We start from the raw sequence: 115,343 nt of genomic DNA, 5'->3' as shown, positions 1-115,343 counted from the left end.
TCGTTGAAGACAGCCCAACCGAGCCCGGTGGCGGCGATCAGTTGGAAATAGACCAACGGTGCGAGTTTGGTTGATGGCGCGCGGGTATAGGCCACGAGCAGCAGCAGGTTGCCCAGCATGGAGCCCAGCGCGCTGAGCAGGGTGAGCGAGGCGATGGCCGGCGTTAGGGTGGGGATTTGCAGGATCCCGGCAGGCGTCAGGATCAGCCCCGCGATAAACAGTTGGGTAAAGCTGAGTGCGCGGGCAGAGCCGAGGTGCGACAGCCAGCGCGAGGCGGTTAGGAAGCTGCCATAGAAGCACCCGGCGAGCACCGCAAAGCCAAGGCCGGGTGAAGCGCCAAAACCGGGGCGCACCACAAACAGAACGCCCGCGAAGCCGGTCAACATCAGGACCGAGCGCAGCAGGGTCGCGGGTTCACGCAGCAGGATGGCAGAGAGCGCGTAGCTGAGGATGGGGCCAATGAAGAAGGCGGCAAAGACATTCGCCAGCGGTTCGGTTTGCAGTGCGGTTTGGATAAAGAAGATGCCACCCGCCAGCAGGAGCGCGCGAAACCAGATCCGCCAGTTGAGCAGCAGCGGAAAGGCCGTGCGCGGGGTAAAGGGCAGGATCATCAACGTACCAAGGGCAAATCGGGACCAAGCGACGAACAGGGGGGAGGCGTTATAGCTGCCGGTGAGGAGTTTACCTGCCATATCTCCGGTTGGGATCAGGGACATGGCGACGAACATAAGGAGGACAGCTTGGAACATATGTCGCGCCTATCATGGGAAACTTCCTTGAAAAACCCGCAAACTGACGCTTGTTTGCCATGATGCTCTGGGTTTGTATGGGGTATGGTAAAACAGATTTCACGAAGAGTATTGCTTGGGTCGTTGGGCGCGTTTGTGGCGCATGGGACGGCTTGGGCAAATGCGCCGGTACGGTCGTTGCGGCCGCAGGCGCGGGGACAGGCGGCGCTGGCGTTGGCGCAGGTCGGCCCAGAGGATTTAATTGCCAAGGCTGGCTTGAAGGGTGAGGTCGCGTTTGCGGTGGCTGATGTCAAATCCGGGTCGGCGCTAGAGAACGTTGGGGGGGCGACGGGTTTGCCCCCAGCGAGTGTCGCCAAGGCGTTGACGGCGCTTTATGCTTTGGATGTACTGGGGGGAGGATACCAGTTTGAAACGCGGGTGCTGGCGACGGGGCCGATAAAGAACGGCGTGTTGAAGGGGGATCTGATCCTTGCGGGGGGCGGTGACCCGACATTGGACACCACCACATTGGCCGAGATGGCGCGTCAACTGAAGGTGGCAGGCGTGCGCGAGGTGCGCGGTGCGTTCAAGGTTTATGACGGGATGTTGCCGCAGGTTCACACGATTGACCGGGATCAGCCGGACCATGTGGGCTATAGCCCGGGTGTGTCTGGGATCGCGTTGAATTTCAATCGGGTGCATTTCGAGTGGAAGCGAACCAGCAAGGGGTATGGCGTCACGATGGACGCGCGTACGGCCAAGTACCGCCCCGAGGTGGCGATGGCGCAGATGCGGGTCGTGAATCGCCAGTTGCCAGTCTACACCTATGAAGAAACCCCCCGGATTGACAAATGGACAGTAGCGCGTGGCGCGCTGGGCAAGGGGGGCGCGCGGTGGTTGCCGGTGCGCAAACCAGCCCTGTATGCAGGCGACGTGTTCCAGACCATGGCGCGAGCAAACGGGATCGTGCTGAAAAAGGTCAAAGTGGTGCAGAGCCTGCCAACCAGTTCGGTGTTGGTGACCCATCGCAGTGCACCGCTTGAGCGTATTCTGAAGGCGATGCTGAAGTATTCCAACAACCTGACGGCAGAGATGGTCGGGATGACGGCCACAGCGGCGCGGGGCAAGCGGCCATCGTCGCTGAAGGATTCCGCGTCGGCCATGAGCCGTTGGGCGGCTGGCAAGTATGGAATGAAAGACACACGGATGGTGGATCATTCCGGGCTGGGATCTGCGTCGCGGATGACGCCGCAAGATTTGGTCGGGGCATTGGTCCAGGTGCGCAAGGCCGGTGGGCTGCGCCACATGCTCAAACCGTTCAAGATGCGGGATTCAAATGGGCGTGTGATGAGCAAGCATCCGGTCAAGGTGGATGCCAAAACTGGCACGTTGAATTTTGTGTCAGGGTTGGGTGGGTTTATGACCGCGACCGATGGCACCGAATTGGCATTTGCCATCTTTACTGCGGACACCGCGACCAGATCGCGAATCAAGCGCGCTGATCGGGAAGTGCCGCCGGGCGCTCGGACGTGGAACCGCCGCTCGAAGCAGCTTCAGCAAAAGCTGATCGAGCGATGGGCCGTGTTGTATGGAAGCTGAGCTTAAAGCCTCGCGAAATACTTGAATCACTTAACTCTGCCTGAAATCAAAGATTTCAACGCGTTAAGTGCTAAACGGTGTCTCAAGCTTTTCGCGAAGTGCTTTAGATGACGTGGCGCGCCCGTGCGCCGCGTTCAATTGCTGCGGCATGCAGGCGGTCGATACTGAGCTCGTACCGGATTTCTTCCAGCAGGCGCAGTTCGGATTCAGCCAAGTTGCCATCGGCGGCGGCAACGTCACACGCTAACGCATAGGCGGTTTCATAGAGCCGCTCGGGTAAGTTATCGCGTGTCAGGCCAAACAGGGCATCTAGCCCGTCTTCCTGCTCAAACAGATCAAACACAATCGACGAGACGCGGTTGATGCGGTCGATGTCATAGTCTGCAAAGACTGGCAGCATATTCACGGCAGACTGGATTTTGACCAGTTCGGCGGTGCGGATGTTCTCGTCAGAGGCAGAGACGGCGACCATGATCGCCACGAGACAATCCTGAGGGGTCAGGGAATGAGGGGTTTGCGCGTTCATAAATCCGTATCCTGCTAATATGTTGCATGGCTAAGATACGGTCGGGGGCGGGTGTGCACAACACCCGCCTTTCTCTTTTACTGCGGCAATCAAGCGTTGGCGGTGAAACGGTATTCGATATCTTCGAAATTTGGGGTCGCGAACCCATAGGTGAACCGCAGGCCGTTCTCACCCGCTTGGGTGCCATGTTCTGCGCCACCGGGCACATAGATGGCGATGCCGGGGGCGATGTTGTGCGGAACGCCGTCGATGGTGACGATACCGTCGCCGTCCAGCCCGAGATAAAATTCGGGGGGATCATGGCGATGGGGCAGCAAGCGGCCGTGGGGTTCGAATTCAGCAATACCCAGAACCATATCGCGAGGCGTGTCGGCGGACCCGTTGATCAGGGTGCGCCAGCGGACCTCGCCATAGGTGGGATCGGTGCCACCTGACAGCGGCACATGGGCGGCATCAATGACCAAGGGGGCGTGGGGTAGGTTGCTGGGCTGGTGCAAGATTTCGGTGTCGCTGAAATCGGTAGCCAGTGTGTTGAGTTCGTCTGTCATGGTGGGCTCCTTTCTGTTTGCGGTCAGTTAGGAGGGGTTGCGTGATTTGGGCAATACATTAAAGCTGAGCGGGATTATACGTTGAGGTTATGATAGATGGAGCGACTTCCGGGCTTTTCAGGGCTGACTGCATTCTATGCGGCTGCACGCCATGGTACACTGACTGCTGCGGCGCAGGAGCTAAATGTGTCGCAACCGGCGATCTCACGCAGGATTGCGGCATTGGAGGCGGATTTGGACATTCCATTGTTTGATCGCAGCCGCAAACCAGTGCGTTTAACGCAGGCAGGTAGGGATTTGTTGAAGGCGCTGCATGGTGGTTTCGGTCAGATCGAAAGTGCGGTTGCACAGATCCGACAAGCGGCGCAGGGGCGGGTTGTCACCGTAACAGCGCCGTCTGGGTTTGTGGCGTTTTGGCTGATCCCGCGGTTAGGGGAATTGGAAGATGCGTTTCCAGACGTAACGATTCGGATCATAAGCCAAGAGTATGGTGAGGCAGTGCGCCCCGGTGACGTTGTGATCCGGTTTGGGTTACCCGAAGAGGGCGAGGAAACGCGTCTGTTGGGGGAGGCGGTGTTTCCTGTGGCAAGTCCGCTGTATCTGGCAAAGCGGGGGATGAGTGGGTCTGAGTATGATCTGTCTGCAATGACATTGCTGACAATGGAAACCGCGCGCAGTCACTGGCATGACTGGCCCAGTTGGTTCCGGTCTGCCGGAGTCGAACGCACTAAAGGCAATCGGGTGTTGGATTTCAATTCCTATGCGATGCTGGTGAATGCGGCCCTTGCGGGGCAGGGCGTTGGGTTGTGTTGGGACGGGGTGTTGGACAGTTTTCTGGAAACGGGGGCGATGACTCGGTTGCAGGGGCCACATGCGATTTCGACACGGGGATATTTCCTAATGGCGCGCGATGGATTGGCCGCAGATCGTCCTGTGCAGGAGATTCTGCATTGGATTGCGGAAAAGGGGCAGAAATAATGCCTGTTTAGGGGGCGCTTTCTTGACTCATGCCGCGCTTGCACAATAGGAGAAAACGGTTGGGCGCATGGGGCGTCCGACATCCCTTCCCCTATGGAGACTGATATGTCTGATCTGCGTGAAACCGCTCTTGCGTCCAAGGCCTGGCCTTTTGAAGAAGCGCGCCGGGTGCTCAAACGCTATTCAAAGTCTCCGCCTGAAAAGGGGTATGTGTTGTTCGAGACCGGATATGGTCCGTCGGGCTTGCCGCACATCGGCACCTTTGGTGAGGTGGCGCGCACGGCAATGATCAAGCGCGCGTTTGAGGAAATCAGTGATATCCCAACCAAGCTTGTGTCGTTCTCGGACGATCTGGATGGTATGCGCAAGGTGCCGGGTAATGTGCCCAATGCGGCCGCGATGGAAGAGCACCTGCAAAAGCCATTGTCAGTCGTGCCCGATCCGTTTGGCACCCACGACAGTTTCGGGGCGCATAACAATGCGATGCTGTGCCGGTTCCTGGACACCTTTGGGTTTGATTATGAGTTCGTCAGCTCGACTGAGTTCTATGGCTCGGGCCAGTTTGACGACATTCTGCGCCTGTGCGTGGAGCGCTATGACGATATCATGGCGATCATGCTGAAGTCGTTGCGCGAAGAGCGACGTCAGACCTATTCGATTTTCCTGCCGATCCACCCTGAAACGGGCCGGGTTCTGTATGTGCCGATGAAGTCGGTGAATGTGGCGGATCACACCATCACCTTTGATGACGAAGACGGCAAAGAATGGACGCTGCCCGTCACCGGCGGCAATGTGAAGTTGCAGTGGAAGCCAGATTTTGGTGCTCGCTGGGCGGCGCTGGGCGTTGATTTTGAGATGTACGGCAAAGACCACAGCACCAACACGCCGATCTATGACGGAATCTGTCGGGTGTTGGGGGCCAAAGCGCCCGAGCATTTCACCTATGAGCTGTTTCTGGATGAAAACGGGCAGAAGATTTCGAAGTCTTCGGGCAATGGTGTGTCGATTGACGAATGGCTAACCTATGCCAGTGCCGAGAGCCTGTCGTATTTCATGTATCAAAAGCCCAAGACCGCCAAGCGGTTGTTCTTTGACGTGATCCCAAAAGCGGTGGACGAGTATCACCAGCAATTGCGGGCCTATCACACGCAAGAGCCCAAGGCGCAGTTGAACAACCCGGTGTGGCACATCCACGGGGGCAATGTGCCTGAGTCGAACATGGTGGTTCCGTTTGCGATGCTGTTGAACCTGGCGTCTGTATCGGGTGCCGAGGACAAAGAGACATTATGGGGCTTTATCCGTCGCTATGCGCCGGATGCCACAGCGGAAACGCATCCTGACCTAGATCAGGCGGCGGGTTTTGCGGTGCGGTATTTCAATGACTTTGTGAAGCCAACGCGCACCTTCCGTTTGCCAACTGACCAAGAACGCGAAGCACTTGAGGCGTTGCGGGCTGAGCTGGTGGCCTATGATGGTGAGATCGCAGACGAGGCGCTGCAATCCGTGGTGTATTCGGTTGGGCGGGAACGCTTTGACCCGATGCGTGGCTGGTTCACGGCGCTGTACGAAGTGCTGTTGGGGGCAAGTCAGGGGCCGCGTTTTGGTGGATTCATTGCGCTGTATGGCGTGGCGGAAACTGTCGCGTTGATTGATCAGGCGTTGGCAGGCGATTTCGTTCAGGATTGACGAAAAGGCGCGTGAGGCTACCTCTTGATGGCAACATCAAAGGGGAGGCGTCATGCGCCATTTCATTTTTGCAGTTTTGTTGAGCGTTGGTCTGTATGCGCCGGCCCATGCACAAGGCACCGAAATAGAGGCGAATATACGCGCCCAGATAGAAGCCTTTCAGGCTGATGATTTTGACTCGGCCTTTTCTTTTGCCAGCCCAACCATCCAACAGGTGTTTCGATCGCCCGAGAACTTTGGCGCGATGGTCAAGAATGGCTATCCCATGGTCTGGCGTCCAGCAGAGCTTAGGTTTCTGGACCTGCGCGACGTGGCGGGTCAATTGTGGCAAAAGGTGATGATTACCGATGCCAAAGGGCACGTGCATGTGCTGGATTACCAAATGGTAAACCTGGAAGGTATCTGGAAAATCAATGCAGTACAGGTATTAGAGGCCCCGGGCATCGCAGCCTGAGGCAACGGCACCGTGACGGTGCTGTGAGGTGGTTTTAATTCCTTTTTCCTATTCCATGGCTCGCGTTCGGGTGCAGCCCGGACCCGAAACAGTATGCGCCTTTGCAGGTGACCTGCGGCGCGTTTGGGAAAGGGAATTTGATGAACAAGGCAATCACCGACGGCATTAACTTTATGCCACCTCTGTTCAAGGATGGTTTGACGGTTTGGTCCAGCGGCGATGGTACGCCGGGGTCAGATACATATGACGGCGCTGTTAACGCTGCATTTGTGCCATCGGATGCTGATTTCAGCGGCTGTCTGGAGCTGCAAAAGACCTCGCCTACGCAGAAGCTGCGGCATATGGGGCAGACACCTTTGCAGCCGGGTTGCTACTTGCAAATCAAGGCGCGGGTAAAAGCCATCAGTGGCAATCTACCTTCGGTACGGATTGCGGCTTGGGCCGGGGGTGCGGGCAATAACCATGTTTCAGGCGTGACAGAGGTGGGTCCTGCGACGACGTTGACCACCTATGGCGAAGTCGTGGAGATCACGGCCATTGTCGGATCGGGCGCGCGTGGCGGTGTGGATATGCCATGGGGGCGCGGTGCTCTGTACGGTCACTTTGGTCTGAATCTAGAGGGGGCAAATGGCGGCATCGTGCGTGTGGATGACATCGAAGTCATCGATATCACCAGCGCGTTCCTGCGTGATCTTATCGGCGTCGTCGATGTGCGTGACTTTGGCGCCGTGGGTGACGGCACCACCGATGACTCGGAGGCCTTTGAAGCGGCGGATACAGCAGCGAACGGACGCACGATTTATGTGCCTGAGGGCACTTACCGTCTGAACCAGACGGTCAATCTGGGCTCTGAAGTGAAGTTTGATGGCACGGTAACGATGCCAACAGATCAGATGCTGCTGCTGACCAAGAATTTCGATCTGCCCAACTATATTGATGCTTTTGGGGATGAAGAGCTGGCCTTCCGCAAAGCATTTCAGGCCCTTATGAACAGTGTCGATCACGAAACGCTGGACATGGGCGGGCGCAAGATTGCCGTCAACGGCCCGATCGACATGCAGGCGGCTGTGCCCAACAAAACGTCTATCTCTACCCGTCGTGTTGTGTGCAATGGTGAATTCGACGTTAAAGGAAACGCGGCTTGGGACACGGAAGTGTTCACCTCGGTTGCGACCTATGATCCCGCGGATTCACGGAAGCTGAAGAATGTAACGAATATCGCCAATATTCCAGTTGGGGCGTTGATCACAGGCAATGGGGTCGGTCGCGAGATCTATGTGCGATCCAAAGATGTTGCTGCTGGTGAGTTGACGATGAATGCGGGTCTATATGATGCGGATGGATCGCAGAACTTTACCTTTACCGAATTCAAATATCTGCTGGATTTTCGAGGCTTTAGTAAGCTGACCAAGTTCAACATGCTAGATATTGAGTTCCAGTGTAACTCGCAATGTAGCGCGATTTGTCTGCCTGCGATTGGCGCGACCTTCAGCCTGAGTGATTGCTTTATCAGTCGCCCCAAAGACCGGGGGATTACCTCGATAGGGGGCGGGTGTCAGGGTCTGCTTATTGATCAGTGTCAGTTCCTGTCGGCAGAAGAGGCGCTGGACGTCGCGGAGCGGACTTCAATTGCGATCAATGCCAACGCAAACGATGTGAAGCTGCGCAACAATCGGGCGACAATGTTCAAGCATTTCGCGGTGCTGGGCGGCGACAACAGCATGGTTATCGGCAATCACTTTTTCCAGGGCGATCATGTATCAGACGGTATTCGAAGTGCCGGTTTGATCCTGATTGGGGACTACAATTGCGGCATGGTATCTAGCAACTATGTCGATAACTGTTTCATTGAATGGACGAATGAACGGGATCCGCAACCAGATTTTGATGGTGGTTTTTCGTTCAGTTCGATGAGCATTACCAACAATATCTTTTTGGCTGGTGATGTGGCCCCTTGGTTCAGCTTCATTGTCGTTAAGCCGTATGGAACAGGGCATTGGCTGAACGGTGTGACGGTGACTGGCAACAAGTTCCGGGCGACCAGTGGATACATTGAGCGGGCCGAGCGGGTAGATACCAGCTTTGCTGATCTCAACTTTACGCGCAGCAAAAACGTGACTTACACGGCAAATATGTACCACGGCGTGACGAAAAAGGTGAACAACCCGTTGCGTGTGCGCCATGTGCAGTCGACAGCGGCTCAGACCTGGACCGTGGACACCAACGACGAATTGCCGTTTGGCGCCAATGCCCGATCGGTTGAAGGGCTGGTCGCGGTGGATGGCATCCGCACGGCAGGGGGCAGTTTACGCTATACAATGCCCTATGTGCGCCATGAGCGTGGTGCGGAGGACAATGCGATTGATGTTGTGTGGTCAGAGGCTGTGCAGGGGTCCGTCGAAGTGAACATTCGGATCGACAAAGTGTAAGGGTGTTCGTCCCTCTGGTGAGGTTAGAAGTCGCGCCAGAGGGAGATTTTGAGACCGACACCTTTGGGGTAGGCGGATTTGTTTTCAAGCCCGACGACCCAGCGGATGTTTTTCTTGGCTTTGATCATGACAGAGGGTGTGACGGTCCACAGGATCGGCGAACCTTTTATGTATGTGGTTTCGAGCTGCAGCAGAGGATTGAACCGGCGGTCATTGGACAGGCCTGCGGTCAGATCGAGCTTATAAAACGGGTCGCCAGCACCTGTGCGGTGTTCCATGGCTGCATCGACGGCAAGCCATCCAGATCCCCAGGGCTTTGCAAAGCCTAGCCCGTAGGAGAGGGTGAATTTGTACATCGGGTGCCAGTCTTGGGGCCCGTGATGTGCACCAAGGCCGACTTCGGCGGCGAACCTGCCTAACTCGTTCAGGTCTGCAATTGGAAAGCGCGAAAATAACAGCGCGTGGCCGGATAGTCCGGGGCGTTCGTTCAGGTCAAACCCCAGTGTCAGGCGCGGACTAAAGCCCCATTCCGCATAGACGGCCGATTTGTAATCGAGCACGTTGTTGTTTTGGTGGAGTGTCGCGGAGACGGCGAGAAAGCCGGAGCCCTGTTCACGCATCCATGCACCGGCGTAAGCCGAGTGGGCCGCGGTCAGGAAAAGGATACAAAAGGCCAGGATACGACACATCTCACGCCTCCGGTCTCAGGTTGAATTGCCGAGGTTAACAATGTGTTATCAAGTTCCTTAAAAAGTTCTTAAATTGGGTCGAAATGTCCATTGCGCCGGGGTTTTTCCTCTCTATGCTGCGATGCGGCGTTAGAGGGGACCGGCCTGTGGGATATGTCATAACGATTGCGCAACAAAAAGGGGGCGCAGGCAAGACAACCATGGCCGTCAATCTGGCGGTAGCTTTTGCCAAAGCGGGCAAGTCTGTGGCCTTGATGGACACTGATCCGCAGGGCAGTTCGGGGCGCTGGTTTATGACCCGGCTTGAGACGCACGACGATCCGGGACTGGAGTTTTCCACTGCCTCGGCCTGGGGTGTCACCTATGAGGTGCGCAAACTGGCCGAAAAACATGATATTGTGATCATTGACACCCCTCCCAAAGCGGACAGCGATTTGCGCCCGGCTTTGCGGGCCTCGGATCTGGTGTTGATCCCGGTGGCTACATCGCATCTGGATTTATGGGCGGTTGAGGTTGTGCTGTATCTGGCGGATCGCGAGCGCAAACCCGCGATGATGGTGATGACCCGCGCCCGTCCGGGCACCCGTCTTGCAGCGGATGTGGCGGCCAAGGCCGCGGAAATGGACGCCAGCGTGGCCACAGCCGTTTTGTCCAATCGAGTGGTCTATGCCGAGACATTGGGGCAGGGGCGCACGGCGTTGGAAGCTCGAAAAGGGCCAGCCCACAGCGAAGTCACTGGTTTGATGCAGGAAATTGAGGAAGTTTTGCACAACTTGTGATAGGCTGGACCCGAGTCAAGGAGGACCAGCATGCCAACAATTTCCAAAGCCGCCACTGTCCAGACTGTGATCACCACCTTTGAAATGACACCAGGCACGTGTCAGGATCTGCTCGAAGCCCTGACAGAAGCCTATGCGGACTTTATCTCGAAACAGCCGGGATTTGTGTCTGCTGGATTGCATGTGAACGACGCGCAAACGCGGATTGCCAATTATTCCCAGTGGGAAAAGCGCGAAGATTTTCTGGCGATGTTGCGGACGTCTGAGATGCGGGAACGCAATCGCAAGATCAATGAAATGTGCAAAAGCTTTGAGCCGGTGATGTATGATGTGGCCGAAACTTTTGGCTAAAATGAGCTGCTTCAAGAGCATGACCTGAATCAAGGTAACACGCCCTTTCTCGGCGCAGGATGAGACATACCTAAACGGAGGCGCGACTGATGTATCACAATATTCTTGTTCCTATTTCCTTTGACGCCGAGCGGGATACCACCGCTCCGCTGAAGCTGGCACAGCTCTTGGCGACGCCAGATGCCAAAATCACGCTAATGCATGTGGTGGAACACATACCAGCCTATGCAATCACCTATATGCCTGCGGATTATCTGTCCGAAGCACGGGCTGCGGTGCAGCGAGAACTGGATGAAATGGCAGCTAAGTTGCCAAATGCAGTGGGCATTGTTGTCGAGGGGCATTCGGGGCGAACCATTCTGGATTGGTCGTCTGAGAACAACCCGGACCTGATCATTCTGGCGTCCCATCGCCCAGAGTTACAGGACGTGATCCTAGGGTCCACAGCCGCCCATGTGGTGCGCCACGCCAAATGCGCGGTGCATGTGGTACGCTGATCCACATCTTTGAGTGACATCTTGACAAGCGGCTTTGGTGAGGGATCACCGGGGCCGGTTTGTTGGAAAGTACCGTCGGGCTTGATGGCCTGGTGGACCGATCCGCTGCAGCTGGTAACAGGCGCGGGCAATCGCAGCAGCACGCTCATTTGGTGCGCTCTTGAAAGAAGGTTTAGAGGCCGTTTGAAAAAATTGATGGTGAGCAAACCGCCACTTGCTCGCTGTCCAGAAAGATCGAGATATTGCAAATAGCGCCTCTTGCAGAGCCCGGCTTTCACCTTGGGGTCACAGCGAGATTTAGAGCTGACGGGCAGTTATGCGGTTATTGCTGCGTTTCAGCGCTTTGACTAAGGACCTCTATGCCGAAGCTCTCTTTGCAAATAGGGAATGATGTTTTTTCCTAGTGTAAGTCCAAGCAATAAAACGACTTGTTTTCTGCCCCTGTGCCATTTCCACGACTTTATAATCAGCAACCCTCGCTCTTTTCAGAATTCGGGAGAGAGGCTGGAGGTTGTCTTTTTTCGACACCAACGAGGTAAACCACAGGCATTGGTCGGCGAACTCAATGCTCTGTTCAACCATGCGGGCAATAAACTGTATCTCGCCGCCGGGACACCAAAGCTCAGCATTTCGACCACCAAAGTTGAGTTTTGTTGAACGCCCTTTTCCAAGGTTCGCCCATTTACGTTGAGTACCCTTGTTCGCTTTCTCGAGAGACCCGTGAAAAGGTGGATTGCACATGGTCAGATGAAAAGCTTCGTTAGGCTGGATCACACCGCGAAAAATATTCTCACGTTTACTTTGTCGCCTAAGGGTAATTGCCAATTTGTTGAACTCGCAAATTTGCCGTGCCGACTTGATCGCACCTGCATCGATATCGACGCCAGTGAAGTGCCAGCCGTATTCGCTCTGACCTGTAAGGGGGTACACCAAGCTCGCACCTGTGCCGATGTCCAAGACCTTAATATGACGTCCCCGCGGGATGTCTTGATTGTTACTGTCTGCAAGCAAGTCTGCGAGGTAGTGGATGTAGTCGACCCGGCCAGGAATTGGTGGGCACAAGTAGCCAGCGGGAATACCCCAGAAATCAATACCATAATGCGTCTTTAGCAAAGCTCGATTAAGCATACGGACTGCATTCACGTCTTGAAAATCAATCGTCGTCTGACCCACTGGGTTACTGACAGTGAAGGCCTCAAGCTCAGGGGTCTGCGCCATCAAACGCACGAAATCGTAGCCCTCTGAGTGTTGATTACGGGGATGCAGCTTCGATTTGGTGACCATGGGGACGCCTATATTAAAGTTTGGTGGACGTCATTCGCCAGACAGTTTGCTGCTTTTAGGCTCACATTCTCAAATAGTAAAATGAGGAGTGAGGCTGATCCTGCAGTTATGTGACGATTGGGCCCTTCAATTGGAGTGCCTCACTGCCATCATGATCTCGAAACCGATTTTGTTAACTGGCGACACTACTCAAATTCAATAGGTGCGTCCATCCGGCCCTTAGCCGTCCTTGAAAGACGTCTTTGAATGCCGCGATTGAAGCCCGTATTGCGGATTTTCGCTGCGGCTGCTCACCTCTGATGCTGGCGAAGGCCTGGATCGCAGACTTTGCTGCCAATCGAGACATTTTTGGGAGTGGCTACTATTCATCACTTACTTCCGTTGCCGGGAATATTGCTTATTCCTACCTGTAGCCTCGATCCAGTAAATCAAGCCATAGTACGTTCAGTACACACTAAATTGGACTAGGATTTCTCTAGCACCTTGCGCGAATCTGCGAAAGCACTCCAACGCGGTGGCACGCCACATTAGATTCAGGTCACGTGAATAATGGCGTGAACTTCATCGAGGGTGAAGCCATTGTAGCTTGCACCACGGCAATGAATTTCCCATTCGCGCATCTTCCTCAATGCGCCGATCATCGATAAATTCATCACAGAGCGACTCTTGGCAACGATCACATCGTCGCCCCAGCCAAAGCCACATGCCGTCATCGCCTCTTGAAAAGGTTGCGTGAAGTCGTCTGTGACGGCGAGGTTCTGTTCCACGTAGTCTACACCAAGCTTGGATTTGCGTTGTTCAAGCCCGATAAGGAACAAGTCCTCATCAAATGTACTCTTGGGTCTCCCTCCTAATTTGATTGCAGCGTTCTTGGTCCGCACATAGTTCCGAAGAGCCTCGCGTCCTATGTTGCGGCCATAGCCTGATTTGCCATAGTCACCAAATGGCGTTTCGACGCCGCCCGCATACCATTTGTTGACGAACACCTGCCCTGCACGCAGTTGTCTTGCTGCGCTGGTAGCGAGGTCAACGTCCAATGTGAAAACACCACCGGCGAGGTCAATGGGTGTTTCGTTGGCGATCTTGATGGAAACGTCATCGGCCTTGAATTTCAATACAGAAAGTACAGGCCCAAAAACGTCGTCGTTGGCAATCGACATGTCAGGGGTGACCTCTGTGAGGGCCGTTGTTTCAAGGCAAGCAGCTGGGATATTTGCCTTGTGCCGCTGATTTTCCGTCAAGTTCGAGCACGCTAGGCACCACGTTCTGGGCCGCACTGGCCTCATGACCCGCTCCGCCCAGAATATACACTTCACCAGAGGGGAGGCCAACTCCTTCAGCTGCATGGGCGAACCATGCATTGGTCCAAGGGGTCAGTTTCGACGTTTTGATCGCACCGGCATTACCGCCTCCATTGCCCCAGAAAGCGAGGGCGCTGTCATTTCAACGGGGTAGTTCCACGGGATGATTTGCACGGAACCGCCGAACGGTTCGTAAGTGGTAAAGTCGAAATAGCTCTTGCCGAGCGGGATTGGGCGCTCATTCACTGTTTCGGCTTGATTGACATCTTGCTCGAAGTAGCGCGTAGCACCCTGAAACTTGGCGCGAGATTCTCAAAGTGGCTTGCCCTGTTCTAGCGTTAAGACTGGCGCAATCTCGTTAGTGTGTTCCAGCAAAGGCCCATCGCCTGTACCATGCGCCCGCTTTTAATAGGCCTAAGGTTAGACAGCGCGCCTGAATGAGGGACACGCTGGGCAGCTATCACAGCGCGCCCCACACTCGCAGCGTAAGCCAATGCATGTTCAGCGAGATTTTCGCCCGAGCCGGAACTAATTACCTCTATCCATGCCACGACACGGTCGACCCAATCACCGTCAATGTGGTTGAACCAATAGATCTTCATGCTGGTTTGATCCGATGCTGTTAGAAGTGATTATAATGCGGTTGCATACGGCGATGTAGGCGGCGCACCCATTCAGAGGCGTCTGTAAGCGCGACATAGCGGGGCGCTTGCGGCGTTAGGCGGGTGGATTGGGCAAGGGTTGCGCGTAATTATTCACCATCCTACCAGTGATGCGCAGAAGAATCGCCGCCCGGTTCCCATGTCATCGCTTCGGGAATGAAAGGAGGGCCGACCGCGTCGCAAAACGCCGCGATCATCGCATCTGGGTCTTCCACCATATCGTCGCTGTCAATCACCGGTGGTGGTGCGCCGTTTAATGCAGTTAGCAAGTCAAACAATGCGCGTTGCTCGGGAAAGCCGACTTCAAGTTCATCAAAGTCTGCCCATTCGTTGAGCATCGGACCAGGCGCTTTCGATCGTCAAGCCCCTTATGATTTTCTCTCCTTCTTTGAAACATAGCCAAAGGGGATCTTCTCTTTGGTAAAATGCTACGCCGAAGGGGTCATACAAACATTCAAAATCACCGCGTTGGCGCATCATTCATTCGAACGCAGTAGAGGTTGATTGCGGGATGGCTCAAAGGGTCACGATCATATGCATGTAGGTTCTCCAAGAGAGGGTTGTGGGGGTGTTGGTGCGAGCTGAATGTCTTTTTTAATCCAGCGGCTTTATGCTGTGTCATGGCCGATGACCGGTCTGCCTAGTTTGGCCACCATGCCTTGCCGCCAGTCGGGCCATTGGTAGGGACCGTTTAGCGTGATTTGTTCAATGGTCATAGCGCTCAACGCTTCGAGCATTGCGTACCCAGCCAAGTGAAAACGGGTTTCATATTTGTCCGATAGATCAGCGCAGTGTTGGCGAGGGCCCTCGACGCCTAGCTCGCTGGTATGCATCCAGTCTGATCCAACTTGCCCGCGGACATCGACGCTATTGCGAGACATGCAAATGAACAAAATTACCCATCACGCCAAAGTCCTGTTTACGTTGAACGAGTCCGTGCGCGTAGTTGGGCACATGCAGCATCCAGCCATGCACGCCTACGGTTTGTGGCTACATACGCAAGAAATCGGATGGCGCTGCATGATAGTCTAATGAGGGGCGTGTAAAGCCAACCTAATGGGGGAGCAGTTCTTGTGCGGGCGTCCATTTCGTTGGCATCATTGCACGGCCTGCCTTTCCGTCATGCGCCAGTTTAACTGGTCAAATCTGTCCTGCTGCCACGCCCCGACGAACAGACTGTCCAGGCATTCATTTCGCGGCTGTTGGTCCGCAACTTGCCAAACAGGGCCCGGTCGAAATTCATTCGGCGATGGATTGGGGTAGGGATAGGGCAGGCCCAAGAAATCCGCGGTTCTTCGCGAATCCGTTTTGAAGTAGACCTGCTACTGCGGGCTGCAGTTTTGGAACAATTCAGGCACTCGGATGACACCGCCAATAATGGGTCGCACGTCCACGGTGACACCTGACCTTTGTAACTTCAGAAAACGGTCGAGCAAGAAATAGCAATCGTTGCTTTGCAGCGAATAACAGACGCTGACGTCTGCACGATCAGTCATCAATCGCTTCCTTCATCCAGCGTTGTAGGTGCATGACGGGGTGTTCAGAATTCACGCCACCTTTGGGATCGACAACTAATGGCCCGGGGACATACCCGCGTGACCCAAGTCCGCGTTGGACGGACTCAACCAAATGGATGTCTTCTTGCACGGTGGTTTCACGGTCTTGCACAGCCAGTCGGCGGACCTTGGAGTCTTCAATGCCGCCGCCGGAAAACCAACCGCGCCAAACCACCACATGATCGGCGTCAATCGCGCGCCAATGGTAGGTGTTCAGCACATTGCCGGGATACACCTGAAACGAGAACATCGGCCAAAGGAACCAGCTGGAGTATTCGTATTGGTGCTCAAAACCTGAATGTACGTCATATGTCATGTCGTCCAGATTTTGACATTCGGTTGTGTGGCGTAGGCATTTGCCTTGAGGCTGGATGTCATAGGTCTCGGGCCTCACGACACCGTTCGCAAAGGTGGGATGGTTCAGCGAACAATGATAGCATTCAGAGTAATTTTCGACCGACACCTTCCAATTGCAGGTTTCCGGAATATCCACCCATTCCAATGGTTTTAGATCGGTCCAATTGGGCACCCATTCTTCTAACTGGACACGGACATTTGGAAACCACTCTTCCATCGCGGCCGCGTCTGGATCGAGGTTTACAAAAACAAAACCAAGGAATACCTCGGTGCGCACTTCGGTCAGGCAGATGTTGGACTTATCAAACCCCTCGACTGCGTTGATATTTGGCCCGGCACGCAGTTCTCCCGTCAGCTCATAGGTCCAAGCGTGATAAGGGCAGACCACAACACGAGTTGTGCCTGACCCTCTGACCAACTGATGAGCACGGTGCTGGCAGACATTGTAGAACACTCGGATTTTGTCGTCGCGCCCACGGATCGCGAACAGGCTCTCGCCCGCAATCTCAAACGATGCGTAATCACCGGTGGTGGCCAATTCGGACGCATGGCAGCCAAACTGCCATGTCCGCGCTAGCAACCCATTGGCCTCTAGCTTGAAAACCTCTGGGTCGGTGTAATAACGCGCGGCGAGTGATCGGATTGGTTCGTTCATTAGCCCTCCGCATGATAAAGCCCAAGCGCGTGGCGACGTTTGTGAAACGTCGCGACCCGTTTAGGGATTTCGTCACTTGCAACGGCTATGACAAAAGAGAGCAGCGTTTCGAGCAAAGCAACGGTGCTAACAGACGATGGAAAAAATTGCGGCGTGTCGCAGGAAATGACAAAGCCATGGGTCGCGGATTGAATAATTGGGCTAGCCGGGCTGTCAGAAATAGCTACAATTTTCATGCCCTGCGCGCGCGCGGTTTGCACGGCCTCTACGACTTCAGAGCGATATGGCCTGCAGGTTATTGCAATTAAGACATCATTCTTGTCCGCCCATGCAAGGTCATCAATCGGGTTCGAACCGGCCTTGGGGATTGCGTAAAATCGGGTCATGCCCGTCGACGCAAGATAGGTAAAGTTGCTCGCGCTTGAATTGTTGACACCAACGCCCAACGTAAAAACGCTATCGGATGTCCAAATATCCTCAGCAGCAGCCTTTAGGTCATCTGCAGAGATATTATCGAACGTTTCCTCTATGTTGCGCAGCGCCCCTTGCACCATATCAGCGTACAAGCCGCCCAAATCACCCGTCTTGCGGATATCTTGCAACCAGCGTGCACGATCGGGGAAATCCGCCGCGCCTTGGCGAATAGCGTCGCGGAAAGGCGCGCGAAAATCTTCGTACCCCTCAAACCCGACTTGGCGCGCCATGCGCACTACGGTGTTTGGCTTTACATTCGCTGCCTGCGCTATTTCTCGCACTGTTGAAACCCCGACGTCGCGCGGGTTTTCCAGCACATATGTCGCGGCCTTGCGCGCTTCGGGTGTGAGTTCTGTCAATTCACCAGCGAGGCGTTCCAGAATCGTATTTGATACATTTGTCCCATTCATGGTTGACGATGGTATTTTTGTCCGCTTAGCCTGTCTAGAGAAAAACGACTCGAGATTGGGAATTTTGTATTGGATCAGAACATTCCAACGCAGGCACGTGTGGTCATCGTCGGTGGTGGCGTTATGGGCGTCGGTTTGGCTTACCATCTTGGTCATGAAGGCTGGGGTGCAGACACTGTTCTACTAGAAAAGGCAGAGTTGACGTCAGGCAGCACCTGGCACGCGGCGGGTCAGATCACCCATTCCACGTCCAGCTTTGGTCTTGGCAAATGCGTCGATTACAACATTGGCCTTTATTCCGGCGTCTTAGAGGCCGAGACGGGTCAACCCGTTACGTGGCATGGCTGCGGGTCTTTTCGTTTGGCCTATACGGAAGATGAGATGGACTGGCTGCGGCACACGCTCTCGGTTGGTCGGTCGCTTGGTTTCAATATCGAATTGGTTGGACCAGAAAAGGTTGCCCAACTGCATCCCTTCTACAATCTCGACGGTGTCTTAGGCGCGTTGCACACACCGGATGACGGCCATGTTGATCCGACCAATGTGACGATGGCTATGGCCGCAGGGGCACGGCAGAAAGGCGTAAAAATTATTCGCCAATGTCGCGCCAAGAATATTACGCAGCTGCCATCGGGGGAATGGAAAGTAGAGAGCGATAAGGGCACAATCACATGTGAGCATGTTGTTAATGCCGGCGGCACTTATGCGCGCCAAATGGGTGAATGGTCTGGGTTGCAATTGCCGATGACATCCATGACGCACCACTACTTCGTCACGGAACCTGTACCTGAATTTGAAGCGCTGGAAACAGAACTCCCCGTCATTCGAGATGACAAAAAAGTTTCCGGCTACATCCGGATGGAACAAAAACGGGGATTGATCGGGATCTACGAAAAGGAAAACCCAAATTCTGTCTGGCATGACGAATGCCCTTGGGATTATGAAAACTGGCTGTTTGATGCCGACTATGACCGTGTCATGCCCTACCTAGAAGAAAGCCTGAACCGCATGCCGATCTTTGCGGAGTTGGGCATTCAACGTGAAGTGCATGGTGCAATCAGCCATCCGCCCGACGGAAACCCATTGATTGGCCCTGCACCCGGTGTGAGCAACTATTGGTGTTGTTGTGGTACGCAAATTGGCATCGGATGGGGTCCGGGTCTGACCCGCGAGCTTGCGCGCTGGATGGTGCATGGTGCGGCGGATATCTCGATGCGCGACTATGATCCACGTCGCTTTGGCAGTTATGCGACCAAGGACTGGCAGGTAGTTAAGGCCGAAGAGGATTATTGCCTGCGCCACGAAATCCCGTTCCCGCATTTCAACCGCTTGGCCGGACGTCCGATCAAACCATCCCCTTTGCATGGCTTGCTAAATTCCAAAGGGGCCGTGCATGAGGAAGTCTATGGTTTTGAACGCCCGCGCTTTTTTGCAAAGGACATAGCGCAAGAGGATCACTATTCATTCAACCGAAACCCCGTCGATGACATGGTCGCAGCCGAAGTAAAAGCTGTGCGCGATAGCGTAGGCATCATGGATGTCACCGCTTTTACCAAAGTTTTGGTTGAGGGGCCGGATGCTTTTGCGCTGCTTGATCGCCTTACGGCCAATCGAATGCCACAAAAGGTCGGATCGATCACGCTGACACATATGCTTAACCGCGCCGGTCGCATTGAACTTGAGACAACCATTGTCCGTATGGCAGATGATCAGTTCTATCTGGTTTGCGCCGCGTTCTTTGAACAGCGCTTGCTTGACCACCTCGCGCAACAACGTACCACAGAAGATGTTACGATCACCGCACTTTCGGCGATCTGGTCTGCCTTATCTCTGAACGGACCAAAGGCGCGAACCGTACTTGCAGACTGTACTAATGCCGACCTATCCAATGCCGGTTTCCGCTGGCTGACCGCACAACAAATCATCCTAGCGAGCCATGAAATCTGGGCTTTCCGCATGTCTTATGCAGGAGAGCTGGGCTGGGAGTTCCACATGCCTGTCACGGCCTGCCTAGACGTCTACACCGCCCTTTGGGATGCAGGCGTTGCCCACGGTATCGCCGATTACGGATCATTCGCGATGAATGCGATGCGGATGGAAAAGGGCTTCAAAGGTGCGGGGGAATTGACGAATGAGGTCACCTTGGCCGAAGCGGATGTATTGCGTTTCGCACGCACAGACAAAGACTATCTTGGTCGCGACAAAGCGTTGAACACCGACCTGCCGTGGGTTTGCGCCTACCTTGAAATTGAACCGGATGGCATTGCAGATGGTCAGGGCGGCGAAGCGGTGTTGCACAATGGTACAGTAGTCGGATCCACAGCCTCAGTTGCGTATGGTCCGACGGTCGGGAAAATCCTTGCATTTGCCTATGTCAAACCAGAAGCCGCAATACCAGATACCGTACTTGAGGTCATTATCCAGGGATCCTCACGCGCGGCACGTGTCCTGGCTGAAGCCGCTTATGATCCCAAAAGTCTAAAACCAAGAGGGGAGGCAGAATGACCCTGCCAAAAACGATGAAAGCGATGGTCACGATGGGCCATGGCGACGTTGATCAAATGGTTTTGCACACAGATTGGCCACGTCCCGATCCCAAAGCGGATGAAGTGCTGATCCGCGTCGGCGCTTGTGGATTAAACAACACCGACGTGAATACGCGTTCTGGCTGGTACTCCAAAACCGTGACGGATGCGACAACGGGCGGCGCGTTTGAAAAGGTTGGTGAAGATGATCCAACTTGGGGCGGCGCACCGCTCACGTTTCCGCGCATTCAAGGCGCGGATGTCTGCGGAGAGATCGTGGCAGTAGGTCCAGGTGTTGATGCTGCACGCATTGGTGAGAGGGTCATCACCGATGGTTGGTTACGCGCCGCGGATGCGCCAAACGACATGAACAAAACAGGCTACTTTGGGTCCGAACGCGATGGCGGCTTTGCAAAGTACACGACGACGCCTTCGCGCAATGCGCTCGCCATTCAATCCGATTTATCTGACGCTGAACTGGCGACGTTCTCGTGCTCATATTCCACCGCCGAAGGGATGCTCACCCGCGCTCATGTAACCGCCACCGACACCGTCTTAATCCCGGGTGCGTCAGGCGGCGTTGGTGGCGCGCTGGTGCAACTGGCCAAACGGCGCGGCGCGCGCGTGATCGCTATGGCGTCCGATGCGAAACATGCGGGCGTTGAAACGCTGGGACCGGATATGATTTTGCCGCGCGCACCGGATGATCTTCGCACGGCACTTGGAGCCGAGAAAATCACCGTCGTGGCAGATGTTGTCGGCGGCTCTTATTGGTCGACACTGATTGATATTCTCGAACGTGGTGGTCGTTACACCTGCTCGGGTGCGATTGCGGGGCCACTGGTCGATTTGGACCTACGCATTTTTTATCTACGTGATTTAACTTTCACGGGATCAACAGTGATTACCCCCGAAGTCATGCCAAACCTCGTCCGGTACATTGAAAATGGTGATATTAAACCGGCACTGTCAGCGACGTATCCATTGGAAGAGTTGCGTGAAGCGCAAACAGCCTTTATCGCAAAAGAACACGCTGGCAACATCGTGGTGACGCCATGAAAATCACCCGCATATCTGTTTTCCAAGTCGATCTGCCACTTGAACACCCTTATTGGCTTTCCGGCGGCCGGCTAAAGTTCGAAAAGCTGGATGCTACGCTTGTGAAGGTTGAGACAGATACAGGCTTCACAGGCTGGGGGGAAGGAACGCCCTGGGGTCATACCTACGTGCCTGCTCACGGGCCGGGCATTCGCGCCGGTTTTGAAACAATGGCGCCATTCATTATGGGCCTTGATCCGCGACGTGTCTTGGAAGTGGAACGGGTGATGGATCTCGCTTTGCCCGGGCATCTTTATGCCAAAAGCCCCATCGACATGGCCTGCTGGGACATTGCGGGACAAGCCGCAGGTCTTTCGATTGCGGATTTGATGGGTGGTGGATCGCGCACGCCGCGCCCGATTGCCTCATCGGTTGGGGCGAAAACGGTCGAAGAAACACGGGCCGTGATTGACCGGTATCGGCAGCGCGGATACATCGCCCATTCGGTCAAGATTGGTGGCGATGTGGCTCGCGATATAGTCCGTGTCCGGGATGTTGAAGGCATCCGGCGCGAAGGTGAAATTGTGCTCTATGACGTCAATCGCGGCTGGACACGACAACAGGCCCTACGCGTCATGTCTGCGACCGAAGACCTGAACGTCATGTTTGAGCAACCTTGTGAAACCTTAGACGATATCGCCGCCATCTCCGGCAAACATGCAGCACCTGTGTCGGTCGACGAAGCACTTGTGACGTTGCAGGACGCCACCCGCATCGCGCGTGACGGCATAGCTGAAGTATTTGGCATCAAACTCAACCGCGTTGGTGGATTGACCAAAGCAGCCCGCATGCGAGACGTCGCGCTTGCCCATGGGGTCGATATGTTTGTCATGGCCACCGGCGGTTCAGTTCTGGCAGACACCGAGGCGTTGCATCTGGCGGCAACGATCCCTGATGCCAACTGTCACGCTGTCTGGGCCTGTCAGGATATGTTGACGGTCGATATTGCGGGGGGGCGTGGCCCACGTAACAAAGACGGTCATTTACATTTACCAGAGGAGCCGGGACTTGGTGTGCACCCTGACGAAAATGAACTTGGCGATCCCGTGGCGGTCTATTCATGAAGGTAAAGCGCATCTCGCTATGGTCTGTCGACCTAACCAGTCATGAGATCTATTACATGGCCGAAAGTAAAACCTGTGACACGGTCAAATCACACGTGTTGTGCCTGGAAACAGATATGGGGCTAAAGGGCTGGGGTGAAGTCTGCCCAATCCCACACTATCTGCCTGCATTTGCTGACGGTGTGCCCAGTGCGATCACCGAAATGGCCCCCGAAATTCTAGGAACTTCACCCTTTGGTGTTGATGCCGCGATGCGTAGGTTAGATGGCTTTTTACAAGGCCATCTTCACGCAAAATCGATCGTTGATATGGCCCTTTGGGATCTTTTTGGGAAGGCAACCGAACAACCGCTTTATGCATTGCTTGGTGGACGCACAAATGTAGATATGCCGCTTTATCATTCGATTACATGCGTTGCCCCAGATGAAATGGCACGGATCGCAACTGAAGCGTTCGCCACAGGTATCCGCCAGTTTCAGGTAAAACTCGGTGTTGGTGTGGATTGGCAAGCAGATGCCGAGCGCCTGATTAAAGTCCGCGAAGCTGTGGGCGATGGACCCTTGGTTTACGGTGACTGGAATTGTGGTGCGACCAAGTTGCACGCCACGCGAACGGGTCGTGCGGTTTCACACCTCGACATTATGCTGGAACAACCGTGTAAGACGCTTGAAGAATGCGCAGCCGTAAGACAGGCGACCGGCTTGCCAATGAAAATTGACGAAGGCGCGTTTGATCTCGCGTCCTTGATACATGCTGCAGAACTGGGTGTGCTCGACGCGGTTGCATTGAAGCTGTCCAAATTTGGCGGACTTTCAGCAATGCGCCGCGCACGGGATTTGTCGGTACATCTCGGCGCCGAAATATGTTCTGAATGCTCATGGGGCTCTGATATTGTGACCGCCGCATCGCTGCACTTCGCGGCCTCGACCCCGCAAGGCGCGTTAATAAATACTTGTGATTTATCGTCCTATGTCTGTCCACGGATCGCTCCCGATTGTCCGACACGCATCAATGGCCGCATCGCGCCGCCAGAAGGCGCGGGGCTTGGCGTAACCCCCGATCTTGAAACTCTCGGCACGCCCATTCTCGAACTGGATTGACCCATGCAGACGCTGACAACGCAAAGTGAATGGATTGACCGCGCGCGCGCCGTCTTGCCCGCCGCTGGCTTTGGTAATTTTGACCCAGATATCGTAATCGCGCGCGGGGACGGCAGCCACGTTTGGGATGAAGACGGTAATGAGTATATCGACTATCTCATCGGCTCTGGGCCAATGCTGCTTGGACACGGCCATCCCGAAGTCATGGAAGCAGTGCTAGAGCAACTACCCAAAGGCATGACGTTCTTTGCCAACAATGCCAAAGGGATCGAACTGGCCGAAGCAATCGTGGATGCCGTACCCTGTTGTGAACATGTGCGCTTTGTCGCATCAGGTGGTGAGGCGGACATGTACGCTATCCGTTTGGCGCGCGCGTACACGGGGCGCACCAAGATCCTAAAATTCGAAGGCGGTTATCACGGGATGAGCGCCGAAGCACAGATGAGCCTTGCTCCTTCTACCCGTGTTAATTTCCCTCAAGCGGTGCCGGACAGTGCCGGTATCCCGCAGGGTGTTGCTGATCAAGTGCTTATCGCGCCGTACAATGATTTGGCGGCGGTTGAGGCACTCTTAAACGAAAACGATGACATCGCGGCCATCATAGCCGAACCATTGCAGCGGATAATTCCTGCAGCAGCCGGTTACCTTCAGGGCTTGCGTGATTTGTGCGATAAATACAGCGTCCTTCTGATTTTTGACGAGATCGTCACCGGATTTCGCTTGGCTTATGGCGGGGCGCAGGAGCGTTACGGAGTGACACCCGACATCTGCACTTTGGGCAAGATCATAGGCGGTGGTTTCCCTCTTGCTGCTGTTGGAGCCAGCGGCGAGATCATGCAGCATTTCGACAAGTCGATTGTTGGTGCTGACAAATGGCTTATGCAACTCGGCACATTATCTGGCAACCCGATCGCTGCGGCTGCAGGCCTTAAAACGATGGAAATCCTACGCCGTAAAGGAAGCTATGCTAGGCTTCGCGCTATAGGCAAAAACCTTCAAGACATGCAAAGCAAAGCTCTGACCAATGCAGGTGTACCGCACCAGATCTGCGGCGATGAAACCTTGTTTGATATCTTTTTTACCAAGGCTGCGTGCCGAGATTATCGGTCAGCAAAACATGATGAGCCAGCACTAAACACAGCGTACAATGCGACACTGCGCAAACATGGCGTATTCAAATCCCCTGGGAAACTCTATCCTTCCCTCGCCATCACCGAAGCCGATTTGGAACAAACACGTGATGCTATATTGGAAGCCGTACGCTCAACGTTCCTGGAATAGGGCCTTCTAACCAGTTTGCTGCCTGCTCAAGAGTTGTGGCCGAACGAAGCCTCTTGGGTCGAACGATCATGGCCTCACTGCATTTGATGGTTCGTTTGACGAAGCATAACTGCCATTCGTGAACATTGCAGCATTGGTCAAGTTGAGCTCGAAGCGACCCTCGGAGGACGCGCAGGAATCCAGTGGTATGGTGCCTCGTCAACGTTGAGTTGTCGTTGTGGGAGGGTATGGCGGATCGGAGGATCAGTTATGGGAACATTAAACTTACCTGCCATTCGCGCACTTCGCCCTGCTTGGAACAAAGGCCGTATCGTCGGTCAGAAACGACCGTTGAAGCCAAAACACGTTTGGGCAATCCGCGTTCGGCTCGAACTCGCCGAGAACCACCGCGATCTTGCTTTGTTCAATATGGCAATCGACAGCAAGCTTCGCGGCTGCGATCTGGTAAAGATGAAAGTTATTGATATGGTGGCATCTGGTCAAATCAAGGCGCGGGCCTCTGTGTTGCAGAGCAAGACACAGAAACCCGTTCGATTTGAGATTTCTGAAGGAACTAGGGCCTCCGTTGAAAGATGGATGGAGGATGAACTCATGGTAGGTTCAGAGTACCTTTGGCCCGGCCGGCTCCACGAAAGGTTACATATCTCAACGCGCCAGTATGCGCGGATCGTGCGAGATTGGGTATCGTCGATTGGTTTAGAGGCCAGCGCCTATGGCACGCATTCAATGCGGCGGACCAAGGTTACCCAAATCTACAAGAAGACCGGCAATCTTCGTGCGGTTCAACTCTTACTCGGGCATACTAAAATGGACAGCACCGTCAGGTATCTCGGTGTCGAGCTTGAGGATGCTCTTGCTATTGCAGAAGCCATTGAAATCTAGAAATAGGGGCCGTCTTCTTGGACGGCCTGCAGCCGCCAATCGTCGGTCGATCTGAGGCCGTACCGCAGCTTGACCAGAACAGTCATTCGTTCATCTTGCAACACCTAGTCGGCTCAACCTTACCTACAGTCGCGCGGCGCCACTCAAATTTGCCCTGTCTTGCCATCCGATTTCAGATACTCTCGAAGGACCCTTGCTGTCCGTTACGTGGGGATAAACAGTTGTTGGCAAGGAGATTCCAATGCGTGACATTGTTGATTGGCTGACCGAGCTTGGGTTGGCGAAGCATGCACCTTTGTTTGTTGAAGCTGAAATCGACTTTTCTACGCTCTCCGATATTGAAGAAGACGATCTGAAAGAACTCGGATTGCCGCTCGGTCCTCGTAAAAAGATATGGGGCGCGATCAAACGACTGGGCGAAGTGAGCCAAACAGCCAGTAAGCCTCAAGTTGAAAGCCCCATTGCTGCAACGCCTCCGGAGGCAACCTCAGCACAATCTGACGCTGAACGCCGCCATCTCACCGTCATGTTTGTTGATCTTGTCGGCTCCACCGAGATGGCAACGCGGATGGACGCCGAAGACATGCGTGATGTCATCACTAGTTACCAGAACACGGTGGCCGGTGTCGTCAGCCGCTATGAGGGATTTGTTGCTAAGTTTATGGGTGATGGTGTGTTGTGTTATTTTGGCTGGCCACGCGCCAACGAGGATGACGCTGAACGCGCGGTGCGGGCCGGTCTGTCGATCATCGATGCCATCAAAAAAACCAAAACCCCCAACGGATTGCCCCTGTCCACCCGCGTCGGCATCGCAACCGGTGTCGTCATCGTCGGTGATCTAATCGGCAGCGGTGCAACGCAAGAGGCGGCGGTTGTGGGCAAAACGCCAAACCTCGCCGCGCGTCTTCAAGGCGTCGCGGGCCTGAACCAACTGGTGGTCGCCAAGGAAACGCGACGACTGTTGGGCACGATCTTTGATCTTTCCGCCCTCGGCGGGCAAGACTTGAAAGGCATCAGCGGTCCCGTCGACGCTTACCTGGTGGAGGGTGATGCTTCTGTCCAAAGCCGATTCGCCGCTCGTCAGTCCGGCGAGATGACGCCCATTGTCGGGCGTGAGCGTGAGATCGAGTTGATGACCGAGCGTTGGGCGTTGGCCCGATCCGGCCAAGGTCAAATGGCAATTGTCAGCGGTGAGGCAGGCATAGGTAAATCGCGTATCACGCAGGCGGTCATCGACGAAGTCGCCAATTACGATCACACTCGGATCACCTTCCAGTGCTCACCCTATCACGCCGACAGTGCTTTCTACCCAGTTACGCAGCAAATGTCTTTCGCAGCAGGGTTCGCGCCATCAGACAGTCCCGATGTACGGTTGGATAAGCTAGAAAAGCTTCTTGGCACTGATCAGGATACACTGCGGCTGATGGCCCCACTACTCGAGCTTAACGGCGAGGCTCGGTATGGCGCGTTGGACATGACACCAGCCCAGCAGCGCGCACAGACGATGAAAGCGCTGGCTGGGCTGCTGGTGCAGCAGGCGCAAGATAAACCGGTTCTGCTGGTCTACGAAGACCTACACTGGGTCGATCCAACATCGCAGGAGCTGCTGGACATCCTGTTGGATCAGATCACCGATCAGCCAATCATGATTCTCGCAACAGCCCGCCCGACATTCGAGTATGGCTTTGGTGGGCATCCCATTGTCACAAAGTTCGTATTGAACCGTCTGGGCAAAGAGCAAATAGGCTCAATCGTGGCGAAACTGACCGGCGGCAAGGCGTTGCCCAATGAGATCATGGAGATTATCGCACAACGCACCGATGGTGTGCCGTTGTTCGTCGAAGAGTTGACCAAGACGATCCTCGAATCCGGCGCACTCACGGAAGAAGGTGGCCGTTTAGTGCTAGATGGCCCGCTCAGCTCCATCGCGATCCCCGCCACGCTGCATGACAGTCTGATGGCACGGCTCGACAGACTGCAGCCGATCAAAGAGGTTGCGCAGACCGCCGCTTGTATTGGGCGGGAGTTCAGCCACGGGTTGCTTTCGAAAATCGCACTCCTGCCAGACGCCGAATTGTCCGAAGCTATGGAAGCTTTGATCGCAGCTGAGCTGGTTTACCGGCGCGGCCTGCCGCCCGAGGCGACATATCTGTTTAAGCACGCGCTGGTCCGTGACGCCGCTTATGAAAGCCTGCTGAAAGAACGACGCCGCGCAATCCACACCCGCATCCTGACCGCACTAGAGGTTGACGCTGACACCGCCACCGAGGTTCTCGCCGTTCACGCAGAGGCTGCGAACCTGACAGACCGCGCCATCGATTTGTGGGAAATCGCTAGCAAAGCCGCCATCGCACGACCGGCGTTTGACGAGGCAATCTCACACCTTGGCCGGGCGATGACATTGATCGCACCCCAATTGGAAAACAACGATATCCCGTCGTTTGAACGCGCGCTTGCTCTGCAAGTGCCACTCAGTATGGCCTTTCTCTCCCGCAAGGGTCACGCGGCTGACGAAACACTAGAGGCCTTCGCAAAGGCTTTGGCCATGGCTAACAAGGTCGGCGAGACCCCGATGCGTTATTCAATCCTCTACGGATTATGGGTTAGTGCGGGAACCAGAGGGCAACACGCGGAGGCGTTACGCAGCGCGGAGGCCCTTGTCGAGCTTACTGAAAATTCCCCGAATACGCCGCCAATGGTGGTTGCCAATCGGGTTGCGGGTGCCTCGCACTGGTTCATCGGGAGTTATGCACAGTCCGATCGATATTTGAATGTCGCCTTTGCAAACTATGATCCTGTTGTACACGCGGGGCTCGCCAGCCAATTCGGACAGGATATCGGCGTAACGGCCCACCTGTTCAGAGCACTGAACTTGCTGGTTTTAGGACAGACAATCCGCGCCAATGCTCACATGGACGACGCAGAAAACGTCGCTAAATCAACCGGTCATATTCCGACAATCAGTTATGTCTTGGGGATGCGTCCCCTATACAGCCTGATATCCGGGGACGGCCCCGACGTAGAGCGATGCCTGAACGAACTGGCACCGATTGCTCATGAACACGATCTAGGACTATGGCTGGCCTTTTTACCAGTCTTGACTGAAATCATGGCGGCGCAAAATGGTGATGAGACCAGCATCGAAAGGTACCGCAAGGCGCATGAGAAACTTGCCACCACAAAGTTCAAAACAAATACATCCCACCTTCACATTGATTTTGCCCGATCAGTTCTGAAGATGGGTCATCGTAACTACGCTGTCGATCTGGCGGCTGTGGCGCAGGACATGGTCCAGGACACAGGCGAGAACGTCGCCTTGTCCAGCCTCCACAGATTACAAGCGGCGATAGCCCTAGATGTTGACGACACAAAGACCGCCGAGAAATATCTCGGCAACGCCCTCAACGTTGCCCGGCAACAAGGTGGAAAACTCTGGGAATTGCGCGCTGCCATTGATCTCGCCCGCCTTTGGCAAGCACAAGGCCGGTTTGCAGAAGCCATTGCCGTTCTTACCCCTGTCCACCAAAGCATCGCCGATGGGGACTGTCCTGATGATCAAGCAGCAGCGCGCGAGTTATTCGCCATCTTGGCTGGGTAGCGCGGTTTTCGAAGTGTTAGGTCGTACCTCGTTTGATGTGTTGGTTTAGTAAAAGGGACCTTGAGAGTCGGCTTCGGTAGCGCTTTGGTTGTTAAATCGCGCCTGCAGGGAAAGAGCGGATTCCGCCGAAGTGTGGGACCGTCATGACCGCTTTGGGCTGTTGTAAGCCTTCAGTCGAGAATGAGCCGCTGCGGATATCCCAACGGTGTTACGGCTGTAGCCTGTTAGGGGATTGGTAAATGAAAATTTTCATCCAGAAGCTAGTTTACAATAATTCATAAGCTAGCGTGCTGCTAAAGCAGAGCTCTACAGTTCCTATGAGAGCGAACTGACACATTTTCTATTTTCATCGGGGGGAAGTGGTGGCGGTACAGGGACTTGAACCCCGGACACGCGGATTATGATTCCGCTGCTCTAACCAACTGAGCTATACCGCCATGGTGTGAGGGGCGATTTAAGCGACAGCGCAGGGCGGGTCAAGGGCATCCGTCGCTGAATCTCACATTTTGTGTAGAAAAATTTTGGCTGCTGGTTGAGGACCTTTGATGGTTACGATGAGAGGCTGGCTGGCAGGCGGGTTGAGACGGAAACGCCGCGAATAAACCCTTCGCAATCGTCCAGCGCGGTGATGGGCAGCATATGCCCTAGGCCGTCCAATTTTTCGCAGCGCAGGCCGTATTGTTCCATCGACAGGCCTTGTTCGGTGATCGGGAGGATTGCGTCGTCGGTGCCGAACAGGATGGCGCCGGGGGTGCGCAGTTCGTCGTAGCGACTGGATTGCTGTTCGATGCTGTTATCGGCGCCGACCGCATCGGCCGAAGCGGCGACAAACGCCTTGGGGCGGAGGCCAAGCGCGCCGCCGGCCCGGTCGAGGAAATCCTCGGGGCAGGGTTCCGGGGCAAATACGGCGGTCAGCGCGGCTGAGGCCGTGTGCTGGGCCATCGGGACGGCGATTGTGTTGGCCAAGGCGCGGCGCACAAAGGGTGAGCGGATCTGCAGCGGTTTGAACACGTCAGGGGCACCGCACAGCGGGTGGGTCAGGGGGGCAAGCAGGGCCAATCCGGCAATCCAGCGGGGATTGTCCAATGCGATGGCCAACGCCACTGCGCCGCCTAAAGAATGCCCGACCAGAACGGGGTCTTTGACCTCTTTAAGGGTCAGGAACTCGGCAATCATGCGGGCCTGTTCGGGCAGTGTGGCAAGGTCGTCTGAGGCACGTGTGGAGTACCCGCAGCCAGGACGATCCAACGCGATGACGTGGTGATCCTGGGACAAGCGTTTGACGAGGCCATAGGTGAAGTGCTGCAATTGCCCGGACAACCCATGGATCAGCACCAGCGTCTGTTTTTTAGGGTTCCCTGCCTCGACATAATGGATCGACCCGTCTTGTACAATTTGGGTCTGACCGGCTTGCGGCGTGAGGACTTCCCCCAACCGTGCCAGTTTGCGCGTCCAGAAAAAGGACAGGGTCAGGCCTGCTAGCAGAAGTACCGTTAACGTGCCCAAAACAGACAGGAGGATGGTCATTTGACGGTTGTCTCCGCAATGGCTTGGGGATCGGATCCCGGCGGTTTCTGTCACGCAGCAAGACTTAGTCCAGCTTGTTCAGGGCGTCCAGTGTCGGAAAGGAAAGGGTGTCCAGCAGGCGGAAAACCTCGAACCGGCAATCGGGGCCGGCCCAGCCGCTCGGGAAAAAGGCGCGCGGCAGGCCGGGATGGCGCAGGACCACACGCCGCCAGCGGTGGATTAGAAGCGTGCGCAGAGCGGCGATTTCCCACGCGGTTGGATGTGCGTCTTGTGGCCGGTTTTGGGTCACGCTTTTTGCCGCGTCGCGCAGGTCCTTGCAGGCAAGGATCAGGTCGGGGGGGCAGAGCCGGGTTTTCAACCAATCGGGCACTGATCGTGCGGTGGCTTCGAATGCGACCAGATCATCGCAGTTCTTGGGCAGCGGGCCAGAGCCTAGGGCGACAGTGCGCCCGATGCTTATGTAATTCTCGGCCAGCAACAGGTCATCCAGTGTATGAATGCCGGGGCCGTCTTCGGCGATCAGGATGTGCCAGTCTTTCGGGATTTCTGGCGCGCGATTATAGATGCGAGGGGTGACTTTGGCGGATTGGGCGCGGCCAAAGTCGGTCAGGAAATGCACTGAGGCCCGCCCCGAACGGGTGCTTTCGATCCAACCATCTTTGCGCAGGCGATGCAGGGCAACGCGCATGGCCTCGGGTTTGATACCCATGGGCTGAATGATCCGGGTCAACGCCCCGCCAGAGATACGATCGCCGGGCTGTTGGGCCAGATCACCAAACAGGGACACGATCAAGGACCAGACCCGCTGGTTTTGCGGATCGGTCAGGCGGGTGACAGAGGTTTGAAACCAGATGTTTTGGGTCGTCATACCCATAGTTTAAGGTGCACCGTCGCCGGGCGCCATGAGAAAAGCGGACATCTTTAAGAGACAAGTCATGCCTTTGCCAGGCTAATCTTGGTAGCTGACTCTCAAATAGGGCTGGGTGGGTGCTGCGCTGCTCCACAAGGCTAACCTGAACTCGGCGCTCATCAAGCGAGCCGCAAAAATTGAAATATTTGTCTATCGCTCTAAACTAGCAACATATCGTGAAACGGAAAAATCAGCCTGAACTACCTTTCATTATGGAAAAGGCCGAGAGGGGACCCGGCGATTAGAGGTCAAGTCAGGCCTAAGACTGGGTGATCCTTTCCGTTTTAATGAAACACTTTGAATGATGTGGATCTAACAATGCTAAAGAAATTCCTCTTACCTTTTCTGTTTCTGCCCATGCCAGCGCTTGCCGATATCTCTGATGAAGCGAATGCCTGCATTGATGAGTTGACCTCGCGTTTTGGAAACGTGGGTGGCGAGGTGTTGGGGCAAGAGTTCAGCGAAGCAGCGATCATGGTGCGTTTGCGTGATGGGAACGGTGTTATGTATGAATGCATCGTCTGGTCTGGTCCGGAGGTCGCAGATCTGAGGCGTGTTGGCGATGAGGGGGCGGTATCGGCTGACACCGTGTCCGGCGAACAGCGGGTTAAATTCGCAGCAGGAGAGAGTGGCATGGCCACAAGCGGGACGCTTCAATCCGGCACTTCGGTACGCTACATTCTTGGTGCCAGCGATGGGCAGTTTCTGAATGTGGATGTCGGGTCTCGCGGTGGGGCCCTTGATTACAAGATTTTCAATCCCGATGGATCGATGCTGTTGGATCTGATTTCGTCTGAAAAACCGTATCGTGGCCAACTCTGGCAGTCGGGGGATCATATTGTAGAAGTGGTCAATGCAGGGGCGCAGCCGGTCACGTTCGATATTGGTGTCGGCATCGACTAGGCAGAAACCAGTTCCATCTACATCCTTTACTAGATGGCTTTATCTGGCTTCAGGTTCGCGGTTCATAGCGTGAACGCAGAGCTATAGGTCAATAGGTTTCAACCTTTGACAGCAAGTGAGGGCCCTGAGGTGTATCAGGGCCCTCTCGTTGGTCAGTAGGCGTTCATAGTCAACAGTTCGTATTCTGCGACCATTTCATCATTCTGATTGGTGAGGGTGACGTGCCAGCGGACCTCGCCATATTCATCGGTGCGCTGGGTCTTTTTCTTGACGCTGAGACGCACCTTGATGCTGTCGCCCGCGCTGACGGGTTTCATAAAGCGCAGATTATCAAGGCCGGTGTTGGCCAGAACAGGGCCTTCGTTGGGCTCCACGAACAGACCCGCAGCAAAGCTGAGCAGCAGATAACCATGCGCAACACGACCGGGAAAGAACGGGTTCCGCTTGGCGGCCTCGTCATCCATGTGGGCATAAAACGTGTCGCCGGTGAATTTGGCGAACAGTTCGATGTCGTCCAAAGTAACTGTGCGCGATGCCGTGTTCAGCGTTTCACCAATCGACAACTCACCATATTTGCGCGTGAACGGGTGCGCGGTGGCTTTGATTTCAGGTGTGCCGGGAACCCAGCGTTCGCCAATGGCGGTCAGCATTTCAGGCGAGCCTTGGATCGCGGTGCGCTGCATGTAGTGTTTTACACCGCGTACGCCGCCCATTTCTTCGCCGCCACCGGCGCGACCGGGGCCGCCATGCACCATGTGGGGCAGGGGAGAGCCGTGACCGGTGGATTCCTTCATCGAGTCGCGATTGTTGATGTAGATCCGACCGTGATAGGCGCCCGAACCCAAAACCACGTCGCGGGCAACGGTGGGATCGTGGGTGATGACCGAGGTCACGAGCGATCCTTGACCGCGGTTGGCCAACGCGATGGCATGGTCCAGATCGCGGTAACCCATGACGGTAGAGACGGGGCCGAAGGCTTCGGTGTCGTGGACCCGCTGCGCGTTGTCGGGATCGGCGCAATGGAACAACATGGGCGGCAGGAATGCGCCTTTGTCTTTGTCGGCACCTTTGACCTCAAAGTTCTCGGGGTCGCCAAAGACGCGCTCGGCCTCTTGGCCAAGGATCGCGGCCTTTTCCAGCACGTCCTGTTTTTGACCCTTAGACACCAGCGCACCCATACGGGTGCTGTCCAGACGCGGATCACCGATGGTGATTTTTGCCAGACGTGCGGACAGGGCTTCGATCACCGCTTGCGTGGTGGTTTCGGGTGCGATGATGCGGCGAATGGCGGTACATTTTTGACCGGCTTTGGCGGTCATCTCGCGGCTGACTTCTTTGATAAACAGATCGAACTCGGGGGTGCCGGGTTCAGCGTCAGGACCCAGAATGGATGCGTTCAGGCTGTCTTGTTCGGCCACAAAGCGCACGGCGTTGTTCAGGATCACCGGGTTTGACCGCAGCATCAGCGCGGTATTGGCTGAACCGGTAAAGCTGACCACGTCCTGCATGCCGAGATGATCGAGCATATCGCCCAGACCGCCCGAGACCAGTTGCAGTGCGCCGGGTGGCAGGATGCCTGCGTCCAGCATGATTTTCACGGCCAGCTCGGTCACATAGCAGCTGTTGGTGGCGGGTTTGACGATAGCTGGGACACCGGCCAGCAAAGTGGGGGCCAGTTTTTCCAACATACCCCAGACCGGGAAGTTGAATGCGTTGATATGTACGGCCACACCCTGCAGCGGGGTGCAAACGTGCTGACCAAGGAAAGTGCCATTGCGGCTGAGTTGTTCCAGATCGCCGTCCAGATAGACGTGGCCATCGGGCATTTCACGACGTCCTTTGGAGGCAAACACAAACATGGTGCCGATGCCGCCGTCGATATCGATCATGTGATCGCTTTGAATCGCGCCGGTGTTAAAGCTGAGATCGTAGAGCGCTTGTTTCTGCGCACCCAAAGCGTTGGCCAGTGCTTTGATCATCTTGGCGCGCTCATGGAATGTCATTTTGCGCAGGGCGGGGCCACCCACTGTGCGGGCGTAATCCAACATGCCCTGCACATCGAGTGAGCTGTTGCCTGCTGTGGCAAAGGCTTCGCCTGTGATGGCGGAGGCGATGGTGCGGGCGCCTGCATCTGGGGTGATCCATTCACCGGCTGCAAAGCTGGAAATCTGTTGTAGGGTCATGGGACCTCTCCTGTTTCGAGTCAGGCAAATGTGCGCCCGGTTGGAGGTATGATATTATTGACCGACTGATCGGTCAATTATTTTGATGCAAAAAAGTTGATGCTCTTACGAAATCGGCCGGAGCGAGGGGGTCGCTCCGGCCGAATGTCTGTGTCAATGCCCAAGGGAGCCAAAGTAATTTGGCAGAACCAGAACCACCCAGGGAACCAGTACAATCAACGCCAATCGGAAGATGTCGGCGATCCAGAAGGGGGTTACACCCCTAAAGATGGTAGCGGTTGAAACATCTCCAACAACCCCTTTCAGGATGAACACGTTCAATCCAACCGGGGGGGTAATGAGCGAGATTTCGGTCACCACCACAACCACAATACCGAACCAGATCGGGTCATAGCCCAATGAGGTGACCAGCGGGAAGAAGATAGGCACGGTCAGCAGCAGCATCGACAGCGATTCAAAGACACATCCAAGGATGATATAGATGCCGAGGATCATCAGGATCACCGCAAAGGGTGGTACTTCGTAGGCTGTGACCATGGCGATCAAGGCCTCGGGCAAGCCTGCCAGGTTGATGAAGTTTGAAAACACCTGTGCTCCGATCAGGACGGCAAACAGTGACGCGGCGGTGAAAGAGGTCTCTTTGAGAACCTCAAAAATGCCGCCAACGGTCAGCCCGCCTCGGAACAGAGCAATCAAAAAGGCACCAGCAGCGCCCATGCCTGCGGCCTCGGTCGGGGAGAAAGTCAGGTTCAGCGGTTCGAAATCAAACGCACCGTACAGGCCGCCGATGACGAGGAAGAACAACAACAGCACAGCCCAGACAGAGCCAAGTGCCTTAACGCGTTCACCCCATCCTGCGCGTTCACCGGCGGGGCCGGATTCTGGATTGCGCCAGACGGTCCAGCGGACTGCGAAGAGATAGAACAGGATGCCCAGAATGCCGGGCAGAACGCCCGCCATGAACAGCTTGCCAATAGATGTCTCGGTCAGCAGGCCATAAATCACCAAGATCACCGAAGGCGGGATCAGGATGCCGAGCGTGCCGCCAGCCGCGATGGATGCGGTCGACAGTTCATCGGAGTAACCATAACGGCGCATTTCCGGCATTGCGACCTTGGACATGGTCGCCGCTGTTGCCAGTGATGATCCACAGATGGCCGAAAAGCCACCACAGGCCGCGACGGTTGCCATCGCGATACCACCGCGCATGTGGCCAAGAAAGGCATTGGAAACGGCGTACAGTTCTTTTGCCATGCCACCTTTGTTCACAAACAGACCCATCAGGATGAACAAGGGCACGACCGACAGGCCGTAATCCTGCGCGGTATCCATGGTTTGGCGCCCGACCATCGACATCGCCGCCTTGAGGCCGCGCTCCGAAAAGATCGAGCCGCCGCGTTCGTAGGCGAAGCCCAGCGTGCCGACGAGGCCCATGGCAAAAACGATGGGCATGCGCACAAGCACAAGCACCAGAACAAGGGCGAAACCAATAAGGGCGGCGGTCATTGTGCGGACTCCGACAGCAATTTAGGGGCAAAAAGGTGAAGGAGGCCGGTGATGATCATGGCAATGGCGGTGATCGCCAGAGACACGGTAATGAACCAGCCAATGTAATATGTCGGGATCGAAAGGTATTCGGTAACATCACCATAGTCGCGGGCGCGCTCGGCCAAGATCCAGATGCGCTGGATCGGCCAGAACAACAGAATGCCGCTGACAACGTAAAGGATTCCGTCACGCAAACGGCTGAGACGCAAGCGGTGGAAAATTCCATCGGTCAAGTCGACCGCGATATGGCCATCGCTCACGGAAATGATTGGCATGACGGAAAACACCAGAATAGCCATAAGAATGCGGGTGAGCTCAGTAGCGGCTTCGATCGGGGAATTGAAAACGGATCGTAGGATGACGTCGCAGAATGTCATCACCATCAGAGCGAACAGCGCAGCGCAGGCCACGAAAACGGGCAGGGCGCTGGCGCGGCGGATGAGGTGGATCAGGGGGGTCATGCGGGCTCCTCCCACGGGGGATTGGCAGATCGGGGTGAAAGGGGCCACCACAGATGGGCGGCCCCGATAGTCGATCAGAACTTAGTTCGCGGCCATGTCGGCTTTGATCTGGTCGTACGCGGCCTGCGCATCGATACCGGCGTCGGACACTTCGGCGATGACCTTGGTGCGCACGTCAGCTGCGATGGCGTTGAATTTGTCCAGATCCGCAGCAGAGGCGGCGTTGATCGCGTTGCCGTCGGTCGCGGTGGTTGCTTCACGGCCAATGGCGTCGATCTCGTCCCAGATCTTGCCGATTTCGCGGCTCAGGGGCTCACCGAACACTTTGTCGTCCAGCGCGGCCTGAAGATCGGCAGGCAGATCGGCAAAAGTGTCTTCGTTCATGATGAAGGCGAAGGAGCCACGATACAGGCCACCGGGAACTTCGTACACGTTCTTGGCAACTTCGGTCAGTTTAAAGCCTTTGCGCGATTCCATTGGCATCACAACACCGTCGGCTGCGTTTGATGCCAGTGTTTCGTACACTTTAGGCGCAGGAACTTTAATGCCCGTGGCACCCAGCGCAGAACCTACATCGCCGCCAACGCCGCCGGGGATGCGTACTTTGAGACCAGAAATCTGGCTCATGTCAGTTACGGCTGCATTCGAGTGCAGCTGAGCGGGACCGTGCGTGTGCAGGGCGATCAGCTTGACGCCGCGGTGCTCGTTGGCTTTGGACAGAAACTTTTCGTATGCGCGCCAGTAAGCAACCGAAGCGGCTTCGGCAGACCCTTCGTAGCCGGGCAGTTCGATCAGCTTGGTGGTGACGAAACGACCGGGCTGGTAGCCGTGGAAGATGATCGAAGCATCAGCCGCGCCATCTTGGATCAAGTCCATCTGTGCGGGAGGAGGGGCAATGCCCAATTTCAGTTCGGCGGTGACTTTGCCGTCTGTAGCCTCTTCGACCATTTCAACGAATTTGGGCCACATTTTGGCGTTGATTCCGTGGGTGGGTGGCGCCCAGCTGGAAATCGTCAGTGTGTGATCCGCGGCAAAGGCTGCGACACCTGTTACGGCCAGGGCTGCTGAGGCCAGCAGAGTGGTCAGTTTAATCATTTTCACCATTGGGTTTCCTCCCTCAAAAATGGTATTGTTGATGTCGGTTAATGGTTGGTTTTGTAACTATCAACCGTCGGCTTGATCTTATTTCATCAGGCTGCAGGCTCTGCGATTACCCAGGAGTTTGGGCTCTCATCAGACACCAACTTCATGATTCCGTTAATTTTTTCCTGCCCTAATTGACCTGCAAGATGCATCGGTCCACCGCGCCAGCGTGGAAAGCCATAGCCGTGAAGCTTGACCATATCCACGTCTTCTGCCCGCTCGGCGATGCCTTCGGCGACGATGCGTGCGCCCTCATTGGCGAGCACGGCGATCAGGCGATCGGCGATTTCCTGTGTTGAGTATGCACGGCGGGTGATGCCGCGATCTGCCGAGTATTGGAGGATCAATTTGTCCACCTCGGGATCCCTTTGTGGTGTGCGGTTGCCCTCAGCATAGGTGTACCAGCCTTTGCCCGCGCGCTGGCCCAAGCGATCCATTTCACACAGCGTGTCGGCAATGCGTTCGTAGCGTTCGTTCGGGTCACGGGTGGCGGCTTGGCGTTTGCGGTTGGCCCAAGCGATTTGCAATCCGGTCAGGTCCTGCAGCTCAAACGGCCCCATGGGCAAACCCGCACCGCGTGCGGCAGCATCGACCTCGTGTGGTAGGGCACCGTCGGCCAGCAGGTATTCTGCCTCGCGCCGGTAAGCGGCCAACATACGGTTGCCAATGAACCCGTCGCAAATGCCCGACAGGACCGAGACCTTGCGCAAGCGCTTGCCAAGAGCAAAGCCGGTGGCCAGAACATCGGGCGCGGTGTCCGGGGTTTTGACGATTTCCAACAATTTCATCACATGGGCGGGGCTGAAAAAGTGCAGCCCGACACAGCGGGACAGATTAGGGATGCCGTCAAAGATCAGTGTTGGATCAAGGTAAGAGGTGTTGGTGGCAAGGATAGCATCCTTAGACACCACAGCGGCCAATTGCTGGAACACTGTGCGTTTGACATCCAGATCTTCGAACACCGCCTCAAGCGCCAAATCGACTTGAGCGGCATCGGCGTAGGTGTCGGTGGTGATCAGGCGCTGGATCATCTCTGCCTGCTTGGCTGGCGATATTTTACCCCGCTTTACGCCGCCTTCGATCAACCCTGCAACTCGGGCCTGCGCGCTGGCCGCTTCCTCAGCATTGCGTTCAATCACGGTGACGGTCAGGCCCCCTGTCAGGCAGGCCATGGCGATCCCCGCGCCCATCAAACCACCGCCAACGATGGCGACATGGTTCAGACCGCGTGGGGCGATGCCGTCGATGGCCTTGGGTTTGCTGACGGCGCGTTCGGCGAAAAATGCATAGCGCAGCGCCTGGCTTTCGGTGGATTTGCGCAGCTCAAGATGGCGGGCGCGTTCCTTTGGCTGCCCTTCGGCAAAGGGTAGGGCAGCCCATTGCAAGGCTTCAAGGTTTAACAGGGGCGATTGCTGGCCCTTGGAACGTTTCTTTAGCGCGGTTTCAGCGGCGGCGTAGGCCTCGGCATCCAAGGCAGCAACCGTGCGGTCGCGGATTTTGATGGGGCGCTGAGGCAGGGTGGTGGCAAAGGCGCGCGCGGCTTCTGCAAGGTCCCCGCTTGCGATCTGATCAATGCCACCGAGTTGCAGCATCTGTGTTGCGGGAATGATTTTGCCAGAGCATGCCAGATCAATGGCGGCTGACATGCCAAGCAAGCGAGGGGCCCGCTGTGTGCCACCGGCCCCGGGGATCAGGCCTACGTTGACTTCGGGCAGACCAAATTTGGTGCCTTCGACCGCAATGCGCCAAGCGCAACCCATTGCGATTTCAAACCCGCCGCCCAGAACTGTACCGTGCATGGCAGCGATAAAGGGCGTTTCGCTGTCTTCCAGCATCTGCACTACGTCGGGCAGGTGGGGCTCTTCTGCGGGGCGATCAAACTCGGACATGTCACCGCCCGCAACAAAGGTGCGCCCGGCGCAGGTCAGGATTGCGACGCGTGCGCCCTGCACCTGGGTCACGGCCTGTGCCAGCCCGGCGCGGACCGCTGTTGAGGTTGCATTGACCCGCGGATTGTCGATTTCGACCCATGCGATATCGCCTTCCCGTGTTACGTTCACAACTGTGCTGGCGGTCATATCCGTGCCCTCGTATCGGAGATTCGTCATATTCAAGAAATTTATTGACCAACCGTTCGGTTAATGCAACAGTTTTGTCGAAACATATGAAAAGCGGGTCTGACATGAGTGATACGATTCTTGCGCAAGATCATGGAAATTGGGTTGAAATCACCCTGAACCGTCCTGATCGCCTGAATAGTTTTAATGATGAGATGCATTATGCATTGCGTGCGACTCTGGAAGGGGCCCGCGATAATGGCGCTCGGGCGGTGCTGTTGACCGGGGCCGGACGTGGGTTCTGTGCGGGGCAGGATCTGGGTGATCGTGATCCGTCCAAGATGGGTGGCCCGCCCGATTTGTCAAAAACTGTCCGCACATTTTATGCCCCTCTGGTCAACCTGATCCGGTCACTTGATTTCCCGGTCATTTGTGCGGTGAACGGGGTTGCTGCCGGGGCTGGGGTCAATGTGGCGCTGGCCTGTGACATGGTGTTGGCTGCTGAAAGCGCCAAGTTTATTCAGTCGTTTTCAAAAGTTGGCTTGATCCCTGATACCGGTGGATCATGGCATTTGCCGCGCCTATTGGGTGAGGCACGCGCCAAAGGATTGGCACTTACCGCGCAGCCGTTGCCCGCGAAACAGGCCGAGGACTGGGGGCTGATCTGGAAAGCGATTGCTGACGATCAGCTGATGGACGAGGCACGTGCGCTGACCGCCAAGCTGGCTGATGGCCCGACATTGGGTTTAGGCCTGACGAAACAGTGCATTCAGGCCGCGGCGGTGGACACGTTGGAGGATCATCTGGAAATGGAGGCCGACGCGATGAAAACCTGTGGCGAAAGCGCAGATTACGCCGAAGGCGTTTCGTCGTTTTTGGAAAAACGCGCACCCAAATTTCAGGGCAAATGACCATGACCCCAAAGGAACGTGCAGAACGCGCCGCGCAGGCGATGTGGGATGGGGATCAGGCCTCGCAATGGGCGGGGATGGAAATCACCCATATTGATGAGGCGACCGCGACGCTGGAAATGACAGTCGCCGCACATCATTGCAATGGCCATGCTATTTGCCACGGTGGGGTGACCTTTATGCTGGCTGACAGCGCCTTTGCGTTCGCCTGCAATAGCCGTAACCAGTCGACCGTGGCACAGCACAATGTGATCAGCTTTGTCGCGCCGGGACAGTTGGGCGACCGGTTGATTGCCAAAGCGACCGAGCTGAGCCTGACCGGGCGCAGCGGAATTTACGATGTGACAGTAACCAATCAGGACGGCCATAAGATCGCGGAATTTCGGGGATTTTCCCGCGCGATCAAGGGCTCTCTGTTCGACGAGTCCTGAGCCGAGGAGGAACCCATGAAAGATTTGACCCCAAACAAGGCCGACCTTGACCCGATCGAGGTTGCCTCGATCGACGAGATCCGCGCGACCCAACTTGAGCGCATGAAATGGTCGTTGCGCCATGCCTATGACAATGTGCCGATGTATAAGCAGCGGTTCGATGAGGCGGGTATACATCCGGATGATCTGAAATCTTTGGCGGACCTGTCCAAGTTCCCGTTCACCTACAAGAACGACCTGCGCGACAATTATCCGTTTGGCCTGTTTGCGGTTCCGCGCGAGCAGATCATTCGGTTGCATGCCTCGTCTGGGACTACCGGTAAGGCTACTGTGGTTGGCTATACCGAAGGGGATATCAACAATTGGGCTGATCTGTTGGCGCGTTCGCTGCGCGCCTCGGGCCTGCGCCGGGGCAATATGGTTCACAACGCCTATGGCTATGGTCTGTTTACTGGCGGTTTGGGTGCCCATTACGGCATCGAACGTCTGGGCGCGACTGTTGTGCCCATGGGTGGTGGCCAGACGAAGAAGCAGGTTGGCCTGATCAACGATTTCAAGCCTGACGGCATCATGGTGACCCCGTCTTATATGCTCAACATCCTCGAAGAGTTCCACAAACAGGGGCTGGATCCACGCGACAGTTCTTTGTCGGTTGGTGTGTTTGGCGCGGAACCTTGGACCAATGCCATGCGTTTAGAGGTCGAAAAGGCCTTCGATATGCATGCGGTTGATATCTATGGCCTGTCGGAAATTATGGGGCCCGGTGTGGCCAATGAATGTGTTGAAACCAAAGATGGCCTGCACGTTTGGGAGGACCATTTCTATCCTGAAATCATTGACCCCAAGACTGGCGAAGTGGTTCCAGATGGCGAGATGGGTGAGTTGGTATTTACCACGCTAACCAAAGAAGGTTTGCCAATGATCCGCTATCGCACCCGGGATCTGACCCGCCTATTGCCGGGAACTGCGCGTTCTATGCGACGGATGGAGAAAATTACCGGCCGGTCAGATGACATGATCATCCTGCGTGGTGTAAATGTGTTCCCAACCCAGATCGAAGAGCAATTGATGGCGACGGGCGGTCTTTCGCCGCATTTCCAGATTGAACTCTACAAATCTGGCCGTATGGATGCGCTGCGCGTTTATGTTGAGGCAAACTCGGATGCCGCTGATGAGCTGAGCAAAACAGCATCGGCGCGGATGTTGAGCAAGCGGATCAAGGATATGGTCGGTGTTTCGACGGAAATCGTGGTGGGGGACCCGGGTGAGGTTGCCCGTTCTGAAGGCAAGGCGCAACGCGTCATCGATAATCGAGACAAGGAATAAGAATTGGCCCGCACGATTGCAAAAGACCACGATCAAAAGCGTGCTCAGATCTTGAAATCCGCCGCGCGCGTGTTTGCGCGCGAGGGGTTTGATCGGGCGTCGATGACGCAGCTAGCGCGAGAGTGCGGGATCTCCAAGGCGAATATCTATCACTATTATGACAGCAAGGATGCCATCCTGTATGACATCCTTGAAATCTACTTGCGCGAATTGCGGGATCTGATCTGCGGTATTCAGATCGAAGGATTGAATGCAGAAGAGCGTTTGCACAAGGTGATTGCTGAGATTCTGTTGGCCTATCAAGGCGTCGATGACGAGCACCGGGTGCAAACCAGTGGCATGTCTGCTTTGCCGGAAGAGCAGCAAAAGGTGCTGCGTGGATATCAGCGTGATATGGTTGAATTTCTGAATGGTATCATTGCTGAAATTGCCCCGGATGTATTTGGCAATAACGCGGACAAGCTACGCGCGGCGACGATGTCAGTCTTTGGCATGCTGAACTGGTACTACATGTGGAATGCCGGGGCAGGCCCTGACGCACGTGAAGACTATGCTGCGGTGGTTTCCAAGCTGACACTGCACGGGGTGCGGGGCTTGTAACTGTCCCTTGGCCGCGGTCAATCTTCAAACAAAATTGTATGTGTGTGCAAACTGCGCGGCCTATGGCCTTGCGTCCTGCGGACGGCGAGAGGCCCAGCAAGCGCGGCGTCGCCGCGCTTGCTGGGCCCAACGGGAGGAGATGCCCCACCCGGGGCTTTGACGACGGGCGGGAGCACTTGTTTTAGGGGCGATGCAGTCCCAAGCTTTCCAGTAGAGTGGTCGCCTCGGCTTGCCAGCGCGTTTTGAGTTCCGCGTTGGTGGATTTGCGTAGGCCCATTTCCTTGAGTGCGCCTGCTTTGGTCGATGATGTAGAGCCAAAGCTGGCCGCAACGCGTGGCCACCAGTAATTGACAGAGGCTTGCAGCGCGTCAGCTTGATCCTCTTCGATCAGTTTGATCGTCCCTTCCGCGGCCAATTCAGCGTGACGTGTTTCGATTGGGGTTATTGTGCGGAAGGCTTCGGCGAGCGGCTGATATGAGATCATAGAGAACTCGGTCAATTGAATGACCACAGCGCGGCTCATCAGCAGGTTCATGGCTACGGAATCAACCCAACCCTGAAGCGGATAGTTGAATACCGCCAATCGCATGTCATGATCGCTGCGCGAGGTTCCGATATCTGCGTCCCGCTCCAGACGCGCGGTCCAGGGATGATTGTTCGCATAACGATCCGCATCAGCGCCAAAATCACCCATGATGCGCAGCACTTTGTCTGCGTTATCGGTCTTTTCGAGCACGATTTTGGCGGCGGCGATGCGCTCTTTGATGCCGGGGCCGGAGTTGATCACGTCTGCAAACCCGGCGGCTCCCGCCAGTTCACTGTCCACAAACGTGGCCATCAATTTCATGAGTTCAGCACGATAGCGTGGTGGAACGTTGGTCGGGTTGGTCAGAACGCCACCTGCAGCCAGGTAGTTTTCGATTGTCATTTCTTCTGCCATGGTCCCTCTCCCTTACTGGTCAAAATCAACGGTGACGGAATCCGTCAGCGGGAAGGCCTGGCACGACAGAACATAGCCCTTTTCGACTTCGTAGTCTTCCAGCGCATGGTTCGCGACCATTTCGACCTCGCCCTCGATCACCTTACAGCGACATGTTGAACAAACTCCTGCTTTGCAGGCGTAAGGTGCATCCATCGCATTTTCGAGCGCTGCATCGAGGATCGACAGGTCTTTGGGCATAGTGATGGTCTGGGTTGACCCATCCATGGTGATCGCGGCTTTGGTCTGATTGGCACTGCTGGCGGCATCACCTGAAACGACCTTACGTTTGGCCCGACCGGGTTGCGCGCTGGCGAACAGTTCGAACTTGATCTGGCTGTCGTCCAGCCCGTGATCGCGCAGGGCAGCGGCGATGCCTAGCATCATGGGTTCGGGGCCACAGATAAACGCAGTGTCGACGGACTTTATGTCGATCCAATGTTTGAACAGCTGGGCGCATTTTTCTTGGGTAACCAAACCGGTGAACAGGTCAATGTCTTGCGCATCTGATTCAAGAATATGGATGATATTCAGACGACCCATATAGAGGTTCTTGAGATCTTCCAGTTCCTCGCGGAACATGATCGAGTTCACGCCTTTGTTGGCATAAACCAGAGTAAAACGCGATTTAGGTTCACGTGCCAGCGTGGTTTTCAGGATCGACAAAACAGGTGTGACACCTGACCCGCCGGCAAAACCGAGGTACTGTTTGTCTGCATCCGCATTGAGCGCTGTAAAGAACCCACCCATGGGTGGCATCGCCTGAATTGTATCGCCAACCTTCAGGTCTTGGTTGGCCCATGTCGAAAAGGCACCGCCATCGACGCGTTTGATACCAACTTGCAGTACACCATCGTCTTTGCCAGCGCAGATGGAGTACGAACGGCGCAGCTCTTCGCCGTCAAATTCGTGGCGAAAGGTCAGATACTGGCCTTGGGTGAAATCGAATTCTGTCGCAGCGCCGTTGACGGGTTGCAGTGTCACCACGACGGCGTCGCGGATGGTTTTGTGCAGTGACGTGACGGTCAGGTCGTGAAAGCGTGCCATCGGGCGTCTCCTTTTATCTGAAGTTCAGATGCATTTGAAATAATCGAACGGTTCCAGGCAGTCAGTGCAGCGCCAATGCGCCTTGCAGGGGGTCGAGCCGAACTGGCTAACCTTTTGCACGTTCTTGCTGCCACAATGTGGACACCGCTCGGGTCCGCCTGCAGGTTGGGGCGGCGCGATACCGTATTCTTCTAACCGGGCTTTGCCGCGGTCGGTCAGCCAATCTGTGGTCCACGCCGGGCTCAGCTGGCGTTTCAGTTCCACTTTTTTGATACCGTGATCGCGCAGGGCGGTCTCGATATCCAGATTGATGATCGATGTGGCGGGGCAACCCGAATAGGTGGGCGTCACCGTGACCGTCAGCGTGTCCTCTTCCCACGCGACGTCCCGGATGATGCCCAGATCGACGAGCGAGATCACAGGGATCTCGGGGTCGGGAACGGCATCTAGCCATTCCCAAACCTGTTTGACGGTTGGCTGGTCCATGATGCTTACCAGTTGCCGTCAGGATAGACACGCTGCAGCCACTGCATGGAACACAGCAGGTGACCCAGATGTTCGGTGTGCATGGCGCCGTTTTTGCCCCCTTTTTGGGCAAAGCGGTTGCCGGGCACGGTCAGCGTGGCTTCGTCTAGAACCTTTTGCACCAGCGCGTCATATTCGTCGCGCAGGGCAGTAGGATCGGGGGCGATGCCAGCAGAAACCATCGCGGCGTCTACATCATCGGCCAGGAACATCTCGCCTACGTAAGGATAGAGATAATCCAGCGCCTTTTGCATCCGGGAATGGCTTTCTTCGGTTCCATCCCCCAACGCGACAACTGTGTCGGCCGAGCGTTCGAGGTGATAGGCGACCTCTTTGCTGGCTTTCTCGGCAATCTCTGCCACACGCAGATCGCTGCTTTTGAGCAGGCGCGCGATATAGATCGAATGCCAGGCATCAAACAAGAACTGACGCATGATTGTCTGGCCGAAATCGCCGATGGGCATTTCACACAAAAGTAGATTGCGGAAATCCCAAGCATCGCGGTGAAACGCGAGGCGGTCGGCGTCTTGGCCTTTGCCTTCGACTTCGCCGGCATAACCCAGCCAGAATTGTGTCTGACCGATGAAATCGAGCGCCGTGTTGGCCAGCGCGATATCTTCTTCCAGAACGGGGGCAACGCCGCACCATTCCGATGTCCGATGTCCGAGGATCAGGGTGTTGTCCCCCATCCTGAGCAGAAATTGAAACAGAGCCTCCTGCTGGGTCATTACATCGCCCCCACTTCGTCGGGGATGTCGAAGAAGGTGGGGTGACGGTAGACTTTGCTTTCTGATGGTTCGTACATCGGGCCTTTGTCGCTGGGTGAGCTGGCCGTAATGTTCACGGCTTCGACCACCCAGATCGATACGCCTTCGTTACGACGGGTGTAGACGTCGCGGGCATTTTTGATCGCCATTTCGGCGTCAGTGGCGTGCAGCGAACCGACGTGACGGTGGCTCATGCCATGCTGACCGCGGATAAAGACTTCCCAAAGGGGCCATTCGTTGTTCATAGCTCAGTTCTCCTCCTGGCTAGGCGCGGGTGTAGAAACCGGTGGCTAAACCGGATGCCTCGCGCTGCGGATTTCATTCGTTTAAGCGCGGATTACTCGGCCGCGATTTTGGCTGCTGCTTTTTTGCGGGCGTGGGCCATCATACCGTCGCGTACCCAAGCACCATCGTCCCAGGCCTTGTTGCGATCGGCCAGACGGTCGACGTTGCAGGGGCCATTGCCTTTGACCACATCAAAGAACTCGCCCCAATCAGGCTGACTAAAGTCATATTGACCGGTTTCGTCGTTCCATTTCAGGTTCTCATCTGGAACCGTCAGGCCCAGATATTCAGCCTGTGGCACGGTCTGGTCGACGAATTTCTGACGCAGTTCGTCGTTGGTGTTGATCTTGATTTTCCACGCCATCGACTGAGCAGAGTGGACCGAGTCTGAATCCGGGGGACCAAACATCATCAGCGACGGATACCAGAACCGGTTCAAAGCGTCCTGAGCCATCTTTTTCTGCGCATCAGTGCCTTCGGCACAGGCGCGGATGGCATCATAGCCTTGACGTTGGTGAAAGCTTTCCTCTTTACAGATCCGCACCATGGCGCGGCTGTAAGGGCCATAAGATGTCCGCTGCAGCGGCACCTGATTCATGATCGCAGCACCATCAACCAACCAGCCGATTGCGCCGATGTCGGCCCAGTTCAGCGAGGGGTAGTTGAAGATCGACGAATACTTCATGCGGCCATCCAGCAGCATTTCGGTGATTTCATCGCGGGTAACACCCAATGTTTCGGCAGCGCAGTACAGGTACAGACCATGGCCTGCTTCGTCCTGGACCTTGGCCAACAGGATCGCCTTGCGCTCCAGTGTCGGCGCACGGGTGACCCAGTTGCCTTCGGGAAGGGTCCCGACGATTTCAGAGTGCGCGTGTTGACCCATTTGGCGGATCAGGGTGGCGCGATAGTCTTCGGGCATCCAATCCTTGGGCTCAATTTTTTCACCGGCGTCGATACGCGCCTGAAACTGGCGCTCGAGGTCGGACATGTCCTCGTCGGACTTAACTCCGGTTGAGGCGGTCTTGATCATTTGTGCATACATCTTGGCTCTCCTCAGGCTCAGACGCGTTCCAAGATCAGGGCGGCACCCTGACCAACTCCGACGCACATGGTGCACAGCGCATAGCGCCCACCGGTGCGTTGTAATTGATAGGCGGCGGTCATCACGAGCCGCGCGCCGGACATGCCCAGCGGGTGACCAATCGCAATGGCACCCCCGTTGGGATTAACATGGGGGGCATCATCCGCCACGCCAAGGGCGCGAAGTGTCGCCAGACCTTGAGACGCAAAGGCTTCGTTCAATTCTATCACATCCATCTGGTCGATGGTAAGTCCTGCACGCGCCAGAACCTTTTGGCTGGCAGGAACCGGGCCAATCCCCATGACGCGCGGCGCGACCCCTGCGACTGACATTCCGACCACCCGGGCCATCGGCGTCAGGTTGTTCTTGGCCGCAGCGGTCTCGTTTGCCAGCAGAATGGCGGCAGCCCCGTCATTCACACCCGAGGCGTTGCCCGCGGTGACGGTTTTGTCGGGGCCATTCACACCTTTGAGTTTCGCCAGCTTATCCGCACCAGTGCCGGGGCGGGGATGCTCATCCGTGTCAACGATGATCGCGTCACCCTTGCGCTGTGAGATGGTGACGGGTGTGATTTCGTCTTTGAATAATCCGGCCTCGTGGGCAGCGGCCCAACGGGCCTGCGAATTGGCAGCAAACGCATCCTGGTCGGCACGGTCGATATTGTAATCTTCGGCAACGTTATCCGCCGTTTGTGGCATGGAGTCGGTGCCATACATCTCGTGCATCTTCTTGTTCACAAAACGCCACCCAATGGTGGTGTCGTAAACGGCATTGGCACGGGTAAAGGCGCTTGTGGCTTTGGGCATCACAAATGGCGCGCGGCTCATGCTTTCGACGCCACCTGCGATAACCATGTCATAGTCACCAGCTTTAATACCGCGCGATGCCATACCAACCGCATCCATGCCCGAGGCACACAATCGGTTAACAGTGGTGCCGGGAACTTCGATTGGCAGTCCAGCCAACAGGGCAGCCATTCGGGCCACGTTGCGGTTGCTTTCACCGGCTTGGTTGGCGTCACCGTAAATGACATCGTCAATTGCGGTCCAATCCACATCGGGGTTACGCGCCTTGAGCGCAGCAATTGGCAGCGCTGCCAGATCATCGGTTCGGATCGACGATAATGCGCCGCCGTAGCGTCCGATTGGGGTCCGTTGTGCGTCGCAGATGAAAGCATCCATGCTTCGTATTCTCCAAATCCCTGTGCCACTAAAGGTGACCGTATGGTCGGGTAATACGTGTGATTATGATTCGCGGCAAGAAAAATGTAACACAAAAAGTGAACTTGAAAAAAATCGGTAACATATTGTCGGGTCTGACAGTTAGATGAGAATAACAGAAAACCCGCCTGACAAAGTAGACGGGTTCCCAAAGTTACAGCTTTTCCGAGGGTTAGAGCTGACCAGCTTCTTCCAGAACCTTACGGGCCACGCGGAAACATTCTAACGACTGTGGTACACCACAGTAGATGCCAATGACGTGGATAATGGCACGGATCTCATCTTTGGTGACGCCGTTGTTCAGTGCGCCGCGACAGTGGATCTCCCACTCATGCATCTTGCCCAAGGCCCCGAGCATGGCCAGATTCATCATGGATCGGGTTTTGGGTTCGATCACATCATCGCCCCAGCCAAATCCCCAACACCATGCGGTCATGGCCTCTTGAAAGGGGCGGGTAAACTCATCTGCGGCGGCAAGATTGTTTTCGACATATTCAGCGCCCAGCGTAGCTTTGCGCTGTTCTAGACCTTTGAGAAATAGGTCTTCGTCAAATGTATCGGCCATTTGGGGGTCCTTTGAAGGGGGTCAAAAGCAGGGCTGTGACCTAGGGGCAAGATGCCCATAGTGCTGCGCTGCTTTGCTGGCTCCGTCAAGGGAACTCAGCCAATCCAAAGGCCCAAAATGACAAAAGCGGCCAGTGCAGTCATTGCATTGGCCGAGTTGTTAAAGTGTGTCGGTCATAACCCGACGGATAATGTCGGCACGGTCCACGCCGCGTGCGCTGAGATCTGCATCGCTGAGCGCTGACAGAGCTTCGATTTTGCGGACTTTGGCGCTGGCTTCGTTTAGCTGAAAAAGTGCGCCAAAGATGCCAGAGAAGATATCGGCCACAACGCCAAAGACAGCTGGAATTGAAGTGGTGTTTGCTGTTGTATGTGCCATTGGATGGACTTTCCGCTACGGTTTTCGAATTGAAATGGATTTATGCTGCATGTGCAGCATGAGCTAGCCCTTTTGCAGAATACCCGCCGTGCGTTTTTTGCAAATCTGTCGAGGAAATGTTTCTTTTTGAGGCGGGGCCTGTAGATCGTCGTCTGCTGAGGGCGGGGCAATCTGTTTTGGAACCCTACGTCCGTTCGCGGGAAACTCCCTTGATCTTGCTGGGGGCACGGCCCAACCTGCATACGTTGCGGAAGGATGTTCCGCATCGTGAAATAGTGAGGGGGAAGTCTTGCTTGCCTCGGGAAGCCATACAGACATTTGACGTGAGGTTCCAAGAGCAAGGCAGGTGCCAAGTGCAACTCTGCAGTTAGACTTTGCCCTAAGAGGCCGATGAGTCGCCAGCTTATAGAAAGGCGCTTCATTGGGAAGAATATAGGAGGAGCGGCCAAATGTCAGAAGCCATTGGGTACGAACGCGTCGGCGATATCGCCATTCTTGCGGCGAATAATCCGCCGGTGAATGCCTTGGGGCATGATGTGCGCAACGGATTGGTGGACGGGATCGCCCGGGCCGAAGCCGATGGCGCCAAAGCTGTGCTGATTTATGGAGAAGGGAAAACTTATTTCGCGGGCGCAGATATTCGTGAATTTGGCAAACCCCCAACCCAGCCGTTTTTGCCGGATGTCTGCACCCGGATTGAGGCCTCGCCGTTGATCGTGGTATCCGCCTTGCATGGCACAGCTTTGGGCGGAGGTTTGGAAATCGCCTTAGGTTCGCATTTTCGCATCGCGGTTCCGACTGCGCGCGTTGGCCTGCCAGAGGTTTTGATTGGTGTGATGCCGGGCGCCGGTGGGACACAGCGTCTGCCCCGTTTGGTGGGGGTGGATGCAGCTGTTGATGTGATCACCTCTGGGCGGCAGATCGGTGCGAAAGAAGCACTGGCGATGGGAATTCTGGATCGCGTCGTCGAAGGAACGCCCCGCGAGGTTGGTCTGGCCTATGCTCAAGAGTTGTTGGATAGCGGTGCTGAACGGCGCGCTATCAGTGAAATGCCTGCTCCAGAGGCCGTCGATTTCGATGCGCTTTACAACATGGTACTGCAAAAGGGCCGGGGTCAGATTGCTCCAGCTTTGGCCGTTCGTGGGGTTCAGGCATGTTGCGAGTTGCCATTTGAGGAAGGCATGAAGCGCGAACGCGAGCTGTTCATGGAGCTTATGGCCTCGGATCAGCGCCAAGGCATGATCCATGCGTTCTTTTCGGAACGAGCGGTTGGTAAATTGCCTGAACTGAAAGGTGTAGCACCGCGAAACCTGAATGCCGTCGGTGTGATCGGTGGCGGAACCATGGGGGCTGGCATCGCAACGGCTGCGTTGTTGTCGGGTCTGTCTGTGGTGATGCTGGAAATGACGGCCGAGGCTGCCGAAGCCGCGCGCGGCAGGATCGAAGGCAATCTGGGCGGCGCGTTGAAGCGAGGCAAACTCAGCCAAGCCCAGTTTGAGGATTTGACAACCAAAGCCTTGACCTTGGCCACAGATTACGCAGCGCTCGGTGATGTCGATCTGGTGATCGAGGCCGTGTTCGAAGACATGGGCGTCAAGAAGCAGGTGTTCACGCAATTGGATGCCGTGTGCAAGCCGGGTGCCATTCTGGCGTCGAACACATCGTACCTAGATATCAACGAAATCGCCGCATGTACGAAACGACCAGCAGACGTGATTGGGTTGCACTTCTTTTCACCGGCTCATGTCATGAAGCTGTTGGAAGTTGTTGTCGCAGACAAGACGGCCGCCGATGTGGTGGCCACGGGCTTTGCGTTGGGCAATCGGTTGAAAAAGACATCTGTTCGCGCCGGCGTGTGTGACGGTTTCATCGGTAATCGCATTCTGTCGACTTATCGCACTTGTGCGGACCATATGATTTTGGATGGGGCCACCCCGTATCAGATAGACAAGGCTCTGACTGATTTTGGATTTGCAATGGGGCCTTATGCTGTTGCGGATCTGGCGGGGTTGGATATCGGTTGGGCCGTGCGCAAACGAAAACGCGCTGAGGGTGTCGATCCGCGTGCACGTGATTTCACCTATGCGGACAAACTGTGTGAAGACGGACATTTTGGGCAGAAAACCGGTACAGGCTATTACGTCTATCAGGCAGGCAAACGTGCTGGGGTGCCTAACCCGGATGTGATGTCGCTGATCGAAGCAGACCGGGCCGCCCAAGGTTTGACCCCGCGGGACTTAAGCGACGACGAAATCGTACGCAGGTATATGGCTGCCATGGTGAACGAGGCTGCAAAGGTGGTGGGCGAGGGCATCGCGCACCGCCCGCTCGATGTGGATGTTACACTGCTCTATGGATACGGGTTTCCGCGCTATCGCGGTGGGCCGCTGAAATGGGCCGACATGGTCGGTCTGCCTAGCTTGCTGAGCGAAATGCAGGACTGGGCCAAGGAAGACGGTTATTTCTGGCAACCTGCACCGCTTTTGGAAAAACTGGTGGCTGAAGGCCGCACATTTGATGATCTGAACAAGGAAACCGCATGATGAAACAAGCTGTAATTGTATCCGCTGCCCGCACGGGTTTGGCGAAATCTTTCCGAGGGTCGTTCAACATGACCCATGGTGCAACGATGGGCGGCCATGCCGTGCAGGCGGCGGTCGAACGTGCGGGCATCGACCCAAGCGAGGTTGAGGATTGCATCATCGGCTGCGGTACGCCCGAGGGCGAAACCGGTGGCAATATTGCGCGCCAGATCGGCTTGCGCGCAGGTCTGCCGATCACCGCGTCCGGCATGACAGTAAATCGGTTTTGTTCGTCGGGGTTGCAAACCGTCGCGCTTGCGGCCAATGCGATCACCTGCGAGGGCACCGGGCCAATGGTGGCCGGAGGGGTCGAAAGCATTTCGATGGTCCAGCCCAAAGCACGCCATGCCGCTGAAGCTTGGCTCAAAGAGCATAAGCCGGCAGTTTACATGACCATGATCGAAACCGCCGATATCGTGGCGGAACGTTATGGAATCACGCGCGAAGAGCAAGATGCTTATGGTCTGCGCTCACAACAGCGGATCGCAGCGGCGCAGGCTGCTGGAAAATTCGACGATGAGATCGTGCCGATGAAGGCGATGATGGCGGTCAAGGACAAGGAAACTGGCGAGATCTCGATGAAGGAGTCGCTGGTGGATCGCGATGAATGCAACCGTCCAACCACGACGTTGGAAGGTCTGTCCGGTTTGGCTCCTGTCCGGGGTGAGGGCAACTTTATCACTGCAGGTAATGCTAGTCAGCTGAGCGATGGCGCTGCGGCTGTTGTGATGATGGACAGCGTCGAAGCTGAAAAGCGCAACATCGAACCGATGGGGGCTTTCAAAGGCTTTGCCGTAGCCGGATGTGAACCCGATGAAATGGGCATCGGTCCTGTCTTTGCTGTGCCGCGTTTGTTGGAACGTCACGGGCTGACCGTGGATGACATCGACCTGTGGGAACTGAACGAGGCCTTTGCATCACAAGCTCTGTACAGCCGCAATCGGTTGGGGATTGATGACGAAAAGTGCAACGTGAATGGTGGATCAATCGCAATTGGTCATCCCTTTGGCATGACGGGCGCACGGATGGTCGGACACATTATGCGTGAAGGCAAACGCCGAGGCGCCAAGTTGGGCGTTGTCACTATGTGTATCGGTGGCGGCATGGGCGCGGCTGGCCTGTTCGAAATTTATTGACCGCAGGGGCGCCTATCTGACCCATCGAGGGCCAGATAGGCGCTGCCCGACGCGGAGCGACGGGCGGGCGCGCAATTGAGATCGGATATGAAGAAAAGAGTATGAGATGGATTTGAGTTATACCGCCGAGGAGTTAGCCTTTCGGGACGAGGTGCGAGCGTTCCTCGCTGAAAAGCTGCCTAAAGATATGTCGGACAAGGTGCGCCGGGGCGAGAACCTTGGCAAAGAGGGGCATGAGCTTTGGCACTCTATTCTGAACAATCAGGGATGGTTGTCGTACAGTTGGCCAAAGGAATTTGGGGGTGCCGAATGGAACGCTGTGCAGCGCCACATCTTTGATGATGAATGCGCCGCAGCCTATGCGCCACGGATTGTCCCGTTTGGGCTGTCGATGCTGGGACCTGTTCTGCACAAATTCGGATCCAAAGAACAACAGGACCACTATCTGCCACGTATTCTGGATGGCACCGATTGGTGGTGTCAGGGATATTCTGAGCCTGGAGCGGGGTCTGATCTAGCCTCTTTAAAAACCAAGGCCGTGCGGGATGGCGATAATTACGTGGTTAACGGTCAAAAGACCTGGACCACTTTGGGGCAATACGCCGATTGGATTTTCTGTCTGGTCCGGACGGATCCAGATGCCAAGCAGCAGGAAGGCATTTCATTCCTGTTGATCGATATGAACACACCGGGCATCGAAGTGCGCCCGATTGTTTTGCTGGATGGTACGCCTGAGGTGAATGAGGTCTTTTTTGACAATGTTCGAGTGCCTGTCGAAAATCTAGTGGGTGAGGAAAACAAGGGCTGGACCTATGCCAAGTATCTGCTGACCCACGAACGCACTGGGATCGCCGGTGTTGGCTTTAGCCGCGCAGGTCTGGATGCGTTGAAGCGTGTGGCACGGGTTGAAACGGCCAACGGACGCCCTCTGATCGAGAACCCACTATTTGCCGCGCGCATTGCACAGGTCGAAATTGATCTGATGGCGATGTCGACGACGAATTTGCGGATTATTTCGCAAGCGTCGGCAGGACAGGCACCGGGTGTTGAAAGCTCGATGTTGAAAGTCAAAGGCACGATTATCCGGCAGGAGATCAACGATATGATGCGTCGAGCAGTTGGACCCTATGCGATGCCGTTTGCCTCTGAAACGGTTGAGGGAGACAACGATCCGATTGGCCCCGATTATGCCGGACCTGTTTCGGCGCAGTATTTCAACAATCGCAAATTGTCGATCTTTGGAGGCTCTAACGAGATCCAGCGCGGCATTATTGCCAAAGTAAAGATGGGAGGGTGAGCCATGAATTTTGACCTGACCGAAGAGCGGCAAATGCTGCAAGACACGCTGCGCCGGTTTCTGTCGGACCGATATACCACAACAGCGCGCAACGAGATCATTGAGAGCGACGCTGGCATAAGCACCGAAATCTGGAACGAACTGGCTGAATTGGGCGTCATTGGCGCACTATTCACAGAAGAGCAGGGCGGTTTTGGCGGCGCTGGTTTTGATATCGCAACCGTGTTCGAAGAACTGGGCCGGGCTGGCGTGGTGGAGCCGTTTCTGGACACGGCCGTGTTAGGGGGGGGGCTGATCACTGCATTGGGTAATGCCTCGCAAACCGCACTGATTGATGATGTGATCGCGGGTGGTCTGCATCTTGCCTTGGCGCATGGCGAACCAGCCAGCCGTTATGATCTGAGCCGGGTTGAAGCCACGGCCAAGGTCGATGGAGACGAGATTGTCTTGAATGGCCGCAAAGCGGTTGTGATCAATGCCGAGGCAGCCGGATATCTGATTGTGTCCGCTCGCGAAGGTGGCGGGGCGTTTGATAAGGATGGGATTTCGCTGTTTTTGGTGCCTGCGGGGACGACCGGTCTGACGCTTCAGGGGTATGCCATGATGAGCGGTGGACGCGCTGCCGAGGTCATGCTGGATGATGTGCGGTTGCCTGTTTCTGCGCGTTTGGGCGCGGCGGGGGCCGGTTATGGGGCGCTTGTTGATACAGTTGCTCGGGCCAATGTGGCGCTGGCAGCCGAAACGATGGGCGCTATGGAAACTGCGACGGAACTGACACGCGAATACCTTGTCACTCGTAAACAGTTTGGCCGCCCAATTGGCACGTTCCAAGCGCTGGCCCATCGTTATTCGGATCTGTTGATTGAGCTGGAACAGGCGCGGTCTGCGGTGACTAATGCAGCTGGTAATCTGGAAAGCACGGACCGCGATTTGCAAATCGCTGCGGCACGTAACCTGATGGCTCGGGTGGGTCGTTTGGTGGCAGAAGAGTCCATTCAGATGCATGGTGGTATCGCCATGACACAGGAATACGAACTGGCCCATATTGCCAAGCGCATCGTGATGACCGATCACCGTTTCGGAGATGCAGATTATCACCTGGAGCGGTTTATTGACCTCAGCGCAGCCTGAAACCGACAGCCCGACAATCAAACGGTCGGGCTGTCAAAACGCCACTGGATTTGAGATTGAGCTGTGTACAGAAACAGGGCACGCCAAGTGCTATTTGGATCTGGCACCGGGACATTTGAATTCCCATGGTATTTTGCATGGCGGTATTATCGCCATGATACTGGATGTGGCCTGTGGCAACACTGCTTCGGCCTATTTTGACAGGGTGGAACACCCGCTGGTTTTGACGGTTTCGTTGAACACCAATTATATCGGTGCAGTGCGCGAAGGACGTGTCATTGCCACGGGGAAGCCTGCAGGTGGTGGGCGCAACCTGTGTTACGTCAATGGTGAAATGCATCACCAAGATGGAACCTTGATTGCAACGGCAACGGGCGTGTTCAAGCGCCACTCAAAGGTGAAATGATGCTGGCACGCGTTGATGACCAAGGCGATCGACTGGTGATCGTAAATATGAACAGCGCGCGGCGGGGGGCGTTGTCGCCAGATCTTTATGTGGCCATTCACGAAGCGATGGCGCTAGCAGAACAAGAACGCGTTCGCGCAGTTATTCTAACCTCTGAGGGTGGTTTTTTCTGTGCGGGCGGTGATCTGAATGTTCTGATCGAGCGGCGCAAACTAACCGAAGAAAAGCGACGTGCCAAGGTGGATGAGCTGCACGAACTGGTTCGTCTCATCCGAACGTGCCCCGTACCAGTGATCGCCGCGGTCGAAGGCGGTGCGGCAGGGGCTGGGCTGTCCTTGGCACTGGCCTGTGATCTGATTGTTGCCGCTGAAGGGGTCAAATTCACTGCTGCCTACGTCAAAGCGGGTTTGGTTCCGGATGGCGGGCTTACATCGGCTTTGTCACGAATGGTTCCGCGTGCCCTAGCTATGGAAATGTGTGTGTTGGCACGTCCCGTTTCCGCCGAGCGGATGGAGACGCTGGGCGTGGTAAACGCTGTGGTGCCTGTCGGAGAGGTTGATGCAGCCGCACACAAATTGGCAGATCGAATAGCGCAAGGGCCGCGCAAGGCGCAGGGTGCCATTCGCGGCTTGGTGGCGCAGGCCTATGAGGCGAGCGAGGCGGCACAGTTGGACGCCGAACGTGATGCAATGGCGCATGCTGCTGGTGGAGATGAAGCCGCCGAAGGTATCGCGGCATTTCTGGAGAAACGTAACCCCAGTTTCTGAACCGGGGGCCAAACAGCTGGGAGGGTTGATTGGATGGCAAAATGGCATGACTACCTAGGGGTGCAGATTGCATCACGACCGGATGCGCGGGCGTTCACCGATGATGGCGGGGCGGATTGGACGTACGCCAAGCTGGAAAAAGCGATTGATGCGCTAAAGGACATGCTTTTGGAAGCGGGGGTGCAGCCATGTGATCGTGTGGTGATCGTCGCTGAAAACTGTGCCGCGGCAATTGCCAGTCTGTTTGCGTGCTCGCGTCTTGGGGCCTGTGTCATTCCGGTGAATGCACGTCAGACTGCGGTAGAGTTGGACCGTATTCTGGCCCATTCAAAACCGGCGGCTGTATTGTTTACGTCTGCGGCATCAGGGGATGCGGTTAACCACGGGGAACGGATGCAGGCGCGTGGGATTTCCGGATCTTTTGGGGCGATGCAATTGGCGACGCCCTTTGACAGTGCACCAGATCAAATGCTTGCCGATGTGGCCGTCATGTTGTTCACCACAGGCACGACAGGTACGCCAAAGGGCGTGATGTTGACTCATGAAAATGTGCGGTTTGGCGGACGGACGTCGGCTGAGCTACGCGGGATGACACAGGATGATGTTGTCTACGGCGTGTTGCCAATCACCCACGTATTTGGTTTGGCCTCGGTCGTTACGGCTGCGACCTATGCCGGGGCACTGGTGCGTCTTGAGGCGCGATTTTCAGCGGCGCGGCTATATGAGCAGCTGAATGATGGCGTAACACTTTTTTCTGCGGTGCCACAGATGCATGCATTGTTGATGCAATATGCCAAGGAACAAGGGTTTGATCACCTGCCTCAGAGCGTCTTACGCTACACTTCATCTGGGGCAGCGCCATTGGATCCCGCGTGGAAGCGCAAAGCAGAGGCTTTTTATGGTGTTGCGATCCAGAATGGCTATGGGCTGACGGAAAGTACAGCAGGAGTTTGCGCTTCTGATAACGTGCTGGGTGATCCTGATATATCCGTTGGCCCGCCATTGCCCGGTGTTGAGATACGGCTTGATCAAGCTGTTGAGGGTGGTGGCGATCAGGTCGGTGAGGTACAAACGCGTGGGCCCCATGTGATGAAGGGATATTACCGTAATCCAGAGGAAACAGCCAAGGCGCTTGATGGCGAAGGCTGGTTGCGAACCGGGGATCTGGGACGGATGGATGACCGTGGTCACTTGCATATTGCGGGGCGTTGTAAGGAATTGATCATCCACGGTGGGTTCAATGTGTATCCACCTGAAGTTGAGGCCGCTTTGAATGATCACCCTCAAGTGATTCAGTCTGCTGTGATCGGCAAAGTGGTGCAGGGGGATGAAAAAGTGGTTGGGTTTGTCCAAGTGGCGCCCGATGACGCCCCGAATGTAGAAGAGTTGCGTGCCTTTGTGGCGCAGCGCCTTGCTGGGTACAAACGCCCAAGTCAGATAATCGTTGCAAAGGAATTGCCCGCAGCACCAACTGGTAAAATCCTGAAACACAAATTGTTGGATTTTTTTGCGGACCAATTGAACTGATATCGGTCGAATGGCTCCCGCGCCCGCGGAACCCCGGCCTTGCCGAGCTTCCTTTACGCCCAACGGGAAGAGATCTTTGTTAAAAGATTGATGACGGGCGGGAGAGTTGCCCGCTGTCATGTGCAGCTTTCGATTAGGCCCAGACGCCCTGTGCGGCTGCGCGGATGGCTTTGATGTTGTCGCCATAAACGTTAGGGTTTGTGACTGACCCGCCTTTGAATACGGCTGAACCCGCCACAAGAACATCCGCGCCAGCTTTGGCGACTAAGGGTGCTGTGGTTGGATCGACGCCGCCATCAATCTCGATGTGAATCGGGCGCTCGCCAATCAGGGCGCGCAGTTGCTCAACCTTTTTGATCTGGCTGTGAATGAATTTCTGGCCGCCAAAACCTGGATTAACGGTCATAACGCAGACCAGATCAATCATGTCGAGCAAAGGCTCAATCGCAGAAGCAGGCGTGCCGGGGTTCAGTGCGATCCCTGCCTTGGCTCCGGCGGCTCGGATCGCTTGCAGGGTGCGGTGGACGTGCGGCCCGGCTTCGACGTGCGCGGTGATAACGTCAGCGCCTGCTTTGGCAAAGGCTTCGATATAGGGATCAACCGGCGCGATCATCAGGTGAACGTCCATCACCCCTTTGATATGTGGACGGATCGCGGCACAGGTCGCGGGACCAAAGGTGATGTTGGGAACGAAATGCCCATCCATCACGTCCACGTGGACCCAATCGGCGCCCTGCGCTTCGATGGCTTCGCATTCTGCGCCAAAGTTGGCGAAATCAGCAGAGAGGATGGAGGGGGCGATCTTGATCTTGCGGTCAAAGGTCATGGCAGCACCTGATTGAGAGAGAGTCGGCAGGCGTATACATCCATTCCTGTTCTAGCGATAGTGGGGGGTAGGCGATGTAAGAGGCGCAGGGATCGGCTCGCCGACCCACCTTTTTCGCCGGCCATCCTTAAAAAGAGCGCGTTACAAAACTTTCACCGCCCTGACACACAAGTTTTGAATCCCGGCCCTAATTCCCCGTCTTAACGAAATCGGGGGTGGCACGTGCTGCGAATTGACAAACTGACCAAACGCTTTGGCGACAACGTAGCGGTGGATACCGCGACGCTGGACGTGGATAAGCCCTGCATGATTGGCATTATTGGCCGGTCGGGCGCGGGGAAATCCACCCTTTTACGAATGATCAACCGACTGACGGATGCGAGCGAAGGCCGCATACTGTTCAAAGATCGCGATGTGACCAATCTGACAGGCAAGGCCAAGCACGCTTGGCAGGCAGATTGCGCGATGATTTTTCAGCAGTTCAACCTTGTGCCGCGCATGGATGTGGTCAGCAATGTCTTGCATGGCACGCTGAACCAGCGGTCGACCTTTGCGACTATGTTCAACCTGTTCCCGATGGCCGACATTCACCGTGCCATCGATATTCTGGACCGCCTTGGGATTGCGGAACATGCCCCCAAACGAGCCGAGGCTCTGTCAGGTGGGCAGCAACAGCGTGTCGCGATTGCGCGGGCTCTGATGCAGGATCCAAAGATTATTCTAGCGGATGAACCCATTGCCTCGCTCGATCCAATGAACGCTCAGACCGTGATGGAGGCCCTGCGCCGCATTCATGAAGAGGACGGGCGTACGGTCATTGCCAACTTGCACACTTTAGACACAGCGCGCCGCTATTGTGATCGCGTGGTCGGTATGCGCGACGGGCGGATCGTATTCGATGGCTTGCCAGAGCAACTGACCACAGGCGTTGCTCGTGAAATCTATGGCGCTGACGCCACCTTTTCCGAGGCGGCAACATCGACAGAAATCGAAACTTTGGATGCCACCATTCGCGCCGAGCGTATGGAAGCCAAAGCACACGTCTAATTCAATCCCTTTCATCACCCGGGCCCGATGGGGGGTCGGGCGTACTTAACCGGAGACAATAAGATGAAAAAACTGATCGCTGCCATTGTGGCCACCACTGCTCTGACCAGCCCGGTCATGGCCGAAGACATCAAAGAATTCCGCATCGGCCTTCTGGGTGGGGAAAACGCCCAAGACCGCATGAACAACAATGAGTGTTTACGCGCCAAAACCGAAGAGCTGTTGGGCGTTCCAACCAAATTGTTTGCACCAGCTGACTACAACGGTGTGATCCAGGGCCTGCTGGGCGGCACGTTGGATATGGCATGGTTGGGTGCAAGCGGCTACGCCAAGACCTATTTGTCAGATCCCGAAGCGGTTGAGCCGATTTTGGTCAAGGTTAACAACGACGGTGGTTACGGCTATTACTCGGTTGGCTTTGCCCGCAAAGACAGCGGTATCACCTCGCTCGAGGACATGAAGGGCAAGACCTTTGGTTTTGGCGACCCGAACTCGACCTCAGGTTTCCTGATCCCTTCCATTGAGATCCCCGAAGAGACCGGCGCAACGATGACCTCGGGTGATTACTTTGGCGAAGTCAAATTTTCGGGTGGTCATGAACAGACCATCGTTGGCGTCAACAATGGTGATTTTGATGGCGGCGTAACATGGGCCGATGGTCTGGGCGATTGGGAAGACGGCTATAACTCGGGCGCGCTGCGCCGCGCAGTTGATGCAGGGCTGGTTGACATGAATGATCTGGTACAGATCTGGCAGTCCAAACCCATTCCCGAAGGCCCGATTGTTCTGCGCAAATCATTGCCTGCAGACGTCAAAGTCAAATTCACAGCTCTGATGGCATCGCTGCCGTCGATGGACCCTGATTGCGCCTACGGCGTGCTGTCAGGCGAGGCCAAAGGTGTTCAGCCAATTGGTCATGATGCTTACGAAGTTATTATCGAAGCACGCAAATTGAAGTCCAACTGATTTTAGCACCGAAACCGCGGGGTCTGGCACCACTTGCCGGGCCCCGTTTTTTTGACGGGAGCATTCCAATGACAGACCTAACCGCAGGGTCCCAATCCGTCGCGCAGATCCGCGACAATTATACCGCGCTGACTCAGCGCAAACGGGTCTATGGTGGTATTCTCCTGATCCTTTTCGTTAGCCTGATGGTTGCAGGATTTCGCACCGCTGATGCGCGCAATGCCGGGTCGTTTGTAGATGGTTGGCATCGGGTGCTTGACTATCCTAACGAAGTGCTAAGCGAGGCTTGGGAAAAAGTGGCCCAGTTGCCTGCGCATCTGGTGACGTTTTTTCCTGCGCTTATCGAGACATTGAATATTGCCGCTGCGTCTACTTTGATCGGCACGGTTGCAGGAACGTTTTTATCTTTGCTAGCAACACGCGGTATGGCGCCATGGCCGGTGATGATCCCACTATTTCGGCGGATAAGTGATATTTGCCGTGCAATTCCTGAAATTGTGATCGCCTTGGTCCTGATCTTCATTTTGGGGGGCGGACCTGTACCTGCAATGATCGCGATTGCTATTCATACGGCGGGCGCATTGGGAAAACTGTTTTCGGAAGTGAACGAAAATGCCTCTCTCAAGCCTGTTGAGGGGCTCGAGTCTGTCGGGGCCACGTGGGGCCAAAAGATGTATTTGGGGGTGATCCCTCAGGTTGGACCGAACTATGTCAGCTATGCTTTGTTGCGGTTTGAGATCAACATCCGCGCTTCGGCGATCCTTGGCTTTGTTGGTGCAGGGGGCATTGGATACGAGCTGCGCAATGCGATGTCTTGGGGGCAGGGGCGCTACGACGAAGCGGCGGCCATCTTTATCCTGCTGTTTTTGACCATTGTCATCGTAGATCAGCTTTCAGGTATCTTACGCGACCGCTTGACCCACGGCACCGAAAAGGGAGCAACAGCATGACCACCTTTGATACAAACCTGACCACCGAGATGTTGAAGGCCGAGGCGGACCGTTTGTTCACACGAAAACGGATGCTGAACTTTGGGTTGCCACTGCTTGTGTTGGCTTACCTGACATATGTGTTCTTTGCTTTTGGTGTTCTGGATCTTTACGGCAAAGCCAACTGGAAGAACGGCAAGACGCTTGTCGCTGACAGTTACAGCTACAAAACCCATGTGACCCGTGACAATCGCAACGCCGCAGTCACAGTTGCCATCGAGGGAGAGCGTAAAGGAGCCTATCCCGAGGGCATGTCACCTGAATGGGTTGAATTGGGTGAAACGACGGTGATCGATCTGGAAGATGGTCATATCGTGACCTTTGGCCCTAAAACGATCACCTATGAAGTGCCCGGATATGGTGTGATCAAGGCGACCCCGAACCGTCGTCAGGGGGTTCAAGCTGAACTACCGACAGAAGTGGTGCCAGAGTGGATCAACCTGTCCAAGAACCGTTTGGCGATTACTACCGATGCAGGTCGATTGACAGTGACCCGCAACCGATCCGAAGTGTTCCGCTATTTCACTGGATGGGAGCTGTTCTGGTTCACGCTCGACAGTCCCTATCATGGCAAATCACCGACCGAATTGATGGGGCTGGCCTTTGATGGCGAAGCGGGGGCGATCTGGCAGGATTTCTGGACCAACAAAATGTGGCGGCATCAGGATGTGGCCTGGGCCATCTTTGAAACGATCCTGATGGCGTTTTTGGGTACGCTTGGAGCTGGGATGGTGGCGTTGCCACTGGCCTTTCTTGCAGCCCGAAATTTCTCGCCTCTGCGGTCGATTACCTTTGTCACGCGTCGCCTGTTTGATTTCGTGCGCGGTGTGGATGCGTTGATTTGGACCGTAGTTTTATCTCGTGCCTTTGGTCCGGGGCCGCTGACTGGTGCATTAGCGATTTTGGTGACGGATACGGGGACCTTTGGCAAAATATTCTCTGAAGCTTTGGAAAATGTGGACGAGAAACAAATCGAAGGGGTGCAATCGACCGGGGCCAGCGCGGCGCAGCGGTATCGGTTTGGTGTGATCCCGCAGATTACCCCAATTTTGCTGAGTCAGTTGCTCTATTTCCTTGAATCCAACACCCGCAGTGCGACGGTTATCGGCGCAATTACGGGCGGTGGGATTGGCCTGTTGCTGACGCAGGCAATCATCACACAAAAGGATTGGGAAGAGGTCGCCTATTACATAGTGTTGATCATTCTGATGGTAATGTTCATGGATTGGTTCTCGGGCTGGTTGCGGCGACGCTTGATCGGGCACGCGGAAAAGAAAGCGCGCAAACGCAAGGTAGTTTCCAAGGCAAAGGCGTTTGTCCTGCCCTAAAGCGCATCTTGAACCGCATACAAAAACAAGTGTTTGGAGCCACTGGAGTGTGCCCGTGCTCCAAACTTCTTTTTGGGTTTCAACACGAACAGAAAGATCAAGATATGACCAAACCGAGGCTTAAGGCCGACGCACCCTTTGTGCACTCTGATTGCCAAATCAGCGAGAGTTCATTTGGCGCCTATGTGGAAATCGGCGCGGGTAGCCGGATCGCAAATTCTACTTTTGGGGATTATTCCTATTGTGATCGGACCTGCGATATTGCCAACGCCGAGATTGGGAAGTTTGCAAACATCGCCAGCTTCACGCGCATTGGGGCAACGGATCATCCTATGGAGAAAGCATCACTGCATCATTTCCACTATCGGTCTGGTGATTACTGGGCGGATGCGGATCATGATGCCGATTGGTTTGCCCACAGAACCGGGCGTCAGGCGTGGATCGGGCACGACACATGGATTGGCCATGCGGCGATCATCAAGCCCGAGGTGAAGATAGGACATGGCGCGGTTGTGGCCTCGGGCGCGATTGTTACCAAAGACGTGGCGCCCTATACGATTGTCGCAGGCGTGACTGCGCAAGTGATCCGACGACGGTACGCAGAAAGTGTTGCGGAGCGGATGATAGATCTGGCCTGGTGGGATTGGGATCATACCCAATTGCGTGCAGCGCTCCCTGATTTTAGGGCATTGCGCGCCGAAGCGTTTCTCGAAAAATACGGCTGATCTGTTCTGCGAGTACAAAGATCTCCCGCGTCTATAGGATACATCGGCTTTGCCGATCTCCGCTTGGCAGCGCGCTGCTACGCCCAACGGGAGGAGGTGTTCCGTTAGGAACATCGACGACGGGCTGGAGAATTGGCTGCTGTACTACTCGCTTCCGAGCGTGAGCGTCACATGATCCCCGGCAAACCAAGTTCGCCCATATTCAACTGGATTGCCTTGGGGATCTACATTGAGACCTGTGGATTGCAACACGGGCGCGCCTTCAGAAATGCGCAGATGCAAGGCTTGGGTAGGACTTGCCTGCCGGGCGGTCAAACGAGTCCATTCGCGGGTGTAATCGGGTATCCCAATCAGTTGCAGGGCTTTGGTCACTGAATGCGTTTTTTGTAAAGCGTCCAGCATGTTTGGAAACCGGTCAGCGGGAAAAATACTTTGGAAGACAGCAATCGGTTGACCATCGGCAAGAGAGAGCCCGTCGTAAACATGCACGGGATCCCCTTGAACTAAACCTAATGCTTCGGCTTCTTGAGCATCTGCAGCCCGGGTGTTCAGGGTCAGAATTTTCTTACCCGGGATTTTACCATTCGCAGAAATATTCTGGTGATATCGCACCCGTTTGCCGATGGGGTAGTCCGTTGGCCGAGCCGTCACGAACACCCCAGCGCCACGCCGGGCATGGACCAGCCCTTGCTCTGACATGTCAGCCAATGCGCGCCGTACTGTGTGGCGGTTCACGCCATGTGTGGCTGCCAGCTGAGATTCGGTGGGCAAGCGGTCTCCGCTGGCATAGCGGCCTTCAGCAATATCCGCAGTCAGCGCCACAGCGATGGATTTCCAGACGGGTGTTCGGCTCATGTCATCAAAACTTCACAAGTCAGAGGATTGCGTGAGGCCCAGCTGAGGGCTATGATTTGTCTAGTTGTATAGTTGTTGTAGACAACTTCGCCAAGAGGCTATTATGGCAGATGATATGAAAAACACCGGCAACGCGCGCAAGGAGTGGTTGAGCCTGATGGCCTCGGCCCCCGAAGCCGCGATGATGTCGCTTTGGAATGCAGTGGCGGACCGTCCGTCGTTCGAATGGTTGAGAGCCCCCGAGGTTGGCGGTGCCATGGTGCGCGGCCGCATGGGCGGTTCAGGGGCTCCGTTTAACCTCGGAGAAATGACCGTCACGCGATGTTCGCTTGTGTTGTCGGATGGCACCGTCGGTCATGGGTATGTCCAGGGTCGCTCCAAACCCAAGGTCGAAGCGGCGGCATTGATTGATGCGTTGATGCAGACGGACGCTGCGGAGCACGTGCAGTCGCAAGTCCTGGACCCGTTGGCAGCGCAAATTCGAACCACCAAACAGAACCGTGCAGCCAAAGCTGCTGCCACCAAGGTGGAATTCTTTACTATGGTTCGAGGAGAGGATTGATGTCGGTACAAACCACTCAGTTTTCAGGTGGGTTTCAGAACGCCCCAACTGATGCGGCCCATGCGTTTCGTGCAGCAATGACCGTCATGGCGCGTCCCGGCGAAACTCGCGAATTAACTGGAGCTCAGGCACCGGCACCTTTGTCCGAAGCGGCGGCAACCTTGCTTCTGACCCTGTGTGACCCGGAAACGGGTGTGCACCTGGCGGGCGGTGCTAACACCGCAGATGTCCGCCAATGGCTTACATTTCACACCGGTGCTCCGTTGGTCAGCGCATCTGAGGCAGATTTTGCGATTGGCACGTGGGCGGCGCTGTGTCCGCTCAGCACTTACCGCATCGGCACTGCAGAATATCCGGATCGCTCGGCCACACTGATCGTCGATGGTGACGCGGAAGCAAACTGTGAGGTCACGTTGACCGGCCCCGGTATCAAAGAGGCGGCGCATTTGTCCTTGCCCGATATCCCGACGATGCAGGCGAATGCTCAGCTCTACCCTTTGGGCATTGATTTCTTCTTTACCAACGGCACACAGGTTGCGGCCCTGCCGCGCAGTACGCAAATTTCGGTAGGGGGCTAAGATATGTATGTCGCTGTCAAAGGTGGTGAAAAAGCTATCGATAATGCACACGCTTGGCTGGCCGAAGAGCGCCGGGGTGACACCTCGGTCGCGGAACTCAGCGTCGCGCAAATCCGTGAGCAACTGAGCCTCGCGGTCAACCGTGTTATGGCCGAAGGGTCGCTGTTTGACCCGGACCTGGCTGCGTTGGCGATCAAGCAATCTCGTGGGGATCTTATCGAGGCGATTTTTCTAATTCGTGCATATCGCACAACCCTGCCGCGCTTTGGGGCGACTTTGCCGGTGGATACCGGGGGAATGGCTTGCGATCGTCGGATCTCGGCCACGTTCAAGGACGCGCCTGGCGGTCAAGTATTGGGCCCGACGTTTGACTACACCCATCGTCTTTTGGATTTCAAACTGGCCGCCGAAGGAGAGGTCGTGCCAGTCGAAACCGGCGCGCCCCGTTGCGGCCCGACTCCACATATCACCGAATTTCTGCAAGGCGAGGACATCATTCAGCGTGAGCCGGACAGTGATGCCGTTCCGGGGGATCTGACACGCGAGCCGATGGAGTTTCCATCAAACCGCGCCTTACGCCTGCAATCTCTGACGCGCGGGGACGAAGGGTTCATCCTTGGCATGGCCTATTCGACTCAACGCGGTTACGCGCGCAACCATGCCTTTGTGGGTGAGTTGCGGATCGGTAAAGTGCCTGTCGAAATGGAAATTCCAGAACTGGGTTTCGCGATTGAGATTGGTGAGTTGGAGTTGACCGAATGTGAAACGGTGAACCAATTCCAAGGGTCCAAAACAGAACCGCCGCAGTTTACCCGTGGATACGGTTTGGTGTTTGGTCAATCGGAACGCAAATCCATTGCTATGGCATTGGTTGATCGTGCCCTGCGATGGAAAGAACTGGGCGAAGACAATCTGGGAGCGGCCGCGCAGGACGAAGAATTTGTTCTGAGCCATTCGGATAACATTCAGGCCACTGGGTTCCTCGAGCACATCAAATTGCCCCACTACGTCGATTTTCAGTCCGAATTGGAACTGGTGCGCAAACTGCGTCGCGAAGCCGAAGAGCGGCTTCAGGGCGAATTTACCGCGCAGGAGGCTGCGGAATGAGTGATTATAACTTTGCCTATCTGGACGAACAGACCAAGCGGATGATCCGTCGGGCGATATTAAAAGGGTTGGCTGTGCCGGGCTATCAAGTGCCGTTTGCCAGCCGCGAGATGCCGATGCCGTATGGTTGGGGCACGGGCGGCGTGCAGGTCTCTGCCGCGACCCTGACGCCAGACGATACCTTTAAGGTGATCGACCAAGGCGCGGATGACACCACCAATGCCGTGTCCATTCGGAAGTTCTTTGAAAACACCGCTGGGGTTGCTGTGACGGAGGAAACCGAAAAAGCGACCGTGATTCAAACGCGGCACAGAATTCCCGAAGCAGAGCTGAACGAGGATCAGATCCTGGTCTATCAAGTGCCGATCCCGGAACCGCTGCGGTTCTTAGAGCCGCGCGAGACCGAAACACGCAAGATGCACAGCCTAGAAGAATACGGGCTGATGCATGTGAAACTGTACGAAGATATAAGCCAGCACGGCGATATCGCGACGGCGTATGCCTATCCTGTTATGGTGTCTGATCGCTATGTGATGGACCCATCGCCAATCCCGAAATTCGACAATCCGAAATTGGAAATGTCTGCTATTCAGCTTTTTGGCGCAGGGCGCGAGCAACGGATTTACGCAGTGCCCCCTCATACCAAGGTCGTGAGCCTGGACTTCGAAGACTATCCCTTCGAAGCTAGTAAGGCAGACCATCCCTGTGATTTGTGTGCCGCCGAAGACAGCTATCTGGACGAAGTGATTTTGGATGATGCGGGTAATCGAATGTTTGTCTGTTCAGACACGGATTATTGCCGGTCCCGCCGCGCGGCAGGTCATGTGGGTCGATTGGGCACCGAATTGGGTACGGAGGACGCGGCATGACCCCGTTGTTGCAAGTTCAAGGTATCGAAAAGCGTTATGGCGCGCGGATTGGATGCACAGATGTGAGTTTTGACCTTTTCCCCGGCGAAGTGATGGGAATTGTCGGTGAAAGCGGGTCGGGTAAATCGACCTTGCTGAACTGTCTTGCCGGTCATCTGGAAGCGGACGCCGGTCAGGTGGTGTTTGATACCCGCGCAGATGGGCCGGTCGACACGCTGACCATGTCAGAGCCAGAGCGGCGGATGCTGGGCCGGACAGATTGGGCTTTTGTACATCAACATGCCCGTGACGGCCTGCGCATGTCTGTCAGTGCCGGGGGCAATATTGGTGAGCGGTTGATGGCCGTTGGCGATCGTCATTACGGCGATATCCGGGACAAGGCGATCGACTGGTTGGGGCGGGTCGAGATCAACGAAAACCGCGTTGATGATCGCCCCACCGCTTTTTCTGGGGGTATGCAGCAACGCCTGCAAATCGCGCGCAATCTGGTGACGGGCCCCCGGTTGGTTTTCATGGATGAACCGACTGGGGGCTTGGATGTGTCCGTTCAGGCGCGTTTGTTGGATCTGCTGCGCGGGCTGGTTCGTGAAATGGGGCTGAGTGCGATCATCGTGACCCATGATCTGGCGGTTGTCCGCCTGTTAGCAGACCGGCTGATGGTGATGAAAGACGGCCATGTGGTCGAGGCGGGCCTGACTGATCAGGTTTTGGACGATCCACAACATGCCTACACCCAATTGCTGGTTTCCAGCGTGCTGCAAGTTTGAGAGGCGAGAGAAATGATTGAACTCGAAAACGTAAGCAAGAGCTTTACCCTGCATAATCAAGGTAGTGCGGTTATTCCGGTGATGGCAGGCGCATCGCTGCGTGTCAAACCCGGCGAATGCGTGGCCCTGACCGGGGCTTCGGGTGCCGGGAAATCGACGCTGATGCGGGTGATCTACGGCAACTATCTAGCGGCGTCGGGCCGGGTGATGGTTGGCGATTTAGATGTGGCACAAGCGGAACCGCGCGAAATCCTTGCACTGCGTCGTGAGACGCTTGGATACGTGAGCCAGTTTTTACGAGTGGTACCTCGGGTGCCGACGTTAGAGGTTGTGGCGGATCCGTTGTTGGCGGTGGGCGTCGAAAAGGAAGCCGCCTTGGACAAGGCGGCGGATCTATTGAGCCGGTTGAATATCCCCAAACGGCTCTGGTCGTTGTCGCCAACCACTTTTTCCGGCGGAGAGCAGCAGCGTGTGAACATTGCGCGCGGGTTTGCGTATGAATACCCAGCTATGTTGTTGGATGAACCGACCGCCAGCCTGGATGCCACCAATCGCGCCACTGTGCTGTCGTTGATAGAGGAAGCCAAGGCGCAGGGCGCTGCCATCGTGGGTATTTTCCATGATGTTGAGGCCCGTGAACGGGTTTGTGACCGCGAAATTGACGTTTCTGTTTTTACACCGGAGATGGCAGCATGAGCCTTGCGCCAGTCATCGCGATTGTCGGCCCGTCGGGGGTTGGTAAAGACAGCGTCATGGCGGCGCTGACGACGCGGGATCCGAATATTCAACCTGCGCGGCGTGTCATTACTAGGCCCAAAGGCGAAGAGGGCGAAGATTTCGTCCGTGCGACGGTCTCTGAATTTGATGCGATGCAGGACCGGGGCGAATTTGTGCTCAGCTGGTCTGCGCATGGATTGAACTATGGGATATCTGTTGCGATTTCCCAGCAGCGTCAGCACGCACGGGCCGTTTTGGTAAACTTGTCCCGAAATGTGTTGAAAAAGGCCGAAGGCGCCTTTGGCGACTTCATTGTGATTTCGCTGACCGCTGACCCCAAAGTTCTGGCGGACCGCGTTGCAAACCGGGGCCGCGAAACCCCGGCTGATCAAGCCAAGCGGTTGGCCCGATCCGTGACTCTGCCAGAGGGGTTGACCCGTGTTGTTGAAATCAACAACGACGGGCCTTTGGATCTAACAGTAGACGCAATCTTAGCTCAGCTTGAACCGGTGAGGGGATAGCGTTGAATCAGATGAAACCGTCCCTCGGCATCCTCGCCCATCAACGCCAGGTCGTTCACTTCAAACGGTATCGGAAGGACAGGCGTCAGATATGTGTCCAGCGTCGTCAACACGTGGGGCAACAGCGACTTTTCCAAACGACCCGTCAGGGTGATGTGGAACTTAAAGTTCTCCATCACGTAGGGATAGCCCCACTGCACCAGATTTGCCTCTTGCGCGGGGCTCAACCCTTTGGCGCGGCGTTTCTCCAGTTCGGCTTGTGGTGCAGGAGCGCGAAATCGATCCAAGGCCCGCACGCACTCCGCCGCCAAATCGCTAAGCAGTGCGATTTCTCCGATTGGGCGCAGGGCCAGAAATTTGCCGAGCTGGGCCAACTCCAATCCCTGCAAATGAACGGGGGCGGTTCTAGCGGCCAGATCGCTACAGCCTTGTTTCAGGTCTTCAACCGTCTGTCCCTTGGCCAGTCGAAAAGGCGGTTTCATCGTCCCGTGCAACCCGTATTTGCGTGGCGTGTCGGTGATCTCGGCGACGGGCAGATCATCCAGCAACGGATGCGCAACCTGCGTGCCGGTTTCCATGTCCCAGCCCAGCCAGGACGCCCCGAATTTAGTCCAGTCCGCCCCAGTGGGCGGCGCAAAGTAGAGCGCGTATCGCGTAAATGTCACATTGGCCTCCTATGTCGTGGCCTTCCCAATAGCTCAAACCATGTGAAGTTCCGATGACAGAAGAGTTGATCCTTGCCAATGCCACCCTTGTTTTATCCAATGAGACCCGTCGCGGTAGCATTCGGATCGTAGATGGAACCATCACCGATATTGCCGATGGCGGCACTGTGCCTGAGGGGGCCCGCGACTGCGAAGGTGATTTTGTAACCCCAGGTCTGGTAGAGCTGCACACCGACAATCTAGAACGCCATATCCAACCGCGTCCCAAAGTCGACTGGCCCCATGCCGCAGCTATTATCGCGCATGATGCAGAGTTGGCGGGAACAGGTATCACAACCGTTTTTGATGCGATGCGGGTTGGATCAATCCCGTCTGGACGAGCCCGGTATTCTAAATACGCACGAAACCTTGCTAGTGAACTCTTAGAGTTGTGCGCTGCAGATGCTCTCAAAATCAGTCATTTCCTGCATCTGCGCGCTGAAGTTTGCTCCGAAACCTTAGTTGATGAGATCGCCGAATTCGGTGGTGATGATCGCGTGGGCATTGTTTCGTTGATGGACCACACGCCCGGGCAACGCCAATTCAGGGACATTAATAAGCTCGAGGCCTATGTCCGGGGGAAACATGCCATGAGCGAAGAGGACTTTGTACAGCATGTCGCGCAATTGAAAGGATTGCGCGCGCAGTATGGCGATTTGCACGAGGTTGAAACCGTTAAGGCTGCGCAACGCTATGGGGCCGTTCTGGCAAGCCATGATGATACCACAGCAGACCAAGTGGCAACATCGGCGGCACACGGGATCAAACTGGCTGAATTTCCAACGACTGTTGAGGCGGCTCAGGCCTGTCATGAGCACGGCATTCAGGTAATGATGGGCGCACCAAATCTGATCCGCGGTGGATCACATTCTGGCAATGTGGCTGCACGTGAGTTGGCAGAGCTGGATCTGCTCGACATAATATCATCAGATTATGTGCCCTCGGCGCTTTTGTTGTCTGCCGTGAAAGCGGGGGAACTTTGGGGGGATATGGCGCGGGGCATCCGAACCGCGACCCTTGCACCGGCCCAAGCTGTTGGCCTGTCGGATCGGGGTGAACTGCGGATCGGCGCGCGCGCAGATGTGTTGCGGTTTCGGATGCGGGCCGGGGTTCCGGCCCTGCGGGCTGTGTGGTCGCGTGGTCAGCACATCGCCTGATTTAGGCGCGATAGAATAAATAGCGGTCCGGGGCGATGGTCTCCGGACCAGCGATCTGCTGAAATCCAACGAGCGGCTGGCCTGAAATGATCAGCGCGCCGGGTTGCATCGCAGCGGCAATCATCGGGCTGAGGCGCGCGGATTCTTTAACGTCGTCTGCCTTGATACCAGAGCCAAAATCATAGTGCGCCAACGCGATGCGAGCGCCGCGTTTAACCAATTCTGAAAGCATGGGTTCAGCTTCGCCTTGCAGAAAATCCTCTGCAGGGGGGATGCAAGACGGGTGGCATTGCAGGACGCGATCCATCACCCAAATCCGACGATCAGGCAGGATTTCCCGCAAGTGGTCATACGTGCGTCCGTTACCCAATCCCATGTCCAAAACATCGCCGGGCGTATCAGCTATCTGTTGGGCGGCCCAGCTCAGGCCGTCCCGTTGTGCCGTCAATCGGCGGAGCATTGAATCCAGTCGGCTCATCTGGTGAATTCCTTATTCATCTTCTGCTGCGGGCATGATCCAAACCTGAATCGGCCCAGCCATCAGGCGGGTCACAAAATCACGTGTAAATGTCCAAATCTGTTCATCATGAACAAGGTGGTGGGTCAACAGGCCAAAGGGTTCGCTGGCGTCTGCTCGCCCTTCTCGGCGGTCTTTCAGCAGCTGTACGGTCTGTTCGATCAAACGGGTGGCAGGAACAAGGCTGCGCGTGTCACGCCAGTGGATGGGATCAAGGTGGGTGTTGACCTGTTCCAATCCGGGGGCGGCATTTTCTTGTTTTCTGGGTGTGGCGGTTGAGAGAATCTTGAAACCCAATTGGGGCAACCCATCGCGCACTTCGGGTGCAATCCGGTTCCAAGGTGGTACAAACATCGGGCGCAAAGCGAGGCCAAACAGCTCGCGCATGCGTGTCGTGCCACGTTTGATTTCGTCCAAAACAGCGGGGGCAGGTCGATGTGCTCCGACTTCGGCTTTTTTTTGATCCGTTGGGGCGTGGTTTTGGTGGGCCCAGCCATGGACGACCGGGATCAGATGGGGGCGGGTCGCGAAATACGTGGCGAGTTCTGGCGTAGCAGTGGCCGGGATAACAGCAATATGAACAGGCAGACCCAGGGCCACTGAAAGCTCAGACAAACGGTTCAATTCTGGCGTCGGTTCGATGGCATCATCGTCCCGCCACCAAATTGGCAAAACCATACCCGCGCTATGCCAATGGGCCAATTCTTGATCTAATGGAGCCCAATCTACATTCATAGGGCGATCTCTTTCAGGTCTTGCACGATCTGCACAGTCTGAGCTGCACCTGCAAAGTTCAGCGTGGCTGCATCCCGTCGGGGCGCTTGGATGGTTTTGTCTAAAGCGCTGAGCAGAGCATCAGGTGTAAGGTTTGAACTATAAACAACTTCGAAGCCGGATAGGTGGGTCAAGCTATCAGCGCGCAGCGTTTGTTCAACCTCTCCACCATCATCAAAGGGGATTATTACTGCAGGGGTTTTGGCCTGTAGCAAATCCAAGGTGGTATTATACCCACACATGCTAACGGACGCCTCTGCATGGGTTAACATTTGGCGAAAATCTGGCCGGGCGGATTCAATCTCTACTGGCATTCCCTGCGCCAATTGTAACAGCTGGGGTATGAGCACGGGTGCGTCCTGTCCCCCAACCAACAAGCGCCAGCGCCGGTTGGTGGTTTTTCGGGCGGCCTCGATGGCCGTGCGAAAAATGCTTTGGCCTACTGATCCGCCTCCGGCGCTGACCAATATTTCGTTCGCTCCGGCTCCGGTTGGATGTGGACCCGCCTCATGGGGGGCGACGTAACCTGTGTATTGTATTTTGGAGGCCAGTTGATTTGAAACGGGCCAACTTGCCTCCAACCGGGTGGTCTGGGGATCAGAATGAACCAGAACGACATCATAGTGATCTACAATGATCGTATCCGTTTGTTCGGCTTTTTTAGGTTTTGAAGGCGGCGCAAGGATGTCACGGATTGAGGCGGCAATTAGGGGTTTGACCGGCAGGGCACACGCGGCTTTTAACAGGGCCAGAAATTCGGACCGCAAGACCCGGCGGCCAAAGGGGAACAGCTCAGTTATCAACACATCTGGGGCAAAGCGATTTAGCGCAATGACTGCGGCCTCTACGCGCTTAGCCAAATAGTCTGACGATGCGACATCTCCATCATCCGTCAAAAGGCGGGTGAAATTTACCCCATCAGATCGCAGCGGGGAAAGAGGGATAAGATCGACGCCACTGTGATCGAGTTGTGGAACAGGCATCCCACCTGATAGAATTTGCACCTGATGACCCTTTGCAGCAAAGGCACGACCCAGGGTTAACGCCCGGCTCAGATGCCCCGTGCCCAACAGATGGGTCACTGCAATCATAACTTTCATGCGAGGGAAGCCCGCTTTATCAGGCGGACAGGGTCCGGCCAAGGCCGCATATCGGGCAGATCAACTACAAACAACCGGTTGCGCTTGATCCGAAACGGGGCAGGACCGGAAAAATTCCAGCCGCAAGCTTTGGCCAATATCATGCGCATGATGCCAATGTGACAGACCGCGATGGTGTCTGTTGTGATCCCTTTGACCCAAGGTTCAATCCGGTCCCATACCTCGGCTGGGCTTTCGCCATTGAGAGGGCGATAATCCCACCCCCAATCTTCGATGTGGCGGAACCCGCTGTCTGGTTGCTCGACCAGATCGACACCGCGCAGCCCTTCCCAATCGCCCCAGTTCATTTCTATCAGTTCCGGGGCCGTTTTGGGGGCTCTGCCAGCGATGATTTCGGCGGTTTCGCGGGCACGGTGCAGGGGACTGGCCCACAGATCGGCAGAGTCCCAAGGCGCTGGTAGGGCAAACTCAGAAAGCTCTTTGCGTGCGGCGTCATCCAGCGGAATATCGCTGCGTCCCTGAATACGGCCCGCGCGGTTCCATTCTGTATGGCCATGGCGGATCAAGGCAAGACGTGGCATCAGATTTCCTTTAACAGAGGGGTGGCCGTGGCCCAGAACAGTTTAGATGTTGCGCCAATGAGATGCGATTGGGCAATGCCGTGCCGGGCGGTTTCACCAAGATGTTTGCGTTTCACTGGGTCATTCACAAGGGTCATAACTTGCGCAGCCAACGCTTGTGAGCCCTCTTCGGGTTGAGGAGCATCAGGGGTAAGAACCACATCGCGCACGCCGGGGCGGTCTTGCGCGATAACGGGAATGCCTGCGGCTTGGGCCTCAAGATAGACCATGCCAAAGGCTTCGTTCACACCCGGCCATAGAAACAGACTGGCTTGACCGTAAATCGCTTGAAGTGTCTCTCTGTCCAGTTGCCCCAGAAACCGAACACGATCGCCAAACGGGGCCATCATCTGTTCGACCTCTGCGCGTGCGGGTCCATCGCCCGCAATGTCAAGTTTCCATGATCCGGTCAGATGATGAAGAGTCTTCGCGATGATGTGATAAGAGGCCAGTTTATCCCCATGACGCATCATTCCAACGCTCAACATTGGGCCCCTCAAATTCGAAGCTGCAGGAAGGTTTCGATATGGCAGGAAGGGGGGCAAGTGTGCCAACGTTTGATGATGAGTCTTTTCTCGTTGCAGAGTGATCAGGTCATTTGCCGTTAGATAATAGATAGCGTCGGCTGCATCACAGGCTTTATGCGCTGCCTGCGCAAAATCAGCCCAAGGGCCGGTTAGGCGGCTGTGCGCTCGCGTGCTTTCGATCTGAACATAGGGAATGGCCAAAGCGCGACAAACTGCAGGGCCGACCAGATCCGGAGCCTTGTAGTAATTGTGATATGTCACCCAAAGCTGCGTGTCGTGGGGCAGGTTTTGAATGAGGCGCTCTACCTCTGCCTGCGCGGCTTGACTCAACTGGGTCTGTACTTGGGGATCGCCGGTTTTGTCATAGATCCGCAGATCTGAAACAAGGTCGACCACCGCCCCATTCAACTTGATCGCGGATATCAGATTCCGCGCCATTTCCCGATCTCCCGAGGGAACCGCGTTAGACGGCGATTTCATCGGCGCGTAAAAAGCGACGCGGGTCATGAGTTGATGGGCTGGCAGAGATCGTGCAAGCGCTTGGACAATCGTGCAATGCCCGGGTTCATCCCAAATTCTTGGGTCAATCGAGTGCGGGCAGCATGTGCCATGGACTGTGTCTGGGCCGGATTGGCTGCTATCACGGTGATGGCTTTTGCCAACGCTGCAGGATCATCCTCGCTCAGGGTGCCGTGGATGCCTGTGTCAATGAATTCAGGAATGGCGGACACTGGTGTCGATAGGATTGGCAGCAATTGAGAGGCTGCTTCCATCAGAACGTTTGGCAGGCCATCGCGGTCTCCATCTGCTGCAATTCGGCTGGGCAGGACAAACAGATCGGCTTCGCGCATGGCCGAAATCACTTCGGGTTGGTCACAGGCTCCGCGCCATGTAATGCGATCTGCAACACCGGCGGAAACGGCTTGCGCGGTCAGGGTGCCCTTTAAGCCCCCCCCTCCGATATGGGTCCAACGCCAATTCAAAGTTGACGGCAATTGGGCAAAGGCATCGATCAATTTGTCAAAGCCCTTTTTCTCAACCAAACGTCCAACCGAAACCATGTGAAATGGATCCGCTGGCTTACGCAAATCTGCTGGACCTCTTTGCGGCGGCGCTGGGAACCGCGTCAGATCCAGCCCATGATAGATCAAATCCACCCTTGCTGGATCATCTGACATCTCACGCAAATGCGCGGCCCCAAAGGCGGTGCACGTAGCGCCAAATTCCGCCCCATAGGTGTCGGCCTGCAGCTTTTCGCGCTTTTCCCATTCAGGTGAGGTCCAGATATCTTTGGCGTGTGCTGAAAAGCTCCACGGCAAATCCCGCATGATCGCGGCATAGCGTGCAACGGATGAAGGCGTGTGCATGAAATGTGCGTACAGCCCATGAGTGTCTGCCGGTAATTCTCCAGCCAGAACGCAGGCCTGCCCAAAACGACGGATGCGGTTCAGGTTCCGATCGCGAGCCAAATCCTGACGCCAGATGCGATAGGCTTCGCGATACCCGGGTAGGCGTTGCGCAATTTCACGCGCGGCCCAAACGCGGGCCGGGTCTTCGTGCAGGTATTCGGGCAAATAACGCACCCGCGCCTTGAGGCGATCATGCAGTGGGTGGCGTTTTTTGTCCGTAGGATACCGCAGCGACCAGATCTCAAAATTGTGACCGGCCTCTTCCAGCGCTACTAGCTCTTGGGCGATGAATGTTTCTGATAGCCGTGGCCATCCCTTGACGACAATGGCCAACGCCGGGGTGTTCTGAGTCATTGAGCGGCCTGTTCGGCATTAGTTTGCAAAAGGGTGTCGACCCGTTCGGTGACATAGTCCAATCCGTCCAGCAAGCCATCTGTCATTGCCTGTGAGGGAAGAGGCTGATTACTCAGGTTGCGGATGGCCCGGATCATCGCTTCGGGTGTTAACCCATCACGGTTTTCGTCCAGCATGCGCACAAGCCCCAGTTTTTCCGCACGCGAGGCCCGCAGCCACTGTTCGAGGCGCGGTACAGTGCGGGGGACAATTACGGCGCGTTTGTCAAAAGACAGAACTTCGCAAAAGGTATTGTACCCACCCATGCAGACTACACCTTGGGCACCGGCAAATAGGGTTTCGATTTGCGATTCAAAACCAACGGCAGTTACACGGCCATTCAGGGCTTCGACGCGTTCTTCGAAATCAGCACGTAATTCACCGGACAGGAAGGGCCCATAAACAAGGACAGCGCGGGGTGATAGGTTGGGGTCTTGCTCATAGGCGGACAAGACCAGGTTGACCATGGCTTTGCCATCGCCACCGCCGCCCGGGGTGATCAGGATATAGGGGACCTCGGGCGAGGTGCCAATTGGCCCCAAGTCGCGGCGCAAATATCCTGTCCAATGCATGCGGGCTTGGGTTTCTATGCTGAGAGGTAGGCCAGCAGTCGGATCATAGATCGACTTCATGCCATAGACCCAAATTTCATCGTAGAACTTTTCGGTTGCTTCAACCGCGCCTTTGCGGGCCCATTCGGTTGCCAGAACTTCGGGCTCATCCAGAACGTCACGTAGGCCCAAGATCAGCTTGGATCGTCCGCAGTCTTGCAACATTTCCAGTGTCGGCAACAATTCACCTCGAAACCCTGTGGGCTCTTTGTCGACAATCAGAATGTCAGGATCGTATTGCTGCGCGGTCGTGCGAATAATCCCAGAACGTAAATCCGTGACCTCATCGATTCCCATCCCGATGGTTTGAGAGGCATAGCTTCCGTCGCTGCGCTTGGTCACGCCGGGCAGTCGGACATGATCCACCCGACGTGGAAAGGTGAACCGTCCGGCAACGGGCGACCCAGTCAAGATCAACGCAGACGCTGAGGGATCAGCTTGCGTGATGGCACTGGCCAGTGCCCGGGATCGTCGTAAATGGCCCAACCCAAATGTGTCGTGGCTGTAAAGCATAACGCGCGGGGCCCGAGGTTCTGCACCAACGGGGCGATCCTTCATGTCTTTCGTCATGGGTGACCCTGCATTGAATTTCGAAAACCGCCAAAGTGCCTTGTTTGAACACGGAAAGACGCGACACATACGTTGTCCGATGTTTGGTCATCAGACGTCATGTCGTGAGCCGGCGCATGCCGGAGGTGTATTTGTAAGCCGATCGCAATCGGAACAGGATATCCTGCAGCTTTGCTTCTCATCTCACTCTCTACACTCTGCTTCGGTATTGTTATGTCCGTGGCCAAGTTGTCGTCGTCGTCTCAGATCGTTTCACCATGAATTTTCAAGGCATCTATTGTAACTCTAGTATTGAAATTGGACCCGTTTGAAAACACGATTTTGACAGATGCGGCGAGAGGGCAGAGTGGGCCATGTGCTACACTCGCGAAATTGTGGTAGCGGGTTGTTTGAACCAACCGGGTACCTCCTGTAAGTTTCGACGATCTTTAAAGAATGAAAGCCTGCTGTACATGATGCAACTTCTTTTACGCGCTGTTCTGACACTCGGGGTGCTGTTGATGTCTTTTGCATCCAGTGCAGAGGCTCAATCGGCATTGATTCCCGGCTATGGGGCGAAAACAGCAGAGACAGCTACCACTTCCGAAGGGGATTTAGCCACCGCAATACGTGAGGCAACAGAAGCGGGTGCAAGTGTCATCGTCATTGATAGCACTGGAAAATTGGTGTCGGCAGAGACCAAGGCAAGTGGCGAAAACGCCGCTGATCCCAAAGATCCAATGGGCGATGCGTCTCAATTGATGCGGGCGCAATCTGAATTCGACGAATTCGTCAAAGCGCTTAATTCCCGATTGCAGGCGCTGCCTTATTCGATTTTCGAAGTTCAGTACATTCTGCGACAGACCAGTCCCGATGGGGAAATCACAACCTATCTTTGGGTATTTGTGGTTAATATTGTTTTGCTTTTGATCGGTCGTTGGCTGTCGGTTGAAATCTACGGCAAGCGTGTTGCGCGAAAATATGTGGTGTCGCGGATTATGGAAAACCCGGTGGGATACCGGGATAAGATGCCGTTTCTCGTACTTCGCTTTGTTATTGGTATCGGTGGTACGCTGTTTGCGATGCTTTTTGCAGCAATCATTGGGCGTGCTATTTTCGGCACTGCCGAGGATGTATCGATCCAATTTACGGTCACTGCAATTTTCACCGGCTTTTTCTTAGCGCGCACCGTTTCGGATCTTTGGCGCATGGTACTGTCACCGTTCCTCAGCCAATACAGGTTGCCCCCGTTCACCGACAAGGAAGCAAAACGGATATACATTTGGGCCTCTGTGCTGGCGACCTATGATATTTCTGCGGTCTTGTTTGCGACCTGGGTCGCTGATTTCGGCCTGAACTACAATGTCTATGCGATGGTGTACGGAGTGTTGACTGCTGTTGGCGTGTTGGGGAACTGCCTGATGGTTGTGTTCAACGCCCGAGCCATTTCGTCGGCCATCCGTGGCGGGCAGACCCCGGAACAAGTGTCCTGGATTCTGCGGTTTGTGTCTTATGCTTGGGCCCCTGCTGTCATCGCTTACGTTGGCTTTAGCTGGTTTTCGTTGGCGCTTGATCTGGTGCTTGAGAACCCGACACCGATCCCGCTGGTGGTGGGGACTTATGGTATCTTCATGTCGGTCGTGGTGGCCTATGGTGCACTGAACTATCTGCTCGAGCGCTATTTTGATCGCACTCGCAAAGTGCAGCTGATCAATGAAGAGCTCGCGCTGGCTGAAGCCGAAGAAACCGAGCATCGCAAGCCCGCGCCCGTGCATAATGGCTACATCAATACCTTTGAAGATTTAGCCCGACGCGTTGCAGGTATATTGGCCTTTGTGGTCGGGGCTTATGCATTGTTGGCGATCCTCAATCCGGATGTGGAGTGGGCTGAGGATCTGCCATTTGAGCGCGCGCTGGATGTGATGGTAATTGTGTTCATCGGCTATATTGTGTTTCATTTCTTTCGCATCTGGATCGATAGCAAGATTGCAGAAGAGACCGACGATGTAGAAGAGGGCGAGTTGGGCGACGAAGGGGGCGGCACAAGTGCAAGCCGTTTGGCGACGCTGTTGCCGTTGTTCCGTGGTGCCATTCTGGCCGTGGTCGTCGTATCGATTGTTCTGATTGCTTTGATGGAAATGGGGATAAATGTCAGCCCTCTGTTCGCGGGTGCTGGTGTGGTCGGTCTGGCTGTTGGTTTTGGCTCGCAAACCCTGGTCAGGGACATTTTCTCGGGTGCGTTTTTCCTTTTGGATGATGCGTTCCGGAAAGGGGAGTATATCGACATCGGAGATGTGAAAGGGACCGTTGAAAAGATCTCGGTCCGGTCTTTCCAGTTGCGCCACCACCTTGGGGCGTTGAACACGATCCCGTTTGGCGAAATCAAAGTGTTGACCAACTTTTCCCGTGATTGGGTGATTATGAAACTGCCGCTCCGCGTGACCTATGATACGGATGTGGAAAAGGTTCGAAAGTTGATCAAGAACCTTGGCAAAGAACTGCTGCATGACCCAGTGATCGGTGAAAACTTCATTCAACCACTCAAATCGCAGGGTGTTATTGAAATGCAGGACTCAGCGATGATCATCCGAGTCAAGTTCATGACCAAACCCGGGGATCAATGGTTGGTTCGAAAGCGCGTGTATCAAGACATTCGCGAGCTGTTTGCTCAAGAAGGTATCCACTTTGCTCACCGCGAAGTGACGGTCCGATTGGCGGATGGAAAGAAAGAAGCTGACTTGACGCCCCAGCAGCGGGAAGCTGTCACAGGTGCTGCGCAGGCGGCAATCGACGAAGACTATTTGGACGATATTGGCCCCGGTGGCAGCCACGACTGATACTGTATGATCTAGTTTTCGGGGGGCCCCGCCCCTTCGGAGCGCCTCTGAAAGGGCACTTCTTAGGGTTGGGTGTAGCCTCGCTGCGCTCGGGAGGCCGCTCCGATTTGAGGTGTCGGAAAAACAAAGGGGAGGCCGCTGTGCGTGGCCTCCCCTTTTCGTTTCTATCTGTGCGAAAATATCAATCTTGCGCCTTACTGCTGATATGGGTCCAGACTGTCGCGCAGGCCATCGCCGAGGAAATTGAATGCCAGAACGATGACGATAATCGGGAGCATCGGGATGGCGGTCCAAGGGTAGATCTCGATCGAGGCGAGGTTCTGTGCGTCATTGAGCATGACACCCCAACTTACAGCAGGTGCGCGCAGGCCAAGACCAAGGAAGCTAAGCGCGGTTTCTCCAAGGATCATCGCAGGAATCGATAGGGTGGCAGACGCGATCAGGTGGCTCATAAAGTTCGGCAAGAGGTGTTTGCGGATCACCCGGCCTGAGCTCGCACCCATCATTTCGGCCGCGCGTACATATTCTTCTTCGCGAAGCGAAAGGAATTTGGCGCGTACCGCACGGGCGAGACCGGGCCAGTCTAGAATACCAAGAATAACTGAGATGATAAAAAACACGGAAACCGGGCCCCAGTTGGATGGGACTGCAGCAGAAAGAGCCAGCCAGAGCGGCAATTCAGGCAGGGACCGCAGGATTTCAATGATCCGGTTGATAAACCAATCCAACTTACCGCCAAAATAACCCGCCATGGAGCCAAGGATGATACCAAGGAAGAACGAGACAGAGATCCCGATCAGACCCACTGTCAGTGACAGCTGAGCCCCATACATGATGCGGCTGAATACATCGCGCCCTAGACGGTCAGACCCCCACAGAAACAGTGTCGCGCCTTCGGGGGCGCAGAACAGGTGCGTGTCGCTAGGGATCAGGCCGGCGAGGTTGTATTCGCCTGCCTCGCAAAAGAAACGAATAGGTAACGGGGTGTCCGTGTCCGGCACAAACTTCCACTGAAACGTCTCAAGATCAGCTTCGGCAGTGATTGGGTAGATGAAAGGCCCGACAAATTCACCTTCGTGGAACCATTGCACTGACTGGGGTGGGGCATACAGGTGATCTGATTGACGCTCGTTTGGGGTGTATGGCGACAAAAAGCCGGCAAACGGCAACATCAAATAGCAGAGCAACAAGAAGATGCCGGATATCAGGCCCAATTTGTGAGTTTTGAATTTCCGCCAAATCAAAATCCAATTTGGCGCATCCAAATCGCGGCGCTCAAGCTGCTGAATAGAAGCTTGAGGGTCATACGGGGCGTCGTCGACATAGCGACCGTCGGGAAGATGGGTCATGTCTCACGTCCTTCGTAGCGAATGCGTGGGTCAAGCAAGACCAACAGAACATCAGAAATCATAGTGCCCATCAGCGTTAGCAGCGCCACAAACATCAGAACAAAGGCTGACAGAAATTGGTCTTGGGTTTTAAGGGCCGTGAGCAAAGTTGGCCCAATCGTCTGGAGACCAAGAACAACCGACACTAGAACAGACCCGGACACCATAGATGGCAGAAGGTTCCCGATGTCAGCAACAAACGGGTTGAAGGCCATACGCAGGGGGTATTTCGTCAACATGCGCGACGGCGCCATGCCTTTGGCAATTGCTGTTTCAACATAAGGTTTTCCAAGCTCATCGAGCAGGTTCGCGCGCAAGCGTTGCATCATGGCAGCGGCGCCCGAAGTCCCGATCACAAAGGTGGGTACGATCAGGTGGATCAGGATTGAGTTCATCTTTTCAAACGTCATCGGTTCGCCTTCGAACCGAGGATCCATCAGACCACCAATCGGCAGATCAAAGTATTTGTGCCCATAGTAGAACATGATCAGCGCGAGCAGAAAGTTTGGTGTAGCAAGGCCCAGATAACCGACAAATGCAGAGGTATAGTCGACCCATGTTCGCGAGCGCGCGGCGGCGAGAACTCCCAAGGGCAAGGCAATCATATAGACGAAGAGAACCGCTGCGACATTGACTAAGACCGTAAGCCAAAGGCTCTCACCGACAATTTCCGCCACCGGTCGATCAAATTCAAAGGACCATCCAAAGTCGCCTTGTAGCAGGCCGGAAAACCCCTGTGGTCCGGGAATGAAGCCAATCCAGATCAGGTATTGTTGGTAAAGTGGACGATCCAACGCGTATTCTTTTCGCAGAAACTCGGCCTTGGCGACGCCCGCTGATTGACCCGATGCGCGCAGTTCAGCGATCTGGTTGCTCAGATAATCGCCGGGCGGTAGGTTGATGATGACAAAAACTAGCGCCGACACGACCAGCAGCGTCAGCAGCATGGTCATGAAGCGATAGATCGCGTAGCGCAGTATGCTCATGTCTCGCGGTCCTCGTTAGTCGGCAACAAAAAATTCGTCGGGGCGGTGAATCCCGAAATGTGCACCGGGTTCCCAAGCCCAGAGAGCCTTTTGCGGGACATTGCGCATCCGGCTCGAAACAACAATTGGCTGCGGTGCTTCTGCGAGCATTCCAATGCCAAACAGCTGATCCGCATGAATTGCCAGCATCTCACGCCAAGCGGTTTCGCGCTCCGCATCGGTGGTCGCGTTTTCCCAAATCTTCAGTAGCTCTAACAAGCGCTGAGCTTCTGGAACATCGGGGGCTTCACCGGCGGCACCATTGGTTTGAAAGTGCTGTCCCCATTTGGGCCATGCGAGAAAAACTTGGTCTGTTGGGGCCAGGTAGCCGGGCGAGGTATAGGATTGTGGAATTCCGTTATCCCACCCAAACCAGACCGAGGCCATTGAATTTCCAGAATAAACACGGTTGCGCAGGATGTCGCGGTCCAAAGGGCGCATGACCAGTTTCACACCAATATCGCGCCAGGTGTCCGTCACGATTTGAAGCGCGTTTTCGACTTCTTGGCGTTCGCCGGCGGTTTCAATCACGACTTCCATAGGGCGCCCATCAGGCAGCAATCGAATCCCGTTGGCATTTCGTTTAGTCAACCCGGCTTCATCCAACAGAGCATTGGCCGCCTTTGGATCATAGGCAGCCCACGCATCCCGGTTTTCCTGCTCAAAAAACGGAGAGGTCGGCAACACCGTCATAGACCCCGGCTTGGCCAATTTGAAATAGAGTGCTTTGTTGATGGTGTCGCGATCGATCCCCAAAGACAGTGCGCGCCGAACACGGACGTCGCGCAAAACCTCGCGCCACACGTCATCGGCAAAGTTCAGGTTTGGATAAATCGCAATCTGTGATGCAACGCCGGTTTGCCAAAGACGGGTTTTGTAATCGCCATCCGCCTCACCCTTTTTTAGAATAGACACGTCGCGGAAATCAAGGCCGCGTCCCTGAAGATCGGATTGACCTGCATTGGATTTTGCCGCGACTAAACCTGGTGCGACGATTTCCATTTGGACAATGTCGATATAGGGCAACTGAACACCATTGGTGTCGACACGGTGATAGTAAGGGTTACGTACAAAGTTATGGCGAATTTTCTTACCTGAACTCGCATTTAACCAAGGCTGCAATGTGGGGAGCTCGTGATTGTCGAACTTGTACATATTATCGCGTTTGTTGTGCAAAGCGGCCCAGCTTTTGACGCGGGTGTCTTCGACTTCTTCCGCCAGTTGCGCAGGATCCGCATAATCCCCGTGATACTGCTTTAGAAACTCAGACGGGCGATAGATGAAAGGGGGTCGCGCTTGCGCCAGCGACTGTAAAAAGTTCGGGTTGGGCTTGGACCAAGAATAAACCACTGTCAGAGGGTCTGGGAATGATACTTCGGGCAGTTCACCCCCAACACGCAGGAAATCAGGTGGACCTGATGGGCTGAGCATTTCGTGATTGGTGACATCCTTCCACCAATATTCGAAATCAGCGGAGGTAAACGGAGATCCGTCTGACCATTTATGCCCCTCACGCAGTCTTAGCGTGAAGGTCTTGTTGTCTTCGTTTTCAAAGGAGGCAAGAAGGTCTGGAACGAGTTGATAGTTTTCATCGTAAATTACCAGACGGGCATAGCCATAGACAACCATCTGGCGGATGTCCTTCGAGCGGGTGACCATGGTGTTGAGCGTTCCGCCGGGGGTCCCAAGCTCGCGACCACGTGCTTCGAGGTCAACAATAATAGGTTGATCAGGAATTCGTTCCTGAACCGGGGGAAGGTCGCCAGCATCAACTTCAGCTTGCCAAAAGGTACTTTCCTGCAGTGGTGGAATGCCCTCCGCCCATGCTGGAGAGAGTGCGCTCAGCAACAGCGAGGCCGCAAGCGAAAGGGATTTGCGGGATGTCTCAAACATGGCGACGCACCTTATGACCAGGTTCCAATTCGATAAGCGAGGGTATCACGGTGTCAGAGAAGCGAAAGGCTTCGCTCCAATTATCCGGAGAGCCGGCCCCTTGAGCAACCAGTTTAAGGTCGATGGGGCGATCGATATCCGGTTCCGGCTGCGCCGCGATCAGCGCTTTGGTGTAGGGATGTTGGGGGTTATAAAAAAGTGTTTCTGGCGGTGCCTGTTCAATCACAAGACCTTGTCGCATGACCGCGACTTCGTCTGCGATTCGCGCAACCACTGCCAAATCATGTGAAATGAACAGATAGCTGAGGTTCAGGCGTTCCTGAATCTCTTCAAGCAGCGTTAGAATTTGTTCTTGGACAGATACGTCCAGTGCCGACGTCGGTTCATCACACACCAGCAGTGAGGGGTCCAACATCATAGCGCGTGCAATGGACAGGCGCTGACGTTGGCCGCCAGAAAAGGCGTGTGGAAACCGTTTTAGCATGTCCGAATTCAGCCCAACCCGTTGCAGCATTTCTGCTGCTTTGTCACGCTGTTCAGAAGTTGACCCGATTTTATGGATCTCAAGTGGCTCGGTCATCGCATCTAAAACCCGCATGCGAGGGCTGAGTGAACTGTAGGGATCCTGAAAGACCATTTGCGCTTCGCGTTGAAACGCGGTGCGTGCAGCACGTGTCATTTGATGAACAGCGATCTGTTGCTCGTCCCCGGATGGCCGAAACAGCACTTCGCCACCGGGGTCTGGCAATTCGGCGCCAAGCGCAATCCGGGCCGCGGTAGTTTTGCCTGATCCACTTTCCCCTACGATGGCCAGCGTTTTACCACGTGCGAGTTTCAGATCGACGCCCCGACATGCGTGAATTTTGACTTCGGGCTTCCAAGCCGACCCAGCGCGCATCGTATAGGTTTTTGAGACGTTCTTCATCTCGAGGATCAGATCATCGCCCGGCATAGGCAGGCCAACGGCAGCCCGATCCGGGATGGCGGGGGCAGCGTCGAACAGTTGTTGCGTATAAGGATGAGCAGGTGCGCGCAGTACGTCAGCGGCAGAGCCGCTTTCCATCACGCGGCCTTTGTGCATGACGACGACCTTTTCGGCCATATTCGCCACAACGCCCAAATCATGGGTCACCAGGATCAGCGCCATGCCGATTTCCTGTTGCAACTCTTTGATTAGCCCCAAAACCTGCGCTTGTGTGGTGACATCCAATGCGGTGGTGGGTTCGTCAGCAATCAATAGATCAGGTTTGGACACCATAGCCATGGCGATCATAGCGCGCTGGCGCATCCCACCCGACAATTCAAAGGGATAAGATCCGTAGGCACGTTCAGGGTCCGGAAACCCAACGCGATCAAACGTTTGCAGAACTTCTCGCTTGGCTTCTTTTTCCGACATCCCGCGATGAAGCCACAACACTTCGCTGACCTGATTGCCAATTTTGTGCAGTGGTGACAGCGAACGCATCGGTTCCTGAAAGATCATCGAAACCCGATCGCCGCGAATATCTCGCATTTTGCGTTCGCTGAGTTCTGTAAGGGTTAAAGGAGCCTCACCCCCATTCAGGGTGATCCGACCAGTGGCAATGCGTGCGATGCGTGGCAGAATGCGCAAAACCGCCCGGCAGGTAACGGTTTTACCCGAACCAGATTCGCCAACCAAAGCCAGCGTTTCACCGGGCGCTACCTCAAAATTTACGTTCTGGACGACCGGCTCGGCATCCCCAAACCCAATGCTCAGATTCTCGACAGACAACAAAGGGGTCATTCAGGTGATCCACCCGATTGGCCAAAACGCGACATTATATTTCAATACCCCCTAATCTTTGTACGTTACCATCGCTTGGACAGACCCGACTCGTCAAACACGATTTTGGGACTAAACGTCACGAAACAGGGAGAATTACATTAACTGTGGCTACACAAGCGCACTGGGATTTGGCATGACAGGCATATTCGCGGCCATACCGGCCGTCGTCGCAAAGGAGAGTTTGCCATGAGCCAAGACATCAGCCGACTAGATCTGTTCATTGATCGCATGGTGTCTCAGCGTGCCAGTCTGGATTTCGCCATAGCGCAAACAGCTGACATGACTGGGCCGGTTTTTGAACTTGGCCTGGGGAATGGGCGCACTTATCACCACATGCGCCAGCGTATTTCTGGCCGTGATATTTTCGTGTTTGAGCGCGCTGTGGCATCGCATCCTGATTCGACGCCTGCCGATGAAATGCTGATTCTGGGTGATGTGCGCGAAACACTGCCTGCTTCTGTGGAACGCTTTGGCCCAACGGCCAGTTTGATTCATGCGGATCTGGGCGGTCATAACCGGGAAAAGAACGATGTGTTTGCCCGGTTTGTGTCTCCGTTGATTGAACCACTGTTGGCCGAGGGCGGTCTTATGGTGTCCAGTGACCGGATGTATTTCGAAACCCTTACAGAATTGCCGTTGCCCGAGGGTGTGGTCGAAGGCCGTTGCTTTATCTATCGACGTTAAAGGCTGCGGTACCCGCGCCAGTGTCATACCCCTGTCGCCGGTCCTACGTACAATCTGGGCAAGCAAAAGAGGTGTATTATGAGCGGAATTCTTACGCTGAACGCGGGCAGTTCTTCGATCAAATTCGGTGTCTATTTGGCTGCACACGAGCCAGAGCTTTTGCAGCTGGGGCAGGTGGAAAACCTCGGTCCGGTGGCGCGGTTGATACTGGACGCGACGGACAGTTCGGAAGAGCAAGTGATCGAGATTGGACCAGCCGATCATGCCGCTGGGGTTCGTGCGATTCTAAAAGCGATAATTCCGGTCTTGAAGGGACTCCCGGTTTCAGGGGTCGGTCATCGCATTGTTCATGGCGGAAAAACTTTTGTTGGCCCGGTGGAGTTGACCGAAGAGGTGTTGCGCCAGCTCGAGGCGTTTGTTCCGCTTGCCCCTTTGCATCAACCTCACAACATTGCGGCAGTGCGCGCCGCCCAAGACGCCTTTCCAGAGGCGCCGCAAATCGGGTGTTTTGATACTTCGTTCCATCAAGGGCATCCGTTTGTAAACGATGCCTTTGCGCTGCCACGCCGGTTTTATGAAAAAGGTGTTCGTCGATACGGATTCCACGGATTGTCCTATGACTATGTCACAGGCAAGTTGCAGAACGACTATCCTGAGCTTGCCAAAGGGCGGGTTGTGATTGCGCACCTCGGCAATGGGGCGTCGATGTGTGCCGTGAAAGATGGGCAAAGCATCGGGTCAACTATGGGGTTTTCTGCCCTTGATGGCCTGCCGATGGGCACCCGCTGTGGTCAGCTGGATCCGGGGGTTTTGCTCTACCTGATGGAGCAGGGCCACGGGGTCGAGGCGATTACCCATATTCTGTACAAGAAAAGCGGATTGCTGGGGCTGTCTGAGATCAGCCATGACATGCGAACGCTGCTAGCCAGCGAAGATCCGCGAGCCAAAGAAGCGATTGATTACTATGTTTTCCGCATTCGACGAGAGCTGGGCGCTATGGCGGCCATTCTGGGTGGATTGGATGCCTTGGTGTTCTGTGGCGGTATTGGCGAACACGCCGCACCGATACGGGCACAGGTTCTGGACGGAATGGAGTTCTTGGGTCTTGTGCTGAATGTTGAGGCCAACGATAGCAGCTCTGGGGTTATTAGTGAGGGCGATACGCCCGTTTTGGTGATCCCCACGGACGAAGAGCGGGTGATCGCACGCGCGCTTTGTGCAGCTTTGTCCTGACTTGTCTGCCGCAGGGTCACAAACTGCGGGGCTGGTGGCACTGGCCTCGGGCTGTCTATCGTAGCGTCATCGCAACGTAAGAGAGACAAGCATGCTGTTCTACGACTGTTCTACCGCCCCCAATCCGCGCCGCGCCCGGATGTTCATTGCAGAAAAAGGGATCGTGATCGAAACCAAAGATATCTCGATCGCAAAGGGGGAGCAGTTGGATGCAAGGTTCATGGCGGTAAATCCACGTGCAACCGTACCGGTTCTGGTCACGGACGAAGGAACAGTTCTGACGGAAAACCTTGGCATTGCTGCTTATCTCGAAGCTCAGTTCCCGGAACCTCCATTGATGGGGCGAACCTCTGACGAAAAGGGGTTGGTGCTAATGTGGAATTCAATAGCCGAACAGCAGGGTGGCCTGCCGATCGCTGAGGCTTTGCGCAATTCTAATCCAGCCTTCAAGGACCGTGCAATTCCGGGGCCTGTAAATTATCCCCAATTGCCTGAGCTCGCCGTCCGAGGGACTGATCGTGCACGCAAGTTCTTTGATGTGCTCGAAGAGCGTCTGCAAGAAAGTCCGTTCGTGGCTTGTGATCATTTTACGCTGGCTGACATCTCAACCTTTGTGTTCTTGGATTTTGCTCGCGTTATCAAGATGCGCATTCCCGAGGGCCATAGCGCAACGCAAGCCTGGTATGATGCCATTCAAGCGCGCCCCAGCGCGCAGTTGTAAGAGTTACTTGCAAACCACCGGATACGTCGTGCGAAAGGGCGTATCCGGGTAGCGTTTGTTTTTGTCGAAACATGTGACACGGCCAATGCCATCCATCCAAACCAAGTGCGGATCGTAGTAGATCTCTCCTTTGGTCTTAGACAGACGCATTGTTTCAAAGTGTAGATGCACCAGAACCCCCAAAGCGCCAGTATCGCCCATTGTTCCGATTTGTTGACCGCGCTGAACAACGTCCCCAACGTTGACCATCCGTTTGTCGAGATGTTTGTGCACTGTGTACAATTCATCGCCTTCGGGTGATCGGCCATGGTCGATGACGACTCGGTTGCCATAGATCGGTTCCGAGTAGCTTTTGATAACGCGCCCAGGTGCTGACGCCAGGATCAGAGTGCCACGCTTCCCCCAGATATCGATACCTTGATGAACCTTGTCTTCATCTGAGCGGAATTGTTCAGAAATATAGGGTGCGTTTGCGGGCATTATGACTTTGATTTCACGGTCGCTGTGGATTTCATGGTCGTAAAAGTCTGCGGTGCCGTATTTTTCGACACCAAAACAACCAGCTACGAAAATCTGGAATGCGGATACCCATAAAAATCGGGGAGCCATCGGGTCCTCCTAAATAATGAGGCGGTGCTTGGAGCGTACCAAGCCTCCGGCAACGAGGCAAATAAGGGCGTGCTTAGTAATGTACAGAATTGTCTAGACAGATGTGAACAGTGCGCCTAGCGTGCCAAACAACATGTTCCGGGGAGGGTCGGATGAAATCTCATTATCGTGTTGTGGTTATTGGCGGGGGCGTTGTTGGCGCTTCGGTTCTGTATCATTTGGCCAAAATGGGCTGGAAAGATGTGTGCCTGATAGAGCGGTCCGTGCTGACCGCCGGGTCCAGTTGGCACGCGGCAGGCGGTATTCATGCGTTGAACGCAGACCCCAACATTGCGGCACTGCAGGCCTATACAATCGATCTGCTGCCAGAAATCGAAAAAGAGAGCGGCCAGAACATTGGTCTGCATATGACCGGTGGCCTGACGATGGCCGGCACCCCAGATCGGTGGGAATGGTTGCAATCCGCCTACCGGGTGTTCCAATCCATCGGGATTGAAGACTGCCGACTGGTCACCCCAGAAGAGGCCGGAGAGTTGAACCCTATCATGTCGACCAAGGGCATGTTGGGGGGCATGTGGGCCGATCGCGAAGGCTATGTCGACACTACTGGAACCGTTCATGCCTATGCGGGTGCTGCCAAAAAACATGGCGCGACAGTGGTTGAGCACAATCAGGTTCTGGAATTGCATCAGACAGCGGACGGGTGGCAGGTCGTAACTGAAAAAGGCACGGTCACCTGCGAGCATGTCGTAAACGCAGGCGGGCTTTGGGCCAAGCAACTGGGTCGAATGGCCGGGGTTGAGCTACCAGTTTCACCGCTCAAACATCACTATTTGGTCTCGGATACGATTCCTGCATTGGAGAAATTGGATTTCGAGGTGCCCATGACCGTGGACCTCGAAGGCTTCACCTATATGCGGCAGGATCAAAAGGGGCTGTTGCTGGGGATTTATGAGGTCGATCATGAACATTGGGCCATGGATGGTGCCCCTTGGAATTATGGAATGGAGCTGTTTCAGGAAGACACGGACCGGATCGAAAAAGAGCTCACGCTTGGGTTCGAACGCTATCCAGATTTGCAAAACGTGGGCGTGAAAACATGGGTCAACGGGGCGTTCACGTTTTCACCAGATGGTAATCCACTGGTTGGACCTGTGCCGGGCAAGCGCGGGTATTGGACCGCCTGCGCGGTGATGGCCGGGTTTTTGCAGGGCGGCGGTGTCGGCAAATCGCTGGCAGAATGGATGATCTATGGAGAACCAGAAGCGGATGTCTATGGTATGGATGTTGCGCGATACGGCGATTTTGCGCAGAACAAACGCTATATCCGCGAAACGACGGGTCAATTTTATTCGCGTCGGTTCGTTATGACCTATCCTAACGAACAATTGCCAGCAGGGCGCCCTTTGAAAATGGCACCGGCGCATGACGCGATGACGGTTGCGGGGTGCAAATGGGGCACTAGCTGGGATCTTGAGGTGCCATTGTATTTTGCCCCGCAAGGGTTTGAAGAGAGGCCCTCTCTTAAGAGATCCAATGCGTTTGATATCGTCGCCGAAGAATGTCGTGTGATCCGCAATGGTGTTGGCCTGTTGGACATCACCGGATTTTCCCGGTTCGAGGTTAGCGGAGAAAATGCCAAAGGGTGGCTGGATGAGATTATGGCCAGCAAACTCCCCGGGCCGCGGCGTGCGAAACTGGCCCCGATGTTGAGCGAAGGTGGCAAGCTCAAAGGGGATCTGACCGTTCTCAATTGGGGGGATGGAACGTGGTGGATCATGGGCAGCTATTATCTGCGCGCCTGGCATATGCGATGGTTCAACGACCATATGCAGGACGGTGTAACGGTTCGGGATCTGGGCGAAGAGATTTGCGGGTTTGGTCTGGTTGGACCGAAATCACAACAGGTGATCGAAAAGCTGGCAGAACAGGATATTTCGCACCTCAAATTCATGGGATGTGGGGAGTTCGATATTGGCATGATCCGCACCAAAGTGGCCCGTATGTCTGTAACCGGTGAAAAAGGGTACGAAATTAACTGTCGGTACGGGGATCACATTGCCCTACGTCGCATGTTGTTAGAGGCCGGGGCAGGTGAGGGGATCCGCGAATGTGGGTTCAACGCAATGCTGTCGACACGGTTGGAAAAATCGTTTGGCATTTGGTCCACTGAATTCACCCAAGGCTATACCCCGGGCATGACCGGAATGGACCGGTGGATCGATTGGGATAAGGACTTTGTTGGAAAATCAGCCGCAGTGGCAGAACGCGATGGTAATGGCCCGGCACAGATCCAGGTCACGCTGGAAATTGACGCAACGGATGCGGATGCCAGCGGGTATGAACCTGTATGGGCGGGCGACGAAAAGGTTGGCTTTGTGACCTCGGGCGGGTTTGGCCATAGCACAGGGAAATCTCTTGCGATGGCCTTGGTGAACCGGGACCAAGCGGGCGAGGGTGCAGAGTTGACTGTGCACGTAGTTGGCACTGAGCGTACGGCGACCGTTATTGCACCATCTCCTTATGACCCTCAGGGTAAAGCGATGCGAGCATGAGCAGGCGGGGACGTCGCGCCCGTACAGGTGCACCAGCAGAGCAGCGCAAGGTGGATTATCACAACCTGCGGAATCCCTTTCCTCCGATGAATGCCTTTAGCGAGGACCGGATCGAGGCGTTGCACCAGGCCTCCCTCACAGTGTTGGAAGAGATCGGCATCAAGGTCCTGTTGCCCGAAGCGCGCGCGCTATTCAAAGCAGGTGGTGCCCGGGTCGATGATGAAATGGTATTCATCGGGCGGGATATGGTCGAGGCAGCAGTCGCGTCGGCACCCAAATCCATACCGATCCGGGGTGCGGTACGTGCGCGCGATATCACGCTAGAGTTGGGAAATCTTGTGTTTCAGCCGGGGGCGGGGGCGCCCCATGCGACGGATTTGGAGCGGGGCAGGCGGCCCGGCAGCCTCAGCGATTTTCGTGAGATGGTACAGCTCACGCAGCATTTTGATGTGCTGCAGATGGTGCCACCTTTGGTCGAAGCCCAAGACATTCCTATGCACTTGCGTCATTACGCGATGACCCAGACGGTACTGACGCAAAGCGATAAGGTGCCGTTTATCTATTCGCGCGGGACACCGCAGGTAATGGACGGATTCGAGATGATCCGCGACTTTCGCGGCACCTCGGATGATGAATTTCACGCCACACCGCATTGCTACACGATCATCAACACCAACTCACCGCGGGTGATTGATATGCCAATGGCGCAGGGATTGATCGACTTCGCACGCGCTGGACAGGTGTCGATCATTACACCGTTTACGTTGATGGGGGCGATGGCACCGATTACGGTGGCCGGGGCGATGACTTTGTCCCACGCCGAGGCGTTGGCCGCGATCACCCTGACACAGCTTGCCAAATCCGGGGCACCAACGTGTTACGGTACTTTTACCAGCAATGTGGATATGAAATCCGGCGCGCCCGCTTTTGGTACACCGGAGCATTTCACCGCTTCGCTGGTAGCGGGACAACTGGCGCGCCGTCTTGGGTTGCCTTGGCGTTGTGCCGGGGGAAGTGCAGCCAACATTAACGATGCTCAGGCCGCCAATGAAAGCCAGTTTGGTCTTTGGGGGTGTCTGATGGCCGGGGCTTCGGTGGTGATCCATTCGGCTGGGTGGCTTGAGGGTGGTCTGACCGTGTCCTACGAAAAGATCATAACAGATCTGGAGGTGTTGCAGATGGTGGCCGAGCTGTGTGCTGGTACACCTGCAACTGATGCTGATATCGCACTGGATGCGTTGCGAGAAGTACAGCCGTCGGGGCACTTCTTTGGCGCGAGTCACACGATGGAGCGCTATCAGACCCAGTTTTATGAACCCTTGGTTGGGGACTGGTCCAACTTTGGCACATGGACAGAGCGCGGGGCGGTGGATGCTGACAATCGCGCGACAGGTATCTGGCGAAACATCGTGGATAATTTCGAAGCCCCGTCACATGATCCGGACAGGATCGATGGACTGCGGGATTTCATAGCACGGCGCACCGAACAGGGCGGTGCGGCGCCAGAGAGTTGAGAGTGTGAAGATGAATACGAAACCAGTTCTGCACCGGGATGACCCCAAGGCCGAGCCGCTGACCGGAAATATCAAGGTTACGCGTGACGATTGGTTGAATGTGGCGATGGATGTGTTGATTTCTGATGGGGTGGATCAGGTCAAGGTGCTGAACCTTGCAGCACGTATGGCTGTGTCGCGGTCTTCGTTCTATTGGTATTTCAAATCACGTCAGGAACTGTTGGATGCGCTGCTTGCGCGGTGGCAGGCGACGAACACTGCGGCGTTGATCCAACAATCCGAAACGGAGGCGGAGACGATTACTGCGGCGGTGTGCAACGTGCATCGCTGTGTGGTTAATCCGCGTTTGTTCGATACTGCTTTGGATTTCGCAGTGCGTGATTGGGCGCGCAGATCTGGCAAGGTTCGGCGCATTCTGGATCAATCCGATGCGCGCCGAACCGAGGCACTGACCGCGATGTTCGCAAGGTTTGGATACGCCCAGATCGAGGCGGTCACCCGGGCGCGTGTGCTCTACTATATGCAGATTGGATATGATTTGGCGCAGTTGAATGAGCCTGTTGAATTCCGTCTCCAATTGTTGCCGCACTATTTGCTGGTGTTTACCGGAGTCGAAGCGCAACCCGCTGAGATTGAAGAATTTGGTACCTATGCCAAAAGCTTTTGGGAGGAGAGCATATGAGTAAGCCTGACGCGATAATCATTGGGACTGGCGTGATCGGGGCTGCCATTGCGTTTGAGATGTCCAAGGCAGGGTGGAAAACACTGTCTTTGGATCGGAATAAGCAGGTCGGTCATGGATCAACAGCGGGTTCCTGTGCGATTATTCGAATGCACTATTCGACTTTTGATGGCACTGTTTTTGCGTGGGAAGGGTATCATTATTGGCGTGATTGGGCTGCATATCTGGGGCTGCCAGCAGATGCCAACTTGGCGAAGTTCAAACAGACCGGTTGCTTGGTGATGAAAACCGAAGCCAACGGGTTTATGAAAAATCACATGGACAACAGTGCGGCGTTGGGCTGCGAATATGAAGAGTGGAGCCGGGAGAAGATCCAAGAGCGGTTACCAATCTATGCAATGGAGAGTTTTGCACCGGCAAAGCGTTTAGAAGACCCTGAATTTGGTCAACCTAATGGGGCCCAGATGAGCGGTGCGGTGTTTTGGCCTCAAGCGGGCTATGTCACCGACCCGGCGCTGAGTGCGCAAAATCTGATGGATGCGGCACGTCAACATGGTGCCCAAGTGCGCACCGGGGCAGAGGTTTCTGAAATTCTGCAGGCTGACGGTCGCGTCTCCGGCGTGAAGCTGACAAGTGGTGAAGAGATCACGGCGTCAGTCGTCATCAACGTGGCGGGCCCCGGATCGGCGCAGATCAATACAATGGCTGGGGTTTTGGAAGATATGACAATTCAGACGCGCCCCCTTCGTCAGGAAGTGGTACATGTGCCAGCCCCAGAAGGGTTTGATTTTGAAGAGCAAGGCACGATCATTTCAGATAGCGATATCGCGCTTTATGCACGCCCTGAACACGGCAATCATATTTTGATCGGATCAGAAGACCCAGAATGTGATCCCCATCAGTGGTGCGAAACAGACATCGATTATAACCCTGATTTCACGGACCAGTGGACGACACAGGCGATGCGGTATGCGCAGCGCGTGCCGAGTTTGGGCATACCGTCTAAAACGCGGGGTGTTGTTGATCTTTATGATGCATCGACGGATTGGATCCCGATCTATGACAAGTCCAGTTTGCCGGGGTATTATATGGCGTGCGGCACCAGTGGGAACCAATATAAGAACGCACCAATAGCAGGGAAGATGATGACCGCTTTGATCAACTATTGCGAAGGTGGGGCAGATCACGACACCACACCCTTGCAATTTGACCTACCGTATATCGGGCGCAGCATCGACGTTGGGTTCTATTCCCGCAAACGCCCGATAAATGAAGAAAGCAGCTTTTCTGTTCTGGGTTAAGTCAAGGTCGCCTGCGCTGCGTCACGGGCGGCTATGATCGCCGTTTCACGCACGGGTCCATAGCCTCGGATGTCATCCGCGACAGATAGGGCTGTGGTCCACTTTGCATTGGTCTTTGTGTCGTAGTCCTTGCCTGCTTGATCTAACAGATCTTCGTACCAGCGCAGCGTGTCGCGATGCATCCGGGCTTCGCTGTGAAACCCAAAGGGATTCAGGGCGGTGCCGCGCAAGGATTTCGCCTTGCTCAGCGCACCAAGTACTGGGCGAAGCCATGTGCCAAAGGCACGTTTCATCGGGCGTCCTCGGGTGTCTTTTCCGGTGTTCAGCAAGGGGGGCGCCATGTGATATTTGACAGTGAAGTCGCCTTCGAACTGCTCTGACAACTCTGATGCAAATGCATCTGCAGTCATCAACCGCGCGACCTCGAACTCATCTTTGTAGGCCATCAACTTGAACAAATTGCGCGCGGCGATCCACGTAAGGTCGTCTGATGTGTTGGTCCGCAAGGTCGTGATACGATCACTAAACTGCTGCGCATAGGTTGCGTCTTGATACTCAGTCAGAAACGTAACACGACGGGCAATCATCTGCTCTAGCGTCTCTTCTGTCGTCACGGGATCTGTAAAGCCCTGCAAACGCGTTGGATCGACGGCCAAAGCCCGACCCACAGCAAAAGCTAGACGGTTCTTTTCAATCGCAACACCGTTCAACAGAATTGCTTGGTTCAACGCAAGACCGGATACAGGAACCAGCCCCTTTTGCCATGCAAACCCCAACATCATCACGTTGGCGAACACGGCATCCCCCAACAGCGTTTCTGCTGCTGCATTTGCATCGAAACCTGCGACGTGGTCAGGGCCGACAACGTGTCCGATTTCAGCCTCTCGGGCATCGACTTTTAGCTGTGCATCACGACGCAATACCAAGTCCCCAGTAGGCATTTCAGCGCGATTCAACACGACCTTGGTGCCCTTGCGATAATGAACCGACGCCTTGGGCGCCGAGCTGACGACGATGTCACAGCCAATTACCGCATCTGCAGCGCTGTGATCAATGCGGACTTGGTTCAAGGTTTCGGGGGACGTGCTTAGGCGGATATAGCTTAGGACAGTCCCAAATTTCTGGGCAAACCCGGTGAAGTCCAGCACCGAGGATCCTTTGCCCTCAAGATGCGCGGCCATTGTGATCAATGCGCCAACGGTGACAACGCCCGTGCCGCCCACCCCTGTGACTAACAGGTCAAAGGGCTCCGTGAGTGGTGGAAACTCAGGGGTGGGCAGTCCGGCCTCGACGGTTTCGATGTCCAGCTGTACAGCGCGCTTGCGTCGTTTGCCCCCTTCGATGGTGACAAAGCTGGGACAGAATCCGTTCAGGCATGAGAAGTCTTTGTTACAAGAGCTAAGGTTGATTTTGCGCTTGCGCCCCAATGGGGTTTCACGCGGTTCGACGCTCAGGCAGTTGCTTTCTAACGAACAATCTCCGCAGCCTTCGCAGACTAGATCGTTAATATAGGCAAAGCGATTTGGGTCTTCGAGTGTGCCCCGTTTGCGGCGACGGCGTTTTTCAGTTGCGCAGGTCTGTTCGTAGATCAGAACCGTAACACCCGGAATATCGCGCAGCTCGCGTTGGACGGTATCCAATTCGGTGCGATCATGAAACGAGGTGTCAGCAGGGAAATGACTTTTGCTGAATTTGCTCACGTCGTCTGAGACTAAGGCGATGCGATCCACGCCTTCGGCACGGCAGGTTTGGGCAATTCCGGTGACACTGACCGGGCCATCCACCGGTTGGCCGCCCGTCATTGCAACGGCGTCGTTGTAGAGGATCTTGTAGGTGATGTTGGTCTTGGCGGCGACCGCCTGACGGATCGCCAAACTGCCGGAATGGTACCACGTCCCCTCGCCAAGGTTTTGAAAGATGTGTTTGCCACCGTTGAATTTGGAGGCCACGACGTGCGGAACACCTTCGCCGCCCATCTGGGCATAGCCAACGGTTTCGCGATCCATCCAACTGGCCATTACATGGCACCCGATGCCGCTGGCTGCGGTCGACCCCTCGGGGACTTTGGTCGATGAATTATGCGGGCAGCCTGAGCAAAAATAAGGAGTGCGGTTGGCACCTGCGACATTGATCAACTGTGGGGGCGTGTCGGTCAGAGCCTTGGCTTTTTCTGGCAGGCGTTGTTCGGGAAAAAACGCATCCAGTCGCGCCGCCACTATAGGGGCCAATATCAGGGGGCTCAGCTCACCTGTCCACGGGATCAGGGGTTCGCCATGGCTGTCGTACTTGCCAACCATTTTGTGGGGTTTGTCGCCGGGCCAGTCATAAAAGTATTCTTTGAACTGGGATTCAATGATGCCGCGTTTTTCTTCAACCACCAGCACCTCGGCCTTGCCTTTTACAAAGCGCAAGGCATTGCGGCGCGCCAGCGGCCAGACCATGCCAACCTTGTAGATGTCGATGCCCAGGTCCCGACATTTCGCTTCGTCCAGACCCAGCAAGCGTAATGCTTCCATCAGATCAAGATGACCCTTGCCGGTGGTGACAAAACCGAATTTAGCTTTGTCCAGATCATAGACACGCTTGTCGATTGGGTTGGCCTCTGCGAAGGCCCGCACGGCGCGCAACTTGTGTTGCATGCGAATTTCGATCTCGGGGCTGGGCAAATCGGCCGAGCGGACGTGCAGGCCGCCGGCGGGCAAATCAATCTGGGGTAATGTAAAGGTGCGATCCGGGCGCAGATCAACGGATCGGGCGCTTTCCACAGTTTCGCTGACAGCTTTGAACCCAACCCAAGTGCCCGAAAAACGGGATAAGGCCAGACCGTATTCACCATATTCCAGATATTCCGCGACTGAGGCGGGATTCAGGGTCGGCATAAACCACGACATAAACGCCACATCCGATTGGTGCGGCATGGATGAGCTGACACAGCCATGATCATCGCCAGCGACAACCAGCACCCCGCCCTTGGGGGCGGAGCCATAGGCGTTTCCGTGTTTTAGTGCGTCGCCTGAACGGTCCACGCCCGGACCCTTGCCGTACCACATGGCAAACACACCTTCGTGCTCGCAATGGGGATCAAGTGTTGCCTGTTGCGCGCCTAGAACGGCAGTGGCGCCCAGGTCTTCGTTGACGGCAGGCATGAATGTGATGTTGTCTTTTTCGATCCGATCTTTGGCTCGCCAAAGTTCCAGATCCAAAGCCCCGAGCGGTGATCCGCGATACCCCGAAATGAACCCTGCAGTGTTCAGTCCAGCCTCACGATCTCGTCTGGCTTGATCCATCATGATTCGCGCCAAGGCCTGCGTTCCGGTCAAGAAGACCCGACCATCCGTGTTCTGGTACCGGTCTTCCAGTTGATATGTACGGAAATCCGGAGTTGGGCGGGTCATGGCGGGGATCCTGTGTTTGTTCCTGGCTGAGAACGAGAGAATAAACCAGCTAGCCTGAAGAATTGTGTCGAATGCCGTGGATTTTTTGGCTAATTCGGGTAAAGTGACCAATATTTACCTTATTGTGGAGGTTTTGTCCGATCCATGCAGCTAGATGACCGCGATCTCCGCATTTTGACGTACCTGCAGAAAGACAGCCAACTTTCTAACGCAGATTTAGCCGATCAGGTTGGCATGTCTGCATCGGCCCTGTGGCGTCGCGTGCGCAGTCTGGAAGAGGCAGGTGTGATTGAACGCTATGGCGCTGTCGTGAACCCGACCAAGATGGGGTTGGGGTTCGAGGCGATTGTGCACGTGCATTTGACTCGGCATGACCCGGACAAAATTGTGGAATTCATTCGCGCTCTTGATACTAGCCCAGAGGTGCAGGAATGTTATGCAACGACAGGGCAGGCTGATTATCACCTGCGCGTCCTGTGTCGTGATTTGGCAGAATATAACCAGTTTTTGGAGGCGTTTCTCTTTCGGCTCCCTGCCGTTGCGAGCGCGCAAACTAATGTTGTTCTGCGCACCTTAAAACGGAATCGTCCTGTCAGTTTGTAGGTTCGAGCTCCTGCTCTGTTGTTTCTGAGTTGGCGACAGAGTTTGTATTTTTCACAATTTGGCTTATCATTTGCCAAGTTTTTTCGCTTTCCTCAGTGTTCAAAATGATTTTGCTTGAGCACGCCAAGGGGGGAGCAGAACATAGTTAACGTTGTTATTTTGACACCTGTTTTTGGGATTGGCGCTGTTATGTTGAGGGCCAGAGTTTATAAATGCCATCGACCGGCTGTTCTGCGGTTGGGTTGGGTGTTCGGGGCGATACCGTTGCTCTGGGCCACTGCTCATGCCGAAACGGATCCCATGAACGCTCCGCTACAAGTGGTGCAGTTCGGCGAGCAGGACACGTTGCGCGGGGTTGTCGGCAACTACTTGAAAGACCCGGATCTGTGGCCCGCTGTCTTAGCGCTTAACAATATCGCGTCTCCGGCGGATTTAACGCCAGGTACCGAACTGCGATTGCCGGTTCGTCAAGTGTTTGCGGCGGATGCGGCGTTGTTAGCGTCGTTGACCGCTATTCAGAAAGCCAATGCCGAAGGTGCGCGTATTTTTGCACCAGATGAAATAGGCAACGCTCTGGAAAATCGAGATGCGGCTGTCCGGCAGCGGGAAATCGGCGAATGGCGGCAAGTGGTCAGCTATGCCGGGGTGGCCAGAGACTTCGCCAAAGAGGCGCTTGATATCTCAATTGCGCAAAGGGATCGCTCGGCCGAGGCGGTGGTTTCGGATGTTCAAGGCGATGTTGAAGGCCGCGCGCCCGTAGAACCGAGTTGGTCGGGGCGGGATTTAAACGACATCTTGATCGAATTTGAGCGAGTGCGCACTTTGTCATCCAGCACGACGCAAATCACATTTCGTGATCTCAGCCGGTTGCGGCTTAACCCAAACTCCAATGCGACGATCCAAAGAATGCGCTCGGATCCGTTGACGGGGGGCGAAGTGACCAAAGTGTCGTTGGCGAATGGCGATTTTTACGCGTTGCTCAACCAATTGTCCGACAAAACTACCTTTGAGATCGAAGTGCCGGGGATCGAGACAACTACAAACTCGGCGGATTTCTGGATCAAGAATGACCAATCTGGAGCTCGGTTTGTAAATTACGACGCGCCCGGATTGGAGATCGAACAGAGTGGTCAGAAGATCCTGTTGGGCGAGAACGAAGGCGTTGTGATTTCAGGGCAAGGGGCACAGCGTGCTGCCGTACTACAAAGCCCCCGATTAGTGGCGCCGACGATGGGGGAGATCCTGTATTCAAAGGGCGCCGACCTAAGTTGGGATACGTTCGAAGGGGCTGAAGGGTACTGGCTTGAAATTGCGAGCGACGCTGGTTTCAATCAGATGCACGTTTCCGAGTGGGGTATTCGTGAGACTGCATTTGTAGCTGCAGAACTGGCCCCTGCACGGTATCATTGGCGGGTTGCGGCACTGGATAAGTTGGGGTTGCCGGGGGAATGGAGCACACCGCAGGTATTTACCCTACGCGTTGATACGACCCCCCCGTTTTTGACGTTGCTATCCCCCTCGACTGGCACAATCGAAACCAAACCTACAGTCGAAGTTCTGGGCGCGACCGAACTGGATGCGCAACTCATGCTTAACGACCAGTCGGTCGAGGTCGGGACTGATGGGAGCTTCCTGGTCTCGGTGGCATTGGTGCCCGGGGAAAACACGGTGTCGGTCATGGCGACAGACCCGGCCGGAAACCAAAGCACGCGCAGCCATTTGGTGGTTTATCGCCCCGCAAAAGCGATTGAAATCGTGTTGGATGGAGACATTGCTCGTGTTGGGGACGCGCTTGCAACGCGGTCCAAGCATTTGTCTGTATTGGCAGAAACCACAGCAGCAGAGTCGACAGTCGTGGTACGCGACCAAACGGGTGAAATCGTGGTACGCACGCAAACGAAACCCTCGGGTCTTTTGACATTTACGGTTCCTGTCGATCTGCGCGAACAGGTGTACCGGATCGAGGTTCTGGCACCGGGTGGGACCGTTGAGGGGGATCTAAAGTTCTTTGCCCTGCGGGATCAGATAGCGCCAGAGGTGGTCTTGGATTTACCACCTCCGCGGGCGACCTCTGATGAGGTGTTGCAGGTACAAGGCTCTGTAGGGGACGCTGTATTGTTGACCCTGAATGGTACGGCCTTGCCTCTGTCCGAAGGCCGGTTCAACCTTTCCGTCACCCTGTCGCCGGGTGAAAATGAATTCGAACTGGTGGCTGCAGACGCCGTTGGAAACGTGCAAATCACAAAATTAACGACCCTTTACGACATTGATCCACCAGAAATTCTGAGTGTGGATGTGCGCCGCCCGAAGGGCGATACCGGCCCCATAGAACTAGAGGTTGAGGCACAGGATGTCTCTGGCTTGCGACAGGCAGCACCTTTCGTGTTGTCGATCGATGGGGTTGAGCGTGATGGGTTCCTGAGGTGCGATTCCAACAGTGGTCTTTGCCGGGCGGTTCTGCCGTCTGAACCGGGTGAGATAGAGGTCATCGAACTGATCATAGAAGATTACGCAGGGAATGCTGCGTTTGAATAATGGATGCCGGGTTTCGGGCGCAAAACCGGTAAAGGAGGAGACGACCATGGGGATGATACGGATTTGGGCAGCGGTAACGCTGGCAGTCGCTTTGTCTCTTGGGGGGGCTCAGGCGCAAACCTTGGTGTCCGACGGAATCTTAGTGGTTTACGGCCCCAAAGCCCCGAGTCGTGAAGGGGACGTGGACCGCCGTGAACAAGTGTTCTTTTCTGTACCTGCGGACTTGAAAGATCGGGTTTACGTGCGCCTGTTCGATCCCGAAGTCGGAGGCTCTGATGATTTTACCTATGGTGGGGCGGGTGACTCTGAAACCACGTTTCGCTTGTTCGGAGGGAAGGGAGCTTTCTCTCAGGCGGAGCGCCCTGAACCGATTGCTGACCGCGCCCGCGAACCACGTCTTGTTCCGTATGATCCTGTGACGCAGCCGGGAAAGGTGATCAAGGAAAAAGCCTATGGTTCGGATCGGAAAACCGATGGCCGCTGGGTGACTTTGGGTGTGGTTAAATCTCGCCAAGGTGAGGTGATCGACGGACGCGCCTATTTCCGCATTGATGTGCAAGGCAGTAAAGGAAACGACGGCAATGGGTTTTCCTTGGATGTCAGCCTTTCACGAGACCGTAGTCGGGCCCCGGATGGGTTGCAAATGTTCGCCTATCGACCAACTGTCCGTTGGTCCGCCAACAAGGCAGCTACACAGGTCTGGTTCACCCGTACCATAGATGGCCCAATGCAGGTGCAAAGTTTTGATGGTGCAAATGGAACCTTGGCCTTGGTGACGGACTACGCCGATCTTGGGTTGCGGATTTCGGGACAGGATTTTTGGACGTCTGATACAGTTGAAACCTCTGAAACTAATCTGGCGATTAGTCTGGAAGGTGGGTTTGAAACACCCAATGATGTTACGTTGGCTGTTTTTGATGCAAATGGGAATCCGGTACCGCTGAGTATGCCGCCCCGTCGTGCGCCAACACCTGCACGCCCCACGGCAATCGCGATTGGCCGTCCGTTGGCCGATTGCCGATCCGTTGCGTTTGATGCCAGCACCTCAACCGGTGCAAGCCCCTTGGGTCATCTTTGGGATTTCGGTGATGGGCAGACCTCGACCGAGCCCGTGATTGCACATCGATATTCCGAGCCGGGGCGCTATTTGGCACGACTGGAAATTTTGGAGCCGGGAAACCGCCCGGGACGCGGTGATGCGTTGACGGTTCCGGTGCATGTGCGCAATGCGCCGGTTGCTGTACCTGGGGGGGATATCATCGTTGCACCGGGACAACCTGTAGATTTTGACGGATCTGGATCACAGGCTTCGGATAGTCCGATTTCCGGCTACCTCTGGAACTTTGGCGATGGCAACAAGGCTCAGGGAGCGCAGGCTCAAAATGCCTATACCACTCCTGGGCAATACCGAGCGGTGTTGCGGGTCCAAGACAACAGCCTGCACCCTTGTAATTTTGGAACAGCAATTCGGCGCGTGATTGTGAATGTCCCCCCGGTTGCAGAGGCTGGAACAGATCAGAGCGCGATTGTGGGGCAATCCGTCATTGCCTCGGGTGGGGCCAGCTACGATGTGGATGGACTAATTGAAACATGGCGCTGGGACATGGGCGATGGCACGGTCTTGGAAGGGCAGACGGTCACGCACCAATATGCCCAATCGGGCACCTATCAGGTTGGGCTGACCGTGATCGACAACAGCGGTGTTGCCAACAATCAAGCCACGGACGTGATGCGAGTGCAAGTCAACGCGCCGCCAGTTCCATCGTTCACCATCCCTGAGCGTCCCATTTCCGTGTCTGAGGTCGCCGTATTGGATGGGTCAGCATCAGTCGACGCCGACGGTCAAATCCTATCATATATCTGGGACTTTGGCGACGGTGCCATCGGTGAAGGGCCGGTTGCCAATTACGCCTGGACACAACCGGGCGAATTTACCGTCACCCTGTCAGTCGAAGACGACAGCGGCACGGATACAGCGCTTCAATCGGTATCGATGGTCGTGCGGGTCGATGCGGCACCTGTTGCCAATGCGGGGCCAGATCAATTGGTCAGCACAAGCGAGGTCATGTTCGACGGTGGGCAATCGCAGGATCCCGATGGCGCGGTGACTGAGTGGCTCTGGGACTTTGGCGATGGCAAAACCGCGATGGGACAGCAGGTTACGCACGCCTTTTTGCGGGCGGGGGTCTACACAGTGGCGTTGCGTGTGCGAGATGACAGTGGCGCGCCGTTGAATGTCGACCGTGATACGATGTTGGTCACGATCAATGCGGCACCAATTGCAGATGCAGGGCCCGGGCAAGTTGTGGCACCAGACGAAGAGTTTGTTATTTCAGGGCGTGCATCAGTCGATCCTGATGGCGAGGTTTCACAATATCTTTGGACGTTCCCCGATGGTACGACTCAGACAGGTCAACGGGCGGCACACAGCTTGAGCGAGCCGGGATTGCATCGTATCCGATTGCGGGTCGCTGATAACTTCCAAGGAACCCCATTAGAGGACGAAGCAGAGGTTCTGATTTCGGTCAATGCCCCGCCTGTTGCGGTGGCCGGAGCGGATCGCTTGATTGCACCGGGGGACACACTGGAATTCGATGCGGGTCACAGTTTTGATCCAGACGGGCAGTTAGCCAGCTATCGGTGGGTGTTTGATGATCTTGGAACCCCGTTGGATGCGATGACGGTTGAACGCGCCTATCTCAGCCCCGGTGTCTGGTCTGCGCAACTGGTTGTTACTGACAACAGCGGGGTTCTGAACGGCACCGCCAGTGATGATTTAACTGTTCGCGTCAACCACCCGCCAGTGGCCGTTGCTGGTGAGGCGATAGAGACGGACCGACTTTATGTCAGCTTTGATGCATCCGGGTCGAAGGACGCGGATGGAGATGCATTGATTCATCAGTGGGACTTCGGGGATGGATCTGCGCCAGTGTTTGGGGAACAGGTCACACATGTCTATGCACGCGCAGGTGTGTTTCCGGTTACCCTCCGTGTGGATGATGGAACCGGTCTGAGCAATGCACAGGCTGTTGATGCCACCACGGTGACGATCAAAGCCCGCCCGGTTGCAGATGCTGGGGGTAATCGCGATGTATGTTCCGGAGAGCCGATCTTGTTTGATGCGTCGGCTAGCACGGACCCGGATGGAGGGTTGCTGCTGTATGAGTGGGATTTTGGGGACCAAACGGGCTCAGACTTGATCAACCCAACCAAGACATATGAATTGCCGGGGATCTATCCAGTAACCCTTAGTGTTCGCAATGAATCGGGTACAGATCATGGCACCAGTCTTGACAGGATCGCGGCATTGGTCCGTGAGGGGCCGATTGCAGCGGCTGGCGAAGATCGCACGGTGTGCTCAAACCAACTGGTGCGATTTGATGGGTCTGAATCAACGGACGCGGATGGCGCTGTGAATGCCTATGCGTGGACCTTTGGGGATGGGGGAAATGGCAGTGGTGCGACACCTGTTCATATTTTCACTCGGCCTGGGGATTATGCGGTGACACTGACCATCACCGGGGACGCACAAGGGGCCTGTAGCCCATTGGATTCCGACGTTGCAAATATAAAAGTGGTGGCTGCACCGAGCCTATCGATTGTCGGATCCGAGCGCGCGGCGGTCGGGCGGCCAGCCGGATTTTCGGCAAACATCGAACAGTTGGGTGGGGCGAAGCTACAAAGCCTGACTTGGTCCTTTTCGGACGGCGAAACAGCGACTGGGCAAGACGTAACCCATGTCTTTGACGTCGCCGGAGAGTACTTTGTGACGCTCAAAGCAGAGCTGACAGGCGGGACCGAAGGGTGCAACGCGCTGGAAATCCGGCGCAAGGTTTTGGTGAATGCGGCCCCAGAACCAGTCATTGATGCGCCTGATCGCGTCGCAGTCGGACAGGACGTCCGATTTGATGCAGGAAAGTCGGTCGATAAGGATGGGGCCATCACCTATTTCGGCTGGGCGTTTGGAGATGGATCAACCGGCACGTCCGTGTCCACGGTTCACCGGTTTGACACACCCGGAACCTATGAGGTGACCTTGACTGCACAGGACGATTCCGGTGTTGGCAATAGTTCAGCCAGTGTCGTGCATGAAATTACGGTGCATCCTGCGCCTGTTGCGGGTCTGGTCTCTCCGGGGGCTGTCTGTCCTGGGGTGGGGTTGCCGTGGTCTGTTGCGGCCGATGCGGATACGCAAGTTGATTGGTTGTTTGGCGATGGGGCCACTGCCCAGGGGGCGACCGTAACACATGCCTTTGACCGTCCTGGTCTGTTTCCGGTTCGCGCTTCGCTTGACGATGGGGACGCATTGCTGAGCAGCAGGCGGTCCGAAGAAATCTATGTCCGTGTGAACGCAGAACCGATAGCTTTGGCGGGACCTGACCGGGTTGTGTGCCCGGGAACGCCTGTTGTTTTTGATGCAAGTGCTTCGGGGGATCTGGACGGTGCGCTGCAAAGCTGGGTCTGGGAATTCAGCGATGGGGTTCAGCTCGAAGGGCAAAGAGTCGAACGGATTTTTGAGAACTCAGCGGATTTGATGGTTAGTCTGCATGTCCGGGACGATAGCCAAGCGCAAGGGTGCAACATCGGGACCGATACAGCCCGAGTTTTGGTGAATGCCCCACCCGTGGTTGATGCTGGGGCGGATCGCAACATCCAAATCGGTGCTGCACATGACGTGGAACGCTTTGAAGCGATTGATGTAACTGATCCAGACGGACAAGGCGTGCGCATCTCTTGGGACTTTGACGATGGTGCAACCGCCAGCGGCGCAGTTGTTCGCCACCGCTTTGCAAGTGCGGGAGATTATACCGTCACTGTCAAAGCAGAGGATGCAACGGGTTTGTCCTGTGGGATCAGCTATGACAGCACCAAGGTTTCTGCCTTCGAACGCGGCCAAGACGGGTGAGAATTTGACACGACGGGCGGTTGGTAATCCGGTAGGCTGGTGTGGATGAGATTCCCGTTGCGCCTCAAGTTCTTTGTTTTTGCCGTGCTTTTGGCCGTGGGGCCTTTGGTGTTGGTATCACAAAACCTGACACGCCTGACACGGGATGAGCTGAAAAGTGCGGCAAACGAAGATTTGACGACGGTGGCAACGGCGTTGAGGACGTCGTTTGACAATACGTTTCAGGGGCGATGGCTGACCCCGTTGATGGTCATTCGCAATGGTGTCGACAGCTCGGATCTTGGGGTTCCACAAAAAATTTCGTTGCTGACATTGGGGCTGCAGGAACTGCCGCAAGTTGTGTCCTTGCAGTTGTCTATCGAAGGCTCTGACTTACCTATTTTGGTGACAAACGAACAGTTTGCAGCACGTTTGCGCGATGCCGGAGCGGATCCGGTGGCGGCACTCTCGACCTCGCCTGATTTGATCAAAGCTATTGCTGAAACCGGGCAATTCGGACGGCCAGTCATCGCGCGATTGGATACAACAGGGGATTGGATCGCGACCTTGGCCCTGCCTTTGTCTACACGGATCGCAGGCCGTCAGGTCATGATGGCGGCAAAGATTGATCTGACTTTGCTGGCCGACATGGTCCAGAGACATCCTTTTGCGCAACGTGGTGAAATCACGGTGGTAGATCAAAGCGGGCGGCAGGTTTTGGCAGAGAAACCAGAATTGCTGACACGACGCCAAATCGTTGCTTCGACATTGCCGCTGATTGTGGCCAGCGCCCGAGCTGACGCCCTGGAACCTTATGTTCGACCTGATGGGATCGCTGTATTGGGCGCTTATGCGTTTCCTGAATGGTTTCCATGGGCGGTGATAACCGAGTTGCGCGAAGACAAAGCCTATGCAGTCGTCAATGCGATCACTCGCCAGATCCTGATCGTGGGCCTGTTTGGGTTTGTGTTGGCCTCACTGGGGGCGTTTCTGTTTGCGCAGCGCCTGACGCGGCCCATTCTGAAGATTGGTGAGGCCGCAAAACAAGTGGGTGAGGGTAATTTCGCCACCCGAGTCCAGAACGTTCGGACACGAGATGAAATTGGGGACCTGGCATTACGGTTTAATGAAATGATTGCTCACCTTGGTGAGCGCATAGAATTGATGAAATTCGTGTCTCACGGCACGGTTTCAGCCATCCAGCGCGCCGATCAAGAAGGCATGGAACGCGGAGGTGAACGGCGTCGTGTATCGGTCATTTTCACGGACATTCGAGGCTATACAGAATTTTCGGAAAGTGTTCCGCCTGAAGTGGTGATCGAGGTGCTGAATCAGTACTTTGATGTTCAAGCGGATATCGTTGAGGCCCATCATGGGGATGTCGACAAATTTGTTGGCGACGCTTTGGTTGCAGTTTTCGAAGGCGAAAACATGGAAGCGCGGGCTGTGGCTTGTTCGGTTGAAATCAACGAAGCCATGGCAGGTTTGTTGGAGCACCATCCAGAACATGGGCTGCATGTTGGGATCGGGGTGGCGTCTGGTGAGGTGGTGATGGGCGCGATGGGAGCCCGCGAGCGGATGGATTTCACAGTTCTGGGATCGACGGTCAACCTATCAGCGCGTTTGTGCAGCAAGGCGGAACCGGGGCAGGTTTTGGTCGATCAGGCCACACAGACAGCTGCGCGTTTGAACGATGTGATTTATGAAACACTCAAACCGATTGCACTAAAGGGGTATGCAAAGCCGGTCCCCGCTTTTGCCGCGCTGAGAAATTAGTGCGCGTAGACGACCCAGAGCCATGCCATCGCAATATATGTAAGTTGATGTAAGCATTGATCAAATCCGGCAGCACGCCAGAAAATGGCTTGGGTGGGGTTTAGTTTTCTCTTTTCAGAATAGCTGGCTTTGCCGAAATCAATATGGAAATGGACGATCCATTCCAACGCGACGATGATCGCTACGAAAAGCGGCGGTGCCCCCACTATCATAAAGACCAGTATTGAACCTAGAACGTGAACACCAGCATGTTGCGCGCGACCCAAATGCCAGTACTCGCCACGTCCACATAGCATCTTGGGTGTTTGCAGGAAATAATCCGCAAACATATGCTTGACCTGAAAAAGACCGAGCAAGATAAAAACTGCGCCAAGCGAAACGGGCAACATGCACCTCCTCGGGATTGCCTAGTAAGAACTTAAGCGGTTCAAGGCTTGGCTGCAAATGAACAAATTCACATTGTACGAGAACGGTCTCTGTTGTGAATACTATTTGCACCAATGGGGTTGAGCGCGATAGGCTGGTTCCTATCTTGGTTTTAACATATCGTTTCGGTTTTTTTCGCCATGCTCAAGTTTAGGGATTGGCCCCATAGAACGTACTCTTTTTCGCTTTATCTGGAAGTATTCGAAACGTGATCAGTTGGTATTGCTGGCGGTCACGACGACATTGTTTCCTCTGCTCTATCTGACGCTGGAGTTACCGAAGCGGATCATTAACGATGCGATCGGAGCTCAAAGCAGCACAATCGAAGCCTTCGGGTTTGTTTTCGATCAGGTAACATTCCTCGGCGTTTTATGCGTTGCGTTTTTGCTTGCTGTGTTGGCGCATGGTTTGATGAAAATGCGGATCAACACCATGAAAGGGGTGTTGTCTGAACGCATGTTGCGCCGGTTCCGGTATATGTTGATCGGACGTATTCTGCGGTTCCCACAACCTTACTTTGAACGTGTCAGTCAGGGCGAACTGGTGTCGATGGTGACCGCCGAAAGCGAACCAATGGGCGGTTTGATGGGGGATGCTATCAGCCAACCTGTTCTGCAAGCCGGTCAGATGATCACGATTCTGTCTTTCTTGTTCCTGCAGAGTTTCTGGTTTGGCTTGGCGGCGGTGGCCCTAATTCCTTTGCAGGCCTGGTTAATCCCGAAGCTGCAACGCCAGATCAATCTTCTGAACAAAAAACGAATCCAGGAAGTCCGGACCCTTGCTGCTCAGATCGGAGAAAGTGCAGCGGGTGCTTCGACGCTACGGGCCAACGGCGGTTGGCGGTATCGAATGGCAAGTGTGACAAATCAATTGGGTCATCTGTTCGACATCCGGTTTGAGATCTACCAGAAAAAGTTCTTTATGAAGTTTCTCAACAACTTCATTTCGCAACTGACGCCGTTTTTTTTCTTTTCGATCGGTGGGTATCTGGTGTTGCAAGGGGCTGTGTCCCTTGGTGCGCTGGTTGCGGCTTTGGCGGCGTACAAAGATCTCTCCAGCCCGTGGAAAGAACTGTTGGCCTATTACAACCAAACGCAAGACATGTCGCTGCGGTGGGAAGTGATTCTTGATCGCTTTGCGCCACCGGGGATGGTTGATGCTGAGCTGTTCGAAGGAGAACCAGCTGAGCGCCCAAGACTGAATGGGGACATTGTTCTGGATCATGTTTCGGTGCGGGATTCGGATGGCAATCTGGTTCTAGATGAGCTGAATGCGACGTTACCCGCTGGTGGTGTGATTGGGATCAAGGCCCCAAGCGAAGAAGATCGCCGCGCCCTGTCCGAATTGCTCACACGTGAAATTGTGCCTTCGAGTGGAACGGTCACATTGTCCGGATTGGATTTGTCCACCTTGCATCAGGCGGTTCTGGCATCGCGTGTTGGCTTGGCGACGTCTCGCCCTGTTATGTTCCAGGGTACATTTGGCGATAACGTCATGATGCCGATGCGCTATCAGCCTCAGGGAGAAACCCGATTGCCGGCCTTTTATGCCGAGGCCCAACGCGCAGGAAACAGCCCGGACCCCTTTCATGCGGATTGGTTTGACCCAAAACAAGCAGGGTTCGAAACACCAGGTGCGGTTCGCGATTGGTGGTTGCGCTTGGTCGAAGGGCTTGGGTCGGGCGCGGCCTTATTCCGCCGTGGCGCAGAGCAAAGCTTTGAATATCTTGATCACCCCGAACTGGCGGACCGTTTGATTGAATTGCGGCCAAAGGTGCAACAGGCCGTACAGGATGCTGGATTATCGCAGCACGCCTATTTCTTTGATCCAGAAACCTACAATGCTGCTTTGCCTGTGGCTGAAAACCTGTTGTTTGCTACCCCCAAGGTGCCATTTACGTTGGAGTTGTTGTCAAAACAGAGTGAGTTCCTCGCCAAGTTACGCGATCTTGGTCTTGATGAAACGCTGGTGCGCCTGACGCAGGATGTCATTGATATGCTACGCCAGATTTTCGGGCTGGATGGTACGGATCACCCACTGTTTCGTAAGCTCGGACTTGATGTAAAGGTGTATGAAACTGCCGTTGAACTGGTCGAAAAAACCCGCGTTGACGAGACCACAGTATTGGACGATGCGGACCTTGCTAGTCTTTTGGCGGTGCCATTTCGCATTTCTGCGGACCAGATCGGGCCAGCTTTTTCGGATGAGCTCAAAAAACGGATTCTGGAAATTCGACAGGGACATTCAATCGAATTGCTGGGATGTCTGGATAACGTATTTACCCCTTTGTCGGCGGGTGAGTTTGCGCCGGGTTTGAACGTTTTGGACAATGCACTGTTTGGTAAAGTGAGCGAAGTCAGTGGTGCAAAAGCAGATGAATTGCGCAAGCTGATCACCGATGTGCTTGTTGAGAACGGTGCGCAAAGTTTGGTGATTGAATTAATTTATGACGTTCCGATTGCGTTGGGAGGGGCCAACTTACCTGCGATCTTTGCAGAGCCGCTGGCTTTTACGCGCGCGACGATCAAACGGCCTGATGTTCTGATCTTGGACAAGGCTCTAGCCAGCTACGATATGCAGACCCAGATTGCGGTCTATCAGAATTTGCGTTTGCTTTTGCCTGATACGACTGTGATTTATCTCAACGATCAATTCCAATCGCCTGAAGTTTTCGATGTTTTTCTGGAGCTGGATCAGGGGCGTCTTGTCACTGAAGATTTACGCGAAGACGTTGCTGAAGACAGTGTTGCTTCGGCTGATTTGGGGCGCAAGTTGCGGGCTTTGGAACAAACGCCTTTGTTCTCTGGGCTGGACCGTCGCCAGCTGCGGCTATTGGCGTTTGGGGCACGATGGTATTCGGCGCAGGCCGGCGAAACCGTGTTCTTGAAAGATGATGAACCGACCGATGGCGCCTATGTTCTAATCTCGGGCGAGGCGGGGCTGTATTTGCCCAAGGGCGAAGGAGATGATGAGCTGATCGTCAAGGTTGGACCGGGGGCTTTGGTTGGCGAACTTGGATTGATCCGAAAAGAGCCGCGCGCCCTGAGCATGGTCGCAGAAGAAGAACTGACTTGTCTTCGTATCGGAGAGGAAGAGTTCTTGGCAGTCGTCGAAAACGATGCAGCGACTGCGTTCAAGCTGTTGCAGGTTGTGTCTGGGTATGTTTCCAACTGAACTGACTGCTGGTTGAACATAAAAGGATATGCGATGAAATTGCTGCGCTATTATGATGGAGACAGTGTGTACCCAGGGGTGTTGGATGCAACAGGAACCCTGCGCGCGCTGTCCAGTGTTGTTCCTGATATTGATGGGGCTGCACTGACATCTGGGGCATTGGACGGAGTTGATGTTGATGCATTGCCAATCGTGCCGGGAGAGATGCGATTGGCTCCCTGTGTTGGCGGCGTGGGAAAATTCCTGTGTATCGGATTGAATTACTCGGACCACGCCGAAGAGGCAGGTATGCCTATCCCGAAACATCCTATTCTGTTCCTCAAGGCCAACTCGGCGATTTCTGGCCCGCATGATGATATCTTATTGCCGCGCGGATCTGTTGCCACCGATTGGGAGGTGGAGTTGGGGGTCGTGATCGGCAAGACCGCAAAATACGTTAACGAAGCCACGGCACTTGATCATGTCGCTGGGTACTGTGTGATCAACGATGTGTCTGAACGTGATTTCCAAACCAAGCGCACTGGCCAATGGACCAAGGGGAAATCTTGCGACAGTTTTGGACCAATCGGGCCTTGGTTGGTCACCAAGGACGAAATTTCCGACCCGCAGAATCTAGGTTTGACATGCGATGTAAACGGCGAGCGAATGCAAACCGGATCAAGCGATAAGATGATTTTCACAATCGCTCAAATTATTGCCCACCTGAGCGAAATGATGACCCTGCATCCGGGCGATGTCATCGCGACAGGCACACCACCGGGAGTAGGTATGGGTATGACGCCGCCGAAGTACCTGAAGCCGGGTGATAAAGTGCGGCTCGAAATCGAAGGTTTAGGCGTTCAGGTCCAAACTGTTAGGGCTGATGATTGAGCGCG

At 55.3% G+C, this 115,343-nt stretch carries 99 protein-coding genes, 1 tRNA gene and 1 pseudogene (1 of these 101 running past the window's edge); 55 read left to right on the top strand and 46 right to left on the bottom strand.

The features are described from left to right. Window positions 1-749, bottom strand: the 5' portion of a protein-coding gene (locus ABWV33_RS07700; RefSeq protein ID WP_353329858.1) for a DMT family transporter. 79 nt of this gene lie to the left of the window's left edge; only the first 749 of its 828 coding nucleotides appear in the window; its start codon is at window positions 747-749; the stop codon falls past the left edge of the window. An 84-nt stretch (window positions 750-833) separates the two neighbouring features. Here ABWV33_RS07700 and dacB point away from each other — a divergent pair, with 84 nt between their 5' ends. Next, the gene (gene dacB / locus ABWV33_RS07695) at window positions 834-2,327 is read left to right on the top strand and encodes a D-alanyl-D-alanine carboxypeptidase/D-alanyl-D-alanine endopeptidase (protein WP_353329856.1); all 1,494 of its coding nucleotides are present in this window, start codon (window positions 834-836) and stop codon (window positions 2,325-2,327) included. Window positions 2,328-2,430: 103 nt separating this feature from the next. On the opposite strand, the gene ABWV33_RS07690 is transcribed toward dacB, so the two are convergent. After that, window positions 2,431-2,853 carry a tellurite resistance TerB family protein gene (locus ABWV33_RS07690; RefSeq protein ID WP_121998424.1) on the bottom strand — a complete coding sequence of 141 codons (423 nt, stop codon included), beginning with the start codon at window positions 2,851-2,853 and terminating at the stop codon, window positions 2,431-2,433. 89 nt (window positions 2,854-2,942) lie between these two features. Further along, entirely contained in the window at window positions 2,943-3,401 is a 459-nt protein-coding gene (locus tag ABWV33_RS07685; protein WP_121998425.1) for a cupin domain-containing protein, read from the bottom strand. Between the two features lie 96 nt (window positions 3,402-3,497). Between ABWV33_RS07685 and ABWV33_RS07680 the strand changes: the two genes are divergently transcribed. From ABWV33_RS07680 to ABWV33_RS07665, 4 genes are all read left to right on the top strand, one after another. Next, window positions 3,498-4,379 (top strand): LysR substrate-binding domain-containing protein, encoded by an 882-nt coding sequence (locus tag ABWV33_RS07680; RefSeq protein ID WP_353329854.1) that lies wholly within the window; start codon window positions 3,498-3,500, stop codon window positions 4,377-4,379. A gap of 105 nt (window positions 4,380-4,484) precedes the next feature. Continuing rightward, window positions 4,485-6,065, top strand: coding sequence for a lysine--tRNA ligase (locus tag ABWV33_RS07675; protein ID WP_353329852.1), 1,581 nt, complete (start codon window positions 4,485-4,487; stop codon window positions 6,063-6,065). Between the two features lie 52 nt (window positions 6,066-6,117). Then, window positions 6,118-6,519: a DUF4864 domain-containing protein gene (locus tag ABWV33_RS07670; protein WP_353329850.1), complete on the top strand. Its 402-nt coding sequence runs from the start codon at window positions 6,118-6,120 to the stop codon at window positions 6,517-6,519. Window positions 6,520-6,659: 140 nt separating this feature from the next. Further along, the gene (locus ABWV33_RS07665; RefSeq protein ID WP_353329848.1) at window positions 6,660-8,948 is read left to right on the top strand and encodes a glycosyl hydrolase family 28-related protein; all 2,289 of its coding nucleotides are present in this window, start codon (window positions 6,660-6,662) and stop codon (window positions 8,946-8,948) included. A 23-nt stretch (window positions 8,949-8,971) separates the two neighbouring features. On the opposite strand, the gene ABWV33_RS07660 is transcribed toward ABWV33_RS07665, so the two are convergent. Next, a complete protein-coding gene (locus ABWV33_RS07660) occupies window positions 8,972-9,637 on the bottom strand; it encodes a hypothetical protein (RefSeq protein WP_353329846.1) in 666 nt (221 codons plus the stop codon). Between the two features lie 146 nt (window positions 9,638-9,783). On the opposite strand from ABWV33_RS07660, the gene parA reads away from it, so the two are divergent. The 3 genes from parA to ABWV33_RS07645 all read left to right on the top strand — a co-directional run bounded on the left by parA (window position 9,784) and on the right by ABWV33_RS07645 (window position 11,264). Then, window positions 9,784-10,416, top strand: a complete 633-nt coding sequence (gene parA / locus ABWV33_RS07655; protein ID WP_121998431.1) for a ParA family partition ATPase — start codon at window positions 9,784-9,786, stop codon at window positions 10,414-10,416. A gap of 30 nt (window positions 10,417-10,446) precedes the next feature. After that, window positions 10,447-10,767 carry an antibiotic biosynthesis monooxygenase family protein gene (locus ABWV33_RS07650; protein ID WP_113825332.1) on the top strand — a complete coding sequence of 107 codons (321 nt, stop codon included), beginning with the start codon at window positions 10,447-10,449 and terminating at the stop codon, window positions 10,765-10,767. 89 nt (window positions 10,768-10,856) lie between these two features. Then, the gene (locus ABWV33_RS07645) at window positions 10,857-11,264 is read left to right on the top strand and encodes a universal stress protein (protein WP_113825331.1); all 408 of its coding nucleotides are present in this window, start codon (window positions 10,857-10,859) and stop codon (window positions 11,262-11,264) included. 357 nt (window positions 11,265-11,621) lie between these two features. Here the strand turns inward: ABWV33_RS07645 and rlmF are convergent, their stop codons facing one another. The 5 genes and pseudogenes from rlmF to ABWV33_RS07615 all read right to left on the bottom strand — a co-directional run bounded on the left by rlmF (window position 11,622) and on the right by ABWV33_RS07615 (window position 15,344). Next, window positions 11,622-12,548 (bottom strand): 23S rRNA (adenine(1618)-N(6))-methyltransferase RlmF, encoded by a 927-nt coding sequence (gene rlmF, locus ABWV33_RS07640; RefSeq protein WP_353329843.1) that lies wholly within the window; start codon window positions 12,546-12,548, stop codon window positions 11,622-11,624. 533 nt (window positions 12,549-13,081) lie between these two features. Continuing rightward, a complete protein-coding gene (locus ABWV33_RS22420) occupies window positions 13,082-13,708 on the bottom strand; it encodes a carboxymuconolactone decarboxylase family protein (protein WP_502930900.1) in 627 nt (208 codons plus the stop codon). Window positions 13,709-13,921: 213 nt separating this feature from the next. Next, a pseudogene (locus ABWV33_RS07625) lies at window positions 13,922-14,098 on the bottom strand (aldehyde dehydrogenase family protein); the annotation flags it as partial. A 514-nt stretch (window positions 14,099-14,612) separates the two neighbouring features. After that, window positions 14,613-14,849, bottom strand: a complete 237-nt coding sequence (locus tag ABWV33_RS07620; protein WP_353329841.1) for a sulfotransferase-like domain-containing protein — start codon at window positions 14,847-14,849, stop codon at window positions 14,613-14,615. A 270-nt stretch (window positions 14,850-15,119) separates the two neighbouring features. After that, complete coding sequence (locus ABWV33_RS07615; protein ID WP_353329839.1) at window positions 15,120-15,344, bottom strand: hypothetical protein; 225 nt, start codon at window positions 15,342-15,344, stop codon at window positions 15,120-15,122. A 52-nt stretch (window positions 15,345-15,396) separates the two neighbouring features. Between ABWV33_RS07615 and ABWV33_RS07610 the strand changes: the two genes are divergently transcribed. Next, a complete protein-coding gene (locus ABWV33_RS07610) occupies window positions 15,397-15,543 on the top strand; it encodes a hypothetical protein (protein ID WP_353329837.1) in 147 nt (48 codons plus the stop codon). A 290-nt stretch (window positions 15,544-15,833) separates the two neighbouring features. Here ABWV33_RS07610 and ABWV33_RS07605 read toward each other — a convergent pair whose 3' ends face one another. From ABWV33_RS07605 to ABWV33_RS07595, 3 genes are read right to left on the bottom strand one after another with little or no spacing between them, the layout of a single operon-like run. After that, the gene (locus ABWV33_RS07605; RefSeq protein ID WP_353329835.1) at window positions 15,834-16,007 is read right to left on the bottom strand and encodes a hypothetical protein; all 174 of its coding nucleotides are present in this window, start codon (window positions 16,005-16,007) and stop codon (window positions 15,834-15,836) included. Beyond that, window positions 16,000-17,079: an aromatic ring-hydroxylating oxygenase subunit alpha gene (locus ABWV33_RS07600; RefSeq protein ID WP_113825328.1), complete on the bottom strand. Its 1,080-nt coding sequence runs from the start codon at window positions 17,077-17,079 to the stop codon at window positions 16,000-16,002. The genes ABWV33_RS07605 and ABWV33_RS07600 overlap by 8 nt, the downstream gene beginning before the upstream one ends. Continuing rightward, a complete protein-coding gene (locus ABWV33_RS07595; protein ID WP_353329833.1) occupies window positions 17,079-17,963 on the bottom strand; it encodes a MurR/RpiR family transcriptional regulator in 885 nt (294 codons plus the stop codon). The genes ABWV33_RS07600 and ABWV33_RS07595 overlap by 1 nt, the downstream gene beginning before the upstream one ends. Before the next feature lie 69 nt (window positions 17,964-18,032). Between ABWV33_RS07595 and ABWV33_RS07590 the strand changes: the two genes are divergently transcribed. From ABWV33_RS07590 to ABWV33_RS07560, 7 genes are all read left to right on the top strand, one after another. After that, entirely contained in the window at window positions 18,033-20,468 is a 2,436-nt protein-coding gene (locus ABWV33_RS07590; RefSeq protein WP_353329831.1) for an FAD-dependent oxidoreductase, read from the top strand. Continuing rightward, the gene (locus tag ABWV33_RS07585; protein WP_353329829.1) at window positions 20,465-21,547 is read left to right on the top strand and encodes an alcohol dehydrogenase family protein; all 1,083 of its coding nucleotides are present in this window, start codon (window positions 20,465-20,467) and stop codon (window positions 21,545-21,547) included. The genes ABWV33_RS07590 and ABWV33_RS07585 overlap by 4 nt, the downstream gene beginning before the upstream one ends. Continuing rightward, the gene (locus ABWV33_RS07580) at window positions 21,544-22,650 is read left to right on the top strand and encodes a mandelate racemase/muconate lactonizing enzyme family protein (RefSeq protein WP_353329827.1); all 1,107 of its coding nucleotides are present in this window, start codon (window positions 21,544-21,546) and stop codon (window positions 22,648-22,650) included. The genes ABWV33_RS07585 and ABWV33_RS07580 overlap by 4 nt, the downstream gene beginning before the upstream one ends. Continuing rightward, window positions 22,647-23,750: a mandelate racemase/muconate lactonizing enzyme family protein gene (locus ABWV33_RS07575; RefSeq protein WP_353329825.1), complete on the top strand. Its 1,104-nt coding sequence runs from the start codon at window positions 22,647-22,649 to the stop codon at window positions 23,748-23,750. The genes ABWV33_RS07580 and ABWV33_RS07575 overlap by 4 nt, the downstream gene beginning before the upstream one ends. 3 nt (window positions 23,751-23,753) lie before the next feature. Then, complete coding sequence (locus tag ABWV33_RS07570; protein ID WP_353329823.1) at window positions 23,754-25,031, top strand: aspartate aminotransferase family protein; 1,278 nt, start codon at window positions 23,754-23,756, stop codon at window positions 25,029-25,031. Between the two features lie 249 nt (window positions 25,032-25,280). Then, complete coding sequence (locus tag ABWV33_RS07565) at window positions 25,281-25,913, top strand: tyrosine-type recombinase/integrase (RefSeq protein WP_353329821.1); 633 nt, start codon at window positions 25,281-25,283, stop codon at window positions 25,911-25,913. 241 nt (window positions 25,914-26,154) lie between these two features. Then, window positions 26,155-29,511: an adenylate/guanylate cyclase domain-containing protein gene (locus ABWV33_RS07560; RefSeq protein WP_353329819.1), complete on the top strand. Its 3,357-nt coding sequence runs from the start codon at window positions 26,155-26,157 to the stop codon at window positions 29,509-29,511. A 360-nt stretch (window positions 29,512-29,871) separates the two neighbouring features. Here the strand turns inward: ABWV33_RS07560 and ABWV33_RS07555 are convergent. The 3 genes from ABWV33_RS07555 to ABWV33_RS07545 form a co-directional block, all read right to left on the bottom strand. Continuing rightward, a tRNA-Met gene (locus ABWV33_RS07555) sits at window positions 29,872-29,948 on the bottom strand. A gap of 112 nt (window positions 29,949-30,060) precedes the next feature. After that, a complete protein-coding gene (locus ABWV33_RS07550) occupies window positions 30,061-31,038 on the bottom strand; it encodes an alpha/beta fold hydrolase (RefSeq protein WP_353329817.1) in 978 nt (325 codons plus the stop codon). A 64-nt stretch (window positions 31,039-31,102) separates the two neighbouring features. Continuing rightward, window positions 31,103-31,906: a PaaX family transcriptional regulator C-terminal domain-containing protein gene (locus ABWV33_RS07545; protein WP_113825319.1), complete on the bottom strand. Its 804-nt coding sequence runs from the start codon at window positions 31,904-31,906 to the stop codon at window positions 31,103-31,105. 360 nt (window positions 31,907-32,266) lie between these two features. Between ABWV33_RS07545 and ABWV33_RS07540 the strand changes: the two genes are divergently transcribed. Next, window positions 32,267-32,851 (top strand): hypothetical protein, encoded by a 585-nt coding sequence (locus ABWV33_RS07540; protein WP_353329815.1) that lies wholly within the window; start codon window positions 32,267-32,269, stop codon window positions 32,849-32,851. 152 nt (window positions 32,852-33,003) lie between these two features. Here the strand turns inward: ABWV33_RS07540 and paaZ are convergent, their stop codons facing one another. From paaZ to ABWV33_RS07515, 5 genes are all read right to left on the bottom strand, one after another. After that, window positions 33,004-35,034, bottom strand: a complete 2,031-nt coding sequence (paaZ, locus tag ABWV33_RS07535; RefSeq protein WP_353329813.1) for a phenylacetic acid degradation bifunctional protein PaaZ — start codon at window positions 35,032-35,034, stop codon at window positions 33,004-33,006. 153 nt (window positions 35,035-35,187) lie between these two features. Then, window positions 35,188-36,540 (bottom strand): TRAP transporter large permease, encoded by a 1,353-nt coding sequence (locus ABWV33_RS07530; protein ID WP_113825314.1) that lies wholly within the window; start codon window positions 36,538-36,540, stop codon window positions 35,188-35,190. Then, complete coding sequence (locus ABWV33_RS07525) at window positions 36,537-37,043, bottom strand: TRAP transporter small permease (RefSeq protein WP_121998439.1); 507 nt, start codon at window positions 37,041-37,043, stop codon at window positions 36,537-36,539. The genes ABWV33_RS07530 and ABWV33_RS07525 overlap by 4 nt, the downstream gene beginning before the upstream one ends. Before the next feature lie 81 nt (window positions 37,044-37,124). Further along, the gene (locus tag ABWV33_RS07520) at window positions 37,125-38,147 is read right to left on the bottom strand and encodes a TRAP transporter substrate-binding protein (RefSeq protein ID WP_502930899.1); all 1,023 of its coding nucleotides are present in this window, start codon (window positions 38,145-38,147) and stop codon (window positions 37,125-37,127) included. Between the two features lie 86 nt (window positions 38,148-38,233). Next, window positions 38,234-40,264 (bottom strand): FAD-dependent oxidoreductase, encoded by a 2,031-nt coding sequence (locus ABWV33_RS07515; RefSeq protein WP_353329810.1) that lies wholly within the window; start codon window positions 40,262-40,264, stop codon window positions 38,234-38,236. Between the two features lie 104 nt (window positions 40,265-40,368). Between ABWV33_RS07515 and paaG the strand changes: the two genes are divergently transcribed. From paaG to ABWV33_RS07495, 4 genes are read left to right on the top strand one after another with little or no spacing between them, the layout of a single operon-like run. Continuing rightward, complete coding sequence (gene paaG / locus ABWV33_RS07510; protein ID WP_353329808.1) at window positions 40,369-41,154, top strand: 2-(1,2-epoxy-1,2-dihydrophenyl)acetyl-CoA isomerase PaaG; 786 nt, start codon at window positions 40,369-40,371, stop codon at window positions 41,152-41,154. A 2-nt stretch (window positions 41,155-41,156) separates the two neighbouring features. Continuing rightward, on the top strand, window positions 41,157-41,585 hold the full coding sequence (gene paaI, locus ABWV33_RS07505) for a hydroxyphenylacetyl-CoA thioesterase PaaI (RefSeq protein WP_113825306.1): 429 nt from the start codon (window positions 41,157-41,159) through the stop codon (window positions 41,583-41,585). 15 nt (window positions 41,586-41,600) lie between these two features. Beyond that, window positions 41,601-42,911 (top strand): phenylacetate--CoA ligase PaaK, encoded by a 1,311-nt coding sequence (paaK, locus tag ABWV33_RS07500; protein ID WP_353329806.1) that lies wholly within the window; start codon window positions 41,601-41,603, stop codon window positions 42,909-42,911. Window positions 42,912-42,914: 3 nt separating this feature from the next. Next, window positions 42,915-43,511: a TetR/AcrR family transcriptional regulator gene (locus ABWV33_RS07495; protein WP_353329804.1), complete on the top strand. Its 597-nt coding sequence runs from the start codon at window positions 42,915-42,917 to the stop codon at window positions 43,509-43,511. A gap of 181 nt (window positions 43,512-43,692) precedes the next feature. Here ABWV33_RS07495 and ABWV33_RS07490 read toward each other — a convergent pair whose 3' ends face one another. The 9 genes from ABWV33_RS07490 to ABWV33_RS07450 all read right to left on the bottom strand — a co-directional run bounded on the left by ABWV33_RS07490 (window position 43,693) and on the right by ABWV33_RS07450 (window position 50,361). After that, a complete protein-coding gene (locus tag ABWV33_RS07490) occupies window positions 43,693-44,451 on the bottom strand; it encodes a Phenylacetic acid catabolic protein (protein ID WP_164618125.1) in 759 nt (252 codons plus the stop codon). Window positions 44,452-44,463: 12 nt separating this feature from the next. Next, window positions 44,464-45,537 (bottom strand): 2Fe-2S iron-sulfur cluster-binding protein, encoded by a 1,074-nt coding sequence (locus ABWV33_RS07485; RefSeq protein WP_113825298.1) that lies wholly within the window; start codon window positions 45,535-45,537, stop codon window positions 44,464-44,466. A gap of 24 nt (window positions 45,538-45,561) precedes the next feature. Then, complete coding sequence (gene paaD / locus ABWV33_RS07480; RefSeq protein WP_113825296.1) at window positions 45,562-46,023, bottom strand: 1,2-phenylacetyl-CoA epoxidase subunit PaaD; 462 nt, start codon at window positions 46,021-46,023, stop codon at window positions 45,562-45,564. A 5-nt stretch (window positions 46,024-46,028) separates the two neighbouring features. Beyond that, complete coding sequence (gene paaC, locus ABWV33_RS07475) at window positions 46,029-46,790, bottom strand: 1,2-phenylacetyl-CoA epoxidase subunit PaaC (RefSeq protein WP_353329801.1); 762 nt, start codon at window positions 46,788-46,790, stop codon at window positions 46,029-46,031. Continuing rightward, window positions 46,790-47,074: a 1,2-phenylacetyl-CoA epoxidase subunit PaaB gene (gene paaB, locus ABWV33_RS07470; protein WP_113825292.1), complete on the bottom strand. Its 285-nt coding sequence runs from the start codon at window positions 47,072-47,074 to the stop codon at window positions 46,790-46,792. Before paaB ends, paaC begins: the two co-directional genes overlap by 1 nt. Before the next feature lie 92 nt (window positions 47,075-47,166). Further along, a complete protein-coding gene (gene paaA / locus ABWV33_RS07465) occupies window positions 47,167-48,159 on the bottom strand; it encodes a 1,2-phenylacetyl-CoA epoxidase subunit PaaA (RefSeq protein ID WP_121998445.1) in 993 nt (330 codons plus the stop codon). Window positions 48,160-48,176: 17 nt separating this feature from the next. After that, window positions 48,177-49,379, bottom strand: coding sequence for a 3-oxoadipyl-CoA thiolase (gene pcaF, locus ABWV33_RS07460; RefSeq protein ID WP_353329799.1), 1,203 nt, complete (start codon window positions 49,377-49,379; stop codon window positions 48,177-48,179). A gap of 211 nt (window positions 49,380-49,590) precedes the next feature. Next, window positions 49,591-49,983, bottom strand: coding sequence for a carboxymuconolactone decarboxylase family protein (locus ABWV33_RS07455; RefSeq protein ID WP_113825286.1), 393 nt, complete (start codon window positions 49,981-49,983; stop codon window positions 49,591-49,593). Between the two features lie 159 nt (window positions 49,984-50,142). Further along, window positions 50,143-50,361, bottom strand: a complete 219-nt coding sequence (locus ABWV33_RS07450; RefSeq protein ID WP_353329796.1) for a DUF1127 domain-containing protein — start codon at window positions 50,359-50,361, stop codon at window positions 50,143-50,145. 449 nt (window positions 50,362-50,810) lie between these two features. Between ABWV33_RS07450 and ABWV33_RS07445 the strand changes: the two genes are divergently transcribed. From ABWV33_RS07445 to ABWV33_RS07415, 7 genes are all read left to right on the top strand, one after another. Next, window positions 50,811-52,904 carry a 3-hydroxyacyl-CoA dehydrogenase NAD-binding domain-containing protein gene (locus ABWV33_RS07445; RefSeq protein ID WP_353329794.1) on the top strand — a complete coding sequence of 698 codons (2,094 nt, stop codon included), beginning with the start codon at window positions 50,811-50,813 and terminating at the stop codon, window positions 52,902-52,904. Then, the gene (locus ABWV33_RS07440) at window positions 52,904-54,079 is read left to right on the top strand and encodes an acetyl-CoA C-acyltransferase (RefSeq protein ID WP_353329792.1); all 1,176 of its coding nucleotides are present in this window, start codon (window positions 52,904-52,906) and stop codon (window positions 54,077-54,079) included. The genes ABWV33_RS07445 and ABWV33_RS07440 overlap by 1 nt, the downstream gene beginning before the upstream one ends. Before the next feature lie 106 nt (window positions 54,080-54,185). Next, on the top strand, window positions 54,186-55,376 hold the full coding sequence (locus ABWV33_RS07435) for an acyl-CoA dehydrogenase family protein (RefSeq protein WP_353329790.1): 1,191 nt from the start codon (window positions 54,186-54,188) through the stop codon (window positions 55,374-55,376). Window positions 55,377-55,379: 3 nt separating this feature from the next. Further along, window positions 55,380-56,507, top strand: coding sequence for an acyl-CoA dehydrogenase family protein (locus tag ABWV33_RS07430; RefSeq protein WP_113825278.1), 1,128 nt, complete (start codon window positions 55,380-55,382; stop codon window positions 56,505-56,507). Further along, window positions 56,488-56,913, top strand: a complete 426-nt coding sequence (locus tag ABWV33_RS07425) for a PaaI family thioesterase (RefSeq protein ID WP_353329788.1) — start codon at window positions 56,488-56,490, stop codon at window positions 56,911-56,913. The genes ABWV33_RS07430 and ABWV33_RS07425 overlap by 20 nt, the downstream gene beginning before the upstream one ends. Continuing rightward, window positions 56,913-57,680 carry an oxepin-CoA hydrolase, alternative type gene (locus ABWV33_RS07420; protein ID WP_353329786.1) on the top strand — a complete coding sequence of 256 codons (768 nt, stop codon included), beginning with the start codon at window positions 56,913-56,915 and terminating at the stop codon, window positions 57,678-57,680. The genes ABWV33_RS07425 and ABWV33_RS07420 overlap by 1 nt, the downstream gene beginning before the upstream one ends. Before the next feature lie 33 nt (window positions 57,681-57,713). Next, window positions 57,714-59,207: a class I adenylate-forming enzyme family protein gene (locus ABWV33_RS07415; protein WP_353329784.1), complete on the top strand. Its 1,494-nt coding sequence runs from the start codon at window positions 57,714-57,716 to the stop codon at window positions 59,205-59,207. Between the two features lie 133 nt (window positions 59,208-59,340). Here the strand turns inward: ABWV33_RS07415 and rpe are convergent, their stop codons facing one another. Further along, window positions 59,341-60,033 carry a ribulose-phosphate 3-epimerase gene (gene rpe / locus ABWV33_RS07410; RefSeq protein ID WP_353329782.1) on the bottom strand — a complete coding sequence of 231 codons (693 nt, stop codon included), beginning with the start codon at window positions 60,031-60,033 and terminating at the stop codon, window positions 59,341-59,343. Between the two features lie 222 nt (window positions 60,034-60,255). On the opposite strand from rpe, the gene phnC reads away from it, so the two are divergent. The 5 genes from phnC to ABWV33_RS07385 all read left to right on the top strand — a co-directional run bounded on the left by phnC (window position 60,256) and on the right by ABWV33_RS07385 (window position 65,088). Further along, the gene (gene phnC / locus ABWV33_RS07405) at window positions 60,256-61,080 is read left to right on the top strand and encodes a phosphonate ABC transporter ATP-binding protein (RefSeq protein WP_353329780.1); all 825 of its coding nucleotides are present in this window, start codon (window positions 60,256-60,258) and stop codon (window positions 61,078-61,080) included. Window positions 61,081-61,143: 63 nt separating this feature from the next. Further along, complete coding sequence (phnD, locus tag ABWV33_RS07400) at window positions 61,144-62,046, top strand: phosphonate ABC transporter substrate-binding protein (protein ID WP_164618101.1); 903 nt, start codon at window positions 61,144-61,146, stop codon at window positions 62,044-62,046. 68 nt (window positions 62,047-62,114) lie between these two features. Continuing rightward, complete coding sequence (phnE, locus tag ABWV33_RS07395; protein WP_353329778.1) at window positions 62,115-62,996, top strand: phosphonate ABC transporter, permease protein PhnE; 882 nt, start codon at window positions 62,115-62,117, stop codon at window positions 62,994-62,996. After that, window positions 62,993-64,363 (top strand): phosphonate ABC transporter, permease protein PhnE, encoded by a 1,371-nt coding sequence (gene phnE / locus ABWV33_RS07390; protein WP_353329776.1) that lies wholly within the window; start codon window positions 62,993-62,995, stop codon window positions 64,361-64,363. Before phnE (ABWV33_RS07395) ends, phnE (ABWV33_RS07390) begins: the two co-directional genes overlap by 4 nt. 104 nt (window positions 64,364-64,467) lie before the next feature. After that, a complete protein-coding gene (locus ABWV33_RS07385; RefSeq protein ID WP_353329774.1) occupies window positions 64,468-65,088 on the top strand; it encodes an LbetaH domain-containing protein in 621 nt (206 codons plus the stop codon). A gap of 144 nt (window positions 65,089-65,232) precedes the next feature. On the opposite strand, the gene phnF is transcribed toward ABWV33_RS07385, so the two are convergent. Beyond that, a complete protein-coding gene (phnF, locus tag ABWV33_RS07380) occupies window positions 65,233-65,943 on the bottom strand; it encodes a phosphonate metabolism transcriptional regulator PhnF (RefSeq protein WP_353329772.1) in 711 nt (236 codons plus the stop codon). A 103-nt stretch (window positions 65,944-66,046) separates the two neighbouring features. Between phnF and phnG the strand changes: the two genes are divergently transcribed. The 7 genes from phnG to ABWV33_RS07345 are packed head-to-tail and all read left to right on the top strand — an operon-like array spanning window position 66,047 to window position 71,064. Beyond that, window positions 66,047-66,505, top strand: a complete 459-nt coding sequence (gene phnG / locus ABWV33_RS07375) for a phosphonate C-P lyase system protein PhnG (RefSeq protein ID WP_353329770.1) — start codon at window positions 66,047-66,049, stop codon at window positions 66,503-66,505. After that, window positions 66,505-67,083, top strand: coding sequence for a phosphonate C-P lyase system protein PhnH (gene phnH, locus ABWV33_RS07370; RefSeq protein ID WP_353329768.1), 579 nt, complete (start codon window positions 66,505-66,507; stop codon window positions 67,081-67,083). The genes phnG and phnH overlap by 1 nt, the downstream gene beginning before the upstream one ends. A 3-nt stretch (window positions 67,084-67,086) precedes the next feature. Next, entirely contained in the window at window positions 67,087-68,190 is a 1,104-nt protein-coding gene (locus tag ABWV33_RS07365; protein ID WP_353329766.1) for a carbon-phosphorus lyase complex subunit, read from the top strand. Beyond that, entirely contained in the window at window positions 68,187-69,059 is an 873-nt protein-coding gene (locus ABWV33_RS07360; protein WP_113825254.1) for an alpha-D-ribose 1-methylphosphonate 5-phosphate C-P-lyase PhnJ, read from the top strand. The genes ABWV33_RS07365 and ABWV33_RS07360 overlap by 4 nt, the downstream gene beginning before the upstream one ends. Continuing rightward, entirely contained in the window at window positions 69,056-69,826 is a 771-nt protein-coding gene (gene phnK / locus ABWV33_RS07355; RefSeq protein ID WP_113825252.1) for a phosphonate C-P lyase system protein PhnK, read from the top strand. The genes ABWV33_RS07360 and phnK overlap by 4 nt, the downstream gene beginning before the upstream one ends. 12 nt (window positions 69,827-69,838) lie before the next feature. After that, a complete protein-coding gene (gene phnL / locus ABWV33_RS07350) occupies window positions 69,839-70,522 on the top strand; it encodes a phosphonate C-P lyase system protein PhnL (RefSeq protein ID WP_353329764.1) in 684 nt (227 codons plus the stop codon). Further along, complete coding sequence (locus ABWV33_RS07345; protein ID WP_353329762.1) at window positions 70,519-71,064, top strand: ribose 1,5-bisphosphate phosphokinase PhnN; 546 nt, start codon at window positions 70,519-70,521, stop codon at window positions 71,062-71,064. Before phnL ends, ABWV33_RS07345 begins: the two co-directional genes overlap by 4 nt. On the opposite strand, the gene ABWV33_RS07340 is transcribed toward ABWV33_RS07345, so the two are convergent. Continuing rightward, window positions 71,040-71,729: a DUF1045 domain-containing protein gene (locus ABWV33_RS07340; RefSeq protein ID WP_353329760.1), complete on the bottom strand. Its 690-nt coding sequence runs from the start codon at window positions 71,727-71,729 to the stop codon at window positions 71,040-71,042. The two genes, ABWV33_RS07345 and ABWV33_RS07340, sit on opposite strands and share 25 nt — an antisense overlap. A 53-nt stretch (window positions 71,730-71,782) precedes the next feature. Between ABWV33_RS07340 and ABWV33_RS07335 the strand changes: the two genes are divergently transcribed. Next, window positions 71,783-72,925 (top strand): alpha-D-ribose 1-methylphosphonate 5-triphosphate diphosphatase, encoded by a 1,143-nt coding sequence (locus ABWV33_RS07335; RefSeq protein WP_353329758.1) that lies wholly within the window; start codon window positions 71,783-71,785, stop codon window positions 72,923-72,925. Between the two features lies 1 nt (window position 72,926). Here ABWV33_RS07335 and ABWV33_RS07330 read toward each other — a convergent pair whose 3' ends face one another. Genes ABWV33_RS07330 through ABWV33_RS07300 form a run of 7 tightly spaced genes read right to left on the bottom strand, consistent with a single transcriptional unit; the run spans window position 72,927 to window position 79,446 of the window. Continuing rightward, window positions 72,927-73,403, bottom strand: coding sequence for a class I SAM-dependent methyltransferase (locus ABWV33_RS07330; protein WP_113825242.1), 477 nt, complete (start codon window positions 73,401-73,403; stop codon window positions 72,927-72,929). A 12-nt stretch (window positions 73,404-73,415) separates the two neighbouring features. Then, a complete protein-coding gene (locus tag ABWV33_RS07325) occupies window positions 73,416-74,177 on the bottom strand; it encodes a polysaccharide deacetylase family protein (protein WP_353329756.1) in 762 nt (253 codons plus the stop codon). Further along, a complete protein-coding gene (locus ABWV33_RS07320) occupies window positions 74,174-75,316 on the bottom strand; it encodes a glycosyltransferase family protein (RefSeq protein ID WP_353329754.1) in 1,143 nt (380 codons plus the stop codon). The genes ABWV33_RS07325 and ABWV33_RS07320 overlap by 4 nt, the downstream gene beginning before the upstream one ends. Continuing rightward, window positions 75,313-75,897 carry a histidine phosphatase family protein gene (locus tag ABWV33_RS07315; protein ID WP_353329752.1) on the bottom strand — a complete coding sequence of 195 codons (585 nt, stop codon included), beginning with the start codon at window positions 75,895-75,897 and terminating at the stop codon, window positions 75,313-75,315. Before ABWV33_RS07315 ends, ABWV33_RS07320 begins: the two co-directional genes overlap by 4 nt. After that, complete coding sequence (locus tag ABWV33_RS07310; protein ID WP_353329750.1) at window positions 75,897-76,970, bottom strand: glycosyltransferase family 4 protein; 1,074 nt, start codon at window positions 76,968-76,970, stop codon at window positions 75,897-75,899. The genes ABWV33_RS07315 and ABWV33_RS07310 overlap by 1 nt, the downstream gene beginning before the upstream one ends. Beyond that, window positions 76,967-78,226 carry a glycosyltransferase family 4 protein gene (locus ABWV33_RS07305; RefSeq protein ID WP_353329748.1) on the bottom strand — a complete coding sequence of 420 codons (1,260 nt, stop codon included), beginning with the start codon at window positions 78,224-78,226 and terminating at the stop codon, window positions 76,967-76,969. The genes ABWV33_RS07310 and ABWV33_RS07305 overlap by 4 nt, the downstream gene beginning before the upstream one ends. Beyond that, complete coding sequence (locus ABWV33_RS07300; protein ID WP_353329746.1) at window positions 78,223-79,446, bottom strand: glycosyltransferase family protein; 1,224 nt, start codon at window positions 79,444-79,446, stop codon at window positions 78,223-78,225. Before ABWV33_RS07300 ends, ABWV33_RS07305 begins: the two co-directional genes overlap by 4 nt. A gap of 455 nt (window positions 79,447-79,901) precedes the next feature. Here ABWV33_RS07300 and ABWV33_RS07295 point away from each other — a divergent pair, with 455 nt between their 5' ends. Next, window positions 79,902-82,262 (top strand): mechanosensitive ion channel family protein, encoded by a 2,361-nt coding sequence (locus ABWV33_RS07295; protein WP_502930903.1) that lies wholly within the window; start codon window positions 79,902-79,904, stop codon window positions 82,260-82,262. Window positions 82,263-82,456: 194 nt separating this feature from the next. Here the strand turns inward: ABWV33_RS07295 and ABWV33_RS07290 are convergent, their stop codons facing one another. The 4 genes from ABWV33_RS07290 to ABWV33_RS07275 are packed head-to-tail and all read right to left on the bottom strand — an operon-like array spanning window position 82,457 to window position 88,333. Next, a complete protein-coding gene (locus tag ABWV33_RS07290; protein WP_113825228.1) occupies window positions 82,457-83,611 on the bottom strand; it encodes an ABC transporter permease in 1,155 nt (384 codons plus the stop codon). After that, window positions 83,608-84,636: an ABC transporter permease gene (locus ABWV33_RS07285; RefSeq protein ID WP_121998472.1), complete on the bottom strand. Its 1,029-nt coding sequence runs from the start codon at window positions 84,634-84,636 to the stop codon at window positions 83,608-83,610. The genes ABWV33_RS07290 and ABWV33_RS07285 overlap by 4 nt, the downstream gene beginning before the upstream one ends. A 15-nt stretch (window positions 84,637-84,651) precedes the next feature. Further along, entirely contained in the window at window positions 84,652-86,568 is a 1,917-nt protein-coding gene (locus ABWV33_RS07280) for an ABC transporter substrate-binding protein (RefSeq protein ID WP_353329741.1), read from the bottom strand. After that, window positions 86,561-88,333 (bottom strand): ABC transporter ATP-binding protein, encoded by a 1,773-nt coding sequence (locus ABWV33_RS07275; RefSeq protein WP_353329739.1) that lies wholly within the window; start codon window positions 88,331-88,333, stop codon window positions 86,561-86,563. Before ABWV33_RS07275 ends, ABWV33_RS07280 begins: the two co-directional genes overlap by 8 nt. Before the next feature lie 228 nt (window positions 88,334-88,561). Here ABWV33_RS07275 and ABWV33_RS07270 point away from each other — a divergent pair, with 228 nt between their 5' ends. The 3 genes from ABWV33_RS07270 (at window position 88,562) to ABWV33_RS07260 (ending at window position 91,013) form a co-directional block, all read left to right on the top strand. After that, window positions 88,562-89,059 (top strand): class I SAM-dependent methyltransferase, encoded by a 498-nt coding sequence (locus ABWV33_RS07270; RefSeq protein WP_164618061.1) that lies wholly within the window; start codon window positions 88,562-88,564, stop codon window positions 89,057-89,059. Between the two features lie 78 nt (window positions 89,060-89,137). After that, on the top strand, window positions 89,138-90,292 hold the full coding sequence (locus tag ABWV33_RS07265) for an acetate/propionate family kinase (protein ID WP_353329737.1): 1,155 nt from the start codon (window positions 89,138-89,140) through the stop codon (window positions 90,290-90,292). Between the two features lie 91 nt (window positions 90,293-90,383). Next, entirely contained in the window at window positions 90,384-91,013 is a 630-nt protein-coding gene (locus ABWV33_RS07260; RefSeq protein ID WP_113825216.1) for a glutathione S-transferase, read from the top strand. Window positions 91,014-91,016: 3 nt separating this feature from the next. Here the strand turns inward: ABWV33_RS07260 and ABWV33_RS07255 are convergent, their stop codons facing one another. Then, the gene (locus ABWV33_RS07255; RefSeq protein WP_353329735.1) at window positions 91,017-91,622 is read right to left on the bottom strand and encodes a M23 family metallopeptidase; all 606 of its coding nucleotides are present in this window, start codon (window positions 91,620-91,622) and stop codon (window positions 91,017-91,019) included. Between the two features lie 152 nt (window positions 91,623-91,774). Here ABWV33_RS07255 and ABWV33_RS07250 point away from each other — a divergent pair, with 152 nt between their 5' ends. The 4 genes from ABWV33_RS07250 to ABWV33_RS07235 are packed head-to-tail and all read left to right on the top strand — an operon-like array spanning window position 91,775 to window position 97,674. Beyond that, window positions 91,775-94,177, top strand: a complete 2,403-nt coding sequence (locus ABWV33_RS07250; protein WP_353329733.1) for a GcvT family protein — start codon at window positions 91,775-91,777, stop codon at window positions 94,175-94,177. Then, a complete protein-coding gene (locus ABWV33_RS07245) occupies window positions 94,174-95,691 on the top strand; it encodes a trimethylamine methyltransferase family protein (protein ID WP_353329731.1) in 1,518 nt (505 codons plus the stop codon). The genes ABWV33_RS07250 and ABWV33_RS07245 overlap by 4 nt, the downstream gene beginning before the upstream one ends. A 10-nt stretch (window positions 95,692-95,701) precedes the next feature. Further along, window positions 95,702-96,373, top strand: coding sequence for a TetR/AcrR family transcriptional regulator (locus ABWV33_RS07240; protein ID WP_113825208.1), 672 nt, complete (start codon window positions 95,702-95,704; stop codon window positions 96,371-96,373). Further along, window positions 96,370-97,674 (top strand): NAD(P)/FAD-dependent oxidoreductase, encoded by a 1,305-nt coding sequence (locus ABWV33_RS07235; RefSeq protein ID WP_353329729.1) that lies wholly within the window; start codon window positions 96,370-96,372, stop codon window positions 97,672-97,674. Before ABWV33_RS07240 ends, ABWV33_RS07235 begins: the two co-directional genes overlap by 4 nt. Here ABWV33_RS07235 and ABWV33_RS07230 read toward each other — a convergent pair. Beyond that, window positions 97,671-101,069: an indolepyruvate ferredoxin oxidoreductase family protein gene (locus tag ABWV33_RS07230; protein ID WP_353329727.1), complete on the bottom strand. Its 3,399-nt coding sequence runs from the start codon at window positions 101,067-101,069 to the stop codon at window positions 97,671-97,673. The two genes, ABWV33_RS07235 and ABWV33_RS07230, sit on opposite strands and share 4 nt — an antisense overlap. 144 nt (window positions 101,070-101,213) lie before the next feature. Between ABWV33_RS07230 and ABWV33_RS07225 the strand changes: the two genes are divergently transcribed. The 4 genes from ABWV33_RS07225 (at window position 101,214) to ABWV33_RS07210 (ending at window position 110,868) form a co-directional block, all read left to right on the top strand. Beyond that, window positions 101,214-101,672: an Lrp/AsnC family transcriptional regulator gene (locus ABWV33_RS07225; RefSeq protein ID WP_353329725.1), complete on the top strand. Its 459-nt coding sequence runs from the start codon at window positions 101,214-101,216 to the stop codon at window positions 101,670-101,672. A 300-nt stretch (window positions 101,673-101,972) separates the two neighbouring features. Then, complete coding sequence (locus ABWV33_RS07220) at window positions 101,973-104,207, top strand: FecR domain-containing protein (protein ID WP_353329723.1); 2,235 nt, start codon at window positions 101,973-101,975, stop codon at window positions 104,205-104,207. Between the two features lie 46 nt (window positions 104,208-104,253). After that, on the top strand, window positions 104,254-109,113 hold the full coding sequence (locus ABWV33_RS07215) for a PKD domain-containing protein (protein WP_353329721.1): 4,860 nt from the start codon (window positions 104,254-104,256) through the stop codon (window positions 109,111-109,113). A 45-nt stretch (window positions 109,114-109,158) separates the two neighbouring features. Beyond that, window positions 109,159-110,868, top strand: a complete 1,710-nt coding sequence (locus tag ABWV33_RS07210) for an adenylate/guanylate cyclase domain-containing protein (RefSeq protein ID WP_353329719.1) — start codon at window positions 109,159-109,161, stop codon at window positions 110,866-110,868. Here the strand turns inward: ABWV33_RS07210 and ABWV33_RS07205 are convergent. Next, the gene (locus ABWV33_RS07205; protein WP_502930898.1) at window positions 110,865-111,257 is read right to left on the bottom strand and encodes a DUF3307 domain-containing protein; all 393 of its coding nucleotides are present in this window, start codon (window positions 111,255-111,257) and stop codon (window positions 110,865-110,867) included. The two genes, ABWV33_RS07210 and ABWV33_RS07205, sit on opposite strands and share 4 nt — an antisense overlap. Before the next feature lie 154 nt (window positions 111,258-111,411). Between ABWV33_RS07205 and ABWV33_RS07200 the strand changes: the two genes are divergently transcribed. Both ABWV33_RS07200 and ABWV33_RS07195 read left to right on the top strand, forming a co-directional pair. Further along, complete coding sequence (locus ABWV33_RS07200; protein ID WP_353330293.1) at window positions 111,412-114,468, top strand: ABC transporter transmembrane domain-containing protein; 3,057 nt, start codon at window positions 111,412-111,414, stop codon at window positions 114,466-114,468. Window positions 114,469-114,501: 33 nt separating this feature from the next. Then, window positions 114,502-115,338, top strand: coding sequence for a fumarylacetoacetate hydrolase family protein (locus ABWV33_RS07195; protein WP_353329715.1), 837 nt, complete (start codon window positions 114,502-114,504; stop codon window positions 115,336-115,338). The last annotated feature ends 5 nt before the right edge of the window (window positions 115,339-115,343 follow it).

The organism is Phaeobacter sp. NW0010-22, assembly GCF_040365955.1.
Classification (GTDB): Bacteria; Pseudomonadota; Alphaproteobacteria; order Rhodobacterales; family Rhodobacteraceae; genus OMPR01.
Note: the sequence above shows the minus strand (reverse complement) of the source record. Positions and strands in the feature narration are given on the sequence as shown.

Coding starts and splice junctions, on each gene's coding strand:
- ABWV33_RS07300 (WP_353329746.1), bottom strand. CDS start 79,446: ATGACGAAAGACATGAAGGATCGCCCCGTTGGTGCAGAACCTCGGGCC.
- paaA (WP_121998445.1), bottom strand. CDS start 48,159: ATGTATGCACAAATGATCAAGACCGCCTCAACCGGAGTTAAGTCCGAC.
- ABWV33_RS07270 (WP_164618061.1), top strand. CDS start 88,562: ATGAGCCAAGACATCAGCCGACTAGATCTGTTCATTGATCGCATGGTG.
- phnL (WP_353329764.1), top strand. CDS start 69,839: ATGATTGAACTCGAAAACGTAAGCAAGAGCTTTACCCTGCATAATCAA.
- ABWV33_RS07335 (WP_353329758.1), top strand. CDS start 71,783: ATGACAGAAGAGTTGATCCTTGCCAATGCCACCCTTGTTTTATCCAAT.
- ABWV33_RS07435 (WP_353329790.1), top strand. CDS start 54,186: ATGGATTTGAGTTATACCGCCGAGGAGTTAGCCTTTCGGGACGAGGTG.
- ABWV33_RS07520 (WP_502930899.1), bottom strand. CDS start 38,147: ATGGTGAAAATGATTAAACTGACCACTCTGCTGGCCTCAGCAGCCCTG.
- ABWV33_RS07445 (WP_353329794.1), top strand. CDS start 50,811: ATGTCAGAAGCCATTGGGTACGAACGCGTCGGCGATATCGCCATTCTT.
- ABWV33_RS07690 (WP_121998424.1), bottom strand. CDS start 2,853: ATGAACGCGCAAACCCCTCATTCCCTGACCCCTCAGGATTGTCTCGTG.
- phnF (WP_353329772.1), bottom strand. CDS start 65,943: ATGAGCCGAACACCCGTCTGGAAATCCATCGCTGTGGCGCTGACTGCG.
- ABWV33_RS07260 (WP_113825216.1), top strand. CDS start 90,384: ATGCTGTTCTACGACTGTTCTACCGCCCCCAATCCGCGCCGCGCCCGG.
- ABWV33_RS07565 (WP_353329821.1), top strand. CDS start 25,281: ATGGGAACATTAAACTTACCTGCCATTCGCGCACTTCGCCCTGCTTGG.
- ABWV33_RS07295 (WP_502930903.1), top strand. CDS start 79,902: ATGCAACTTCTTTTACGCGCTGTTCTGACACTCGGGGTGCTGTTGATG.
- ABWV33_RS07450 (WP_353329796.1), bottom strand. CDS start 50,361: ATGGCACATACAACAGCAAACACCACTTCAATTCCAGCTGTCTTTGGC.
- paaB (WP_113825292.1), bottom strand. CDS start 47,074: ATGAACAACGAATGGCCCCTTTGGGAAGTCTTTATCCGCGGTCAGCAT.
- ABWV33_RS07665 (WP_353329848.1), top strand. CDS start 6,660: ATGAACAAGGCAATCACCGACGGCATTAACTTTATGCCACCTCTGTTC.
- phnE (WP_353329778.1), top strand. CDS start 62,115: ATGACAGACCTAACCGCAGGGTCCCAATCCGTCGCGCAGATCCGCGAC.
- ABWV33_RS07585 (WP_353329829.1), top strand. CDS start 20,465: ATGACCCTGCCAAAAACGATGAAAGCGATGGTCACGATGGGCCATGGC.
- ABWV33_RS07215 (WP_353329721.1), top strand. CDS start 104,254: ATGGGGATGATACGGATTTGGGCAGCGGTAACGCTGGCAGTCGCTTTG.
- ABWV33_RS07225 (WP_353329725.1), top strand. CDS start 101,214: ATGCAGCTAGATGACCGCGATCTCCGCATTTTGACGTACCTGCAGAAA.
- ABWV33_RS07530 (WP_113825314.1), bottom strand. CDS start 36,540: ATGACCGCCGCCCTTATTGGTTTCGCCCTTGTTCTGGTGCTTGTGCTT.
- ABWV33_RS07275 (WP_353329739.1), bottom strand. CDS start 88,333: ATGACCCCTTTGTTGTCTGTCGAGAATCTGAGCATTGGGTTTGGGGAT.
- ABWV33_RS07685 (WP_121998425.1), bottom strand. CDS start 3,401: ATGACAGACGAACTCAACACACTGGCTACCGATTTCAGCGACACCGAA.
- ABWV33_RS07540 (WP_353329815.1), top strand. CDS start 32,267: ATGCTAAAGAAATTCCTCTTACCTTTTCTGTTTCTGCCCATGCCAGCG.
- ABWV33_RS07620 (WP_353329841.1), bottom strand. CDS start 14,849: ATGCTCAACGAATGGGCAGACTTTGATGAACTTGAAGTCGGCTTTCCC.
- paaG (WP_353329808.1), top strand. CDS start 40,369: ATGAGTGATACGATTCTTGCGCAAGATCATGGAAATTGGGTTGAAATC.
- ABWV33_RS07570 (WP_353329823.1), top strand. CDS start 23,754: ATGCAGACGCTGACAACGCAAAGTGAATGGATTGACCGCGCGCGCGCC.
- ABWV33_RS07575 (WP_353329825.1), top strand. CDS start 22,647: ATGAAGGTAAAGCGCATCTCGCTATGGTCTGTCGACCTAACCAGTCAT.
- ABWV33_RS07205 (WP_502930898.1), bottom strand. CDS start 111,257: ATGTTGCCCGTTTCGCTTGGCGCAGTTTTTATCTTGCTCGGTCTTTTT.
- paaK (WP_353329806.1), top strand. CDS start 41,601: ATGAAAGATTTGACCCCAAACAAGGCCGACCTTGACCCGATCGAGGTT.
- dacB (WP_353329856.1), top strand. CDS start 834: ATGGTAAAACAGATTTCACGAAGAGTATTGCTTGGGTCGTTGGGCGCG.
- paaZ (WP_353329813.1), bottom strand. CDS start 35,034: ATGACCCTACAACAGATTTCCAGCTTTGCAGCCGGTGAATGGATCACC.
- ABWV33_RS07210 (WP_353329719.1), top strand. CDS start 109,159: ATGAGATTCCCGTTGCGCCTCAAGTTCTTTGTTTTTGCCGTGCTTTTG.
- rlmF (WP_353329843.1), bottom strand. CDS start 12,548: ATGGTCACCAAATCGAAGCTGCATCCCCGTAATCAACACTCAGAGGGC.
- paaI (WP_113825306.1), top strand. CDS start 41,157: ATGACCCCAAAGGAACGTGCAGAACGCGCCGCGCAGGCGATGTGGGAT.
- ABWV33_RS07230 (WP_353329727.1), bottom strand. CDS start 101,069: ATGACCCGCCCAACTCCGGATTTCCGTACATATCAACTGGAAGACCGG.
- ABWV33_RS07250 (WP_353329733.1), top strand. CDS start 91,775: ATGAAATCTCATTATCGTGTTGTGGTTATTGGCGGGGGCGTTGTTGGC.
- ABWV33_RS07385 (WP_353329774.1), top strand. CDS start 64,468: ATGACCAAACCGAGGCTTAAGGCCGACGCACCCTTTGTGCACTCTGAT.
- ABWV33_RS07415 (WP_353329784.1), top strand. CDS start 57,714: ATGGCAAAATGGCATGACTACCTAGGGGTGCAGATTGCATCACGACCG.
- rpe (WP_353329782.1), bottom strand. CDS start 60,033: ATGACCTTTGACCGCAAGATCAAGATCGCCCCCTCCATCCTCTCTGCT.
- ABWV33_RS07255 (WP_353329735.1), bottom strand. CDS start 91,622: ATGGCTCCCCGATTTTTATGGGTATCCGCATTCCAGATTTTCGTAGCT.
- ABWV33_RS07305 (WP_353329748.1), bottom strand. CDS start 78,226: ATGACTCAGAACACCCCGGCGTTGGCCATTGTCGTCAAGGGATGGCCA.
- ABWV33_RS07430 (WP_113825278.1), top strand. CDS start 55,380: ATGAATTTTGACCTGACCGAAGAGCGGCAAATGCTGCAAGACACGCTG.
- ABWV33_RS07325 (WP_353329756.1), bottom strand. CDS start 74,177: ATGAATGTAGATTGGGCTCCATTAGATCAAGAATTGGCCCATTGGCAT.
- ABWV33_RS07280 (WP_353329741.1), bottom strand. CDS start 86,568: ATGTTTGAGACATCCCGCAAATCCCTTTCGCTTGCGGCCTCGCTGTTG.
- paaC (WP_353329801.1), bottom strand. CDS start 46,790: ATGACCCAGCAGGAGGCTCTGTTTCAATTTCTGCTCAGGATGGGGGAC.
- ABWV33_RS07235 (WP_353329729.1), top strand. CDS start 96,370: ATGAGTAAGCCTGACGCGATAATCATTGGGACTGGCGTGATCGGGGCT.
- ABWV33_RS07600 (WP_113825328.1), bottom strand. CDS start 17,079: ATGAACGAACCAATCCGATCACTCGCCGCGCGTTATTACACCGACCCA.
- ABWV33_RS07670 (WP_353329850.1), top strand. CDS start 6,118: ATGCGCCATTTCATTTTTGCAGTTTTGTTGAGCGTTGGTCTGTATGCG.
- ABWV33_RS07525 (WP_121998439.1), bottom strand. CDS start 37,043: ATGACCCCCCTGATCCACCTCATCCGCCGCGCCAGCGCCCTGCCCGTT.
- ABWV33_RS07490 (WP_164618125.1), bottom strand. CDS start 44,451: ATGGCAGAAGAAATGACAATCGAAAACTACCTGGCTGCAGGTGGCGTT.
- ABWV33_RS07580 (WP_353329827.1), top strand. CDS start 21,544: ATGAAAATCACCCGCATATCTGTTTTCCAAGTCGATCTGCCACTTGAA.
- phnE (WP_353329776.1), top strand. CDS start 62,993: ATGACCACCTTTGATACAAACCTGACCACCGAGATGTTGAAGGCCGAG.
- ABWV33_RS07680 (WP_353329854.1), top strand. CDS start 3,498: ATGGAGCGACTTCCGGGCTTTTCAGGGCTGACTGCATTCTATGCGGCT.
- ABWV33_RS07615 (WP_353329839.1), bottom strand. CDS start 15,344: ATGCATACCAGCGAGCTAGGCGTCGAGGGCCCTCGCCAACACTGCGCT.
- ABWV33_RS07310 (WP_353329750.1), bottom strand. CDS start 76,970: ATGACCCGCGTCGCTTTTTACGCGCCGATGAAATCGCCGTCTAACGCG.
- ABWV33_RS07360 (WP_113825254.1), top strand. CDS start 68,187: ATGAGTGATTATAACTTTGCCTATCTGGACGAACAGACCAAGCGGATG.
- ABWV33_RS07650 (WP_113825332.1), top strand. CDS start 10,447: ATGCCAACAATTTCCAAAGCCGCCACTGTCCAGACTGTGATCACCACC.
- ABWV33_RS07645 (WP_113825331.1), top strand. CDS start 10,857: ATGTATCACAATATTCTTGTTCCTATTTCCTTTGACGCCGAGCGGGAT.
- ABWV33_RS07610 (WP_353329837.1), top strand. CDS start 15,397: ATGAACAAAATTACCCATCACGCCAAAGTCCTGTTTACGTTGAACGAG.
- ABWV33_RS07545 (WP_113825319.1), bottom strand. CDS start 31,906: ATGACGACCCAAAACATCTGGTTTCAAACCTCTGTCACCCGCCTGACC.
- ABWV33_RS07345 (WP_353329762.1), top strand. CDS start 70,519: ATGAGCCTTGCGCCAGTCATCGCGATTGTCGGCCCGTCGGGGGTTGGT.
- ABWV33_RS07365 (WP_353329766.1), top strand. CDS start 67,087: ATGTATGTCGCTGTCAAAGGTGGTGAAAAAGCTATCGATAATGCACAC.
- ABWV33_RS07315 (WP_353329752.1), bottom strand. CDS start 75,897: ATGCCACGTCTTGCCTTGATCCGCCATGGCCATACAGAATGGAACCGC.
- phnH (WP_353329768.1), top strand. CDS start 66,505: ATGTCGGTACAAACCACTCAGTTTTCAGGTGGGTTTCAGAACGCCCCA.
- ABWV33_RS07440 (WP_353329792.1), top strand. CDS start 52,904: ATGAAACAAGCTGTAATTGTATCCGCTGCCCGCACGGGTTTGGCGAAA.
- ABWV33_RS07595 (WP_353329833.1), bottom strand. CDS start 17,963: ATGAATGGGACAAATGTATCAAATACGATTCTGGAACGCCTCGCTGGT.
- ABWV33_RS07660 (WP_353329846.1), bottom strand. CDS start 9,637: ATGTGTCGTATCCTGGCCTTTTGTATCCTTTTCCTGACCGCGGCCCAC.
- ABWV33_RS22420 (WP_502930900.1), bottom strand. CDS start 13,708: ATGTCGATTGCCAACGACGACGTTTTTGGGCCTGTACTTTCTGTATTG.
- ABWV33_RS07240 (WP_113825208.1), top strand. CDS start 95,702: ATGAATACGAAACCAGTTCTGCACCGGGATGACCCCAAGGCCGAGCCG.
- ABWV33_RS07455 (WP_113825286.1), bottom strand. CDS start 49,983: ATGGCCGATACATTTGACGAAGACCTATTTCTCAAAGGTCTAGAACAG.
- ABWV33_RS07285 (WP_121998472.1), bottom strand. CDS start 84,636: ATGAGCATACTGCGCTACGCGATCTATCGCTTCATGACCATGCTGCTG.
- ABWV33_RS07290 (WP_113825228.1), bottom strand. CDS start 83,611: ATGACCCATCTTCCCGACGGTCGCTATGTCGACGACGCCCCGTATGAC.
- phnD (WP_164618101.1), top strand. CDS start 61,144: ATGAAAAAACTGATCGCTGCCATTGTGGCCACCACTGCTCTGACCAGC.
- ABWV33_RS07220 (WP_353329723.1), top strand. CDS start 101,973: ATGAACGCTCCGCTACAAGTGGTGCAGTTCGGCGAGCAGGACACGTTG.
- ABWV33_RS07605 (WP_353329835.1), bottom strand. CDS start 16,007: ATGACTGATCGTGCAGACGTCAGCGTCTGTTATTCGCTGCAAAGCAAC.
- ABWV33_RS07515 (WP_353329810.1), bottom strand. CDS start 40,264: ATGACCGCCAGCACAGTTGTGAACGTAACACGGGAAGGCGATATCGCA.
- paaD (WP_113825296.1), bottom strand. CDS start 46,023: ATGGACCAGCCAACCGTCAAACAGGTTTGGGAATGGCTAGATGCCGTT.
- ABWV33_RS07330 (WP_113825242.1), bottom strand. CDS start 73,403: ATGAGCCGACTGGATTCAATGCTCCGCCGATTGACGGCACAACGGGAC.
- ABWV33_RS07485 (WP_113825298.1), bottom strand. CDS start 45,537: ATGGCACGCTTTCACGACCTGACCGTCACGTCACTGCACAAAACCATC.
- phnK (WP_113825252.1), top strand. CDS start 69,056: ATGACCCCGTTGTTGCAAGTTCAAGGTATCGAAAAGCGTTATGGCGCG.
- ABWV33_RS07265 (WP_353329737.1), top strand. CDS start 89,138: ATGAGCGGAATTCTTACGCTGAACGCGGGCAGTTCTTCGATCAAATTC.
- ABWV33_RS07195 (WP_353329715.1), top strand. CDS start 114,502: ATGAAATTGCTGCGCTATTATGATGGAGACAGTGTGTACCCAGGGGTG.
- ABWV33_RS07245 (WP_353329731.1), top strand. CDS start 94,174: ATGAGCAGGCGGGGACGTCGCGCCCGTACAGGTGCACCAGCAGAGCAG.
- ABWV33_RS07320 (WP_353329754.1), bottom strand. CDS start 75,316: ATGAAAGTTATGATTGCAGTGACCCATCTGTTGGGCACGGGGCATCTG.
- phnG (WP_353329770.1), top strand. CDS start 66,047: ATGGCAGATGATATGAAAAACACCGGCAACGCGCGCAAGGAGTGGTTG.
- pcaF (WP_353329799.1), bottom strand. CDS start 49,379: ATGGATGCTTTCATCTGCGACGCACAACGGACCCCAATCGGACGCTAC.
- ABWV33_RS07560 (WP_353329819.1), top strand. CDS start 26,155: ATGCGTGACATTGTTGATTGGCTGACCGAGCTTGGGTTGGCGAAGCAT.
- ABWV33_RS07550 (WP_353329817.1), bottom strand. CDS start 31,038: ATGACCATCCTCCTGTCTGTTTTGGGCACGTTAACGGTACTTCTGCTA.
- ABWV33_RS07420 (WP_353329786.1), top strand. CDS start 56,913: ATGCTGGCACGCGTTGATGACCAAGGCGATCGACTGGTGATCGTAAAT.
- ABWV33_RS07675 (WP_353329852.1), top strand. CDS start 4,485: ATGTCTGATCTGCGTGAAACCGCTCTTGCGTCCAAGGCCTGGCCTTTT.